This window comes from Paenibacillus sp. Soil724D2 (assembly GCF_001427935.1).
GTDB lineage: Bacteria > Bacillota > Bacilli > Paenibacillales > NBRC-103111 > Paenibacillus_E.
In genome coordinates, this window is the sequence record NZ_LMRY01000005.1 from 1 (window position 1) to 115343 (window position 115343).

The 115343-nt window shown below is 40.6% G+C and carries 90 protein-coding genes, 1 rRNA gene, 1 pseudogene and 1 riboswitch (1 of these 93 running past the window's edge); of the genes and pseudogenes, 12 read left to right on the forward strand and 80 right to left on the reverse strand.

What is annotated here, in order from left to right:
- From ASG85_RS06745 to ASG85_RS06840, 21 genes are all read right to left on the reverse strand, one after another.
- Nucleotides 1–100: ribosomal RNA gene (locus ASG85_RS06745) — 16S ribosomal RNA — on the reverse strand; the annotation flags it as partial.
- 586 nt (nucleotides 101–686) lie between these two features.
- A complete protein-coding gene (locus ASG85_RS06750; protein WP_060645713.1) occupies nucleotides 687–923 on the reverse strand; it encodes a hypothetical protein in 237 nt (78 codons plus the stop codon).
- Between the two features lie 311 nt (nucleotides 924–1234).
- Nucleotides 1235–1987 carry a YwmB family TATA-box binding protein gene (locus ASG85_RS06755; RefSeq protein WP_060645714.1) on the reverse strand — a complete coding sequence of 251 codons (753 nt, stop codon included), beginning with the start codon at nucleotides 1985–1987 and terminating at the stop codon, nucleotides 1235–1237.
- A gap of 65 nt (nucleotides 1988–2052) precedes the next feature.
- A complete protein-coding gene (locus ASG85_RS06760; protein ID WP_057301865.1) occupies nucleotides 2053–3591 on the reverse strand; it encodes an amino acid permease in 1539 nt (512 codons plus the stop codon).
- 51 nt (nucleotides 3592–3642) lie between these two features.
- Nucleotides 3643–3771 carry a hypothetical protein gene (locus ASG85_RS39545; protein WP_261304047.1) on the reverse strand — a complete coding sequence of 43 codons (129 nt, stop codon included), beginning with the start codon at nucleotides 3769–3771 and terminating at the stop codon, nucleotides 3643–3645.
- A 74-nt stretch (nucleotides 3772–3845) separates the two neighbouring features.
- Complete coding sequence (eutC, locus tag ASG85_RS06765; RefSeq protein WP_060645715.1) at nucleotides 3846–4769, reverse strand: ethanolamine ammonia-lyase subunit EutC; 924 nt, start codon at nucleotides 4767–4769, stop codon at nucleotides 3846–3848.
- Nucleotides 4770–4827: 58 nt separating this feature from the next.
- A complete protein-coding gene (locus tag ASG85_RS06770) occupies nucleotides 4828–6189 on the reverse strand; it encodes an ethanolamine ammonia-lyase subunit EutB (protein WP_060645716.1) in 1362 nt (453 codons plus the stop codon).
- Nucleotides 6186–7667, reverse strand: a complete 1482-nt coding sequence (locus ASG85_RS06775) for an ethanolamine ammonia-lyase reactivating factor EutA (protein ID WP_060645717.1) — start codon at nucleotides 7665–7667, stop codon at nucleotides 6186–6188. The genes ASG85_RS06770 and ASG85_RS06775 overlap by 4 nt, the downstream gene beginning before the upstream one ends.
- A gap of 7 nt (nucleotides 7668–7674) precedes the next feature.
- Nucleotides 7675–8277 (reverse strand): ANTAR domain-containing response regulator, encoded by a 603-nt coding sequence (locus ASG85_RS06780; RefSeq protein ID WP_060645718.1) that lies wholly within the window; start codon nucleotides 8275–8277, stop codon nucleotides 7675–7677.
- 2 nt (nucleotides 8278–8279) lie between these two features.
- On the reverse strand, nucleotides 8280–9725 hold the full coding sequence (locus ASG85_RS06785) for a sensor histidine kinase (RefSeq protein WP_156396455.1): 1446 nt from the start codon (nucleotides 9723–9725) through the stop codon (nucleotides 8280–8282).
- A gap of 25 nt (nucleotides 9726–9750) precedes the next feature.
- Nucleotides 9751–10191, reverse strand: coding sequence for a EutP/PduV family microcompartment system protein (locus ASG85_RS06790; protein ID WP_060645719.1), 441 nt, complete (start codon nucleotides 10189–10191; stop codon nucleotides 9751–9753).
- A 4-nt stretch (nucleotides 10192–10195) separates the two neighbouring features.
- Entirely contained in the window at nucleotides 10196–10537 is a 342-nt protein-coding gene (locus ASG85_RS06795; RefSeq protein WP_060645720.1) for a BMC domain-containing protein, read from the reverse strand.
- On the reverse strand, nucleotides 10513–10821 hold the full coding sequence (locus tag ASG85_RS06800) for a EutN/CcmL family microcompartment protein (protein ID WP_060645721.1): 309 nt from the start codon (nucleotides 10819–10821) through the stop codon (nucleotides 10513–10515). The genes ASG85_RS06795 and ASG85_RS06800 overlap by 25 nt, the downstream gene beginning before the upstream one ends.
- A 6-nt stretch (nucleotides 10822–10827) precedes the next feature.
- The gene (locus ASG85_RS06805; RefSeq protein WP_060645722.1) at nucleotides 10828–11655 is read right to left on the reverse strand and encodes a hypothetical protein; all 828 of its coding nucleotides are present in this window, start codon (nucleotides 11653–11655) and stop codon (nucleotides 10828–10830) included.
- Complete coding sequence (pduL, locus tag ASG85_RS06810; protein WP_060645723.1) at nucleotides 11656–12450, reverse strand: phosphate propanoyltransferase; 795 nt, start codon at nucleotides 12448–12450, stop codon at nucleotides 11656–11658. It lies immediately after the preceding gene.
- Between the two features lie 8 nt (nucleotides 12451–12458).
- Nucleotides 12459–12746: a BMC domain-containing protein gene (locus ASG85_RS06815; RefSeq protein ID WP_047676490.1), complete on the reverse strand. Its 288-nt coding sequence runs from the start codon at nucleotides 12744–12746 to the stop codon at nucleotides 12459–12461.
- Nucleotides 12747–12763: 17 nt separating this feature from the next.
- Entirely contained in the window at nucleotides 12764–14251 is a 1488-nt protein-coding gene (locus ASG85_RS06820; protein ID WP_060645724.1) for an acetaldehyde dehydrogenase (acetylating), read from the reverse strand.
- Nucleotides 14248–14760, reverse strand: a complete 513-nt coding sequence (locus ASG85_RS39720) for a BMC domain-containing protein (RefSeq protein ID WP_060645725.1) — start codon at nucleotides 14758–14760, stop codon at nucleotides 14248–14250. The genes ASG85_RS06820 and ASG85_RS39720 overlap by 4 nt, the downstream gene beginning before the upstream one ends.
- Nucleotides 14761–14780: 20 nt before the next feature.
- Nucleotides 14781–15437, reverse strand: a complete 657-nt coding sequence (gene eutL, locus ASG85_RS06830) for an ethanolamine utilization microcompartment protein EutL (RefSeq protein WP_060645726.1) — start codon at nucleotides 15435–15437, stop codon at nucleotides 14781–14783.
- 417 nt (nucleotides 15438–15854) lie between these two features.
- A complete protein-coding gene (locus tag ASG85_RS06835; RefSeq protein ID WP_162257241.1) occupies nucleotides 15855–17993 on the reverse strand; it encodes an EAL domain-containing protein in 2139 nt (712 codons plus the stop codon).
- A 208-nt stretch (nucleotides 17994–18201) separates the two neighbouring features.
- Nucleotides 18202–18657, reverse strand: a complete 456-nt coding sequence (locus ASG85_RS06840) for a DUF5317 domain-containing protein (protein ID WP_156396457.1) — start codon at nucleotides 18655–18657, stop codon at nucleotides 18202–18204.
- 512 nt (nucleotides 18658–19169) lie between these two features.
- Between ASG85_RS06840 and ASG85_RS36810 the strand changes: the two genes are divergently transcribed.
- Entirely contained in the window at nucleotides 19170–19964 is a 795-nt protein-coding gene (locus tag ASG85_RS36810; RefSeq protein ID WP_060645729.1) for a helix-turn-helix domain-containing protein, read from the forward strand.
- A gap of 64 nt (nucleotides 19965–20028) precedes the next feature.
- On the forward strand, nucleotides 20029–20400 hold the full coding sequence (locus ASG85_RS36815) for a hypothetical protein (RefSeq protein ID WP_156396458.1): 372 nt from the start codon (nucleotides 20029–20031) through the stop codon (nucleotides 20398–20400).
- A 64-nt stretch (nucleotides 20401–20464) separates the two neighbouring features.
- Here the strand turns inward: ASG85_RS36815 and ASG85_RS06855 are convergent, their stop codons facing one another.
- The gene (locus ASG85_RS06855; RefSeq protein ID WP_060645731.1) at nucleotides 20465–24742 is read right to left on the reverse strand and encodes a S8 family serine peptidase; all 4278 of its coding nucleotides are present in this window, start codon (nucleotides 24740–24742) and stop codon (nucleotides 20465–20467) included.
- Nucleotides 24743–25089: 347 nt separating this feature from the next.
- Between ASG85_RS06855 and ASG85_RS06860 the strand changes: the two genes are divergently transcribed.
- The 3 genes from ASG85_RS06860 to ASG85_RS06870 all read left to right on the forward strand — a co-directional run bounded on the left by ASG85_RS06860 (nucleotide 25090) and on the right by ASG85_RS06870 (nucleotide 27017).
- Nucleotides 25090–25659 (forward strand): FAD-dependent oxidoreductase, encoded by a 570-nt coding sequence (locus tag ASG85_RS06860; protein WP_057301882.1) that lies wholly within the window; start codon nucleotides 25090–25092, stop codon nucleotides 25657–25659.
- 42 nt (nucleotides 25660–25701) lie between these two features.
- Entirely contained in the window at nucleotides 25702–25929 is a 228-nt protein-coding gene (locus ASG85_RS06865) for a DUF896 domain-containing protein (RefSeq protein ID WP_060645732.1), read from the forward strand.
- A gap of 89 nt (nucleotides 25930–26018) precedes the next feature.
- Nucleotides 26019–27017, forward strand: coding sequence for a type I glyceraldehyde-3-phosphate dehydrogenase (locus ASG85_RS06870; RefSeq protein ID WP_060645733.1), 999 nt, complete (start codon nucleotides 26019–26021; stop codon nucleotides 27015–27017).
- Between the two features lie 98 nt (nucleotides 27018–27115).
- Here the strand turns inward: ASG85_RS06870 and ASG85_RS06875 are convergent, their stop codons facing one another.
- A complete protein-coding gene (locus tag ASG85_RS06875; RefSeq protein ID WP_060645734.1) occupies nucleotides 27116–27592 on the reverse strand; it encodes a GNAT family N-acetyltransferase in 477 nt (158 codons plus the stop codon).
- A gap of 220 nt (nucleotides 27593–27812) precedes the next feature.
- Between ASG85_RS06875 and ASG85_RS06880 the strand changes: the two genes are divergently transcribed.
- Complete coding sequence (locus ASG85_RS06880; RefSeq protein WP_156396460.1) at nucleotides 27813–28175, forward strand: hypothetical protein; 363 nt, start codon at nucleotides 27813–27815, stop codon at nucleotides 28173–28175.
- A 259-nt stretch (nucleotides 28176–28434) separates the two neighbouring features.
- Here the strand turns inward: ASG85_RS06880 and ASG85_RS06885 are convergent, their stop codons facing one another.
- The 3 genes from ASG85_RS06885 to cysD form a co-directional block, all read right to left on the reverse strand.
- On the reverse strand, nucleotides 28435–29238 hold the full coding sequence (locus ASG85_RS06885) for a hypothetical protein (RefSeq protein ID WP_060645736.1): 804 nt from the start codon (nucleotides 29236–29238) through the stop codon (nucleotides 28435–28437).
- 194 nt (nucleotides 29239–29432) lie between these two features.
- The gene (locus tag ASG85_RS06890; RefSeq protein WP_063860191.1) at nucleotides 29433–31172 is read right to left on the reverse strand and encodes a GTP-binding protein; all 1740 of its coding nucleotides are present in this window, start codon (nucleotides 31170–31172) and stop codon (nucleotides 29433–29435) included.
- A gap of 1 nt (nucleotide 31173) precedes the next feature.
- On the reverse strand, nucleotides 31174–32085 hold the full coding sequence (gene cysD, locus ASG85_RS06895) for a sulfate adenylyltransferase subunit CysD (protein WP_082562046.1): 912 nt from the start codon (nucleotides 32083–32085) through the stop codon (nucleotides 31174–31176).
- A 447-nt stretch (nucleotides 32086–32532) separates the two neighbouring features.
- Here cysD and ASG85_RS06905 point away from each other — a divergent pair, with 447 nt between their 5' ends.
- A complete protein-coding gene (locus ASG85_RS06905; protein WP_060645738.1) occupies nucleotides 32533–33693 on the forward strand; it encodes an acyl-CoA dehydrogenase family protein in 1161 nt (386 codons plus the stop codon).
- 18 nt (nucleotides 33694–33711) lie between these two features.
- Here ASG85_RS06905 and ASG85_RS06910 read toward each other — a convergent pair whose 3' ends face one another.
- The 23 genes from ASG85_RS06910 to ASG85_RS39725 form a co-directional block, all read right to left on the reverse strand.
- The gene (locus ASG85_RS06910) at nucleotides 33712–34416 is read right to left on the reverse strand and encodes a PIG-L family deacetylase (protein ID WP_060645739.1); all 705 of its coding nucleotides are present in this window, start codon (nucleotides 34414–34416) and stop codon (nucleotides 33712–33714) included.
- Nucleotides 34413–34724, reverse strand: a complete 312-nt coding sequence (locus tag ASG85_RS06915; RefSeq protein WP_060645740.1) for a DUF1806 family protein — start codon at nucleotides 34722–34724, stop codon at nucleotides 34413–34415. Before ASG85_RS06915 ends, ASG85_RS06910 begins: the two co-directional genes overlap by 4 nt.
- Nucleotides 34725–34937: 213 nt before the next feature.
- On the reverse strand, nucleotides 34938–35309 hold the full coding sequence (locus ASG85_RS06920) for a hypothetical protein (protein ID WP_321166566.1): 372 nt from the start codon (nucleotides 35307–35309) through the stop codon (nucleotides 34938–34940).
- Nucleotides 35310–35524: 215 nt separating this feature from the next.
- Complete coding sequence (locus ASG85_RS06925; protein ID WP_060645741.1) at nucleotides 35525–35803, reverse strand: hypothetical protein; 279 nt, start codon at nucleotides 35801–35803, stop codon at nucleotides 35525–35527.
- Entirely contained in the window at nucleotides 35787–35936 is a 150-nt protein-coding gene (locus ASG85_RS37665; RefSeq protein ID WP_156396464.1) for a hypothetical protein, read from the reverse strand. Before ASG85_RS37665 ends, ASG85_RS06925 begins: the two co-directional genes overlap by 17 nt.
- On the reverse strand, nucleotides 35933–36451 hold the full coding sequence (locus ASG85_RS39005; RefSeq protein WP_235550078.1) for a hypothetical protein: 519 nt from the start codon (nucleotides 36449–36451) through the stop codon (nucleotides 35933–35935). The genes ASG85_RS37665 and ASG85_RS39005 overlap by 4 nt, the downstream gene beginning before the upstream one ends.
- A gap of 1864 nt (nucleotides 36452–38315) precedes the next feature.
- Nucleotides 38316–38930, reverse strand: a complete 615-nt coding sequence (locus tag ASG85_RS06935; protein WP_060645742.1) for a hypothetical protein — start codon at nucleotides 38928–38930, stop codon at nucleotides 38316–38318.
- 89 nt (nucleotides 38931–39019) lie between these two features.
- Nucleotides 39020–39742: an NAD-dependent deacylase gene (locus ASG85_RS06940; protein ID WP_060645743.1), complete on the reverse strand. Its 723-nt coding sequence runs from the start codon at nucleotides 39740–39742 to the stop codon at nucleotides 39020–39022.
- A gap of 163 nt (nucleotides 39743–39905) precedes the next feature.
- Complete coding sequence (locus ASG85_RS06945; protein WP_060645744.1) at nucleotides 39906–40625, reverse strand: hypothetical protein; 720 nt, start codon at nucleotides 40623–40625, stop codon at nucleotides 39906–39908.
- 482 nt (nucleotides 40626–41107) lie between these two features.
- Nucleotides 41108–41848, reverse strand: coding sequence for a Fic family protein (locus ASG85_RS06950; RefSeq protein ID WP_060645745.1), 741 nt, complete (start codon nucleotides 41846–41848; stop codon nucleotides 41108–41110).
- A 191-nt stretch (nucleotides 41849–42039) separates the two neighbouring features.
- Nucleotides 42040–43020: an NERD domain-containing protein gene (locus ASG85_RS06955; RefSeq protein WP_060645746.1), complete on the reverse strand. Its 981-nt coding sequence runs from the start codon at nucleotides 43018–43020 to the stop codon at nucleotides 42040–42042.
- 376 nt (nucleotides 43021–43396) lie between these two features.
- Complete coding sequence (locus ASG85_RS06960) at nucleotides 43397–44899, reverse strand: hypothetical protein (RefSeq protein ID WP_156396466.1); 1503 nt, start codon at nucleotides 44897–44899, stop codon at nucleotides 43397–43399.
- A 76-nt stretch (nucleotides 44900–44975) separates the two neighbouring features.
- Nucleotides 44976–45422 carry an SMI1/KNR4 family protein gene (locus tag ASG85_RS06965; RefSeq protein WP_162257242.1) on the reverse strand — a complete coding sequence of 149 codons (447 nt, stop codon included), beginning with the start codon at nucleotides 45420–45422 and terminating at the stop codon, nucleotides 44976–44978.
- A 17-nt stretch (nucleotides 45423–45439) separates the two neighbouring features.
- Entirely contained in the window at nucleotides 45440–46000 is a 561-nt protein-coding gene (locus tag ASG85_RS06970; protein WP_060645749.1) for an HNH endonuclease, read from the reverse strand.
- On the reverse strand, nucleotides 45994–49260 hold the full coding sequence (locus tag ASG85_RS06975) for an ATP-binding protein (protein ID WP_235550079.1): 3267 nt from the start codon (nucleotides 49258–49260) through the stop codon (nucleotides 45994–45996). Before ASG85_RS06975 ends, ASG85_RS06970 begins: the two co-directional genes overlap by 7 nt.
- 286 nt (nucleotides 49261–49546) lie before the next feature.
- Complete coding sequence (locus ASG85_RS06980) at nucleotides 49547–50038, reverse strand: hypothetical protein (protein WP_060645750.1); 492 nt, start codon at nucleotides 50036–50038, stop codon at nucleotides 49547–49549.
- A 16-nt stretch (nucleotides 50039–50054) separates the two neighbouring features.
- Entirely contained in the window at nucleotides 50055–52304 is a 2250-nt protein-coding gene (locus ASG85_RS06985) for a dynamin family protein (protein WP_060645751.1), read from the reverse strand.
- Nucleotides 52305–52331: 27 nt separating this feature from the next.
- Entirely contained in the window at nucleotides 52332–53813 is a 1482-nt protein-coding gene (locus ASG85_RS06990; protein ID WP_060645752.1) for a dynamin family protein, read from the reverse strand.
- Nucleotides 53814–53922: 109 nt separating this feature from the next.
- Nucleotides 53923–54009, reverse strand: a riboswitch (cyclic di-GMP riboswitch).
- Nucleotides 54010–54977: 968 nt separating this feature from the next.
- A complete protein-coding gene (locus ASG85_RS06995) occupies nucleotides 54978–55718 on the reverse strand; it encodes a hypothetical protein (protein WP_060645753.1) in 741 nt (246 codons plus the stop codon).
- A gap of 65 nt (nucleotides 55719–55783) precedes the next feature.
- Nucleotides 55784–55975 (reverse strand): hypothetical protein, encoded by a 192-nt coding sequence (locus ASG85_RS07000; RefSeq protein ID WP_060645754.1) that lies wholly within the window; start codon nucleotides 55973–55975, stop codon nucleotides 55784–55786.
- 220 nt (nucleotides 55976–56195) lie between these two features.
- Complete coding sequence (locus tag ASG85_RS07005) at nucleotides 56196–57077, reverse strand: hypothetical protein (protein WP_060645755.1); 882 nt, start codon at nucleotides 57075–57077, stop codon at nucleotides 56196–56198.
- 16 nt (nucleotides 57078–57093) lie between these two features.
- Nucleotides 57094–59277, reverse strand: coding sequence for an AAA family ATPase (locus tag ASG85_RS07010; protein ID WP_060645756.1), 2184 nt, complete (start codon nucleotides 59275–59277; stop codon nucleotides 57094–57096).
- Nucleotides 59278–59594: 317 nt separating this feature from the next.
- Entirely contained in the window at nucleotides 59595–59924 is a 330-nt protein-coding gene (locus tag ASG85_RS39725; protein WP_321166567.1) for a helix-turn-helix domain-containing protein, read from the reverse strand.
- A gap of 798 nt (nucleotides 59925–60722) precedes the next feature.
- Here ASG85_RS39725 and ASG85_RS07020 point away from each other — a divergent pair.
- From ASG85_RS07020 to ASG85_RS07035, 4 genes are all read left to right on the forward strand, one after another.
- Nucleotides 60723–61520, forward strand: coding sequence for a hypothetical protein (locus tag ASG85_RS07020; protein WP_060645757.1), 798 nt, complete (start codon nucleotides 60723–60725; stop codon nucleotides 61518–61520).
- Nucleotides 61521–61794: 274 nt separating this feature from the next.
- Entirely contained in the window at nucleotides 61795–63114 is a 1320-nt protein-coding gene (locus tag ASG85_RS07025; protein ID WP_060645758.1) for a tyrosine-type recombinase/integrase, read from the forward strand.
- 15 nt (nucleotides 63115–63129) lie between these two features.
- Nucleotides 63130–64233 (forward strand): tyrosine-type recombinase/integrase, encoded by a 1104-nt coding sequence (locus ASG85_RS07030; protein ID WP_060645759.1) that lies wholly within the window; start codon nucleotides 63130–63132, stop codon nucleotides 64231–64233.
- A gap of 17 nt (nucleotides 64234–64250) precedes the next feature.
- Nucleotides 64251–65183, forward strand: coding sequence for a tyrosine-type recombinase/integrase (locus ASG85_RS07035; RefSeq protein ID WP_060645760.1), 933 nt, complete (start codon nucleotides 64251–64253; stop codon nucleotides 65181–65183).
- A gap of 286 nt (nucleotides 65184–65469) precedes the next feature.
- On the opposite strand, the gene ASG85_RS07040 is transcribed toward ASG85_RS07035, so the two are convergent.
- From ASG85_RS07040 to ASG85_RS07130, 19 genes and pseudogenes are all read right to left on the reverse strand, one after another.
- The gene (locus ASG85_RS07040) at nucleotides 65470–65913 is read right to left on the reverse strand and encodes a (deoxy)nucleoside triphosphate pyrophosphohydrolase (protein ID WP_060645761.1); all 444 of its coding nucleotides are present in this window, start codon (nucleotides 65911–65913) and stop codon (nucleotides 65470–65472) included.
- Nucleotides 65914–65926: 13 nt separating this feature from the next.
- Nucleotides 65927–69073, reverse strand: coding sequence for a DEAD/DEAH box helicase (locus ASG85_RS07045; protein WP_060645762.1), 3147 nt, complete (start codon nucleotides 69071–69073; stop codon nucleotides 65927–65929).
- A gap of 55 nt (nucleotides 69074–69128) precedes the next feature.
- Nucleotides 69129–71036, reverse strand: coding sequence for a 3'-5' exonuclease (locus ASG85_RS07050; RefSeq protein ID WP_060645763.1), 1908 nt, complete (start codon nucleotides 71034–71036; stop codon nucleotides 69129–69131).
- 108 nt (nucleotides 71037–71144) lie between these two features.
- A complete protein-coding gene (locus tag ASG85_RS07055) occupies nucleotides 71145–72077 on the reverse strand; it encodes a hypothetical protein (protein WP_060645764.1) in 933 nt (310 codons plus the stop codon).
- A 198-nt stretch (nucleotides 72078–72275) separates the two neighbouring features.
- Entirely contained in the window at nucleotides 72276–72470 is a 195-nt protein-coding gene (locus ASG85_RS07060) for a hypothetical protein (RefSeq protein ID WP_060645765.1), read from the reverse strand.
- A 126-nt stretch (nucleotides 72471–72596) separates the two neighbouring features.
- Nucleotides 72597–73466: a hypothetical protein gene (locus ASG85_RS07065; protein WP_156396472.1), complete on the reverse strand. Its 870-nt coding sequence runs from the start codon at nucleotides 73464–73466 to the stop codon at nucleotides 72597–72599.
- Between the two features lie 210 nt (nucleotides 73467–73676).
- Nucleotides 73677–75149: a DUF2357 domain-containing protein gene (locus tag ASG85_RS07070; RefSeq protein ID WP_060645767.1), complete on the reverse strand. Its 1473-nt coding sequence runs from the start codon at nucleotides 75147–75149 to the stop codon at nucleotides 73677–73679.
- Nucleotides 75150–75534: 385 nt separating this feature from the next.
- Nucleotides 75535–78171: pseudogene (locus tag ASG85_RS07075) on the reverse strand (hypothetical protein); the annotation flags it as partial.
- Nucleotides 78172–78234: 63 nt separating this feature from the next.
- On the reverse strand, nucleotides 78235–79011 hold the full coding sequence (locus ASG85_RS39010) for a DUF6884 domain-containing protein (protein WP_063860195.1): 777 nt from the start codon (nucleotides 79009–79011) through the stop codon (nucleotides 78235–78237).
- Nucleotides 79008–79637 carry a hypothetical protein gene (locus ASG85_RS07085; protein ID WP_060645769.1) on the reverse strand — a complete coding sequence of 210 codons (630 nt, stop codon included), beginning with the start codon at nucleotides 79635–79637 and terminating at the stop codon, nucleotides 79008–79010. Before ASG85_RS07085 ends, ASG85_RS39010 begins: the two co-directional genes overlap by 4 nt.
- Before the next feature lie 53 nt (nucleotides 79638–79690).
- On the reverse strand, nucleotides 79691–80260 hold the full coding sequence (locus ASG85_RS07090; protein ID WP_060645770.1) for a hypothetical protein: 570 nt from the start codon (nucleotides 80258–80260) through the stop codon (nucleotides 79691–79693).
- Complete coding sequence (locus tag ASG85_RS07095; protein WP_060645771.1) at nucleotides 80215–81075, reverse strand: hypothetical protein; 861 nt, start codon at nucleotides 81073–81075, stop codon at nucleotides 80215–80217. Before ASG85_RS07095 ends, ASG85_RS07090 begins: the two co-directional genes overlap by 46 nt.
- 13 nt (nucleotides 81076–81088) lie before the next feature.
- The gene (locus ASG85_RS07100; protein WP_060645772.1) at nucleotides 81089–81862 is read right to left on the reverse strand and encodes a hypothetical protein; all 774 of its coding nucleotides are present in this window, start codon (nucleotides 81860–81862) and stop codon (nucleotides 81089–81091) included.
- Between the two features lie 567 nt (nucleotides 81863–82429).
- Nucleotides 82430–83116, reverse strand: coding sequence for a hypothetical protein (locus ASG85_RS07105; protein WP_060645773.1), 687 nt, complete (start codon nucleotides 83114–83116; stop codon nucleotides 82430–82432).
- Nucleotides 83106–84983, reverse strand: a complete 1878-nt coding sequence (locus tag ASG85_RS07110; RefSeq protein ID WP_060645774.1) for a hypothetical protein — start codon at nucleotides 84981–84983, stop codon at nucleotides 83106–83108. Before ASG85_RS07110 ends, ASG85_RS07105 begins: the two co-directional genes overlap by 11 nt.
- Entirely contained in the window at nucleotides 84955–87087 is a 2133-nt protein-coding gene (locus ASG85_RS07115) for a hypothetical protein (protein ID WP_060645775.1), read from the reverse strand. Before ASG85_RS07115 ends, ASG85_RS07110 begins: the two co-directional genes overlap by 29 nt.
- Nucleotides 87088–87411: 324 nt before the next feature.
- Nucleotides 87412–89883, reverse strand: coding sequence for a pPIWI_RE module domain-containing protein (locus tag ASG85_RS07120; protein WP_060645776.1), 2472 nt, complete (start codon nucleotides 89881–89883; stop codon nucleotides 87412–87414).
- A complete protein-coding gene (locus ASG85_RS07125) occupies nucleotides 89876–92965 on the reverse strand; it encodes a hypothetical protein (RefSeq protein WP_060645777.1) in 3090 nt (1029 codons plus the stop codon). Before ASG85_RS07125 ends, ASG85_RS07120 begins: the two co-directional genes overlap by 8 nt.
- Nucleotides 92962–94035, reverse strand: coding sequence for a hypothetical protein (locus tag ASG85_RS07130; RefSeq protein ID WP_060645778.1), 1074 nt, complete (start codon nucleotides 94033–94035; stop codon nucleotides 92962–92964). The genes ASG85_RS07125 and ASG85_RS07130 overlap by 4 nt, the downstream gene beginning before the upstream one ends.
- A 335-nt stretch (nucleotides 94036–94370) precedes the next feature.
- On the opposite strand from ASG85_RS07130, the gene dnaJ reads away from it, so the two are divergent.
- Nucleotides 94371–95486, forward strand: coding sequence for a molecular chaperone DnaJ (gene dnaJ, locus ASG85_RS07135; protein ID WP_060645779.1), 1116 nt, complete (start codon nucleotides 94371–94373; stop codon nucleotides 95484–95486).
- A 72-nt stretch (nucleotides 95487–95558) separates the two neighbouring features.
- Here dnaJ and ASG85_RS07140 read toward each other — a convergent pair whose 3' ends face one another.
- The 12 genes from ASG85_RS07140 to ASG85_RS07190 all read right to left on the reverse strand — a co-directional run.
- On the reverse strand, nucleotides 95559–95810 hold the full coding sequence (locus ASG85_RS07140; RefSeq protein ID WP_235550080.1) for a hypothetical protein: 252 nt from the start codon (nucleotides 95808–95810) through the stop codon (nucleotides 95559–95561).
- Nucleotides 95811–95846: 36 nt separating this feature from the next.
- Nucleotides 95847–96101, reverse strand: coding sequence for a hypothetical protein (locus ASG85_RS39015; protein ID WP_235550081.1), 255 nt, complete (start codon nucleotides 96099–96101; stop codon nucleotides 95847–95849).
- A gap of 259 nt (nucleotides 96102–96360) precedes the next feature.
- Entirely contained in the window at nucleotides 96361–98415 is a 2055-nt protein-coding gene (gene brxL, locus ASG85_RS07145; RefSeq protein ID WP_060645780.1) for a protease Lon-related BREX system protein BrxL, read from the reverse strand.
- Between the two features lie 18 nt (nucleotides 98416–98433).
- On the reverse strand, nucleotides 98434–100992 hold the full coding sequence (pglZ, locus tag ASG85_RS07150; protein WP_060645781.1) for a BREX-1 system phosphatase PglZ type A: 2559 nt from the start codon (nucleotides 100990–100992) through the stop codon (nucleotides 98434–98436).
- Between the two features lie 79 nt (nucleotides 100993–101071).
- A complete protein-coding gene (pglX, locus tag ASG85_RS07155; RefSeq protein ID WP_060645782.1) occupies nucleotides 101072–104578 on the reverse strand; it encodes a BREX-1 system adenine-specific DNA-methyltransferase PglX in 3507 nt (1168 codons plus the stop codon).
- 82 nt (nucleotides 104579–104660) lie between these two features.
- A complete protein-coding gene (brxC, locus tag ASG85_RS07160; protein ID WP_060645783.1) occupies nucleotides 104661–108224 on the reverse strand; it encodes a BREX system P-loop protein BrxC in 3564 nt (1187 codons plus the stop codon).
- A 23-nt stretch (nucleotides 108225–108247) separates the two neighbouring features.
- Nucleotides 108248–108814 carry a DUF1788 domain-containing protein gene (locus tag ASG85_RS07165; protein ID WP_060645784.1) on the reverse strand — a complete coding sequence of 189 codons (567 nt, stop codon included), beginning with the start codon at nucleotides 108812–108814 and terminating at the stop codon, nucleotides 108248–108250.
- A 10-nt stretch (nucleotides 108815–108824) separates the two neighbouring features.
- Entirely contained in the window at nucleotides 108825–109424 is a 600-nt protein-coding gene (locus ASG85_RS07170) for a DUF1819 family protein (RefSeq protein WP_321166568.1), read from the reverse strand.
- A 193-nt stretch (nucleotides 109425–109617) separates the two neighbouring features.
- Nucleotides 109618–110253, reverse strand: a complete 636-nt coding sequence (locus ASG85_RS07175; protein WP_060645785.1) for a hypothetical protein — start codon at nucleotides 110251–110253, stop codon at nucleotides 109618–109620.
- A gap of 16 nt (nucleotides 110254–110269) precedes the next feature.
- A complete protein-coding gene (locus ASG85_RS07180; protein WP_060645786.1) occupies nucleotides 110270–111883 on the reverse strand; it encodes a hypothetical protein in 1614 nt (537 codons plus the stop codon).
- 129 nt (nucleotides 111884–112012) lie between these two features.
- Nucleotides 112013–115312 carry a UvrD-helicase domain-containing protein gene (locus ASG85_RS07185; RefSeq protein ID WP_060645787.1) on the reverse strand — a complete coding sequence of 1100 codons (3300 nt, stop codon included), beginning with the start codon at nucleotides 115310–115312 and terminating at the stop codon, nucleotides 112013–112015.
- Nucleotides 115305–115343, reverse strand: the 3' portion of a protein-coding gene (locus ASG85_RS07190; RefSeq protein ID WP_060645788.1) for a PD-(D/E)XK nuclease family protein. The gene runs 2871 nt beyond the window's last position; only the last 39 of its 2910 coding nucleotides appear in the window; its start codon lies beyond the right edge, outside the window — the gene reads right to left on this strand; it ends in the stop codon at nucleotides 115305–115307. The genes ASG85_RS07185 and ASG85_RS07190 overlap by 8 nt, the downstream gene beginning before the upstream one ends.

Here is a 115343-nt window from a genome sequence, read left to right on the forward strand (position 1 = left end):
GTCCGCCGCTAACTTATCCCGAAGGATAAATCCGCTCGACTTGCATGTATTAGGCACGCCGCCAGCGTTCGTCCTGAGCCAGGATCAAACTCTCCATAATAGTGGATGATTGCTCRTCCGTATATCTGAAAGCTTAATTGCTCATTGACTTGCTAGCGAGATTTTGCAATCTCTTTTTTGAACGATTTCTCGTTCGTGCTTACTCACTCGTTGTTCAGTTTTCAAAGATCAATTTCTTTCGCTCACTGCCGTGTTACCGAAGCAGCGAGAAGTAATATACCATACTGATTTTCAACCCTGGAGATTTCTACTCCTGGCACGACCNCGATTTCTCGTTCGTGCTTACTCACTCGTTGTTCAGTTTTCAAAGATCAATTTCTTTCGCTCACTGCCGTGTTACCGAAGCAGCGAGAAGTAATATACCATACTGATTTTTAYTTTGCAACTAGTTTTTTTCTAGTTACTTTCACCAGCCTGTCTTGCGGCCGGAGTGATAATATAACATGGAWTCCAAACACATAGCAATGTTTTATTTTTCCAATTACAAAAAAGTTTCTAGGGTTGATTCTTCCCTACTCTTATAACATCTCCTTACTAATAAATCTTTATAACAAAAAAACACATGCTGCTTAAGCACGTGTTCATTAATGTTTAGTAAACCGAAAACAAAGGCATTATAATTTTGTTCACTCAGCAGCTTTAGTTTCCATTGTACGTTCATGAACCACATAACTGTTGACAATCGCAGCCGCAAACGTTGCCCGGTTGTTTCGAAAGAAGTGAAATAAAACACGAGCTTCCGGAGACTCTTCATCATATTGCGAAAAGTTAAAGAAATCGTCATCTCCCCATCCCTCACTACGGAGGCTTTCAATCGATTCTGCAATTAGACTAGGGATGACCGGCTTTGTTATCGTTGTCATATTCCCACTCCTTGGAGTATATTCAGATATCGTTTATTACCCGTTTTGGCCCACATCAGGAAACAATAGCGGTTATTTATAATAACGGGATTATTGGATGGTAGGATCGGCTTCTTTTGATTGGCTTTCTTCAGCATATTAGGTTCACCTCCTATTTTACTTTCTTATGTACTTGTTATTCATTTGTATGTTACTCAGTCTACCCAATCTATTAATCTATTAAACCTGAGACAAACTATTAATTTTGATCCCACCCAAAAATAGAAGCAAACAAAAAGGCGCAGCATTAACTGCACCTTAAGACTCTATTTTTAGTATTCCATTGTTATGATAGGAGTACCTACGGTTAGTCGCAGCTTGCCAGTCGTAGACTCTTGATGCAAAGCAATCTGAAGATTTACCGTTTGGTCACCACTCTTAATAGAAGAATGGAACTCTTTCGAAGATAGAGACGCACTTACCGTATTCTGATCATTATAGCTTTCTACGATTTTACCTTTAAAAGCTAGAGCTATAGAATCTACCAGCTCTGCAGAACTCTTTTGACCAGACTGTTCTTGCTCATTTACATAACCTTGCACCATAACATTCCATTGGCCATTTATACCAAATTTCTTCAATTGTTCGCCCGCTTGATCCTGCCACTTAACCAACTCCGACTGTTCAGCTTCATGAGAAGCGTCTAATCGCAAGACGACATAGCAGGCAGTTTGTCCTTGTGGACTTGCTACTGTCACAGTGACGACCGCTCCGGGTACAACCTCAGATTTCGCTGTATAAGTCGGATGTGAATTGGATTCACTCAACACTTCAGCTTGAGGAATTTCAAAAGCTTGAGATAGTTTCTTCCCAATTTGCAGCATATTCTGATCAATACCATCGCACGTTCCGTAATAGCCTGTATATTTGAAGGTTATTTTATTATCACTCGTCATGTACGGTTTAACTGTGTTCAATAACTGAAGTGCTTCTTGCTCACCTTGCGCATCGGCATGGCGAACCCACCCAAAGATAAAACTTATAATGGTCATACAAATGATCGATAATAACCAAGATTTCTGCATATAAAAAGGCACCTCTTTACTAGAATCTTTAACTCTAGTAAAAGGATGCCCAAATCTAGCAAATGTTAAACAGAGGAGGTTTTCTCAAGCTCTTTTTCTCGGCGTACGATTTCTTCCATGGAAGTGTTGAGTGCGGCCTGCGGCCCAGGGAAGTGATTTTTATAATAAGCTAAATCCATAATGACAAGTAGAATCAGCATACCAGCTACGGCATAGCCGGCCATTTGATTCGGAGGAATCACCATGACGATACAGATGAAGATGATCCACAGAAGCGCGACGACAGAAATGAACGTGCTGTATTTTCCAAGATTCCATGGTCCGAGATGCTTATCTTGAAATCTGCCTTCTGCTTTGGCTCTCAGCTTGAGATAGATCGGAATGCCGTAAGCCACATATAAGCCCACAACACTGACTGCCGTTAGGAACGCTATCGTCGTGTAAGTTGCATCCGGATTCACCATTTTGATGATATAGTCGATGAAAGCGAGCAGGAACGAAAGAATAATGGCCAGCCAAATGGCTTTAGCAGGTGTACGGTATTTCTTCGAAATTTGCGCCCATTGGTTGCTGAGCGGCATCCCTTTATCACGAGAGAAGGCATACATCATACGTGAGAAGGAAGTGATGGAAGCTAGACCGCAGAACCACATCGCGGCAGTGACCAACCATAGAATGACGGAGCCGAATGTACCGCCAAGCGCTTGGCTGATGACATAGATGAACGCATTGCTTGAACCGGCAGCAGCACCGGCATCCTTAATGGACAAGGTAACAAAAGCAAGCATAACGAATCCAATAACAAACGAGTAGGCAACAGATGTGAAAATACCCCAAGGCGCGCGCACACGAGGGTTGATGGTCTCTTCGATGGTATGAGCGGAGGCGTCGTAGCCCGTAAATGTCCACTGCGCTTGCAAAAGTCCGATTAGAAAAGCAAACATATATGGTTTATCCGAAAATGTTTCGCCCACTTTGAACAAATAATCGACAGGATTCAAGTTGCCTTTGGTGAAAAAGGCAAGAGACAAAACCAGCACCGCCACCACAGCGATATGGTACCATGCCGAGAAGTCGTTAAGCTTTGAAACGATACGAATCCCGATATGATTCAGAATGCCATGCGTAAGTAAGATGATCGTGAAACAAATCAACACGGTTGTATTGTTAGATTCATAACCGAACACACTCGCGATGAGCGGATCGGCGAATAGGGCTACCGAATAATCGATACCGGCCACAATCCCGATTTGACCGATTAGATTGATCCAGGCGGTGTACCAGCCCCAGCGTTTGTTTTTCAAAATAGCCGCCCAGTGGTACAAAGCGCCAGCCGTCGGAATGGCCGAAGCAAGCTCAGCCATGACTGCTGCTACGAACATGACAAAAAGGGCGACAATCGGCCAGCCAAAGCCCATCATCCCCGCTCCGCCATAGGTTAATCCGTGGCCGTATAACGATACAGCGCCAGTAAGAATGGAAATGATAGAGAATGAAATCGCGAAATTGGAAAATCCGCCCATGCTGCGCAGCAGTTCCTGGGCATAACCGAACTTGTTTAAATCACTTTTGTCTTTTTCATGATGATTGGATGGGTTACTCATCTTTTATCCTCCTCATCAGATAGATACGATTTGTACAACAAGTCACAAGTCTCATTTCCCTAGGAAACTTTCATGCTTGCTTTCATCGAATTCGCGAATGCTTTTGTTGGCGATTCTGACAATCCATAAAGCAAACAAACATGTTACCGCAATAATTACGATTCCAATCGTCAGTTCCATTCGGCCTCCACCTCCTTCTCCGGACCATCATATAGAAAAGCTTCTGAACGAAGCGCATTCTCAAGGAAAAGCGGTTAGATTTCCAAGTTGACGCCGCTTGTCTTTTGCTCAAGCATTTTATTCACGATGGTGCCGATATGCGCACCGCCTTCAAGTGGAGGGGTACCTCCGCGATGAATATTGGAAATCACCGTGCGGTCGCTCTCTACCGTGCCTTTACGCGGTTTGTAGCAGATGTAAGCACTTAGCGATTTCGACGAAACAAGTCCAGGCCTTTCCCCGATCAAAAGCACAAGCACTTCCGGCTGCACAATTTCGCCGATGTGATCCATGACAGCGACCCTGCCGCCACGGACGAAAAATGGAGTACCTGTGGATAACCCATAAGCACTAAGCGAATCAAGCAGCGAAGGATACACATCGCCCAAATTGGCATCTACCGCATTGGCGCTAAGTCCATCCGAAACGACAATCTGTACCTGCGGCTTCATCTTGCACCTTTTCTGAATGACCGCGATTCCTTGTTCGGTGATAATTCGTCCCATATCGGGACGTTTTAAATAGTTTTCCGTATTCTCGTACCGAGTTTCTACCGTAAACAAACCGAATTCGTCCAAAAGCTTCTGACTTGCTTCCCCATAGATGGAATCAACAGCAGCGGCATGGTCACGGCGAAATTTAAGCACCTCTTTGGTGAGCGCCCTCGTTCCCGTACGCCATACGCCTATTCGCGCCGGTGTGCTGGCAAGCAGCTCATTCATCCCTTCCTCCCATTTGGGGGCTGGTACTTTAGAGGTGAATGTGTCTAATTCGGGGGACGGGATCATTTCCGACATCACTTCTACTCGGGTAGATCGCTGCGTTTCCTCGTTAACCAGATCAGGGTCCTTAGAGCGAGTAAGCACCGGATTATCAGCAGCTGTTGATGTAGACAGCTTCTTCTCAAGCTCTGCCATCACCATATCGACAAGCTGATCCATGGGGACAGCTTTGTTCATGTCGTTTCCTCCTTAGCGTTTTGCTTTAGCAAAACTGGCTTCGTAAGCAGCATCTAAGTTACATAAAAAGGGTCGGATCTCCCGCCAACGGTGTTAATCGGCCGTTCTCCATGATCCCCATTTTCACCAGCCATTGTTCAAAAGCAGGGGCCGGGCGCAATCTCATCAATTCCCTCAAAGTGGCGATATCGTGGTAGCTGGTAGATTGGTAATTGAGCATGCAGTCATCTGCCATGGCTACACCGATCAGATAATTGACGCCTGCAGCGGAAAGCAGCACCGCCAAATTATCCATATCGTTCTGATCTGCCTTCATATGGTTGGTGTAGCAAACATCCACACCCATCGGCAGCTGCTGAAGCTTCCCCATGAAATGGTCTTCCAAACCGGCCCGAATGACCTGCTTGCTATCATATAAATACTCAGGTCCGATGAAGCCCACCACCGTGTTGACGATAAACGGCTTATATTTTCGGGCAAGGCCATAACAGCGAGACTCGAGCGTGACCTGGTCGATACCGTGATGCGCTTCGGCAGACAACTCGGAGCCTTGGCCCGTTTCAAAATACCACAGATTCGGCCCTGTCCCTGTGCCTTCCCTGGCAATGAGCTCATCGGCTTCATCAAGCAGCGCAACATCGATGCCGAACGCTTTATTCCCGTCCTCCGTGCCGGCCAAGCTTTGAAACACCATGTCCGCAGGAGCGCCTTGGCGAATAGCGCGCATCTGGGTTTTGATATGTGCTAGGACACAATTCTGCGTCGGAATCTGCCACTTCTCCATCACTTCTTTGGTGACCAGCAAAATATTCTTGACGCTATCCGCTGAATCAATAACCGGATTGATACCGATAACCGCATCCCCGATCCCATAGCTTAAAGCTTCAAATAAAGCGGCCTTAATCCCCTGAATATTGTCCGTAGGATGATTGGGTTGGGCCCGGCCGGACAGCACTCCCTTTTGGCCAATCGTAATGTTGCAATGTGTAGTGACTTCCATTTTGGATGCGGCTTGCACCAGATCAAGGTTGCTCATTAATTTGGCGGCAGCAGCCACCATCTCACTCGTTAAGCCGCGGGAAAGTCTGCGAATTTCATCATTTCCCGTTTCTTGCCGCAGCAAATACTCCCGCAGCTCAGCCACTGTCCAATTGCGAACCTCGGTGTAGATCTTTTCGTTCATCCCGTCTTCGATTACCCGCGACACTTCATCGATTTCTGGCGGCAGAAGCGGATGATTACGGATATCTGCCAGCGTCAAATCGGACAGAACCAGCTTGGCGGCAATCCTCTCCTTCGCATCCTGTGCGGAGATGCCAGCCAACTGATCGCCTGATTTCTCCTCGTTAGCCTTCGCCATGACTTCCTTTAAATCTTTAAACTGAAAAGTTGTACCAAGCAACGTAGTCTTTAGGTTCACTGACTTATCCCCTCCGCTCTGCCCCGAAAGGCCAACGTTTTAACCACCACTGGAATCATGATCCCAGAAATCGGCTCGCCCAAATCGATATAATCCCCATGCACCACACAAATTTGATCGATGCAAATAACTTTCGGACGTTGCCCGCAGCGCTTAGCCAAGGATTGGCCGAGCGCCTTCGCGATATCCGTTTCACAGATGACTACCATAGCTTCACTAGCAGGAAAATGTTGAACAAAACTTGCATGCAGCCGATCCGCTAAGTGCTGAAGCGATGTATACGTAAGGTCATTCATTCCTGACAAGGCCAGTCCGAACGGAGGTGACTGATCCCGATCAAAAAGGTTTGCGCCGCTTTTCATGATCGCATCTAGCACATCTGCAAGCAGCCCAGTTTGTTCAAGCATCTGCGAGGATACATCAAGCCCCAATACAGGCAGATTGCGAATCGGCAGCAGCGATGCATCCAAATGCACCGTAGCGCCGCTGATTTCCGTACTCTGCATCCCGGCACCGATGACGGTTGCTCTGACCGTTTGATCCGCTTGAATGAGTCGGATCGGATATTGGGCCGATAATTCCTTCCAAGTATGCGCTAGCAAAGGGCCGATATCATGATGGACCGCCACATCGGCCATGCTTTCCGGTTTCTTCGCCTCCATCAACAGGCCGATGCCTCCGGATACCATCCATTCTCCAATGGGAGGCATTGACACAAGCGGCTCGCCGTTCAGCAAGGAACGAAGTGACTCATCATGCTCAGGAATGATCTGCCCAGCTAAATAATCCATCATGCAGTGGCACATTCCCATGCAGATTTCTTTTATGAGAGTAAAGCTAACCGTGTCGCCAGCCTTAATGTTGTATCCGCTCGTCCTCAGCCATGGTCGAATCGACGGCGATACGTCTATAACCACTCCATTTGAGTCTAGTTGGATGAGCCTGCCACCAACGTGAAAGGTGACCGTTCCAACCATCTTGCCTCTTTGAAAAATAGCCGCATTCGCTGTACCCCCGCCGATATCGATATTGGCGACTGCGCCTCGAATCTGCATCGATCGGCGCTCCGCACCGGCGCCTTTGCCGGCAAGCAGCCCTTCTAGATCAGCACCTGCGGTTGCCACCACGAAATCGCCCGAGCGCTCGGCGAGCAGATGCAGAATTTGTCTCGCGTTCGTTTTATTCGCCGTTTCTCCGGTAATGATAACGGCACCGGATTTCAAATCCGCTGGACGAATTCCTGCCTGCTCGTACTCTTTGTTCACGATTTCCCATATGAGCTCCGCATTGATTTCATCGCCGTTCTTAAGAGGAGTGCTGTAAATTGGACTTGCATATAGCAATTCCCGCTCCGCAATCTCAAATCGAGGCAAGCTGAGAGCACCCGACGAGCGTACTAATTTCAAACGGCTAATCACCATCTTGGTCGTGCTCGTTCCGATATCTAGGCCGACACTTGTGATCCACTGGTTTTGCATGCCCCAATCACCCGTCCTGTGCCGCACTAGTTAATGATTCCAAACCCTCCGTGAGCATGCACGCCGCCAGCTTCGCAAGAGGAATACGAGTAGTCATGCTTGCTTCACGCATTTTCTTGTAAGCTTCTTCCTCATTTAAGAAGTATTCCTGCATCACGATGCCTTTCGCTTTTTCGATCACTTTGCGCTCTTCGATGGATTGCTTTAGCTGCTTGATGTCTTGTTTCAGTGAATCCATCTTTTCTTTTTGACTTAAGGCAATCTCCACAGCGGGCAGCAAGTCTTCCTCCGACACCGGTTTGACTAAGAAAGCAGCGACACCAGCCTCGCGAGCATCCTTCACCAATTCCTTCTGGCTGTATGCCGTAAGGAGTAAAACCGATGTATCCTGCTGCAGCTTGCGTATAATTTGAGACGCCTTGATGCCGTTCATGACCGGCATTTTAATATCCATGATGGCTAGGTCCGGTTTTAATCTGGCAACGAGCTCTACCGCTTCCTCGCCATTTTTGGCTTCTCCCGCGACCCAATATCCGCCCTCTTCCAGCATCTCGCGAATATCCATGCGAATGATTGGATCATCATCCACAACAACGATGGCATTTTTCATGGCTATTCGTCCTCCTTGTACTGCGCTTTGGAAAGCGGAAAAGTGATTTGAACGTCCGTACCCCGTTCATCCGAAGTTATATGAATGACACCGCTGAGATTTTCCTCCACAAGTGTCTCTGTTATTTTCAAGCCAAGATGACCCTTCCTGTCTGAATGGTTTGCCGCCTGGAATCCGACGCCATTGTCAGATACACGGACACAGACGATAGTGCCATTACATTGCAGGGAAACCTCGATTTCCCCTGTACGTCTCTCCCCAAAAGCATGCAGCACGCAATTCTGCACAAGCTCATTGACAACAAGTGCAAGCGTCGTGGCAACGTCAGACTGTAAAATAAGCTCATCCCCATCGATTTTAGGGTTAATATTCTGATCCGGTTTGGAAGAGGATGAAATAATGTTCTTCGTAATACGGTCCACCACATCGTTGAAGAGGATTGTTTCTAGTCCTTCAAAGGCAAGCATTTCATGAATAACGGCAATGCTGTTAATGCGGTTGATACTATCGCGATAGACTCTCTCCACCTCTTCGAGCTTGGTTCTTCGCATCTGTAAGCGGAGTAGACTGGATACGGTCTGCAAATTATTTTTCACTCGATGATGAATTTCTTTAATAACTGCGGATTTGATCACTAGCTGCTTTTCTTTTTCTTTAATATCCGAGATGTCGCGAATGAGAATAATGCCGCCTACCTCCCGCTGATCCCGGTAGATAGACATGGCTTTCAGATCAAAAGAAACATGCCCGATTTGAAGCTCCTGATGGATGAGTCCTTTGTGGCCAATGAGAGGGCTCCCTTCCAATCTGCCATAAAACAACTGGGCAATCGGGTACCCGTTAATCACGCCGACATGACCGATTTCCTTCAACATTTCAGCTGCTCGGGGATTGGTATAGGTCACACACTCTTTGTCATCAAATAAAACGATGCCTTCGTGCATAAGCGACTGCATACTGCCTTGAGACATCGCCACAGTAAGAAGCGTTTCGCTCAGCTGTTCGGTCGTCTCCATTAATCTCGTCACATTTTTCTCCTGCTCGAGCTTTTCGGAAATGTCCTTTTCCATGATCAATGCGCCAATGACATTGCCGCTTTTTGAGCGAATCGGCACGACGTTTTGTTGAATGGCAATCTGTTCCTGCGAAATGCCTCTCGATCCAATCACTGATTGCCCGGAAAGCAAACAAAACATCACGGCAGGCTCATTTTGCGCAAAAGCATATTGTCCGACGACGGATGTCTTATAGAGGGATGGGGCTGATGATGGGTGTGCCTCGGCAACCACAAGCGCTGAACCCTTGTCTGCGAGGGGGCAGTCAATAAATACATCCGATTCCGATACATCGGCTATCAATTGAAGCTGAGCGGCCATCTCCTTGATCGTCTGGGCTTCTTCCTCGCTTAAAATCGTATAATTCCTGCACAATTCCATAATCGGCACCACATGAATCCCTCATCACGTTGTAAATTTACTCCTGCACAATCTCCATAAGTCTTTCCTTCAGCCGTTGAATTCCTACTGTGGATGCAGCCGATGTCAAAAAGATTTCGCCTTCTGGCAATGACTGTCTTAGAAGGGTTATGGCTCGATCAATGTCTGCCTTCAGGTGATCAATCTTCGTTACAACCCCAATCGTTAATACAGGAAACCCCTGTTCAAATCCGGGAGGAAAATAGTTTCTGTACCGGGCAGCATCCTGCACAAGCACAACAGCCGCAGTCTCATGAGAGGTCGCTATTAGCGAGCGATAATACAGTGGATTTTCGCTGTATTCACCCGGTGTATCAATGATCCAGTCCCGATAGATGAGACTTTGGGTTTTGGTCGCCGGCTCCGATTCCCCGAACAAGGCTTTAATTAACGTTGATTTCCCAGCACCGACAGCGCCGATCAGCATCACTTTTTTCATAAATTCAAGACCTCGTTATCGGTGCAGTCGCAAATTTCAGCTTATCCTGCAAAAAAACATTCACAGCCTCAATCGCCATTTCCACAGCAGCTACTTCTCCCGTGAGTACGAGCGAACCAGTGAACCGATCCAGATAACCAATGCCTACATTGGCCGCTTTGGTTGCAATGTCAGCGGCAATGATCGCCGTTTCCGTGGGGGTAAGCGTTAAAATCCCGATCGCATTCCTCTCCTCAATGCCAAGCTTCGTATACAAAACCGGGTCAGGATTGGCAATCACATGAGCCAGTGTCAGTTGTTTGCCGGGCACATATTCCTGAATCACTCTCTGTTTCTGCTCTTCCATACATCCTCCTCGGTTTCTTGAGCGACCTCATAGCTATCTACAATGCCTACAATCATTGCATCGATAGGAACCATTTTATCCGTGAACAAGGTTCGGGCCGGACTCCCTCTGGAGACGATCACATTCTCGCCAACACCGGCTCCAATACGGTCTGCGGCAATGATCGGAGTGCCCGCTTCGCTGTCTTTGAAATCCATCGGCTGGATCACTAACAATTTCAAATTGTCCATGCCCACTTCTTTTTGCGTAGCCCATACACTGCCGATTACTTTCCCTAAAAACATAGGACCTCACCCTTCAGCCGCATATTCGATCGTGATGCCCTTCTCCTTCAGCATGTCTTGGGCTAGTGAAGATATGATCGTTCTCTTGCCAACTCGCAGTGAGCGAAGAGGTTTACTCTTGGATTCCCGCGCCACCCAATCCGCTGAGATGAGCCTTCCTTCATAAACGATGTGCCCGCTATCCTCGGTTCGCTCGTCTTTTTTTATGGAGATGTTGGGTTCAGTGATTTCTGTCTCTGAGTTTGGATGGATTTTATTCACAACCATTTCAGCCAGCTGCTTCAATGGACCAAATTCAACACCATACATTTGCAACTCCATTTTGTAATAATCAAAAAGATTCACATAAGGCTTAGGCAATGTTATTGTCTTGAGCGTTCGTCGGTCAGCCCGCTTCAACCCGGAGATATCATCACCAATGAGTACAAATTTATTCTGAACCAACGTAGAAAAGATGATCTCCGATATGATGGTCCCTTTCATGCCAAGAGCGGCCCTTGCCGCATTATCTAGATCAATTTCTGGGATCACAATGCCCTCATATTCGAGAGGCACCTCTAGAGGAGACGGGGCGAATTCGTCAGATGCAATCGTTTTTCCGCGACCACCGCATTCAATTTGGTGCTTCCCCAGCCAAGAAGAAGCCTCGCCATCCAGGAACAAAATATCATGATTAACCTGGTGATTATTTAACCATATAAAATGATCGGTAAAAGCCTCATGAGCCGTACTGTCGTAGAAAATGTAAAGCACTTTAGGTCGCTTGACCGCTTGCTTCTCCAAAGAGTCAATGAGCTCACGAACAATAGATTCGACCATTCGCTTGATCTCCACCTAGAGCTGCCTCCTTTCGGCACGCGTGATTTCACCGTTTTTGCCGATCATCTGAACCTTATCCCCTGTATTCAAATGGGCAGCATTCGCTTCATCCAAGTCGATATGAAAATCCAGCGAAAAATGCGCGCTAACCCTCACGATCGTATCAGCAAAAATAATCGGCCGCTCCCCCATGGCTTGGACAATGAGGCGATCTCCTTCGTTGACCTGAAAGATATGGGCATCTTCTGGAGACATGTGCACATGATTTTTGGCAATGATCAGTCCCTGCTGCAAAACGACCGTTCCGCTCGCACCGACGAGTGTAATACTTGGTGTACCTTGGATATCACCGGATAATCGGACCGGAGGATGAACGCCCAGCTCAAATCCGTCTGTACGCGAGATCTCCACCTGGGTCGCTCCACGTGATGGGCCCAGGATGCGGACATGTTGGATGATTCCCTTCTTACCAACCAATGTCACGGTTTCGCGCGCAGCGAACTGACCTTTTTGAGACAGCTCACGGAGTGGAGTTAACGAGTAACTAGCGCCGAACAACGCTTCAACATGCTCGGGAGAAAGGTGAACATGCCGGTTCGAAACGCCGACTGGAATGAGCTTGAGCCCAATATCCTCGCTTCCGGGAAGGATTGTTGACTCCGAAGGGGCCGTGCGCCGCAAAGCGATTCCCCTATCTTTCAAAAAGTCGGCGGCTGCCGGTGTCAGCTTATCTCCGTCCGTTATCGGAAACGGATTCGGCAGACCCTTTACCAGTTGCGTACGCAGATGCGTTTCCGTAATAAGCGTCATAGACGTATTTAACCTTCGAGCTTAGGAAGAATGAACTCAATGTCGGAATGCGGACGGGGAATGACGTGAACAGAAACAAGCTCTCCCACTTTTTCCGCAGCTGCAGCCCCTGCATCCGTGGCCGCCTTTACAGCCCCAACATCTCCTCTGACCATGACCGTGACCAGTCCTCCGCCAACATGAACTTTACCGACCAATCTCACATTCGCTGCCTTGACCATGGCGTCTGCCGCTTCAATTGAACCTACCAAGCCTTTCGTTTCCACTAAACCTAAAGCTGCCATTTCTCCGGCCATTTGAATTTCCTCCTCTGTTATGTATGCAATTGCATTTCGGAAAGTACGCTTTTAATGATCTGCGCAACTTCATCGCGCGTAATACCAAGTTTATTAGAGCTTTCCAAACTCTCCGCTACTAGCGCTAGAACACGGTTCGTATCGGGCTCTGCCCTCATCTCTTTAATGCCAAAGGCAACACGTTTAATATTCAGCAAATGCTGCGGACCAATATTATCGGATGTGATGTTGTTGCCATAGGAACCACAACCCAGCGTCATCGATGGCATAATCCCTGTCGTTGCACCAATCCCCCCAAACGTCGTGCCTGTATTCACCACAATGCGCGATGCTGGTTTCTCCAGCCCGAACGCCTCAATGATCGACAAGTCCTCACCGTGAATGCCGAGGGTATGCCCAAGTCCTCCGAGTTCCAATAGTTCGACGCAGCGTTGGCAGCCTTCTTGCCAGTCACTCACGGTATATAAAGCAAGCACAGGACTGAGTTTCTCCATGGAGAATGGATACGCATGTCCTACCTCCGACTCTTCAGCGACCAGTACCCTTGCATTCTCCGGAACGATTATGCCAGCCTTACCCGCAATCACTTGCGGAGAACGGCCAACCACATTCGGGTTCATCCCTTTTCCAATGGTGAGGATCGAGCCGACCTTTTCTTTTTCCTCCGTGTTCAAAAAGTGAGCCCCTTGCCGCTTCAACTCCGCGACCAGCTCATCTTTAACCGCTTGATCGACGACAAGCGCTTGTTCCGAAGCGCAAATCGTTCCGTAGTCAAACGTTTTACTTTGCAAAATCAGACTCACAGCTCGTGGGATATTCGCACTCTGATGTATATAAACCGGAACGTTGCCGGGACCGACACCGTAGGCGGGCTTGCCGGAGCTGTAAGCGGCCTTAACCATTGCGGTTCCGCCCGTTGCCAAGATGAGATCGGTCAGTTTATGCTTCATCAGTTCGCCGCTTGCCTCAAGGGACGGAAACGATAGACAATGAATCAGCCCAGGAGGGGCTCCTGCCTTCTCAGCCGCAGCACGCATGACGGCTGCCGACTTCTGTGAGCAGTGCAGAGCTGATGGATGCGGACTGATCACGATGGCGTTTCTTGATTTAAGTGCGATCATGCATTTGAACAAAACGGTCGATGTCGGGTTCGTTGAAGGTATAATCGCAGCAACGATACCTACCGGTTGAGCGATTTCCCAGACTTGCTTCACATCATCTTTATGGATGATACCGACCGTTTGCATATCCTTGATCGCCGAGTAGACTTCTCTCGCAACGAAGAGATTTTTCGCTTTTTTATCGGCAACTTTTCCGAAGCCTGTCTCTTCTACGGCCATTGCTCCCAGCAGCTCCGCTTCCGACTCCGCCGCTTGAGCCATGGCGGCTACGATGGAGTCAATTTGCGATTGCGTCATTTTCTCCAGTTGTTTTTGTGCCGCCTTCGCCTCTTGAAGGAAATGGCGGACCTCCTGGATCGCTTGTAAATCACTATCCAGCTTCATGACACTGGATCTCCCCCTTCAGTGTTCATCGCCGTGAAAAGCCTGACCAATTCGGCCTTGCTAACCAATTGGATATCCCGACCGGTTATGGGGAATCGAGGCGTATTATGCGCAAGCTCTCTGAGTTGTGCTACGGTCATTTTGCTCCAATTCGGTTCGCTCTTTTCGTGCATTGCTGGCGCCTTAATGAGCTCCACCTTCGGCGAATCTTTCGGCTCGTTTTTGGACCAAGCCTCCTGAATCATCGCGTGTACGGAAGGATCAGGTCGCGGTATAACGTGTGTGGATAACAGCTTGCCTACTCTCTTCGCTTTTGCCGCACCTGCATCCACGGCAGCTTTGACCGCTGCAACATCGCCCAAAATATAGATCGTTACGATGCCGGCATCCACTTTTTCATAAGTTGTTACCTTCACATCTGCGGTTTTGGCTGCAGCATCTGCGGCTGCAATTAATGCGGGCAGACCGTAAGTTTCGATCATGCCCAAAGACATCAATCTTCCATCCATTTATAAACACCCGCTTCTTGTTACCCTATTTTCTTAGGCTCTCGAGCAATGCTTCGAACGGCCTCCGCGAACGCTTCTGCTGCTGCCGTACAAGCAGATTGACTGCCTGTCAATAATCCTCCCGCAAAGTTCGTCTCCGTCGGCGGACCATAAAACTTGCACATGCGTACATCGGCCGCCTTCAGTGCGGCATCGAGTGCGAAAACGGCTTCGAGTGGCGGAGCAATCAAATAGGCAAGAGGCTCTCCTTCTTGAATTTCCGCCAATGTAGACAGATAAGAACCGGTTCTGGAGACTACATGAGCATAGTAAGCATGCGTTCCCTCGTCGTTGAGGGAGTAAAAACAAGCCCCAGTCTCCATCACCTGGATAGCCGCATCAAGCCCGCTCCTCACTTCGGCGGGCGATGCACCGCCTATGATCCCTATAAATTCTCCTGATAGCGGTCCAGAAGCATGACCTGATCCCGCATAAAATGAACGAGCATATACCACTTCGACTGCTGCATTCTTCGTTGCTTCATCAATAGCGGTGTAACCCACATCATCGATGCTGGACGTTAACAGACCGAGGCTGCGAATGCCTGGCTTCAATTCCAATTGAAGTGCCAAGCCGGCATCCACATTAGGGATGATCCTAACTGCGAGCGGAATGGCTCGAATTGATTGTTGTTTCACTCCTTTCACCTCTTCGCCTGAATGAATGAAAACAAAAAGGTGCCCAGGTGCAGAGAACGACGCGTCGTTCTTGGACCTAAGGCACCTTTGCCTGCTATTTATGCTTTTGATTATGGATATGCGGGTTGTACAAGGAATATTCCAGGTTGTTGTCCATCTTGCCTTGTTGGAGTAATTTCTTTCAGCGCGAGCTCCAGCTTTCTTGCTAGATAGTTCATAATTCCTCCGGAAGGTAACTTTGTAAGGCTAGTTTATCATATTAATAATAGAGATTAGAACAAGAAAAACCGTCCATTCACATTGAATTGTGATACAGACGGTGGTTTAAATCTTATATAAAATCTAGATATTTATTAAAGGAATTCCTAGTTCGTTATGGACAAAATTCAAGATTTTGCAGGGTTTAATCAAATCAAATCAATATTCACTTTTCAGAGACCATACCCGCTCAATAAACTCATCGGCAGATATCGGTCTGCTTATCAAATACCCTTGAACGCCATCACAACCTTGCTCACGCAAGTAAGAAAGCTGTTCACTCGATTCGACGCCTTCGGCGATTACTTTCATGTTTAAGCTATGCGCCAATTTGATAATACCGCTTATGATCAATTCATCTTTTGGAGACATGTTTAAGTTATCAATAAAAGACTTGTCCATTTTCAAATAATCAAATGAAAAATGCTTCAAATAGCTAAGCGAAGAGTAACCCACTCCAAAATCATCGATGGAAATAGATATACCTAGCTCTTTAATTTCTTCAAGCACCTTCATCGTATGTTGGGTATTCTGCAGCAGCATGCTCTCCGTAATCTCAATCTCAAGCCACTGAGGATCTAGCTCCGTTTCCCGCAAAATTTGCCCAATCGTTCGGACTAAATGCTCATTTTGCAATTGAATGGAGGAAAGATTAACCGACATAACGATAGGAGGAAAACCTGCATCCTGCCATGCTTTATTCTGCTTACACGCTGTACTTAACACCCATTCCCCGATGGGCAGGATCAATCCACTCTCCTCAGCGATCGGAATGAACTGAACAGGTGACATTTGTCCCAATTCTTGATTTTTCCATCGAATGAGTGCCTCTACACCGTTAATTTTATCAGTAGTCAAATCGATTTTCGGTTGAAAATGTAAATAAAACTCTTCGCGCTCAATCGCTTTGTGCAAATTAGAATGTATCTTGTGCTTGGCTTCATTAAGCTCTTGAATACTTTTCGAATATACGCTGTAGGTGTTTCCACCGGATTCTTTGGCCCGATACATGGAGGCATCTGCATTTCTGATCAGCGTTTCCACATCGGTCCCATGTTCAGGATATATACAAATCCCTATACTGGTCGTTATATATAATTCTCTTTTATTCAAATAAAAAGGTTCAGCTAATGCTTGTAAGATCGTATCGGCAACTGGTATGACCTCTTCTGCATGACTTAGATTCGGAAAAATAATCGTAAATTCATCGCCCCCCAGCCTAGATACGATAGATCCTTCCGGAACAGATTGGAGAATGCGTTTGGATACATCAACTAATAGAAGATCACCTGTATGATGCCCCAGCGTATCATTTACGTGTTTAAATTTATCTAGGTCAAGAAACATCAATCCGGCTATGGAGTTGTTATGAGCTTTTTCCAATGTTTTCGCCATACATTCCTGGAAGTTGCTGCGGTTCGGGAGCCCAGTAATTTCATCAAAGTAAGCCATTCTATGAATAATCTGTTCGGCTTGCTTCTGCTCGGTAATATCCTTAGCAATTCCATAGACCCCAACAATTTGATCATTCACTACCGTCGGACCACAAGTTATGAACAAATCACAGCTTGTACCCTCTTTCGTTAAAAAGCCCATTGTAAATTGTTGTGGATTTCCCAGCAGCGCCTGTTCTATATGACGTATCACTTCTTGTTTCCCTGTAGAAATCGCATACTTGAATAAATTAACGTCCATTATAGACTCTGGGGAATAGCCAAGTATTTTTTCTAACATCGGGTTAATACTCGTAATTTTACCTGATAGATCCAGTGTGAATACAATATCTGGATTACGGTCAAATAAAGACTTATATCGTTGTTTGCTTTCCTCAATTTTATCAATATGCTTGTTATAGGCTGAGATTAGGAAGTTAATCAAAAGCAAAAGAAAAGCTGCAATGATAACCTCGGTAAATAGATCACTCAAATTTGTTTGTTTCAGAAGATGATATAACAATATTGAAACAACTGATAAAGAAACTTGCACTCTAATAATCTTAATAATTGATACCTTATTAAAAAAAGGAGCTTTGTTAACAAATTTCATGATTCCCGCACGTATTATTAAGTTAACGTTATCAAAGACAAAGGTAATACAAATAACTTGAACGATCAGCGTCAGTTGGTTTGTAAACGGCAGAATCGCTGCTGCACACACCATACTAATAAAATACATGCCTAACGTTGAAAATAACCGATACCAATTAATCTTATAAAATGGTTTGGTGGCTAACAAAAAAAACATTATCGCACTTACAAGGATAGGAACCGTACTTGCTGAGATTCCCATAGAATACATTAAATAAAGAATTCCTAACGTTGAACCATTATACAAAAGTAGTCCATTAGGCATTTTAATTGGAAATATATCAACAATTATTGTAAAGACGCAAATAAGAATTATAGATTCCCAATCTCTATTAGATTGAAGAAATTCTATACAAACATATGTAGTGTAAATTCCAGTTAAGAATAATATCAGAGTGTATAGATTTTTATCCTTCATGCTACTCCCTCTTTGAAGTGGTTCCTAATAGAAATCGAATAAAACCGATACCTACAAAAACATCTCCTATACTTATCACATGTTTGAAGAATGGAATCCAATCTCCCAACCACCAAAAATTAGATGTATTCATTAGTTGATGTCGGGGATCGTCTGTATCAAAAGCAGAACCCTTATACCCAGACATCATCAGAGCTTTTTCAGATACTGGCATTAAACCACCGTGTATACTAATTGTTAATAAATTAAGCACAGCCCCAAAACATATAAAAATAACTCCTGGTAAATGCCTGTTCATCCATAAGCCTACGATCATTATAGCAAATGAGAGTTCAAGTAGAATAGGATAATCGCGCCCCGTTCTATGACTCAACCAATAAATAAAAATTTGAAACGCAAAGGTACCGATCAGTAAATAAGGCATTCTGAAAGCTGCAAAGGAATCAACAATTGTCAATAAATTGCGTCTCAGGATTATACAAAGTAGAAGGCCTGCAAGTATAAAGTAAATCATATATATTCATGTTCATTCCTTTATATAAAAGTGAAAGGAACTAGGTTTCTCCTAGCTCCTTTTTTGGGATTAAGGCCCCCAAGGTATTGATACAACGGATGAATACACCATAGCTGCCAAAACCAGTGTCATAAGTACCCAATTCTTCCAATTTTTCATTTTCATTTCCTCCCCTTTGTTTGAAAAGAATGTCTAGTCAAATGGAAAAATCCATTAAAGAAATTATACTTTTAATGGATTTTTTATACAATGAAAATATTCAAAATATACGATAATTCGATATAAAATGACATAAAGGGAGAAGGATCTTTTTCATATGTTCGGATGTCCCTTGGTACATCTTACCTCCCAACCTTCCAAAGAGATGCCTCTTCTTCGTTTTTATTATACAATGGTTGATAATGAATGAATGAATGAATGAATGAAAACTCCATAGGCACTTAGGGGGATTTTGTATGTATGAAGGTAAAATCATCAAATTTTATCGAGAAAAAGCCCAATTAACACAAGAGCAATTGGGTCGAGGTATTTGTTCCGATACACATATTAGTAAAATAGAACGAGGCTCGACCGAATATGCGCCTGAGATCATTACTCTCCTATCTAAACGCCTAGATATTAATATAGAACAAGAGGCCATTCGCCTCAAAAATATCCGAACCCGCCTCCTTCATTGGCATGATGTAATTATTGAGCAGCTATTTGAGGATATGGATAAGTTGAACAACGAACTTGAACATGAACACCTGGTCCAACTCTCTGATTACAAAGCACTCTACTCCTTATTAAAAGCCAGATATTACCTCATGCATAGTCAACCGGTAAATGCTTTTAAGATTATTAAGCAAATCAATAAGGTTGCACATCAGCTCCCCCTTTATGAAACCAATTTATTCAAGCATGTATTAGGGATGTACTATATGACTAAACAGGATTACTTTAAGGCCATAGATACGTTAAATGCCATCGTCTATGAGGATTACAATAACCACGAGTATTACTATCATTTAGCAGTTGCCTATCACACCGTCCAATCACCGATAATGGCGTACTATTATGCAGAGAAATCCTTGGTTTTTTTCAAAAGTATTAATAGCTTTTTAAGAGTTATTGATGCTGAAATGCTCATGCTGATCCAGGTCAAAGATGATAAAAACCGAGATTTTAAGGAAACCATAAGACGCTTTGAGAAACTGCTTCTAAGCTGTGATATCTGTAATGCCTACTCGAAAGGCAAGAGTCCTGCATAATTTGGCCTTTGAATACCTAAGAAGGAAAGACTATGAGTCTGCCAGCAGGTATTATCAGCAATCCATGAGTCTTAAAGAAATAAAGTCAGCCCCTTACCTACTTTCTTTAGAGGGATATATTAGAAGCTGCCTGGATGGAGAATTATTTTCCCGAGATGAATTAATAAAAATGACTCAAGATGGATTAGCTATCGCTAAAGGAATCAAGGAATCCTTATATATACTCCTCTTTAACCTCATTCTATTTATGATCAAAAAACAAGATGCAGAGTATCATCATTATTTAAGTGATCAAGCATTACCTAAATTTAGAGAATACGGGTATACGTATCTGATCCAACGGTCCGAGAAAGAGTTATTCAATTACTATTCGAAGACAAATCAGCATGATAAAGCTATGGAAATAGCTCTTGTTTTGATCAATCATGAGAATTAGCTTTATGCAAAAAAGGAACTTTGCCACAGATTCAGTGGAAAAGCTCCTTTTTTTGTTTGTGCTGTTAATTCATTGGCTCAAGACCTAGTTCATGCAAGTAATAAGCCAATCCTTTTTTCCCGTCTTTCTCTTTCGGTTTACCCTTGGCATCCGGATCTATTCGTAGGAAGTTCTTTTCGATGAAACTAATATCCTTCTCATCCACGATTCCATCTTGATTCAGATCCTCTATCTTAGAGGATTTTCCGTAAGCGTTGGCCGCTTTCTTGAGATCTTCAATGTCGATCATCTTGTCACCATTCACATCTCCGGCGTAACTGAGCGGCTGATTAGGCGAAAGCCATGGATCTGTCCCTATAAGCTCTCCATCTTCCATTTTACTCAATTGTACCGTTAATTTACTTTTCAGATGCCCCGGAACCTCTACAATGATATCGTAAGCCTGTTCTGAAACAGGGAGATCGTAAATGTAGAAAACGCCGCTGTTATCGATGATTCCCGCATACGTTTTTCCATCCGCTGCCTTCGCATATGCTTTGGATCCGATCTTAGATAAATCCTTATTCCAATCCAAATAGCTATTTTCATCCATAAATGCTTCGGCCCACGTAACTGATGCGATAGTCGAATGTTTCGGAATAATATCAAATCCATTGATTTGGTTAAAAACAGGCGCTTTCGTTTGTAGCGTTTCCCCATCTTTCATGTAGAAAAACTCTTCGATATTTTGTTCGATATTCATCGTATCTTTTTCCAAATACCACTTATCATCAGTCAATCTAAAAGTAACATCAAGGAAGGCACTGTCTCCATCAAACCCGTGAAAATTGTTTCCTGTTATTGAGGCCCCAACTTTCACCATCTTTTTGGATTCGGTGTACACATCGTGATCACTTACGACCGCGTCATCCACTTTCACCTTAAGGCCTTTTTGGGCAGCCATCGCTTTAAAAGCAGGGTTTACCTTAACATCTACAAACTCAAAATGCTTATAATAATCCACCGTATAAGTGCCAGAGATAAGCTTCTCGACGTTGTTTAAGTTTAAGGTCATAGTAATCTCGTCACCCAAATATACTTTTTTCTTATTATATTGTGGTACGACATAAGCTGAGCCTGCTTTGATAAACCCATAGTGGTGAAAATCTCTAACAAGGCGTGCGTTTGTAGCCATGTCAACTGGGAACAAGTTTAACGTTAAAGGGTGATCCTTAATATCATCCGGCGTTACGCCGAACTTCACGTCTCCGCTGGGCTGAATAGGGAATTCACCGTCAGGATAGACGTTTTGATTTTCATAATAATAGAGATGATTAGCAGATTGCGTGATGTTCGACGATGATAGAGAATCAAGGGCTGCGTCATGTACGTTGGCATGTACCCACAGAGCACTCTGATCTTTACCGTTTATTTTTTCAACTGTATACATATCATCGCTAACCTCGTAGACACCTGGCGCTTTGTCTAGGAAATTGAGTTCAGGCAGCGTATTATCCACAACAAATGCTTGTTCTTTGGTATAAGTAAGACCATTCGCATCCGTTGCGATCATCCTAACCATATACGCGCCTTCCGGCAAATCTACTGGAGTTGGACTAACACTCGGATGAGAAGGATCTCCAGTAAAGGGAAACACCCACCCGCCAACGGGATAGATATAAATTTCTTGGTCTAACGGGGCATTTACTGCATTAACAGAATGTCCATTAGCACTCCCCATTACATATCCATCCTTATCCGTTATGAGCACATCGATCTTTTGTATAGGGCTATTCAATTTGAAAAACAATATTTTAGCTGGGTCTTCTAGAAAAGGGTGGCTCACTTCAGGCGGTTTCGTAATAATTGCCTGGTTACTCAATTGCATATATTCGATTCCTGGTTCAACCACGCGAACAGCAAAAGGAATCCGATATTTCGCTTCGGCTTGCGTTGAATCCGCATTTTCAATGTGAATATAACCTTCATATCTGCCTAATGCCGCATTGGTTGGAACCTGAATGCCCGCTATCAGATCGGTCATCTGATAAGTGGCTACACTGACGGTGCTTGGTACATTCACTGTAACACCATTTACCACAGCATTTGGCAAACCTGGCTTCGCCGGCAAATATTCAACCGTGATATGATATTGTTTATCATTAACGCTTCTATTTTGGATAACTAAGTTACGGCTCTCCTCAACTGCTGTGTTCTTACTTTTAGCGTGGTTTCCAAAAAATAGAGACCCTGTTAGATCTTCAATTTCAGATAATACGCCATCTTTTTCGTTAATAGTCTTAGCTTTCACTTTAATTGAAGTAGTAGCAAAAACCGCTTCGGTAACATCAACTTCACCTGCACCCACTTCATAAACCGAGTAATTTCCATTAAGGGCATCTGCTGTATTCATCAATGCAGCTTTCACATCAAAAGGCGTATAAGTATTATTTTGCTGCAAAACAAGTGCGGCTATACCTGCCATATGCGGAGTGGCCATGGAGGTTCCAGAAATGCGGGCATAGGCGGATGAATAATCTATCCCATCTTCGGGACTATTGATATACTCCGGATAGCTGGAGTAAACGGCTACACCCGGTCCGATAACGTCCGGCTTAATGTCATAATTCGTATTAACCGGTCCTCTTCCGCTGAAATCTGCCAAGTGGTTGCCTTCAGTCACAATCGAGTTTACGGCTCCAAAGGTTATCGTAGGCTGATCAAGCGATAATAAGAATTCCCCATCTGCTTTAGTCAACCGGAATGACGGGATAAATTTGGGACCTTGCCCCGTATAGTGCGGGATTTCTCCAACCACATTGTTGTACATTAGAACTGCCTTTGCTCCGGCTGCTCTAGCATTTACGACCTTCTCGTCCAAGGCATTCTCTCCCCGCGCAATCAGGGCAACTTTACCTGTAAAGTCCTTACCTTCAAAGTCAGCACTCATACCCAGTCCCGCATATACGATTGGGAATGTCTTTCCTGTTAAATCTCCTAGGTTATCGTTGAAATTTTTGGCTAATAGCTTCATATCAGGAAGCTGCGTAACCACACTAGAGTAGACGCTCGCCGAAACCGTAGGAATGGCCATGGAGAAATCGCTTGCTCCTACCGTAATACCAAATGCTGTCGTGCCCGGAACGGTAACTGTTCTTTCATTTGGCCCTGAATTCCCTGCAGCTACAAGACATACCACTCCTGAGAGTGTCGCGTTGTTAATAGCGATTGCTTCTGGGGCAAGTGGGTCATTATACGTAGCTCCCAAGGATAAATTAATGACTTGCATTCCGTCTTGCACGGATTTATCGATTGCAGCGATAATTCCGCTTTCAGGTCCGGTTCCATAAGGTCCTAACACTCTATACATATAGAGATCAACATCAGGTGCTACCCCTAGAACGGGGGAAGCAACGTTGTTGGTGCCTTGACCTGCGATCGTTCCCGATACATGAGTGCCGTGCGAAGTAAAGTAAGTAGCTCCACTCGGCTTTCCAACAGCTACCCAGTCATTGTACGTTGTTTCCATAGGATCGGCATCGTTATCGATGAAGTCCCAACCCTTTACCGTTATCGGATCGATAGACTTTGGATCCACGTTCGGTTGGGCCGTATACCCTTTATAAACAGCCTTTAAATCGGGATGATTATAGTCGATTCCCGTATCGAGAACGCCAACCTTAACCCCTTTTCCTTTAATTCCTTTGCTATGCAGAACGTCAATTCCTTCAAGCGGGATATGATTATCATCCGTTATCTGTTGGAGTTGCGGTCCATTAGGAACCGAGGCAATTTCCATTTCTTTTGGATCAAGCCTTACGATATTATCTTTCCAAATTCGGTTAACCACGCCAGATTTCAATAGAGTTTCAACATCCGTACCTGGCAAAGTCATCGCAACACCATTGAATGCATGGTGATACTCTCTTGTAATTTTCAACGCTTCTTCTCCAATCATGAATGGCGTTATTCCAGGTTTAGATTTAGTACTTGGTTTCATCTTTTGTAAAAACTGTTTAAAGACATCGTGATTATCTTCCGCATCTTTCTGCGCAACAGCAGGTGAGATGCTCACTCCCCCTACCGCCTGTTTAATAACTTCTACCTTAGCAGGAGCTTGCTTAAATTCAATAATAACATGGGTTAATGCCGAACTTTTGAGGTTAATCTCCGGAGAAATCACCGGTCGTCCTACTTTCATTTCCGTTAGAGCTTTTCTCTGATCAGCCGAGAGATTCTTTAACAGATTCTCTACATTCTTCGAAGGCACCTCAGCAAATACCTGAAAGGGAAATAATGAAGAAACTAGTAATAAACCGGCTAAAGCTTTCGTAGCAATTTTGTTCAATCTACCTTTTCCCATGTCCTCACTCCCGGTGTTTGATCTATAGAATCTGAGTTTAAGAACTCTATTAACTACCAGTCTACATGCACTTTAAAAGGAGGTAAATGGGGGGAATTTTTGGGCTTTTTGAGATGGTTGGTGCCTGAAATGCTAGTCTTTTAATCGAAATGGGACCATGAAATTCCACCTTGGAACAACGGTTTCCTAGATGTTACTAGATGTTACTACTTGTCCATACATGGCAAATCGAAAAAATAAATACATCTTGACTTTTCACTTCATGAAGCATATTATTATCTCATAACTAAGAATCTTAATTTAAAGATATTATATATTGCATTTACACATTCGAAGGAGTTGTTGATATGTACGATATCGCAGTGATTGGTGCAGGTCCAGCCGGAGCAAGTGCAGCATTGTTTGCAGCAAAAGCAGGAAAGAATACTTTACTCATCCATAATGATAAAAGCATGACAAAAAGAGCGTGGCTTGAGAATTATTATGGTATTGAAGCAATTTCCGGCCCTGATCTTATTGATATTGGGATGAAACAGGCAGTTAAATTTGGCGCTGCATTACAGGAAGAGAAGGTTCAAAATATCGTTAAACTAGATGAAGGTTTTCGCATTGAAACCAATATCGGACAATATGAAGCTAAATATATCATTATTGCAACAGGAGCTTTAACAGAGCTTGCGGAACATTTGGGCTTGAAAACCAAACCAGCAACCGAACCGCGAATTAAGACGGTCATTGATGTTGATACAAATGGCCAAACAAGTTTGGATGGTATTTGGGCGGCAGGTACAGCAGCTGGCGTTAGCGTCCATGCCATCATCACCGCTGGTGACGGAGCTAGAGTGGCGATAAATGTCATTAGCCAAATAAATGGGGAAAGATACGTTGATCATGATATTTTAAAAACTTCTGAATAAAAATTGACCAACTTTACACAAACATAAAAGGAGTGGTTCACTATGCTTACCATTTTAAATAAAATTAATGCACTTTCAAGAAAAGAGAAAGAAATCGGATTAACTGAGATTGAAAAAACAGAACAAGCCAATCTGCGTAAAGAATATCTTCAAATATTTCGTGGTTCAATAGACAGCTTGCTCTTGAATTCTACAATTATTGACCCGAACGGAGATAATGTTACCCCCGAAAGATTAAAAGAAGAACAGGCCAAAATAGCTGCAAAATAATTGCTTCCTGAGTGATAGGAACCAAAATGTGCTAAAATTGAGGCGTACTCGTAAGGAATTCATATTTATCATTCAATGGAGGTTATACCATGGGCAAAATAGGAATATTTGGATTTGGGCGTATTGGCAGACAATTATTAAGAGTAGCTTTACAGGATCAACTATTTGTTCCCGCGTCCATCTCTGATATTAAAGACGCAGCAACACTTGCCGCTCTGTTCGAAGTTGATACCAACTATAAGCGCTGGCACGAAGCCGTATCGGCACAAGAAGGTAGTATGGTAATCGGTGGACGCGAAATTCAGTTTATCGATTCATCGAAGGAAGTCCCTAATTGGAAAGAATTAGATGTAGATCTGGTAATTGACTGTACTGGCCGAGCTGTCACACGTGCTGTTGCTCAGGTCCATTTGGATCGCGGGGCAAATAGAGTATTAGTTAGTGGGCCTAGCAAGAGCCTTGAAGATTGTGATGCTGTATTGCTGAAAGGGATAAATTTGGATAGTTTTGATCCAGATAAGCATAAAATTATTAGTATGGCGAGTTGTACGACCAACGCATTGGCTCCAGTGGTCAAAATAGTCAAAGAAAACTTCGGGATTAAGTATGGTCTCTTCTCCACCGTCCATTCTTACACGAACACCCAGTCGCTAACGGATCAGCCTATGAAGGATCGCCGGGATTCGTGGGCTGCAGCTGAGAATATCATTCCTTCTTCATCAGGAGCTGCAAGAGCCCTTAAATTTATCTGGAACGATTTGCAAATTACCGGAAAGGCCTACCGGATTCCAACGCGCACCGGAAGTATTGCTGAATTAAACCTTGTAACGGAAAAGCCATGCACGGTTCAGCAGGTAAATGATATTTTCCGCAGTGCTGCTAAAGATGGTCAACTAAAGGGAGTTCTTGATGTTCTGGAAGGTGAATGGGCATCATCTCGTATCGTAGGCGACCCCCACTCCTCCATTATTGACCTTCCATTAACCCAACTGCAGGGTGAAATCCTATCCGTTGCAACTTGGTACGATAATGAATGGGGTTACGCTTCGCGATTAGCAGAAGTTGCGGCTTTTCTAGTCAATAAGTAAAATCGCTACCGTTAAATAAGTAGGATCACCTCCGTTTATAGAGAGGTGATCCTTTATTACCTCAATGATTCCCCTCTTCAATCCTTGAACAAAAGCAATTAATTATACGACATCCATACTGTATGACCCACAACCTCAAAGCCCTGCTTATACCAAAAATTACGTGATTTTTCTAATGAATAAACATACATTTTCTTATTAGGGTATTTCAGTTTAAGCCAATCCATGAAGAAAGCTGCATAGCCCCTCCGTTCAAACTCTTTCAGTACATCCAATGCTTCTATAAATACATAATCTGTTTTGTTCTTGATATCAATATAGAAGTCTTGTTCTAAGTATTTTTCATCATCGTTAAAATAATCTTTCTCCGCTTTCTGAATTAGCTGTTTCGCACTCGTGTATTCCCAAACCACGGCATACCCCACCATCGTATTTTCAACTTCAATGAGATATACATCATTAGGCAATTCCGAGCTTTCCTTCTTACTCAATTCCCCTGCATGATAGCTGTATTGCAATTCACTTAATATCGTTTGGAACTCTTGGTCGAATGGTCTTTTCGTAATCGTAGGCATTATAAATCTCCTTTTCACAATGTTGCTAACGGAAGTATAACATACTTCTACATCACATCCCCTATGTTGGTTAATAGTGTTAACTATAGCTAATCATGTATATGTTCGAGTGAACGCAAGAAAACCTAGAAGCAACAGCTTTTAGGTTTTTGTTTTAATATTTATTTATATGCACCTCGTATGCGGGTCAATGAACAAGTTAGTAGGCTGCTTATAGTGGGTGGTCGGTGACCGCATTAGTGTGATTGTGAAGGCATATGATGCGGTTGGTGTTGATGATGATGATGGGTTTGCCCGGTATGGTGGTGATGTTGTGTATGATGAGGATGCTGAGTATGGTGTTGAAGATGATGCATGGGATGATGATGCATGTAATGATGATGTGGGTAGTAGGCAACGTGGTGATGCATCGGATGGTAAGCAAGATGATGCATGGGATGATAGGCAAGATGGTGATGTGGGTGATAGGCGGAATGATGATGCGGATGGTAAGTATGGTGAGGCTGTGAATAGTGAGCATGTTCGTGATGTGGATGCATTGGATAATGCGCTCCCGGTGCTGCTGAAGGCTGCTGATAGATAGGGAGGTTATCTCCCGTCAATGTCGGAGCTTGTTGAACTGGATGGTAGGTCTCCGTCAATATCGGAGCTTGTGGAGCAGGATGGTAGGTCTCCATCCTTGTTGCACCTTGATACATAGGGAGGTTATCCTCGGTTGATAAATTGAGATTTGTCATTTTCTTTCCCCTTTCTGAAGTAGGCATACGTCATCATATGCAAGGTTTCGCAAATAGGGCATTGTCTATATAAATTGGGCTCATTTACCATATTTCGTTAAAAATCTAGCTTTTTCGAATATAAATCCAACCTCCTACTTTCGCAATAATGGGTCTCTCCCGTAAACGATGCTGAAATTCTGCGAAGTAGGAGAAATCCGGATGAACATACCGATCTGCCAGAAATGCTGACTTTGTACTGCCAATCATTCTGTTTTCATTCAGGACTTTAATGACTTGTTCCCCAGAAGTAATTCCGAGGCCATGTCCATGTCCATAAAAAATGTCATTTTCCAGCAGGACGACGTTTTCTCCTTTCCACCAGGGTACCGAAGGTACAAAGTCGGGGTTCTCAAAATAGAGCACATCACCAATCACAGCTTCCTCATTAGATGTCCGGTCGATTAGGTGCAATTTGCTGTTGGAATGCCAATCAAATAATAAAAGGTCCGCAAACAATATATCGAATTGTCTAGGATCTATGGATTCTAATAGGGCTTTGTACAAGACGACGACGACAGCCATTGAGCATTCGAATGCGTAGGAGCTCCCATTTGTAAATATATCCCGTATCGCATCTTGTGGAACACAACCGCTATTCAGCTGGAACCTCCCTTGATTAGTTAAGTGCCAATACATCGGGTTACATAGCGTTTTTTTGAAATCTGCAAAATAGACACCAGCTTTACTCAGCTCTTTCGCGGACTCCATAATCTGCGTTCGCATGTACAGTTCAAACAACAGGGTATATACGGAATCATACCGATACTCAATAGGGCTGTTCTGCTTCTTTTGGTAAATGGTTAGTTCTAACTCAGACAGCATACCTTCTTCAAAGGCTATTTTGCTGGTACCTTCGATTAAAATCATGGACTTCTCCCCATTATGAAAGATCTATAAGCGTGATTCACCTATTTTTATATGTGGAATTTCGAAGTTATGTGAATAACAGTACCAAAGGTGCCCCATGCCGCGGACACAAAAAAAAGTCCCTACATCACTATTCACGGTGATGTAGGGATACTATTTTCCAAAGACTTTCGTCGCGTCGATTCGTTTAAGCATTAGAAATTAAGGAATTGTCCACGACTACTCTCATTGATTAAATATTTAATAATTCGTTTCACTACATAATTTGCAGCTTCTTGGATCGAATACTTGCTTATATCGATTTCGATTACCGAGTTCTCAGGTGTATCATGAGTGCTCGAGCTGCCTGAAAGCGGTCCGTTTACATAAACTTCAATATATTCTTGCCCAATAATGTCTCGCGCTGTTTCTCGGTCGTTAACGTTCGGGGAATCATTCGATACCAATGCAATAAGTCCAGCATCGTTCATCAATTTAGCAACTTCTGCTAATCGCTGCAACGATTCTCCGTGGCCATTCTTGAGTAACATAGTATGGTGGCCTGTCGATACCAAACGTTTTTCGACTTCTTTCGCAAGGACCAATTGATCTGAAAGCGAACCAGTGAACCAAAGGGTCAACGGATTCTGACCTTTTTGCTGAGCACGAACATCTCTGGTGATTTCCGTATCTAGCTGTACAGAATTGTCGGAGCCTTGACGGATTTGCTCAATCACTCCGCAAGCAGATGTCATATTCGTGACACGATCGATCAGAATAAATCCGCCAATGCTTTTATTTTGTTCAAAAGAATCAATTACGATATTGTCAGATAAGGAAAACTCACATGTTGCCAATTCATTTTTGACGATATGATCCGTTGGAACTGTTTTTCCAGTATTAATTTCGATTTTATGCGTAATGGCCGTTACGGTACCTGGCAGAACCTTCGTTCCTACTTTGACCAGATAGTTTTTGCCTGGTGTCAGCACAGAATCATCCATCCAAAGAATCGTAGCTGAGAAGCTATTCGCCTCTTGGATTTGACTATCCTTTGTGAATACACAGCCCCGCGAAACGTCGACTTCCCGATCCAATTGAATGGTTACGGGCTGTCCAGCATAGGCATAATCGCGATCTTGGTCTCCCACGAGAATCCGTTTGACTTTCGCCTTCTCATGACTAGGCAACGTTGTCAGCTCATCGCCAACCGCGATACGCCCAGCCTCAATTTGGCCTTGGAAACCACGGAATGTATGATCCGGACGGCATACACGCTGAATCGGCATCATAAATGGTTTCGTGCTGTCGCTCTGATGAACGTCCACATTTTCCAAATATGGCAGCAAGGCAAGGCCTTCGTACCAAGGGGTATTTGGCGATTTCTTCGTAATGTTATCCCCTTCTGTGGCAGAAACAGGGATCACCTGAATGCTTTCAAAGTGAAACTCAGCAGTCAATTGCAAGAATTCTTGTTTGATCGCATTAAATATCTTAGAATCAAAACCCACTAAATCCATTTTGTTCACGGCTAAAACAAGATGTTTAATGCCCATAAGTGCACAAATGCGAGTGTGGCGCTTCGTTTGGGTAATAACCCCTTTCTTTGCGTCCACAAGAATGATAGCCAGATCCGCAAAAGATGCGCCTACGGCCATGTTACGGGTATATTCTTCGTGTCCAGGAGTGTCCGCTACGATGAACGAACGGTGGTCCGTCGTAAAATACCGATAAGCCACATCAATCGTAATCCCTTGTTCACGCTCCGCCAGTAACCCATCTAGAAGCAAGGAATAGTCAATTTTGCCGCCGCGGCTGCCAAGTCTGCTATCCAGCTCTAACGCTCTTTCCTGGTCGGCGAATAAAAGCTTGGCCTCATAAAGCATATGTCCAATTAAGGTGGATTTTCCGTCGTCTACACTTCCGCAAGTAATAAATTTAAGCAGACTTTTCATTTTAGAAATAACCCTCCCGTTTACGTCTTTCCATGCTTCCCGCCGCTTCTTGGTCAATTACCCGCGTTGTCCGTTCGGATGAGACCGCACCAAGCGTTTCTTCAATAATGGCATCTATCGTATCCGCCTCCGACTCAGCTCCCCCTGTAAGCGGATAGCATCCTAATGTACGGAAACGCATCTTCTTCATTTCAATTTTCTCATGAGGCTCGAGCTTCAAGCGATCATCGTCCACCATGATGAGATGTCCATCGCGTTCGAGTACAGGTCTTTCTTTGGCAAAATAGAGAGGCACAATATCAATGTTTTCTCTGCGAATGTATTGCCAGATATCTTTTTCCGTCCAGTTGGATATTGGGAAAACGCGGATACTTTCGCCCTTATTGATTCTTGTGTTGAAAAGTTTCCACATTTCCGGCCGTTGGTTTTTCGGATCCCAGGCATGATTCTTATTCCGGAAAGAGAAAATCCGCTCCTTCGCACGCGACTTCTCCTCGTCACGTCTTCCGCCGCCGAACGCAGCCGTAAATCCGTATTTGTCCAATCCTTCTTTCAGAGCTTGGGTTTTCATAATATCCGTATACGCGGAACCATGATCGAACGGGTTGATCCCTTGATCAATCCCTTCCTGATTAGAGTGAACAATCATGTTAATTCCGAATTCTTTGGCTTTACGATCACGGAATTCAATCATTTCTTTGAACTTCCACGTTGTATCAATATGCATAAAAGAAAATGGCGGCTTCTCCGGATAAAAAGCTTTCAGCGCCAGATGCAGCATCACGGAACTATCCTTACCGATTGAATACAGCATCACGGGATTTTCACATTCCGCCGCTACTTCTCGAATAATATAAATCGCTTCAGCCTCAAGTTGATCCAGATGCGTCATTTCATCTATAGAATCAAGCATCATTTTTTCCATGGAAAAGGTGCCTCCTTTTAATTCTTACTAAAACTATCGTCTTTCTTTATATCCTATCAGATTCTGGCTTTCATGCAAAGTGGAAGAAAGTGAAAAACTTAAGATTTCTGTCATTTCGGTCGAATTCTGTCGGACTTTTTCCGAGACTGTGACTTTTTTGTCGCAATAATCGCTGTGTAACACTTTGTCTCGCCTGAACAGTGGGTTCTTCACGTTTGAAAAAGGGATTGGGTCGATAAGGATTACTTTGAAGAGCTCGTAATGTAACAAAAGCATGGAGTCGAACCCCTGTTCATTTTTCCATACGAACCTTAAACATTCTACTCGAAATAAATTAAAGTTTCTTCACAATAAAACCCCCTCTGTTTGATAGAGACTGTTATAACTCGCTATACGACAGCTGATATAATAAGTAAGAAAAGGAGTGTGTTATTGATGAATCGAGTCATTGATCAATATATTCGCAACGAGGAAGAGCGGGCTTGGGCCAGAAAAGCAGAGGAGCTGGCTGCCCATTTTGCAGAGAGGGCCACGCGGCACGACCAAGAGGGATCATTTCCATTTGAGAATTTCGCAGACCTGCGCGAGGCCGGGTACTTAAAGATAACCGTCCCTCAAGAATTCGGCGGGAATGAACTCTCGCTTTATGCCCTCGTCTTGCTGCAGGAGAGGCTAGCTTACGGAGACGGATCGACCGCATTGGCCGTTGGCTGGCATGTCGGTCAGATCCTTCATCTCGGGACAACCCGGAAATGGCCGGAAGCTATATTTGCCGATTTGTGCCGTTCCGTCGTGAGCGACGGGACGATGATCAACACCTTTGCTAGCGAAGCAGCATCCGGCAGTCCCAGCCGGGGCGGAAAGCCCGAAACGACAGCGGTCCCTACGGACGGCGGATGGCGGATTACGGGACGCAAAACGTTTAGTACGCTTTCACCGATCCTCGATCGTTTTGTGGTATCGGCGTATATCCCGGATGAAGACTGTACCGCCGACTTCCTGATTCACTGGACGGACCGGGTGACCTTGGTGGAAACCTGGGATACACTCGGGATGCGCGCGACCGGAAGCCACGATGTGGTGCTGGATGGCGTTTTTGTGGACAAAGACATGAGGCTCTCCGGTAATGGCATGGATGACGGGGGCGGCTGGCTTCTGCATATTCCGGCCTGTTACATGGGCATTGCCTTGGCGGCCCGTGATTACGCCCTTGAATTTGCCCGCTCCTATCGACCCAACCATATGAACGAACCGATCGCCGCACTCCCTTCCGTCCAGCAGTCGATCGGAGAGATGGAAATCGAATTACGAACCGCACGCTCGCTCCTTTACGCGGCGGCGGATCGCTGGGATCGGGAGAAGGAAGACCGAACCGCGTTGAAACCAGAGCTCGGCTTGGCCAAGTATGTTGCCACCAACAACGCCATCAAAATCGTGGACTTGGCGATGAGAATTGTCGGTGCCGCGAGTTTATCCCGTAATCGGCCTTTGGAACGGTATTACCGGGATGTTCGTGCAGGCCTGCATAATCCGCCAATGGATAGTACAGTGCTTCATACCCTGGCTAAAACCGCTTTAGCCGAGACACCTTTGTAATCCGAGGGAAACGAAACGCTAAAACAAATCATCGAGAACCCGCGCCGGAGCCTCCCTATCCGCCTTCAAAAAGTATTCATATCTGCCGAATCTCGTCAGCGCCTCTTGGTCGGGCAGCCATACCCATTCGTCGATTTCGGTCTGGCAGCGGTGGGCCCGAAACGCGGCGAGCTTCGCTTCCAGATGAACATGTACGTCGACTTTGATGACATCCTTACGGGAATACCCGTACCGCTCCGGACGCTCCATCGCGTCTCCGAACGAAATGAAATATAAAGCGCCCTTATGCCCTATTCGCCCAAAAGCGGCTGTCGTCGCTTTTCCAATTGCGCAATGATCTGGATGTCCACCCAGCGTTTCGTGAAACGTAAGCACGACATCGGGATCCACTTCGTTAATGAGAGCCGCAATCCGTGCAGTAAGGCTATCCTCATCGGCAAACTCAACAGTTTTATCGCGGATATCCAAAAATAGGAGCTGCCGGATGCCCAGGCTTTCGCAGGCTTGCCGCAGTTCCATTTCGCGCGCAGCCGCCATAGATTCCCGGTTGAGATAGGGTGGATTACCCATGCGTCGTCCCATTTCACCCCGCGTGGCGCTCACCAGCGTAATGTCCACCCCCTCACTGGCATATTTGGCAAGAGTACCTCCACAAATAAACGACTCGTCATCAGGATGGGCAAACACCGCGAGCAGCTTTTTGGCTTTATCGATATTGTTCATTCTGGAAACGGCTCCTTTCCCAAGTGCAGAGCAACATTCATCCGACCTCTATCATCATAGCCAGCCAGCAAAAGACGACCCTTCCCATCTACCTCATAATGCGTGAGCGCCTCCATTCGCAGCCAGCCATGCCCATCGAATCGTAGAGCGGCACGAAAAGGGCCTTCCCCCGCTATAAAGACATGGGTAACCTTAACCTTGAAATTGCGAACGAAGACAAATGAAGTCGCTTCGCTGTGGATATAAGCGTCAGTCCCGACGAAGGCCTGAAGCTCGGCTTCTACTTTCGACCTGATTATTTTGATCATCGTCCTTGGCTCTCTTTTCTGAATGGATTTAAATTGCTACATAATCGTAATCACAAAATAGCATCTTTTAGCCCATTATTCAAACGAAACAACCCTATCCTAAAGACAGGGTCTAATCAAATTCAAAACTCATTTTTTTGAAGTCAACTTTCATACCAACTAAAGTCATAAAATCTATACCTAATATTCCATCAAAGCCATATGGATCCCTTGTCATACCCATTTTCGTATTCCTGTGAAATATTCCTCAATAACTTCAATTTCTTCTTTACTGGTATGAAAAACATAAAATTCACGCTCAGGAATTTCCTTATGGTGAAGCTTATAACCTTCCCAAGCATTCATTGGATTATCATATTCTTCTACAACTGTCATTTCTTCAATCGTGCGCAAGCGATTTTTTGATACGGCTTTAGTTGCTTCAACTAAAACAAATCGACTGGGGTAATGACTACAAATTTCAGACCATTTCAAATCACATATCTCCTTATGCTCCCGATCCAACGTCACCTTCACCTTACCAACACGCCGCTTCTCCCGCCAATCTCTAAGCTCATGAGACCTTTTACTTCCAGCAATTCGCAAAATAAAAAACCTCCACCGCATGATTGGGGAAGGTTGCTAGTTGAAATTTTGCCATTTACTTCTTCCAAATTACCAAAACGTATTCGTTTGGCGGTAAGGGTTGGCATAAAAGAGAGTCGTTTAAAAGACTCCAGATAAATTCTTTCCTTAAATCCAGGTGGATAAGCCAGTATATACCAGCTAGTTCATTAAGAGCTGTTTGTGACCAATTTACATTATAAACTTTCTCCACGCTCAAGTTCCTTTACCTTTTCACGTAGATAGTCGAGCCCTGCTTGCTGACCATAAACTCGTCCAGAGTTTCGATCTTCGCGGCTTTTTTGAACCCGACGCATTAAATCCACATATTCAGATAGTGCCTCGATATCCAATTTCTGTGCATCTTCAAGTTCTCGCTTCATATTCAAGTAGCAATTAAAGTCTAGTACTTCAATCGCATCTTGTTCAGGAATATACTCGATTAAACGTTTCAACTCTTCACGATTCACTCTCATCGATAACCCCACCTTTGGGATTGCTGTTATGTACAATAAAATCGTACGTTTCTTCCGGTGTAAAATGCTGGCTGCGAAAAGAACGCAGTTTCTCGACAATAGGTTCAGGCCAAATTACCTGATTGGAATTCATTTACTAAAATGCTTTGGAGATAAGGATTTTAGTAATTCAGAAGTGGACTTTGTTCGCCCTACTTTATAAGCTTCCATACTCTCATTCATCATTTGTTTTAGGTAAGGATTTAATTCAACATCCGTGGCAATGGAATTAGGATCTTCCTCTTGAAGAACAATTGTGAATTTCCCTTTTCCAGGAATAAAGACCTGGCGCACAGAATTCTCTATGTTCATGTTTGATAACTGTTCCATTAAGTCTTCTTTAGTTCGTACTTCATCTGAAACCTCTCGCTCCACTTCCCGTTGTCCTTCACTTTGAACTATTCGGTTTTTCCGAATAGTTGCTTCTTCATGCAATTCACCCTCTTGGTAGATGTTCTTAATTTGCTCATTTATTGTGTTAACACCTTTTTGATACAATTCCGCAATGGCTTTCTGGGTCATCCATACGGTGCCGTTCTCGAGCTTGACATCTATTTTGGTGTTTCCATCTTCTGTCTGATAATTTAAAATGTCAGTCTTATTATCCATTTCCAAACAACTCCTATTCCCATATGGCATCGTATGTTCCCATTTTACCATATATAGAATGCGTGTTGTTATTAATCTAAAATCTACTCCAACCCAATCCCCAAAACCGAACTCCCTAAATCCAAATGCTCCCGATCCAGCATCACCTTCACCTTACCCACTCGCCGTTTCTCCCGCCAATCTCTAAGCTCCTCTTGTTCAGAATTAATATACCCTTGCTAAAAAACCCCCCTCAAACCCGCATTCCACCGTTGCATGCCTTAATAAACTCTTGCTACAAATCAGTCATTTCCCCCATTTTTTCACCCAACTTTTCTATCACAACTCTATTCAGTTTCGTAATAATGTCTTGATAGAAATGCCGGATAAATGCTGGAGAAAACGCATGGCATTGCCGGAGGAAAGGCATGATCAATCCGCCGAAGAGCCTGCAAAAAGATCGGGAAAAGGTTTGGGTAAAAGCGATTGAGGATTGATTGAGGAAGTGATTGGGGAGGTTCTGGATCGGGTAAATGCAGGAATAGCAAGGGTTTCAGGTGCCGCGGCGAACTGATCCCATCCCCTTCGTATTTATCCTGGCAAAAGAAAAACCGAGCGATCTCAGGGATATGACCTGGATCTTACTCGGTTGTTTTTATCCTTTATTGGGCTTTTAGTTGGGTGAAGAATTGGGTGATTTCTGCTGGCTTTCTCATGCACTCACCCTTTGTAGCACGGCTTTATTATGATTTTAGCAGGACTTTATTTGTTATATCAGAAGTTTATTTGTTGGTTACATCATTTCGTACAAGCAGCGCAACCGACTCCACATGCACCGTATGCGAGTCAAAAAGCGAGTTTTATAGAGACTGTTATAGTCGGCTGGAGCCTTGATTTTACTGGGTTTTTGATGTTCGCATTATGTTCGCTTAGGCTCGTTTTGTTAGTTTAGGAGGGAGTTTTTCACCAATTTCACACCAACTTTACACCAGTTTTACACCAATTTTTTCACATCAATAATTACACCCGGATTTACAACATATTTACACCAATATTTACACCAATAGCACCAAAAATGGCACATTACTGGATACATGTTCCCAGAGAAACATGCATGGGTTCATGTATAGGAGATATGAATATCATTTTGGGTGCATGTAGGTTTACACCAAAACTATACATGTACCCAAAGAGATACATGATGTTAAAAACCGCGAAAATACATACTTCACAGGGTAATTCATGTTAATTTTTGGTGAAATACTAAGAATATCAACACCAATTATTAACGCTTCTCCCCAATAATTTCTTTTACCCAAGGCTGCAGAATGTAGATATAGCAAGGGCTTAAGCGACTTTCGTCACCCATTTGTCACCAATATTAATTGGTGACAAATGGGTGCATGTATAATGTGAACATTTTGCCCTAGTGAATGTAATCCTCCTCGGTATCTTCAATATTGAGTTCGAGGCAATAAGTAATCGAAACTACAGGATTGATGGGTTTAACCATCACCTATCGTTCTTATAAACCATTTACAGACATCCTTTGAAACGTGAAAGAAACGCAATAAAAACAACCAGAGCAGGAATTTGAAATCCCTGCTCTGGTTACTAAACTTATTTATTTAGGTTACGTGACACATTACCCTCAATTCTTTGAGTTAAAAGTCCACTCAACTCGATAAACCTCATCTAAGTTCTTAACAGCCGCGGATGGCAAAGGTCTGAGATCATCAAGCTCTTTTTTCAAAAGATCTATTTTAACAAAATTCATAATCCCCATCTTATTATTACCACTTTATAACAGTAGTTTTATTTAGACGGTGATTGCACTTAGCCATATCCCGCTTTAAGTTTTAATGCTTCGATACTTGCCCGGCCCCTAGTTGATTAAATCCCCTCCTTCAAGTACAAGATAGTGACCAAAACATTCATTTGTATATTCTAAGGGTACTAATTGAAAATCGGTATTGGTCATCAAGGGTATTCCCTTTGCATTTGCTGAGCTAAAATACAACAAAACGTCAACAATATCTGGGCAATTATTATATAGTTTTCTAATAAAACGCAATAAAGTTTCTAAGTTTGATGCTAGAATAGAACCAGCAGGTGCTAATGGCTTTTTTATTCCCCGGTTAGACAGATTCCCCGAAGCAACCTTTAGGAAACTATCCCAATCGGTGTAAAAATCCTTGTACCACTCATCTATATAATGACGGAGAAATTTATGTCTATTTAATTGCTCAGGTCTTAATTCTAGATTTGTTATTTTCCATTTGCTTTCAATTAAAAAAATACGCTCTCTAGACATTATTATCGAATCGAATTCTCCAAATCCCGCCCGGTCTTCTCCTCCACTGCGACCAAAACTTGGGCGATAAAAAACTTTGCATTCATCACTTGGTGTAGAGTCATTTAGTTTAAAAAGGATATCTGACATCCTGTTTTTTATGGCCCAAAACGTTAAAGCATCTTCTCCGTATCCAAAAATGTCCAATCTACGACCTCCTCAGATAAAGGTAATAACTTAATATTAATAAATTCTACTAACCCATAGATTCATCTATTTCACCATCATTCCTTTCATCACGATTTCTCTAATTTTTGATCAGCCTTACTTAAGACTTCACCTATTGATAAGTTGATTACCAAATCTGCATATTTATCAAGTGGGGTAGGATCATGATTGACTATAACAAGTCTGGTACCGCATTGTTTAGCTCGCTTGGGAAGTTGATTGGCCGGACTTACCTGCAGTGAAGAACCTAAAACAATAAACAGGTCAGTGCTCAGTAATAAATTCTCAGCAAAGTCGATTGATGCTTGTGGCAGCATCTCTCCAAAGAGGACAACATTCGGCCGAATAAATCCTCCACAATTGCAAGAATTCCTTTCAACCGGCGGAAGATAAATCTGAGATTCAAAATGTTTATCGCAACTCATACAACGTAGTGTTCCGAGATCGCCGTGAAGCTTTGCAATTCTTTTATTGCCGGCTTGTTCATGATAATTCTCCACATTCTGCGTAATGATTCCTTTGATCAATCCTTTACTTTCCCATTTCGAAAGAATATGATGACCTTCATTGGGCTGATGGTTCATCATTTCTTGGATACGCCATTGATAAAACCTAATAAACTCAGAACGATTCGAATTAATTGCCTCAATATCCGCCAACTCAATGGGATTACGATTATTCCACATTCCTCTGTCTGCTGAGCGGAAATCTTGAAGTCCGCTTTCCGTTGACATACCAGCACCAGAAAAAATCACAGTCGAACTTGCTTCCTTAAGCAATTGCGTTAGCAAATTGATTCCCTCCTTAAAGCAGTCTTCGTTCGATTGTAATTCCTTTTATTCGGTATCCGTTTCCCATCTTTTAGCTGTCGAATAGCCCCCACTATCGTCAATATGCGGAATCAATACGATTTCCGGAATTCAACTAATTCACTATAATAATTAAGCCCAAAAACTACGAATTCCGATTTAATATCTGTTTAATCCGATTCGTTGCTGCTTCTCCTAGATGCTTTTTCCTTATCCAGTTAATCGGGTGGGACGGCCAATTATTCTCTAGAGAAATAACAATTTTATCTTTATAATTATTGACTGACGATTTTCTCATAATTTCATCTACTTGACGAGAAAATTTCCCTTGCAAGAATCCCATGATGACAAAAGGCGATTCTTCAAAAATTCGGAGTATTTTATCTGAATATACATTTTCATCTTCTAGAAATCCTATAAATGATTGATCTTGTGTTTTAATGATTGTTTTTATCTCCTGATGATACAACTCAGCTTTTTCACCATTGGGACACACCGCATTAGATGTATTAAAAATTTTAACTTTTCCATTCAAATTATTAACATCGCCGAATGCTGTCTCAAGGGATTTAATAAGGTTTATCATTGTCGGGTCTGGAAAACCCCAGTGTGTAATTGTATCTCCTAGTTCATTGAAACCTCCCCCCGATTCAAATGCACTCCAATGAGGATGTTCAATAAATCCATAAGATCCAGGATTTGTCATAAATACACTACAAATCACTTGGGAACCTTCTCCAAACTGTACGTAAGTGTTATCCCTGACCATATAGCAAATTCCATCATTGTCTTTATGGTAATCTACAACTCCGTTGGAAAACCTCTTCATTCTGCCATAAACCCGTTGATTATATTTTCTAGGCATTATTTCTTTACCGCCCTTTCAAATGAGAGTTAATTTCCATGATTTAATTACATGACCTTGATGCGGTAAATGTCTTGCCACAACCAACAGAACACCCCGCTCCGGTTAGTACAACCATTTTTTTGAGAGGGTGATGATTTGGAGCTACTTCTTTGTGAAACATATAATATTCTCCTTTCTTATCTGAAAGGTAACACATAAATTCAAGGCAAAATCACTATATCATAAACAATTTATATTCACTGTCGGATTATGTAAGGGCTTTAGAAGAGTGAGCTCCACCTTGGCGAATTGGTTTCTTTGGAGTGGAAGAATACTGATTGGGTAAGCAATGTATTGTAATACATTGAAATTCATATTTCTATTGTATGTATCTAACAATGGAGCTCTCGTGAAAAAATGTAATTAAAAACAGCCAGGGAAGGAATTTATATTTCCTTCTCCGGCTGTTAATCATGTTTATATAAATTAAATAACACAAGTCACTTTACCGCACCTATGTACTTTTGCAAACTATCTTCAACACATTCGGAAATTAATTGTATGAATGGTTTTAATTCATTTCGTATACTGGCTATTTCCAAAGACTCATAATATTTCAATCGAGCTTCATTTGCAGCTTTAACAATAGCCGGCGGAAACCCGTATTTCATTAAAACTAAATTCATTAAAAGTCGTGCTGTACGGCCATTACCATCAGAAAAAGGATGTATGTAAACAAATCGAAAATGAAATTCCGCGGCTAGTTCAACTGGATGTAATTTATCTTTGTGTTCATCATACCATTGTACCAACTGTTCCATTTTTTCAGAGAGCGCTGCAAAATGTGGAGGGGTATGTTGCGAACCTGATATCATAACGTTAATCATCCGATATCGCCCTGCATTCTCATCATCAATGTTCTTAAGTACTAAATGATGAATTGATTTTATGACATATTCAGTTAATTCAATGTTTCTGTTTACTACATCTTGCACGTAATAAATCGCTTCTGAATGATTAACAACCTCAAAATGCTCACGCAGCTTTTTACCGCCGATTGTTAATCCTTCTTCTAATACCAATTTAGTTTCTAAAAGTGTTAATGTGTTACCTTCAATCGCATTAGAGTTGTACGTCCACTCGACTCGATAAACTTGCTCCAAATTTCTTACAGCAGCCGCTGGCAAAGGACGTAATTTATCTAATTCACTTTTTAAAAGATCTATTTTACCAAAGTTCATATTGCCCCTCCCTCCTTACCTTTATTACCATTATATCACAGTTAAAAATAATTAGACGTTGACTAACTACTCTCGAAATAAGTCTTCTTCTCCGTCTTTCAGATCCATAAAAGTCTATGATTTATGAATACTTTTCATCACCCCTGGGTTAGAACGCATCCAATCCATCTTATACACTCAAACCAAGTTTTTTACCCATTAAAAATGTTCAAAATTGCACTACCATACTTCTCAACCTTTACCTTCCCAAAACCCTTTACCTCTAATAATTCATTTTCAGATCTGGGATATTTCGCAATCATATCATCCATCTCAGCATTGTTAAAAATATAATACGCCTTGATTTGCTCCTCTCTTGATGTTTGCAGCCTGTATGCCGTCAGTTCTTCACGAACTGTTTCTTCACTTTTTCTTTGTAAGTTATCATTTGAGAGTTGATATTTTGCTTCGAAATCCATGTCTAATGGAGTATTAAGTTTGGTAAGCAAGCTAGCGATATCATACATATCCTTCTCTGCCAGATCATATTGATTTGCCTTATCATGTTGGTACTTCTCTAGTGTCACCTTAATTTGGTCATACTTAATTAGCGTCCTTTCGATCTCCACAGGACATTTATACTTCTTAATAATCGTTTTTGGATTAGCCATAACCACAAGTGACAAGATAGGCATATTGTTGATTTTCAGCTCTTTTGAAAGAACATGTTTAAGTATATCAATGTGTCTCTTATTTTGAGTGACTGGACTATAGATTCCCTCTTTGTACTCTTTTCCAACTTTGTTCTTCAAGGTTCTTACGAAGTTACCGTCCGAGTCAATCGATATATTACCACTTAACTTCTTGGTCTCAAGGATGCATGTAAATTTGCTTGAAATCACTACAAAATCAAGTTGAGCAACGTAGTCTTCATATTCCAACCTAACATCATGAAGGCAAAGTACAGGTAAGAATGAATTTTTCAATTCAAAATAGACATTATTCTCACCATCTATTCCGTATTTAAGGAGTTTTATATCCCTCTCAATATTGTCTTTTTGATCTACTTCGACAACCTTATTAAAAAGTTCGTTCAAAGCTATTAGTTGATGATTCTCTTTTGTGAAGTCTTTTACGAATGTTGGGCTTTGAATTGTGCGTTTTTGACCAAATAGTTTACTTAATAATGACATAACCTATCTCCTAGCATTGTGGTTTAAGTTTGATTAGAAGTAGTTATCACCTAACTTTATAGTAAAATTATACCATGATATTTTCTATAGCCAACACTAAAAGACACTTAGGATTAATCCTGTAGCATCTGACCCTGCTAAGAATAACAATATGGAGAATACATTACGGTTAAGCAGAATCATACATATTTATATTATGATAAAAAAAGACTCAACCATGTTGATTGGTTGAGCTGAATTCCGCTGTCAGGCAAGACAAATTTCACAAGCACTTTTGTTGGTTTCGGTAAAAATTCCGGTATGCGAGTCGATCCGACTGAAGCCTTGATTTTACTAAATTGTTCGACTCCTGCACTAATGATATTTTTGATATTCCCTACAATGATGACAAGACACCTCTAACGATATTCATCATTTCGCGCGTTTCAGCAACGAGCCTCTCAAGCAGTTCGTCCTGAGGTAACCCATTTATTTTCTTATTAAATAGTTTACGTTTTGAAGTATGGCTGGGTTTAAACCCTCTCGTTCGAAGATGATTGCCAATCGGGTCAACCGCGTTGATTAAATTTGAATGAACTAATATTTCTGGTATTTTCGCGGGGTAAAGTCCCCATCTTATTTCTACGTCAAGATTTGGTGTGACATGTATATGAGCATCACAATGTAAATCACCCCAATGTTCCTCATCAAACCAAAAATGAGCGTAAGAGAATCCATCACGAGTTACTGAATAAAAGGAACCGTGTCTTAAATTCGGTTCCAAAGAAGATAAGCGTACTGCCACTTCTTTCAACAACTTGATTTCCGGAGACACTTCTCCATTTATACTTAACTTTATTTTATGGGAGAAAGACTCCATTTCCATAGTAGGTTTTTGCATAAGTTCTTCAAATTGTGGTCGTGGTTGCTTTGTGTAGTCTGGTAGCAGAATATCACGGACGAATCGATGAAGTTCTTCTAATGACAATGCTCCATTTCCAAAAAACGGCATTGCGTAAATATGAAAAGTTTTATGAGGGAGCTTAACAGTGATTGTGTATGCATGGTTTCTCGTTTTTAATCTAGTGAATTGAATGTCTTGATCCGGAAAGAAACGCTTGATGAGATCCAGCTTGCTCTCTAATACTTCACCTATCATAATCAGAAAACGCGCTTTACTATTTACGATTAAATCCTTTAATAACTCAGCTCTACGCTCAGCTAAAATATAAGCTGCTTTCTCCCGCTCATTAGGGTTAAAAAAATAGGCATCCATATATTGACGAGCAGATTTCCCTAATAAACCGTATTCTTCAAACCAAGTATCCTGATTCGGCCGCGGCAGCGGGCGCCAGTCAGTCAGTGCAGTCTTTACGCCCTCCACGGATTTTTTAAACAAATGATTCTTGATATACTTGTCAATTATACCTAGATCTGCATTCTTTTTTTGAAACCAATCCTGTAGTGGCTTGTCTTCATTCCGATGATCTAGCGCCAAGCATATGCGGGCTATATAATTGAGAAAGGGGGATGGCGGAACTTCAACCTTCTTCTTCAGCTTTCCATCACGAGCAATAATGTATCTCTCGATTTTGCCCTCACCGTCCTTATCATTCTCTTCCCAAAAACCGTTTTCCCAATCCCCATTTAGACAATACGTATATGCTTCTTCTCCATGAAGCTCATCGTGATGTAGTACTTGAGGATCTGTCTCTATTGCTTTAAGTAGTGCATCTACAGTCTTCTCATCCTTACCATACAGTCGAAACCTAGCAGCAGTGTGAGCCTCAATTTCCTCCGGGTAACCACCTGTCCCTTCTTCATTCCCCATAACAATAATATCGGCATCCATGTGTGGGCCACATCCAATATAGGCATTTAACTTCTGCAGTTGTTTCATGGTCAACCTCATAATAAGCTCCTCTTCTCTTAATAGTAAAACGCTCGCCTGTTAAGCGAGCGTTCATTACTTAGTCTTAGTCATGTAATTTCCCCAACATCTCACTGAAAGAACCGCACACAAAACTGATTGCGGTATTTTTATCTTGCTGTGACTTTTCGTGGTCCCAATACACAATTACGGGTGAGTTGCCGTAACGGTAATCAAAACAAAGATAATTACCGAATGGGTCATCAGCAAAAGGGTAGATCGATTGCGGCAAACGATCTTTTATCTTTTCATAAACATCTATAACATGCATATCCTCTTCTGAATTTAAATGAATCAAAGCATTCATAACTGAACCTTTGTGACCCTCAAAATCAAAAATATCAGGTATAGGCTGCCCGCCATTATTATGTAACACACACTCAACGTAGTCTCTGGGGAAAGAAATATTTAATTGCTTCTCTACACGTACTACATCTTCACGTGACAGCTCTTCTTTTGCCAAAATCCATTGTATTCCATTAGTGTGACCCAACTTCTCTTCCCCTCCAATCATCTATAGTCTGAGCCGCCGCCCCATATTGACCGTCCGCCGGTATGGGCCGTATTTTCATGCACTGACCTGTCTACAAGCTGCATGACACCGGGCTGCTCGTTATGATGCCAGACATAACCTTCCGGCACTTTCCCGTTGTTAATCTGCTCAATTTGCCTGTCAGAAAACTTGGCAAGCAAATCTGGATTTGTGTTGATTTCATTCTTCAACCCTTCTGTTGCCGTCTTGAATTGCTTGGCATCTGACTCCTGATACAATGATTCATCTAACTTCATCTCATATGTAACAGGGAACTCAGGGAAAACGCCACTAAATATTCCCTCATCTGTTTGTATGACTTTTTCATTAAAAGGAACATTAGTCTCAGCATGCTCAGAGCCGGATAAATCTTCATTTCTTGTTTTTAAAATAATAGGCTCGTTGGCATCATCAAAACTTCTAATATGTTCAGGTTTTATATCCCGTGCGAAATTCGGCACGTCGACAGATACTCGATTTACCCCTTCTTTGGACAAGTCCAAATTGCCTGCAGCTAAAGTGGAAAGAACTTCTAACATATCTTGAGTCCTCCCTTCCTTGTATTTTCTACCCATACATAATAAAAATCTCTAAACCCAGCATCTTCTTGCGCCTTGTCTTGTAACAGACATTGCATCAATGCCCTTTCATAGTCGCCATTTGCAGAGAAATCTATATATTTCCTAAGTCCCTCAATAAAACGTTGACTCCATTCCGATATGCTTCTGGCTTCTTTGGCATAGCGAATTAAGGCCGCGTTTTGCGGAATTAGGGCTGCAACTACAGCGGATAATTCTACAAACTTATCCTTCTCCCACCAGTCCATTTGAGAATTTGCATCATAATTCTTTAACTCTAGAATGAGTTTTTGTTTTAAGGAATGATGAATGGAAATGCTCATTAGCCATTTTTTCAAGCAGTCCGACTCTTCCGCATTTACATCAATTTGATTATTTTCCAAGACTCTTCCGCGCAGTAACAACTTAAACAGTTGACTCAGCATCGCTTTATCTTCAGCAGTGTACCATTCTCTAACAGGATTAGGTTGAATGTAAGATTGATAATTCGTAAAAGCACTTACCTCACAAAGCACCGGCTGTAACCAATTGTTTTGATAAATTGCCGCTACTCCGGTCCGAAGTTTTGGTAGTTCGTTGATTTGATTCTCATTCAGGTTGGCTGTCTTTCCTACTTCCATACGGTCTACTTCATCGGGCAATCTCAAAATGATTTTTGTATTGGTGTTTCTAATAACGGAACGGTCCAACAAACTTGGCGCTTGGTCAGCAATAATAAAACCTTCCCCATATGTCCTCATCTCTGCGATTGCATTAGAGATCATTTCAACTGATTTTCCCTGCACATTCGTACCTTCTTGACTTTGATCGGAAGATGTCCGGCGCAGTAAGTGATGAGCCTCTTCAAGAACAGTAATATGTTTAAGCTCGCTGTTTAAACCTTCTTTAAGTGACATCCGGTATTCTTGAAGTCTAGTAAATAGTACGCCCATGAGCAGCGCCTTTGTTTCTACGGAACCGACACGGCTTAAATCGACAATACAGTTTTTATCAAAAAGAATTTCGCTATCAATTTCATCATCCGTAAATATTTTCCCAAACAATCCATTGGTAAGCGACTTAACTCTAGTAACTAAAGCACCAATATAATTATTTTTTACTTCTTCCGAATACGCCGATTCCTTAATAACCTCAGGAAGAACGTTCAATAAATCATGAAAAGTAGGGTACCGGGCATCCTGTCCGAAATGATAGGATTCTTCTATATCCCACCCCGCAGAAATATAGGCCCTCTCAATCGCTTCTTTCAATACGGCAGGCATTGCAGCGTACATCGACCAGCAGGCATTGAAAATTTCAATAATTCGGTCAATATGCTCTAATACATGTACTTCAGAAGGAAATCGGAAAGGATTAATGCGCAGCAGCTCCGTATAATTCGGATTGGTGCCAAAGACGCGCACATCTTTTCTTCCGCCAAAAATATTCTTATATTCCCCTTTTGCAGGCTCGATAACGAGAAAATGAATATTCTTCTTCAAAAGCTCATTTAACATTTGATAAATTGTGTTGGATTTCCCTGAGCCCGTTGAACCAGTTATAAACGTGTGCATTGCTAAGCTATTGAGGTCAACATTAACATTGGTACTCTCGGATTTTCCCATATGAAAAATATTTCCCAAATGAAGTGTTGATGCTTTCTCCTGCTTATCATCATAGGTCATAACATTCCTGCCAAACTCTGCTGTCTCGATAACAGGAAGACCGCTAATCGACCTTTTCGGCAATCCAAATTGTATAGCCAGCTCCTTACCGTTAAGTAATGACCCAGGAGATACAAAGGGAAGGCTGAGTCCTGCATTCGCCTCCATCTCGATTAATGGATGGCTTAATTTTTTCAAATACTTACCGATTTCTAATAAATTCGGCTTGTTATTGTTATCCCATGTATTAATAAATGAATGCTCTACAGCCGAGTTCTCTCCCCGCATTATAGCTTTATAGGTGCTGGCTGCAACCCGAGAGGTCTGGACACTTGGAGCGATAAAATAACAGGCGCAATTCCACATTCCATAGTCTTCTGAACTTTTAAGGCGGATTAATTGCTCTTCAATCTTCTGCATTAAGTTGGTCACAGTTTTGTTCTCAAATTGGATTTGCAAGTTTCTCGAATTGCCTATCGTTTGTGTTTCCGAAAAATTATCCTGTGACGAGACTGAATCCGATCTACCGCGCATTTCCGACTTGCCGTCCGTTGAGGATTGGTTCGTTGTCTTGGAATTACTATCCGATGTCCCTTTTGTTGAACTTCCGATTAAAGCTCCTGCGGCCCCTGCCAATGCTCCTGCAGCTGCAGCTCCTACAGGTCCTCCTAACAAGAAGCCTCCTGCAGCCCCCAACGCAGCCAATGCTGCCCCTGTATTTCTCGTTGTTGATTGGTTTTTCGTATGGCTTTCCGATTCCGAGCTCCCCTGCGTATAGCTTTGAGTTCTGGTTAAGCTTTCATTAATAGTTTCAGTAACGCCCTTGCTCATCCCTTCAGAAATAGCAAGGCTATCACTAGAATTAAAGCTTAAATCGCACCTGGAGAAAGGAACTAATTGGGAATATAAATTTTCATAGCCCAGTTTAATTTCCTCAATCGTGCGGTAGGAAACAGAGTCTGCAATAAATACAGCCGAAAAGGTTTCCCCTTTCATTGCATCAACCAACTTTTCCAATCCTTGGACAAAGACGGCATTGTTCTGATTCTTAAGCGAGGGCACTCCGGAGACAGAAGAAATGCTCTTTTCATTTTGGGATAAGTCCGAATTAAACAAGTGGGAAATAACTTTCTCAATTTCGGTATTGGTTAAATTAGTCATTTCGCTGCCCGGAAAATTCCCATCAAAGCTTTTTCTCAGTGCTTCCTTAGCCGAATTAACATCGTTTTCTTTGGAATTGGTACGGGTACCTAAATATAAATTTGTATGATTGCCATCGCAATCGATAATCATGATCAATGAACCGTTTACATTACCCAATGTATTATAAATGCTGGAAAGCTTGTCTAAATTGGAATTGCTCTCTTGCTTATCAAACACCAATCTGTTCACTTTAAGCAGCCGAATATTGTTGCGTGTAGATAAATCACTGATATGTTTAGGAATAGCGACAACATTACGATGAGCAAGCTCACTTAAGTAATTCTTCTGGACAAAATCAATAGAAACCTCGAAGGCCTCCTCCAGATCTTCAAAATTCCGTCCGTCTATCTCCACCATATCAGAAATATTGTTCACTTCGTCACCTCCTACTTTAAGTTTCGCTTTGATTTTTTCTTTTGTCCGTTATACTCACTTATAAATGGAATATTAGCATTTCGGATAAACTCATCTAACTTTTCAGTATTCTTAATGAACTTGTTTCCTATGCTCTTACTTTCTGCAAACATCACCGAGCTAGTCGGAGTTTGACTTTCGTAAGATTTTATTGCTTCTCTCGGAGTATCTGCGGTTTTACTATTTTCCTTTGGCTTTTGGATTTCGTTATTGTTATCGATTTCTTTCCTTTTAGGGGCCTCTTCAGCTATTTTTTGTCCTGAAGAATGAATAATAGAAGCAGTATGATCAGTAGTCCTCCCAATGCCGCTATTATTAGCCATTTTTTGTTCAACTTTCCCTCTACTATGTCTCTTGATTTTGAAACTGGTCGTTGTGTAACTAGTTTTTGTGTTTGGGAAGGCGAAGTTTTTGCAGGTCCTCTATAGGGTCTAACCACTTTTCCTACTTCAATGATAAATAAGAATCTTTCTTTAGAAAAATTGTTCCTCAAGTCGCTTTTCAGCAGTCCTAGATAATCTGTCGTCCATTTACTCTTTTCACTTTCCATATGTTGATTATCATGTTTAAGCCATAGGGGCTCAGAGAGCCGGCTTGCCGCATATTCTGCGGCATCCGTCACTTCATTCCCTTCATTCGTTGGATTTTTGGAAAGATAGGTACTTAAACCAACCCTAACTTGCTCCATGTCGCCTTTACTTACCGCATCTCGTAAAAACGTTTGTGGCTGAAATGTCATCCCGAACAACTCTCCCTTAGATTTCTAGAATTCGATCCAAACGTATAACAAAGTCTTGCAACCATAATCTCTTTTCATGATCCTCTTTCAGCTTCTTCTCCAACACTTCATTGTTACTTGATAACTCCTCAATTTCCTTAACTTTTAACAACAGCAATTTTTCCAACCGATCAATCTCTGTATTAAAGAATGTTTTTAATTTTTGCTCTTCTATGTGCAGATACTTTTCAGCTTCCTTAACATTTTGAAGAAGTTCTTTTTTTGCTGGGTACAGAACCTCTTCGGCAATTTTATCTACGTCCACAAATATTTTTGTTTTGTATACGGTTTTATAATAGCCTTCTCCCCAAGAGAAAGGATTCCACCAAGAAGAAGTGCTAACCCATGTTTCTCCGTCAGCTACAGACTTGGAATACTTGAGATCTTCCATCAGTGAGTCCACCTGCGGGATATATGCTTCGAAAATTTGGAACTCGTCTGCTTGAATAGCGTCTCCACTAACTTCAATTAAATCTTTTACATAACTCCTATACTCCTCAAGCAGCTGTTCGGCATCATTTTGCATGGTAGCTAAAATGATTAATTCCAGATCGGTTTTAATATCACTCTGCAGAGAAGAAATATCTTCTAGCAGCCTATCTATAATTTGTTTCGCTCTATTCTCTTCAATACTACCTTCATTAATAAAGTGAGCTGTAAAATTATCAATCTTTGTTTCAACTTTCCCTTCAACACGACGAATCACAGGATGAATCTCATATTTTTTGCGATTAATTCTTTCTTTAAAAACAGCAGCCTTTTGTCCTTTAGCTATTTCCTCTTGAATACGGTTCATTTGTCGATTAATATTGTTACGCAACTGCTCGTTTGTAGCCATTTCAGTTTGAAGATTTTGCTCCAGACGCTTCCCTTCAACAACATCTTTAAACGAACTAACGGCCGCCGTAATTTTCGATGTCACTGCATACTTATCCAGGTATTCATTGATAGCTTCTTCTATGGACGGAATACCGGAGTGTATCAGTGCCTCACTATAGGTATCCTGTTCTCTCTTGGCTCTATGAATGTCATCTATCAACTTTTGCTTCTTGGTGTTGCTTAACGGAGCATACTTAACCAAGTGCATTTGGGGCTCATCGATAAAAAAGTCATGTGAATTCAAAATTTGCTGCTGTTTCCGTGTAAGATTTATACCGTTCTGATGCATCCGGATGACTTTGGCACTCTCAGCAGAAACAGGAAATATATTAGGATTCTCAATTCCCTTATCTTGAAGATATTGTTTAACGTCATTTAATGTATCTTCAATGGTTTCCCTCTCTGGATCGAAAAGATCAATTTTATTAACTGCAAAAATAAACCTGTCCTTCGACTGCTTTCCACCGCTCTTCATTTGCTCGGCAACAATAGTTAACAAGTTATTATCGTCATCGGTACTTAGCTGAGTTGAATTCAAAACATATAGAACCAATGGTTTAGTTTCATTTTTGATAACGCGATACGTATGATCCTTATGTGCGCTGTTTCTAGAATTGTTAGGTCCTGGTGTATCTACAAGAATTAAATTCATTCTCTTCGATGATATGTAAGGGATTGATCCTTCAATTTCGATATGGGACACTTCTTCATTATCATTGAAGTGCTTCATCCGCTCACTATCAAGAGGCTGCAGCGGCTCATTTTCTTTACCATCCTTATCATAGCAGCGTCCGATGAACTCTTCCCGTCCAGGCACATTTTTAATACTAGCAATGGTCGCCGTACATGCAGCTTGCTTGGATGGCATAAACTCTTTTCCCAATAAGGAGTTGATTAATGTTGATTTTCCTGAACTCATCGTCGCAATTACAGCAATTTCAAAATCTGTACTAAGCGCTTTGTCAAAATTTTTCCTTATGACCTCGCTGCGTAGTTCATCAAACGGACCTCTCTGCATATCTCCCACTAGCTCGGTTAATTCACTTATTTTATCTTGTCTTCCTTCTGCCGGAATATGATCAAGTTGGATAGCGGCAAGTCGTTTCTGATTATATTTCATACAAGCTTCTCTTATATCGTCGAAGTCCGGTAATGTACCCTGAAATACAATTTTAAATTCCGTTTCGTTAAGCTCGCCAATTAAGATATCAATCAATTGGTCCAACCAAACCTGTAACCGTTCATTATAAAATTTGACCAGCCTGCTGTCTTGGCTGATGTTTTCCCCATCAAATAAAATCTTTGTTTCCACTTTATAGGGATTATATCTTAAAAATACTTCTGTCATTTATGTCACCTTCCGTAATTTGATTTCTCAACTGGTTAACTGTAATAAAAAGCGCTCCAACAAGCCAATACCAGTTTTATTCAGAGCTTTTTGTAAGGATTGTGAGCTAAGCACAATATTACCGACTTGGACATCGATGTGGCTTTGAATTTTAACTTCAGAGATGGATAAAGAGCTATTAAGATTTCTTGCGATAACATTCATATCATATTCAGGAATTTGAAATAAACTATAAAAGGAGAGAAGATCTCTTGTTTCTTTTCTTGTAAGCTCTCTTCCTTCCAGTGCATAAGTAAACAAGCTTGCTGCATAAGCTGAGATTGGAATTACAGTTGGAGATTTAACGCCATGATCGGTGATGTATTTGATTGCAATATTCAAAGAGTCAAACATGTCGTCATCAGCATCCAAATCCAGTTGATCCACCTTGTTCAGCAAAAAGATAATATTCTTATCTAGCGCTACTTTTAAAACATTTTTCAATAGAATGCTATCATCCTCAGATGCAAGGTTAGTTACGTTTAATACATATAAAATCATATCAATGTCTGCTGTTTGTAATATATTATACGTAATTTCACCGTGCTCCCTATCCCTCGAATTATTAGTGCCAGGCGTATCCATAAACGATATCTTATGTCCCTTGAGCTCAGAATACGAATGTACTCTGCCTTCTAACTGAATCCTACTCACATCGGGATTATGGTTCCAATCAGTAACATCGGAATAAGTTACATCCCTTCGACTATCTAATAAGGTCCCGGAAGCAACACCAACCTCTTTCCTTAACACAGGGTTATTGGTAAACTCAACTATTTTGGATGTGCATGCTTTATTTTCAGATGGAAACATCTGTTTACCGATAAGAGCATTTAATACGGTCGATTTCCCAGAGCTCATTGTAGCGATAATTAATACTCTCGGTTGTTTGATCAGATCAAAGTTTCGATGTTCTTGTATAATATGATAGAAATAGGACAAGCAAGATAACTTTTTATTTTCCAACAAACTATTCACATTTTCATGTGCTAGAATCTTTAGTAATATCAGCCTGATTTGAACAGTTGTTGAAGGTGCAATTTCGAACAAGTCAGAATAAAGTTGTATTATTTTATTATGGTAAAACTGTTCAAAATTAGAGAGATTCAGAAATAATAGTTCAGCCAGCAAAAGTATGCAGTAATTGGCCTCAATAAATTTCCATTTAAGTAACCAGTTCTTATCGTAACCTATGAGTCTAATTCCCTTTTGTAGTAAATCAGTTTCGTTATTAGAACTAAGGTCCATAAACTTATCAAAGTCATGTTCTGTGATATGAAAAGCAGTCTTATAAGAATTCATAATATCTAAAATCTGCTCATTGTTTCTTTTACTTGATTTCAAAGCAATATAGATAAATACGACATATGAATATCGAATTGAATAATTTTCTTTGAGAATGGGATGTTTATCCAAATTAATCTTAGAAACCATCGATTCCAGTTCATAGTCTAGACTGGTAAATTCCATTGTACTTCCAGCCTCCTTTAAGATTGAAAATTAATAATTTTCGGTTTATTCTTGAAATTCGAAAAAAACATCACACGCAAGTGTGATGAGTTAATTTGGACACACCACTTTAGGCAACTCGGCCACCATAGAGTAGCTCATCCTTAGGCCCGAAGCTTTGCGTCCTTACTTTTCAATAAGCTTGCTATTGTCTAGTAGTTATTAGAAGCTCCTAGTTATTTACAGTATAGGTCTAAAGACTTAACCAGTCAACTAAATATTACAACTTTCGGCATGGTTCCCCAAGTGGGAGGCGGAGTTTTGACGAACGAAACTGAAGATATGCTACCAATGATTTACACACCTTAAGAAGCTTGAATGCTGTGCTTCTTGTACCTAGTAATAGCATTTACATACGCAATAGCAAATGAAATTTTGAAGTAATCATACATAATTGCATTTTGTATAATTGGAGCTAAAATCTATCAATAATTTCCTTCATAAACTTTCTTCTGAAATGCTGAATTTATTATTGATAATGTGGAAGGGCTTCCATAAGTGGCGTTCGTATAGCGATTCGTGACAAAAAAATCAATTCAGTGAAGACCTTTTTAAATGCAGCAAACCTACGGGTCTATTATTTATTCACTGTTGGCATTAATTCAAGACTACGGAATAGTGACATGCTGAACTTAAGGGGAAGTGATGTCGTTGAAAAAGATGAACTATCGGGGCGCTGATTTGTATACGGGAGAAGAAGACAAATAAGGTGAGGGATTTCCAGTGATGTGCCCAGCGAGGCATTGAAGAGTACCTCGCTGCACGAAAAAACTATTCAGATGCCAAACCACTATTTATTCCCCGAAATCAGCACACTGGTAAAATCCCTTTGCAACGGAATCAAGAATGGGCCTGGGACACATACCCTACGGTAAACATTTGGCTACCATTAATATGATTCAAATACTTCTCAATCAAACAACTCCTAATTCGATAACTTGACTGACATATGTTAGAGAAAAGCTTGTTCTTACATATACCCTGTAAGGTAAAAATTACTGAATTCTTGGTCTCTATTATCATCGAAACAGCATCAGTAAAATGGATTTATGGTCTTCCTTGCTATATCATAGTTTGTTCGGAGAACTTAGTTCTGAAAATTGAGTTATCAAATTATTAAGCGGGCTAAAGTTTTAATAATTTATAATTAATATATGCTTTGAGTAATCTTGGTTGCATTAAAAAAGGGAATAGTGCAACTTTTAACTTTTCAACTATATCTTTCCCATTAGATGAGTCAACAGGAAACAAATTAATTATTTTCAAATAATCCATAGTTAATAAAGTAAGAACTATCCAAAAAATTGATTCATTAAAATCGAGCGCAACCTTATATGTATTCAGTATTGTTTTATCTTTTTTTACACGAATAACAAATGGTAAGGAAAATATAAAAAATGATAAAATTATAGCTATAATAAAGAACCATTTACCAGCTACTGAACTAGTATCGATAAAATATACTAAAAAAAAGGTAGCAACAAAAGGCACGCAGAAAAAATTTACTATTGAAGATAGAGCGACTGATTTATTAATTCTCTCTTGTTTCAGACCAAGGAAGCAAAATGATATTATTAACAGAAATATGTATGTTATTATATTTTCTGCATTAAATCTATCGCTACTCGATACAATAATAAATATGATACCTATAATTACACCTAGAAATAGTACAAATCCATTAAGTAACATACGTCCGACCGTAATAAGAATCGTGATAAGTACATTAATTATTTTAGTTATCAATTTCCCAAAAACAAAAATGTATTCACTTATTATTCTAGTTAATTTTTCATGTATAGCAGATCTTGCATTTTCAGAAATACGTTCTATTGTTTCTTCAAGTCTAATAAGCCATTCTTTCATTGAGTTCTCCTCTAAAGATTTAGTTAATATTCAATTTTATTAATAATTCATAATCATTTTAGATCTCATAATAACATCTTCAATTTCCTCGAATTAACAATAGTTTGGGTCATATAAAGCAGCGAGTATAAATCCAATGAATAAATATAATGGCGAATAGGCAAAGTATCCATGCCAGACTTTCTTATTTTTTCAATCCATTTCAACGCGGCATCTTTTCCGATTTCACGATTCTGCATCGCAAACTCTATAGTCATTGGCAGGATCTCGTATTATATCGCATGCGAGTCAAAAATGAGAATTTCATAGAGGCAGTTACAATCCGCTTCGTGCATCGATTTCAATTTTGCATGTCCCACCAGTTAACTTGCTCACTGATTACCCTTCTAGAGTCGCTTCCTTGTAAATATCGGTCCTAATCCCTGATTTCATACCAGTAGATGAACATATTCTAGGGAATTAGTGTTTTTATAACAGTCACGAAACTGAATTAATTGGAGTTCTTAACCTGGCTCGATAGGCCTCAATAAATGGATCAATCATTTGCCTTGCTAGTGCTACATATTCTTGCTTTTCATCCAAAAAGCTTTTTAATGCATTTAAATCAATCTTAAGCTTCTCTTCATAAATGTTTACTAGCGCTTCTGCCCCAGGAGTATTAATAAGTTTATCCATAAAAGATAACCCAAATTTAACATCGGAAATTGCTTTATTTATATTCTTTGCATGTGCTTCCCTTGCATCAGTTAAATCTTTTCTTCTCAGCCCATATGTTTCAATTGAAACCATTCCCATGAAGCTTTTACCTAAAATAATACCATCCTCAAGGAACGTCAAGTGCTCTTCTGGTGAATCAATACATGGATTTAGTAATAACCTAATTTCATATGGTTCATATCCAACTTTCTTTGCTCTAGCTGATTCATTTGCAATTGGAAAGAGGTTAGCTTTACCCAACAGAAACTCTTCATCGTCGTCATCAACCTTGTGCGTTCTATGTCTATTACAATCGATACAAGATGGCAGGAGATTTTCCCAGTCTGAAGCTAGCCAATAATAGCCTGGTTTCACTAAAATACCATCAATAACAACGCCACCTTTAGGCCTGTAATGTTCTACATCCACAGGCTGAACTTTAGCATAATTACTCTCGCAATACGCACACTTCTTATGAAACAATTTATTAAAAGCGTCTTTAATTTCTTCATGCTGATAGGCTTTATAGTCTTTATACGTTTTCTGATGATTATTTTCATCTGAATAGAATCTTATAAAATCTTCGCGTTCTTTAACTCCTATTGAGTTCGGTTTAGTCAAACACTTCGGAGCATTAATTCTTGATTTATCAATAAAAATCATTTTGTCCACCAACTTATCAAATTTCTTCCCAAATTTGAACGATTCGAGATAATGTTTCTTGTTTTAGATTCTCTGCTTCACCTTCTTTGATAATTTCTTTGTTCTTAGATATAAATTTATCTATTGCTTCGAACACTAGTTGCTCACGTTGATTCTCGCCTAAAAGTTTCAAATTATTTAATAGCTCTCTATTTCCCTCAAGTTCAGTTTTCTCATTCTCACTCAAATGATCTTTTGATAGGAGTTGATAATATCTGTTGAAGACTATTTCGATTTCAGGGTCAATGGTATTGTTCAGACCAAAGTAATCTGAAGTTAGTAATTGGTCAACCCTCAAACCTTCAGGGTACGGCAGATCAGCGAGTGAATAAATATTCCCTTTTATGTTTCGTCTAAGCACCATTATCTCATCTTCTTTTAAACCTCTTAAAGTAAGTGGCTCATGGCTTGTCACGATAAATTGGAGTCGAGGGAAAACTGATCTTAGACGCTGTACGATTTGCATTTTCCACCTTGGATGCAAATGCGAGTCTATCTCATCAATCAATACTATTCCCTGAGCATACGTACTATCTTTCCAAATTTTTTGTAGAATCATCATTATGTCGCATGCTAATGCGGTGATTGTTCTATAACCGTCACTCATCTCATTAAGTGGTACTCCCGATCCAAACATCGTAGTATAAATAGCCTCTTGGTTACTTTTTTTTCTCTTATAAATTCGATATGTATCTGTTAATGTAAATAACCTTTTTATAGCAGCAACTGCATCTTTAAATCTTTCATTTTTCAAACTTAACAGAAACTTCTCTGAGTTTATTAGTGGAACTCTAGGATTAAACAAGTTCTCACACCGGGCAAGGTCTCCGCTATATGAAATATCTTCGTCTTCCTCTGTAAATAATCTAGTAGAACCATAACCTAGAAGAAGCACAGGAGGTTCCTCAATGTTACCTTTAAATAAGCTTGAAGTTTCGTCAAAAAATAGTTCAATTGGGGCTTTACGATTGTTCAAATAAAGTTTTACAAATCCACGTTTAGTGCCCTTTTTCAAATATTTCTTTGCATCTAGACCTAGCCTAGCTCTATTAATACTCCCCATTAATGTTAAAGCAATAGCTTTGAGAATGGATGTCTTACCTGTGCTATTTTCTCCTAATATCATTAACCACGGCGCATTCTCATCATTTTGATTGGGAAAATTAATGATTAGGTTTCCTATATTTTTAAAATTGCAAATTTCAATTTTTTGTATTATAAGTCTTTTAGTAAAATAATTCTCTAGCTTTGTTTTTTTGAGCAGGTCATAATCTTCCGTCTTTAAAACATAATCTACATATGTATTTAGTTTCTTTTTTATGCTCTCATGAGATATACTTTTACGTTTATTAATGATTTCTTGCCATTTAATTCCATAGTTAAATGTTAGAAGTACTTCTGGATTCTCAGATAGTTTTGTAAGGATGAAAAGCCGCTTTATTAACAAAAATTCATCTTTATCATTATTGAATATGGATAACAAATATTCCTCTACCTTTTGGTAAAATAGAATGTCCTCATTACTTAAATGTTGATTTCTTTTTAAACGAGTATTTTTCGTGAGTGAATTCCAAAGTTTAATCAAATTATCTATTTCTTGTTTTCTTTTATCCTTTAATGTTTTCCTGTTTAAGTTAAATACATCAATGGTAATTCTACCTATATCTGTATCACTGAATAAAAGTCCGGAATTGTAATCACAAAGTAAAAATTCTTCAGGGTTGTCAACACATGGGTCAAGCAATAACCGTACTTCAGATTCAAGAGGCTGGAACCTTTGTGCTCTCTTCCCCTTAACAGGGAAAAGGTTCCCTTTGTTAATATTACATTCCTTACATATTAAATATAGGTTGTTCCAATCATATCTTAACCACCAATAATGGGTGCTACTAATTTGACCTTTCAAGTTCATAGCATTAATGCTTGGTCTAAATCTCTCAACATGCCACACCGAAGGATTGTCTAGTTTTAATTCACAGAACGCGCATTTATTATGAAAAGCCTTTGCTAGCTGCTTAGCTATTATCTTGTACAGTTTATAATTGGGCTTGAACTGTTCCAAGGTTTCCTCTTGAAAAAAGTTATGCATTAAGTCTTTTTCTACTATGAATTCCTGAGAATAAAATATGTTCGGTTCTGGAATTCTTTTAATCGAGATCAAATGTACCACCCCCTAATTTATTCCAATTTTTTATTATCTATTTAAATAGTTTGATTCTAACTTCCTGTCTAAATCACTTCCTTCGTCAGATATATTCAACACAAGATTGCAAACCCCTCCAAAATATAACAAAATCCCCCAAGAAATTCTCAGGAGGTTCTAGTCAAATAATAGTGATTAGCATTATAACACCATTTTATCACCATACCGTTTTTATTTAATGCCTGAAACCAAAATAAACTGTTTAAATATAGACCAGACTTAAGAACCTATATAAACCGTTTCACACTGCATAATTCACTTCAACCTATATATATCTATGTTTTATATTGACCGCTATTGATCCAAACATCAATTGCTTCTTTATGAAACAATATTCTTCTACGTATTCTTATGTAAGGGATTTGACTCTCCCTAACCATGGCATATATGCAATCCGTAGAAACTCCCAAGTAATGAGATAACTCTAAAACGGAAAATACCGACTTTACCGAATCATTTTTCTGTTGAGTCGAAATGGGCATCGGAGATACATTTGACACTTGTATGTCACTAGGAGAATCAATAGTAAGTTCATCCAGTAACATCTCTTCTAATTCCAATAGTCTTTTTAATAACTTAATTTGGAGCAAAACATGCTCTCTCATTAGGCTTACCTCCCACTTTGCACTTTATTAAACCTTGATGATTCGAACCTAACTGTTCAATGCTTAATTTTTTGTCCCCGTTTAATTATTAATTTAATTAGTATAAAATTATCCAGAGCATCCCCTCGCTCATGTCCGTTCCCGACGGAAGGAGATGTCGACTCCCCGTTGATAATAGGTATTGTTCAAGCGCGCCTTGCGTTTACAAGTCAAGACTCACCTCAAGTCTGACTAGTAGGAGCATTATGAAGAATATATAAATAGGATCTTCATGCCCTTTTAAACACACCAACCTTAATAACTTTGTATGGTTAAGGTTGGTTTTTACTGGGACTTGTTAGATTCTAATGGGTTGATACCTGCCAAATCATCGCAACATCCCACATAACTAATAACTTTAGGAATGAACAGTGATGATTGGTGATTACTTTATGAATAAGTTTAGCTAATTTAGGTGGGAATATTTTTTGTAGCCATGCAAGTTTGTTTGAATTTAGAGTTACTTTGGGCTCATGCTTCCCATTTAAGGAACTTATACAGATTGTAATTTTAATAAGGTTTCATATTATACACATAGCCTTGGTAATTGGATGCAATATGCGCAAAAACCCAATAAGCCGGAGGTGTATTCCATATTAGATACTTGAGATACTTTGACGTTGGGGGACCTTGTTCATCACTTAAGGCTACCTTATATGCAATGATTTCCCATTCTCAATTTATTAGATACTCACTCACTTATGTGAGTGAAACAGCACACACTTCACAACATTGTTATGATATTTGTGGTGAATGCAAATGAGTGCAAACGATGAATATTGGAATCTGCCTATTCTAAAAGCGCGAGAATTTTTGAGTACTACGGATAAAATTAAAAAAGCGGAATGTCGTACCTATCTACTTAAAGCAAACTATCGTTTATTGTTTCGTATTCAAATCTACAAATCGCTTTGGGAACAGCTACTCCTATATCCAGATGTCTTCTTCCGAAGACTGCTTTATGCGAATTCGTACGATTTAAGCCAACAAATGATAAGTGAAGGAACGGGGATTGCGTCAGGAACCGCTCATAACCTACTAAACACGAGTAAGCAACCACCTCTTAGTGTCCTTCATACTTATGCGGTGATGTGTAACGTCCCTTGGCAAACACTTGTGGAACAAATACCTCATGAGAAATCTTTTTCTGTTCCAACAGAATATTGGTTCTACGGGGCAGCAGATGAGAAACGGATTGATGAACTGAATGAAGAGAAAAATCGAGTTCTGAGCATTCGAGGTTACGTGATTAATGATCCCCTTTCCCTTTTCGAGGGAGAAAATTGCCCTATTACGGCAAGATGGGTTAGAAGCTATCCAGAAATGGAATACCTCGAATTTCATTTGAGCCACGAACCGGCTCTTTACCCTCAAAAGAAGAATATCATCCGTAACATGTTTCCATTCGCTACGCATCTTGTGACAACTTATACCCCTTTACGACCAAATAGACGGTCATTTTGGATTCTGGGCCCAAAACCAAAAAAAGAGACTGCATTTGAGGAATTGTTAAAGGTTATCGAAATGCGTGACCATACCTTAGTGATCCCCTTTTAAAATTTCATAGCTTTTGCCCCCTTTACGGTTGCTTTTCTCACGTTGATGAGTGTTTAAATACAATTCATCATCATGGTTAGGCTAGAGCTATTACCCTAAAGGAGGCCCAAACTATGCAGACTCCGCACTCAGAAAAACAACTTAACTTGGAAAATCAAGACCACTTCAATCAAGAAGATATTTTGCCGAAAAGATTCTTGATTTTTCAGGTATTTTTCCTACTCTCAATGACAATCATGATATTAGAAAAGTCACACGGGAGAAGGTGGAAATCATGCTGTATGCAGAGCAACTGCAGCCCGAAAACCAAAATACCGAGAATAACTCTCGCCTGGGACCACAAGGCATTAATCAATGGATCTGGGAGAACAGGGTACAACATGAAATTCCTACAAGCCTTTTACGGGAATATTTAAAACAAAACATGACAAACAGTCCGCTTGTCTTCTTACGGAAATTCGAACATGTACGAGATTTGTTGGTTAGCGTTACAAGATTCTATCAAATTACGATTGTTAACGTTCAAGATCAGCACGTACTTTATCCTGAGTTTCTGCGCTATGCAGCAGAGCATGCATCAAAAGACTACCATTGCGCACACCTCTTTCGTTTTTTGGTAAACACATCGATTGATCTGGGTTCGTTAGACAAAAAATTATCCATTGCTAAAGTACCGCCGCCCCAAGGGCTACCTCTCCATTCACGGATTCTTAGTTATCAGGCGTACCTAGAACAAAGAGGCCTGTCTCATGAATATATCCGGCATAATGTCGCTAGCATTCATCACCTTTTCTGCTGGCTTTGCGACAATATCCGAGGGTTTATAGAGACTTCTCCAAGCCAAATCACAATTTCCCTCATTCAAAATGAACATTTACTTGCATTTCGAACCTACCAACTAAAGGAAGTCAAGAAAGGATCCTGCAGTCCGGTCACGTTTAGTCACCGCATCTATGCGATCCGATCCTTTTTCAGCTATTTAAAGGAGCGTTTCGGCTACGCCTCCCCACTTCAAAGATTTCGAGCAATATGTGCTCCACGATATAAGCCTAGGGACACGCCGACAGATCAGCAGATCGAATCGTTCTTTCAAGTTGTGGACTGTTATGCAGATAATCCCATCCTAGAACAAATAGGATACCGTCTTCTTCTCGATCTTGGCCTGCGGTTATCCGAAGCGGCAAAAATCAATTGGAAAGATATTAACCTTGGTACCCGGACAATTGTAATTCGAAGCAAAGGTAAAAAGAGTCATACTCTGCCTCTTGCGGGAAGACTTTATCAACTTCTAATAGAAGCTCAGAAAATGTTGCCATCCCCCTGTTATCTTCTCGGAAATCGTCCGCAGTCCATTGAAAACCAGTTATACCGAAAGTATAAATTATATGCCATGATTGCCGAATGGCCATTTCCAGGAGGGGTTCATTTCTTCAGGCATATTTTTGTCACACGTTTAGCTAAAAGGGGCATTTTACCGCAAGCGTTGAAAGAATTGGCACGCGTAAAGCGACTTGATACCGTCAGCCTATATATGCATTTAGGAAGACAGGATCGATTTATGATTGATCAAATCAATAAGCTGAATTATAAGTAGAGAGGAGAACCAATCATGCCACTATTTGATGATGCCGTCTCTAAAGAAGCACTCCTCGAAGAATCAATCGCACAAATCGCAGATCAATATGGCCCCGATGCCTTTCAGCGCATGCTGCTTCGGTTTCTTCCGGCGAGCAACCTCAACGAAACACCCCATCAAAACCAAGAGGTATTGATGGATGATGCTGCCACTTATTATTTTGAGAGCGACTCATTTCAGAGTCTAGCTAAGTCTTCGCAGCAAGCTTATCGATATGAAATGGACCTGTTCATGCGGTATTGCAAGCACATGAAAGGTTGCAACCCAAACATCAAGGAAGTAGCTACTGCAGTTTTTCTGACTGAGTATCTATCCCCCGTTAAAAAGCTAAATACACGCAGCAAAAAGGCAGCTTTCTTACGAAGTTTCCTTGGTGAGGTTTTCTCAAACTTCTTTAACAGCAATATCGGGAAACTAAAACGAACTCTCTCCATCGAATTGGATCGGAACCATGAACCTCGCGCGTTTACCAAAGAGCAGCTGGATGAGCTTCTATGTAATGTCAGGCTAGGTAGAGAAGCGCATCGCAACTTCACAATTTTATGGACCTTTCTTGGCTCTGGCATTCGATTAACCGAATTGCTGAACTTGCAAATTGAGGATATCGTTCCCTCGCGGCAGGAAATTCTAGTCCGCGGTAAAGGAAAGAAAGGATTCAAGCAGCCAAGTAAAATAACCAAGTCATCGCTTGAAATACTTTGCGCTTACGTGAAGTTTCGCTATTGCGGTGTAATGGAAACGCCGGATTACCCTCAGCTGTTCATCTTTTCCGATGACAGGGGTAAATCCCCCCTTCATGAAAGCACCGTTCAAAAAATGCTCGCTTCCTTAATCAGTGAGGCAAGATCAATTCCAGAGTGCGACAAAAAACCGTACCAACTCTCCGTTCATTCTTTACGGCATTCGTTTGCCCTTTATCTGCTCGAGTCCGGCGTAAACATTTATACAATAAAAGAATTGATGCGCCATGCATGGCTCAGTTCGACGGAAGTGTATTTGAAACTATTTGACAGCATGCTAGTTACGGCGATCGATCAACACCCCCTTGCCCAGCTAAAAGCAAGCAATCTCTTTTGACACTGGAGGAAGTCTGTATGGGAATTCTGTTTCAGTCCGGCTATTTTCATTTCTGGAATGCTCATTTCAATTTGAGCAAAAGCACCAAAGAAAAATATATAACTGCTCTAAAGCGATTCGAAGCCTTCCTGCTTAAGGAAGGCTTCGAAGGTTTACTTGATTTTGATCGCTTTCATGCCAGTCGTGAACATTCCAACAGATACTTGCCTATTCAGCGAGAAGTATTTGACCGTTTTGTTATTGATTTAAAGAATAAGGGGTTATTGGATAGATTGATTGCGGAAACCATTACTCCGCTAAAACGTTTTTTTGAATTTCTTCATGATATGGATTTAATTGCGCATAATCCCCTTCTGGGTTACCCAAGGCCTAAATTTGAGAGCCCAATTCCAAATACTGCATTATCCCAAAAAGAGTGCCATGCCCTTCTTAAAGCTGCCTTGCGAAAAGACCCTTTTTACCGGCAAGAATTCGTATTTATTTGGTTCATGTTGATCACAGGCCTGCGCATATCAGAGGTCCGTTTCCTTCGGAGGAAAAGGCTCAATTTGGAGACAAGAATCGTACATGTATTTGAAGCGCAAAAAACCGAACAACTGCCTGTTGCGATTCCCAAAGACCTCAGAGAAGAGCTTAAACGATATACACAGCATCATGATTATTTAGAATATGCCAATCAGGGAGATGAATACTTATTCCATCAACAAGGAAAAATCATGTCAGTTCACGCGGTTAAACGAATGTTATCGGAATTAAGCCACGATGCCGGGCTTTCTAGGCACATACGCCCACATGATCTTAGAAGAACAGCAGGATATTTAATGCAAACCGGCGGAATGAATATCGTGGATATTCAACATCAGCTGCGCCATAAAAATTTGGCAACTACCTTGCGCTATGTTCCGTCCATAATCGATCTAGCCAGCATACTCGAAAATGACAATAAATAATATTTTAAATTATAGACCACCATATTATTTGTGTATTCACAACTTACTCGAAGTTTAGTGTGGAGTTGGCTTTGGCGGATTCGAATTTTTAGGGCTATTAAAGCCCCTTGTTATACACTTGGGGCATAAAGACTTAGCTATAACCTTACTTTTTGTTCCTCCCCTATATCGATTTGGTTAAAATTCTTGAAGAATTCATACCTGGACGTGAATAAACGGCTAGTGTTAATTTAAGGGGTTACTTTTTTTGCCAGAAAAAATAAAAGGGAACACACACGGTTTGCACTTAACTTTTAAAATTTTGCCCTTGATCACTTAAAAGTCGATACTCCTGAAATACCAGTCCTGATGTATTCGAAAGCATCTCAACAAACTTTATATCAGCTGGTGCAAATTCAAACCCCCTCAACTCTTCTAGCCGCATCCAACAAGACTCATCATGATCAACCAAAGCAATCTCGCCACCTACCAATCTCGCTCTATAAGCAATTAATTGAATATGAACCGCCCCATACCAATGATCATTCACTCCAAAAAAATCATACGGCTCAATCTCAATGTTCATCTCTTCCTTCAGCTCTCTCACCAAGCAAGCTTCCGGCGACTCGCCTTCCTCTAATTTCCCCCCTGGAAATTCCCATAGCCCTCCCTGTGACTTCTCAGGCCGACGTCGTGCTATGAGCAATAGCCCTTCTTCATTTTCTATAATCGCTGCAGCTACTCGAATCATTTCATCACACTTCCTATACGATGCACTTATTAGCAGCCGGCACCATCACGGGCGGCATCTCCTCTTTCAATCGCCAAACAAAGCTCATGGGCTTACTGCCCTCATGTTTCACATAGTCTACTTCCCCTAGGAAAACAAATGGTGACGTATTATCATGCTCTTCCTTATATTCACGAACAAATAGGGCGATTCGATTACCAGTCTCTCGGTGATGAATATACCTTTGCGCTGTTTTGGTATCCTCTGATATCCGGCTCTGGGTCTGCCAATGAAATAAACGCTCACTAATGGCATAGTCTTCATACAATGTCGAAGGTGAAAAATCCTTATCCGATTTATTTAATGTGATAAAGAATATATCCGTCTTCTTATCTTCAAAATATTTTACACCTTCTCGAAAAGCTGGTGCCTTCTCTTCATTCCAGAGTCCAAATGCCGCTAAAATCTGATCGGTAGAGTATTGGCAATGAATATCAATCGGGCACGCGAATGGAAAATCATGTTTCTTATCGACGAAATCGATGTGGGCATAGTTATATTTTAAAATTTCAATAATCTCATCCCGAAATGCTGGACTAGATAAAATAAATCTAACTCCTCTTTCTATATCAACAAAACCCTGCTTCTTAGGCTCTGCCCGATAAAAAGCATAATAGAACATGTTTAACATGAGATGCTCATCTTCTGTTTTTGGTTGCTTCTCTTCTTCTATGTACGAAAGCAAAAACTTCAATATTCTACGCGAGTTAAGATTTAGAAGTGTTGGAATACGTTTTACTAATTCTGTTGGAGGGAGCTCAAAGGGCTCTAGCACACCTGCTTCAATCATTAATCCCCTTAAAAATCTGTTACCGTTGCGACCACCGTATAGCTCATACAAAGAAATCCCATGATACTCAGTAAAATTCGTCAAGGTAAGTTTGAGTCCAGTATCTTCTTCAAAATACTTAATCTTATTAATCAAACTTCGACGATTGTTCGACGCCTGCTTCAAATTTCTTAGGATGTAGTCCTTCGCTTGTTTTTCAAGCTGAATAAAGCTCCCCCTAGGTAAGCTGGAGAATCCATTCTCGACATAGTGCTGCACGGAGTGTTTAGTTTTGCCTAACAGAGCCCGAAATTTCTCCTGATAGTTATACTCCTTATGCGCTTGCCCAATGAAGTCTAGAACGGTAAGACATTCTTTCCCCTCAGCCAAACGTAAACCACGACCAAGCTGCTGCAGAAAAACAGTCAAACTTTCCGTAGGACGTAAGAACAGAATGGTGTTTACTTCTGGAATATCTACCCCTTCATTGTAGAGATCCACTACAAAGATGAGCTTAATCTCACCTTTAATGAGCCGGCCCTTAGCCTGACTTCGTTCATGTTCATGAGAGTCACCGTGCAATGCAAGTGAAGGGATACCCGCTTCATCGAACACTTTTGCCATATATAGAGCATGCTCCACACTCACGCAAAATCCTAAACCTTTAACCTCGTCTAGGTCTGTCACATACTTTTTGAGACTATTTAAAATTTGTGTAGCACGGATCTTATTGCTTGTGTATAGGCCCTCTAGCTCTCGTAGATCATAGCCTCTGCGTGACCATTTCACTTGAGACAAATCCACGTGATCAGTTACTCCAAAATAATGAAAAGGTGAAAGTATTTTTCGGTCTATGGCGTCTGTTAATCGAATCTCGGCAGCAATGGTATGGTCAAAATAAGCTAATATATCCTTCCCGTCCATACGTTCAGGCGTTGCAGTCAAACCTAGCAAGATCTCTGGCTTAAAATGAGTGAGAAGCTTTTGGTAGGATGGCGCGGCAGCATGATGAAACTCATCTACAATAATAAAATCATAGAAGTTACTCGTCGTGATCTCTGCTAATTTCATCGAGTTGAAACTCTGAATACTGATAAACAGATGATCTACCGATTGTGCTTGGTTGCTACCAACATGCAGCTCCCCAAAATTAAGATCCTTCAAAATAAACCTGAAAGTATCACGGCTCTGCTTCAATATCTCTTCTCGGTGTGCAACAAAAAGAAGCTTTGCTCCCGGATTATTCGACCTATATCTCTTGAAATCAAAAGCCGAAATCACCGTCTTGCCAACACCTGTTGCAGCGACTAATAGATTCTTCATTCTCCCGTACAAGGTCCTCTGCGCCTCAAGCTTTTCCAAGACTTCCTTCTGGTAATCATAAGGCGTCAGGTCAAAATGGAAATGAAGAGCTTCATGCGCATTAATCTTCTTTTTCCCTAAAGCCTCCTGAAGTTGAGTCTCGTGTTCTACGTTCTCAGGAGAAAAGAGTTTAAATTCCCTATCATTCCAATAGCTCTCAAAAGTGGCCTCGATCTTTTTAAGCACATCATAGGAGTCCTTTTCTGTCACCTTCAAATTCCATTCCAAACCACTAGTAAGAGCAGGGTTAGAGAGATTGGATGAACCCACGTAAGCTGTTGAAAACCCAGTGTCTCGCATAAATACGTAGGCTTTCGCATGTAGTCGTGTTCTATCCGTGTCATAAGATATCTTAATTTGGGTATTGGAAAGCTTGCATAACTCTAATACAGCCTTGTAATCCGTTGCTTCCATGTAAGTAGTCGTAATCACACGAAGTTGCCCACCACTGGAAGTGAATTGCTCCAGCTGATCCATAAGACATCGAAGACCGCTCCATTTGATAAAAGATACTAACAAATCTATCCGATCGGCTGTCACGATTTCATTCTTTAATTCATTCATCATATTAGGTTCCGAGTGCGAACCTGTAAATAAAGAGCTTTGAGATAACGGTGTTGCCGGTCGAAGCACCTTTTCACTTTTAATACCACGAACATGATTAAGCTTTGAGTAAACGTATGTTAAGACTTCACCCTGCTCATCAAGCTGCAGCTCTTTGTACTCCTCTTGCCCTAGTGCTTCCTTCAGTGTAGCAATAATCTCATTGCAGGTTCTTACTTGAGCAAGCACAGCTTCTTCGTCACTACTTTGTTCCCGCACTGCCTTTAACGCTCTACGTGTTACCGCAGCTAAGTAATTGGACAATAGCTTTCTAGCTTCCTCAGCATCTATTTGCTCCTTGCCTATTTCATACAAAGCCGGATCCAAGGCTGATAACTGCTTATTTGTTATATTGTTTATGATTTGTTCGTAGAGACCTTGTTTCATGGGAGCACCTCTCTATAAAAAGAGCACCACAAGGGTGCACAATTTCCTTTCAGTCTTATACAGACTGTTTATGGGATGACGACTGCTGGTTTCTCTTCTGAATAACTTCGTCTAAGTATTTGGTGAATTTTGATTCCCCACTGTAAGTCAGGAACAACCACTCCAATGCCCGGGTCATGCCAATATAGAAGAGTGAGACCTCCCTTTCTTCTACTTCTTCAAGTGGAAACGGCATATTCTCAATGTTAATAATAAACACAGCCCGGAAATCGAGGCCTTTTGCACTGTCGATGGTAGATATCTTAACCTTATTTTCATCTCGCACAAAATTTCGTTTGGACTCCGTATTTTCTGTGATCCATGTATACGGCAATTCGTGCTGCTCCAAACTATTCTTTATTTCATCAATGTATGAGGTATGATGACTGTTTTTGACCCGATATAAAATGGCAATATCCTGAATAGGTATATTTTTCTGTTGGTGTAAGAATGTAATGGACTTGGATACAAAATTCATTTCCTCCTGAATATTGCGAAAACCTTTAATCATAGGCTCCGGCCCTTTTCTCTTCGTTGATTGCGGAGGGATGATCTCTACACCTTCTACTGAACCTACTTGAACTTTATTCTTTAACTGGGAATGTTCTTGATAAAACTCCCAAGCAAACTGAACAATTTGCGCGGTGTTCCGATAATTGATAGCAAGAATTTTAGATCGACCCCGAAAATCAAGACCAATATCTTGAGCCAAATTTGTTTTTTTTCTAAAAATGGATTGTGCACGATCTTCAACCAACAGCAACGATTGAGTATCTGGGTTTAAACAACAGCTTAACAGTTTCAACCAATCAGGCTCAAAATCCTGGCCTTCATCAATCATTATCGCATCGTAGATTGGAAGGATTGCTTCGTTATTGTTCACTTTATCCAGTAGTGTCGGTATTTCGCTATCTTTCATATGTAAACTATTTCTCAGCCACTCATGAAAATTATATACCTCTACTTTCGATTCTCTTTGACTATCCGACGATCCTAATTTGATAAGATCCAACAAATCTTCAGGCTCATCCATCATTCGCTGGATCATTTGTTTCAAGTTTCGTGATAACGGAATTCCGTAACAGAGCACAAGAATCTTCCAATCTGGATGAGCCTTGGCTAACATCTTAGCTCGACTGGCAAGAACAAGCGTCTTGCCGCTTCCGGCAACCCCTCGAATAAGCCTATGTTTATCGCCGATTTGCTTCGCCATATTTTCTTGATGAAGATCCATCGTTTTGATGTTATGTAGTGAGAGAAGCAACTGATCCTGATGTTTAATAGGAGGCCTATACTCAGCACTGATCCGTACTTCAGGAAACAGGTGGAATCGAATGGCTTGTATATCATCATTGGTTAAAATATTCTTCTTCCTGCTCCAAACAGTGAACATACCATGGATTTTTTCCATTAAAATCCCCTGAGAAAAACCATCCTCGTCAGGATCAATTTCATCCTTGCACAGGACATATTGAGGCTCAATAACTTGGTACAGATCATGTTTGATAAAATCCTCTTGCTTAAGTCGAGTAAAGACTGTACCGAAACCATAAGGAAATTTTAAATAAGAACTCGAGTCTTGTACGAGATTCTTATCTTTTTTCAGATGATCAGTGATTAAGCGGGCATTATCTCTAGCTTGTTTGAGTGGGCTTTTAGTTGTCACCAACTCACCCGCAGTGTTCCGCAGAGTCCACTCATCATGGTTAACTTGGTACAATGTACCTTTGGTATAATCCTTAACCTCAAGGATGACAAGGCCCAGATCAGGACCTATGATTACAAAATCTGGTCTTCTTCCCCTAATCTCAGGTTCATAATAAACAATATAGTCACCCGGCAAATGATCTCTTAAACTCTCGAACAAAATGCGTTCTCCAGCAGTTGCACTTCTCGGGATCGTCTCCGGCACCATATAAGCCATATTCTGTCTCTCCTAGTACGTAATACCTACTAGCACTATTATAGTACTAAACAACCGATAATGAATATACAGAGTATGACAAAAATCATTATATTTCACTTTACCGCTTTACTCAGTTGTCGGCCATTGGAAATCTCGCTTATAGTAATTATCTTTTAATTTCTTTAAATCGTATTCCCATTCATAAATGGCATGTGAATACTTCTTTGCACCACCTTTTTGGCGCTTTCTTGCTTTTACATTTGTTGCAATTACATTAGCTATTTTTTCAAGTCCTAGTTTTGGTAATGCCTCATTTTCCAAGATCGTCCACCTTTTTGTTCGGTTACTATCTGTTATTCTATATCCCAATTTGTGAAGAGGGCTCTCTAGACCAAACCGGTTTCCATCTGATTTATTGCCTGGCTTTAATGTTTCCACAGCATATGTACTAGGCCACTGAAAATCGTGTATTTTTGGTTCGATCACAGGAGACATTATCTTGGGTATAACTCCCCATTCATTAATTTGGAATTGACACCCTGGTGCCTGTTTTTTTATTAGAGTAATATTACTCTCATTTGCACACACATATTTACATACGGAACAAGCCCATACGGATGTTTGTACATAGCTTTGTATCTTTCCATATTTAAAAGATGCAAGTTCAATGGTTTCCGTTGTCAATGTCCCAGAACAGCGATAACAAGTATCAGAGTCTTCAGGTTTTCTCCAAATGGCAGCCATTTTTCTAAAACTTTGCTTTGATTTTTGTTGAGGTAGGTTTTTTACAGGTTGTGAAATTGGTTTTGGTGGTTTTGAATTATTCTTTGGTTTATTGGCATTCTTTGTAGTTTGATGTTGTTGATACGTTCGCTTATGCAATGCCTGATTAGGATTATCCTTAGGACTATGATCATCCGGATCAGCAATCAGGGATTGAGCTGTATTTATTGCTTCGTGCTTTTTGGATTCATTGCCTTGGGAGGGTTTTAGCTTATTTTGTTTAATCAGGTAAATAGCTAAGACAACAAATACAATTGCAAAAATAAGATATAACATGCTATTCTCACCTCTAATATAAATTCTTTATCTTCCTTTGACCCACAGAAAAAAAGACACATTGAATGTCCCTTTGGAGACATTAACGCGTCCTTCATATAGAGAATTGACGGAAGCCGGTAACATCTTGTGCTGGGGATCTAGGCTGTGATATTAGTATTTCGACAGAGACTCCGGCATCCATCTTTTTTCTATACTCTACTGCATAAAAACCGCTTGTAAAAATTTCAAATTATTCTTAATGGGTAATGGGTCATCTGAATTCTGTATTCCCTCGTCGCTCAAAATGCGCATGCAGCCTATACAAACAAACCTCTCTTGTCCGTGCAGCATTTCCATATCTTCCAGTAACACATCAAAATTCAACCTAAAGACACCAATATCCTCTTGCAAGTTTCCTCTTCCCTGACCTATCAAATTATCTTTACTTTAAAAATTAAACTTTGTAGGACTCTTCTTTGCTCAAGGTGACCTCTTACTCATTTTATCAATCTCAGTTGGTGCTTACATAAGAGTCACTCAATTCCACTCCTTCCCCTTCAAAAGATTAGCTATTTCCACTGTTTTCATTTTTATATTAAATCCAGTTATTGTAGATACATCAAAATATCGTTTTCCCATCATCCCATTTTTAGAAATCTTAACGAATTCAGTTTCATAGAACTTGTCAACAAAGAAAAACCTATGATTACTAGCAAGATCATAGCCGAACTCGCTATGTGCTTCTATAATTACTTGTTTCAAGACGCCTTTCTGTTCATCGGATAAAACACCGAATTGAGTTGAAATAACTCTAATTTCATCTTTTTTATTGTCATACTCCACATCAACAATACAAATTATTTTGCCAATTCCTCTGACTGCTTTATTAGTATAGAGTCCAATGTATTTGTGGTTTTGATATCCATTAGAACTTGGGTCATAGTATATGTTGTACTTTATATTTTGTTGAAAAGTTACCCCAGTTGCAACGAAACGAAATTTTGTCTCAATGTTATCAATCAACCCAGATTCACTACAAAACGCTTCATAATCTTGGATCATTTCTTTCATCTCAAAGTCATAATCGTTTAAAGTATCATTGAAGTTTTCACAAATTCCTTTAAATGTTACTGACGCAAAGGATATACTATTAATCCTCAATGCATTGATTTTGTTCAGTTCATCGACGATTTGACGTCTGTAGTCCTCTTTAATAGACTCTTTATTTATCCATAAAAATATTTGATTCTTTTCATCTTTAAATTCGCTAAAATGTTTCTTAATCTGACTAACATCTTGTTGTCCATAAAGTTTAGTTTCAATTAATATTTTAAAAGTTTCTTGCTGGATAAATGCATCGGGAACACTTCCATTACCTTTTTCTTGCTGACCAAACTTAACTGTCATGTCCAAATTAATTCCCGAATTCTCAAGAATTGAATTAAGAAATCGATTAAACTTCTCATTACTATTGTTCGATAGTCGTTTAAAGAGCAACATTGTATTGTTCGTTACCATGTTCTCTTTCTGGGAATACCTTGGAAAATAATGAATCAATGACATTAAGACCTCTCCTTGTCAAAGCTTAGTATAAGAATAACCTCTTTTTAAACAGTACTATATGTTTTTCATAAACCCATCAATGGCTCTTTCCAAAGCTGGATTACTAGGTCCTCCAGGAACCATTTCTATGGCCCCCATACGATACTGCTTATGATACCATTCCTGAAAATATCGAAGCTCTTCCTGACCTTTTGAGGGAGTAAGAATAAATACATTATCTACAGCTGGGGTCTCTTTGTCTCTAATAAGAATGCCATCCCGATATTTATGCATTTCTCCTAATGCTGTGCTTAAATTCGTCGGAACCCGGTACTTAGGATCAAAAACGAGAATTCCCTCATGACTCTCCAAAGTAATATCAGGTTCCATTCGTTGTGTGAACGAATAAAAACGATCAGAATTGTACTGAAAAACTCTTTGATAATATAGATGATGGCCGTTAACAAGCGATACATGACTTTCTTTATGTTTAGCAAGCGATAAAAAGAAACGATCCAGTGTAGACTTATAAAGATTTGCAGAATTCTTAATCAGACCCTTTTCCCTCAACAATCTTAATACCTGCATGTAACACCATATTTCATACAAAGCAAACGTATCCTTAAGTGGAAAGGGATACTCGAATCCAATTCGCTCGTTGCCATGCTGGTATAAATGATCAAACCATCTGTAACACAAACGATAAACAGGATGCTTACGAAAAATTGTAGAGACTTGTATGGGTCCCTGATACGAAGTAATCTCTTGGAAAATCCCTTGTCTCAACCAATATCTCACAAGATCCCCGTACTTCGCAGCCTTCTTTGAAACATCGATTAAACTGCAGTGCATATAAGTAACTAGAAGGCTTTGAAGTTCTAAAAGATATCTTTTTATGACCCTATTTTCATATATATTGTAAGTATCCATTCGGACATGTGTTAACACATTAGCTGGAATTACACTCGAGGGATCTTGAGCATAATGTCTTTCTAACCATTGCGATGTTCGGTTCGTTACGACTTTCATTTGTTCCCGCTTCAGAAAAGTATCCTTCTCTGATAGTCGCTTTAACGGATGTTCCAGAAAACGTCGAATATAGGAAGCAAGATCCTTAAACCCATGATCGATATAACTCCACTGTGCCCATGAGATATCCCTTGCTCTGTCCTGTGCGCTAATTGGAATCGTGAGCCCTGCATGATCAAAGCACACCGCTGCTTCATCCAAAATTTCATGAAGCATAATGTCATATTGCTCTGCAGTCATTTTTCGATCATCTGGATATACATAGGTCAAATATGCATGTTTTTCTACTGTAAAAGTCAACTGCCCACTTTGGAATGGGGTCATAAATTGACCTGTTACTCCACTATCTACTTTCCGATAGGTTAGAGGAACGCCCTGCATCAGCAAAATAGAAAAATCTATATGCTCCCAGAGCCATTCATATTCTGTAGCCTCGGTTAAATAAGCTTTTTCAATCGAGATCCATTCACTGCCTCTAGAACGGACTAAAAAGCTATCTCCAAAACTGAGCGGCTCCATATCGCGCGATCTCCTTTTCCATCCGCTCTATGATCCCTAAGGCAGCAGAATCCAATCCGAACTTTGCTTCAAAAACCTGATGAAGTTTAGTTAACATCTCTGAAATGGAGTCATCGCCGCGAACTTTAGGAAGCACTTTTTCAATAATGACCTTCTCAAGAGCCTCCGTTTCATCCATCTGAATATTGGCTTCCAAGTCTTTATTATGTGATAATTTTTGGAGCATTTCATTCATAGAACGATAACCAAAATGAAGATAATAGGGCTTTAGAATACCATGTACTTGTTTCAGAAAGTCAAACTCTATTTGAAGTTTAAGCCTTACATCTTCAGCGGATCTATTCCAAAACGTATCGAAATCCACTTCACTTAACGTCATAACAAATGCCCGGTCCAAGACTTTATCAGAAATTGAATGAGTCGTCTCGTCTACATTTACTGTCCCAATCACATACAAGTTCGGCGGAACTGTAACAGTCTTTGGAATATCAATAAGATCAGCTCGGTTATGTAAAGGAATTTCCTTCCTCGACTCCACGCCGCTCAAGTAATCACTAAGATAATATTCCACTCTCGCCAAATTCATTTCATCGAATACCACAAAATGCGGTTTCTCACGTTCTTGATGAGCTTTCAACACCATTCTCAAAAACTCAGGAATGACATACCGATTTTCGAATGAGCTGTAATAACCGAATAAAGAACTAGAATCCGTCCAATCAGGACGTACTGGAATAACAGACATGTAAGGGTTGTCCGCCTCATATTCCATACCGTATACAGCGTTAGCATATAGCCGTGCCAGTTGAGTTTTCCCAGTACCAGATATGCCGCTCAAAATTACAAAATGCTTATCGTCTAGTGCCGTCAAATTTAAATGAAGATCCCGAATGATTTCTTTTGCAAAAGTAAAGCTGCTGTTTGCGATTAACTCCAGAATGGACGTAAGTTGGAAGCTTGCGGTGTATTCTTCTTCCTCTGGGTCTCCTCCTTGTTCATCAGCCTCATCAATAATAGGCCCCATTTCATCTACCGTTGGAAGCTGTAGCTTCTCACTAGCATGAGCAAACAGTAGTGCTGCAGTGATCAGCCTTTTTTTGACAACATCCGCTGCCTCTGTAAAGGCTTCAGAGACATTGTCATAAGTACCTGCAAGATATTCGCTCTCTTTAACTTCCAAACCGTGTTGCCTTAATAAAGACATTCCCGTTTCCAGCACCTCAGCATTATTCAAAGACTGCGTGGCAAACAGCTTACGAATCCACCAATCCTTCGTTCCTGTACCGAGCAGGTTGCGAACGTTTGTATATATGTGGCTATGTCCATCTAATTTAACTGCCAAGACTTGGTGCGGCGATTGTTTTTCCTGAAATTGATAATAAACTACGTAACCTTTTACGATCAGCTGCTCTTGATCTTTCAAAGAAAATTGCTGCCTGCAGACACCCGTTTTTACTTGCTCCACGGAACCGTACTGCAGTTGATACGATCTGTGGAACAAAGTCATATCCTGGTTTGCATCTTCAACCTGCACAAGTGTTAAAATATGTGCTGCGTGGACACTGACTTTCTTCTCTTCCTGCAAATAATTACGAATAGGTTCTAAGTAATGCCATGCATCTTTCAATTCATCAAGCAGTTTTTCTACAGACCATTCGCCTTCTAGCGAAATACGTTTAGCAAAATACAGCCATGGTCTTTTCCTAGGCTTAATACAAGACTTAATAAAATCCTCTAGCTCTTGTCGTTTAAGAAGTTCTCGAATTGTTGATTCCTTGGATTGGCTCGAAACAAGTACATCTACAACGGGATTCAGCTCATTGATAATACCATTAATCCTATTCAGGCGGACTGCTTCCCAAATCGGATAAAAATTCGTTTCAACAGAAAGTAAGACTTGCCTCTCCATCCCGTTAAACTCAAGTGTAAGTGCATTTACCTCAGAGTCCCCGATTTTCTTCATGATCTGAATAAAATACTTTCGACCGATATTGCTTTCTTTTCTTTGTTCAGCATATTTAGGATTCAAGGCATCGTGATAAGTAGTTGTTAAGGTAACACCATATGTATGTAGGTATAGACTAGGATCGTTAAAGCTATCCATAAATTGTTGTACGATTGGCTTTAAAGGAGCTTCAATTTGATCAATAACTTGCTTACAACGTTCGTGTGTGGTGTCATTATTGAAGATTGTTTGATACTCATTGAGATTTATCATTGATGGTACTCCTCTTAAAGAATGAGTTGAAGTTAGCTTCGCTTTTATTTTTTTTTTTATTTCTTGATATATTTCCTTCACTTCTTCATTTGTGTCCTTCACCCAAGGCTTACCGCCATTACGATCAGCCTTGTAGTGTACCATCATGAAGTGATTTAAATCAGCGGAGGGATACCGATTGAGAAGCATAGTTATTCCCTCTATCTTTGCTCCACGAAGCCTATTACTCACTACCCTTTTCTCATGAAGTAACTCATCTTCCATAAAGCGAACTTCATACTGATCGTCATTTTTCTTAACTGTCAACAGATAAAACTTTGTTGGTTCGCCAATTATGTATTCTATATTAGCAATACTTCTCTCTAGTTCTTTATCTTCTACACCTTGGATAATTTGGTTTCCGGATCGTTCATATTGATTAATTTTATTTTCATATTTGGAGTTGAAACTTAATGCCTTAACTCTTTCTCTGCCAATATTCCAAGGGAATTCCAACAGTTCTTGTAAACTGAATATATAACAGTTAGTCTGACCATTTTTAGGTACTAAAACAGCAAAATATGCTTCACAATTATACTTTTCTTTTAGATTTTTGATAGTTTCTAGTTTTTCATCGTTATCTATAATATTGATTTCAGGCTGTTCACTTTGTCGTGTTATAACATTAATAAAAAGATGTTCACCTAATAGATTTTGCCCGAAAACCCACTTACTTTTGCTATCTTCCGTTTGAATTATTTTATAACCCTGAGAATCCAACCAATTTAATATCCTTGCATCTGGCTCATTCAATTGCTGTGTCATCTTTAATCCATCCTGACTATATTGTTAGATTCCTAATATCTTAATGAGTAATCATATGAATCTCTAATCTACACTACGTTTAAAAGTAATCACAGGTAGATTAACCTTATCCACTTCCCAACCAGCAAAAATCCAAGCCTTAGCTTGCGAATGCGTGACATCATTTGCCCACCAAGCCCTATATTGCTTAGCTGATGTAGGCAACGCAAAGCCAAGTAACTCCTCTAGCTGATCTACCATTAACTCTATTATCGATCCTTCTTGAGTATTTAAGTATGTACACAGCGGAGTATACTTTCCTGAATTCTTCGTTATAGCTTGCTTCTCTTTAATTTTCGGCTGCTTATCTCCATCTTCAACTAAATGCTCACTTGCTACTGCAGACTCTTCTTTCCCCTGAATAGCTTGAGTCAGCTTTTGAAGCATATAGCCAATCCCTGTGCAGTCTTTTAAAGGTAATGTAAGACTTTGATCCTGATCCAATATCGCACTTATCCTATTTACATAATGTTTTCCCCCAAGTACAACAATCTCCTGATAGTCGTAAAAGCCTTTATGTATAGCCTGCACTTTCAGAGACTCTAAGCTTATCGTTTCTTCTGATAGTTTTATGAAAGAAACATTGTACGATTCCGGAATAACATCCTCTGGAAATAAAAATCCATGCTTAGCCGAAAGAATCATCCAATCCTCAAAGAACGCTTTGGCGTAGTTTTGACAGGCGACAGCAAACACTCCCGTATACACAAATTGAGCTTGTGTAGGGCCTTGATTCGTTTCTTTATCCCAAATCTTTGCTGAACCACAAGGAATGATGCATAATCTCCTCTGGTTGTTCATGGATAACTCACCAACCGTTCTATATCTAATTGAGATAGTGGTTCTTTATATAGTTCGTTAACCTGCCATAACCCACTTTGCGCTATTTTCTCCACAGGTGAAGATAGCCCAAGCCACTTGGAAGATGAATGGCACTCTGTACAACACGATACAGTGGAGATCATTCGTCCCTCTATATAGAGACGCACCTCTTTTGACGGCATATCTATCACACAGAATGAAAAGTTACTTTGTATGTATTGGCTAACTTGCAACTCAACACCTTTTTGATATTCAGCCTTAACGAGATGCACATTTTGTGCTTTGGCTTGTGAAGTAGTAAGATCTAGTTCCCATATTTTAAGGTATGGATCCTTTTCATTATTAAGCAGACAGCGACCAATATTTTTCCGAAAGATGCTTCTGTCTTTATTCTGTTGGACAAAATGCTGCTTTAGGCGTGACCGCAATTGTCGATCTCCTGTATGAGTACCTACTCGAACAATGCGGTCTCTGCCATGCCCAATCTCACCATCTTCAAACAAAATATAAATGCCGTCCTTAGAGATCTCTTTATCATTGAAAGGAAAGCGATGCCTTGGTTTTGCATTTGCTATTATGTGCAATTCTGTACACAATTGGCTCATAGATCATTCATCCTCTACTTATAGATGTAATAACTCCATAATGTTCTGGAACTTTAAGATCCTACTTTAAATGTCTGAAGCAGATAATTCATATTTTGCATCAGCTTAACCAATTGAGTTGAAGTTGCCGAAATGACAGAATCATAATCACCTGTAATAACCTCATTTATCTTATAGAATTTATCATTACGAATCCCTAGTCCATGCAATCTTGCATAGGAGTCCATTAATTTCCGTAAATATTCTTTTTGTTCCTTTGATATGAAGTCGTCATTCTGCGAGAATCCAAACTCTACTCTTGTCGTAATTTGCTCGTTATTTCCGTAATAAACATGTAACCTAACATTACAAAAGTCTTTATGCCAAATCGGATCGTTTTTCAAAGAAAAATGACGGTACACAAACGTTCTGCCAGAGTTGGCCCTATTATTAAAATGAAGATCCAAATGTGCTAATTCACTTTGAACAATACTGGTAATCTGATCATTTACATCACGTGTCTTCTCTTTTATGCTGGTCGGTTCATCATTCTGTTCTTCTTGGTAGTGCGTTAGGGCAACGTCCTCCTCATTCTCAATTACAGTAGAATTAATCTCAATGTTTTCTTTATACGACGATAACAATGATTTAAAATGCTAACTGCCTTTTCATCTGTTGGAAACTGAATTGTACCAGCACCAGATATATAAGTAACAATTGGAATAGAATTTGGTCCTGCAGAAAACTGAAAAAACCTATGAGAATACCTCCCTCTCTCTGTGTACAAAGTTACATTGTTTACAAGTTTTACCCCGTCGCTGTTCATTAAAATATCCGTCCAGTCTTTACCGATTGCAACAATGTATTTTACTAAACGCTCTCGAGCGATATCTAGTAAAGCATCCAAAGCTAGTTTAGTTGTCGGTAAGGAACGAAGCCACTGGAAATATGAGCTCAGATCACTCCATTGGTTAGAATGGAAGAAACTATACTCCATCGTATGTAAAAATGTAAAATCTAACCCTACACTATTTCTGGCTTTTTCATAGCGTGCTCTGCGCCATTTGCATCCATCTTCAGATAATTCGTGGAGAGGACAGTCATTGTAGTCTTGAGTTTGAACTTGTTGAGCATCAAGTACCCCACATTCTTTCCAGTAGTCCTCTTTTGTCCATTCTTTGTACCTTTTCGTATTAAATGGGAACCATTTAGCTAGATGCTCCTTTGGCTGATCAACACTTCTTGGATTTATTAACAACATGAGCATATCGTTTTTCATATGTTCAGGTTCACGAAAGTAGCCATAGTACGGTTCCGGAGGTAGTATGGCCTGATCTCCTAATGTTTCTTTTAAACCTTTTGGCCATTCCCCATCAATTTCACTTATCATATTCCATGGATTTTCAAGATTGTATGCATCTCCCCAAAATTTAACATAACGATTTAAAGCTTCACCCATATCATCGTCTCCTTTATATATGATTCATTTTACAAATCCATTGATCGAAATACGATCTGTTTCTTTCAAACCACTCCTGACAAACAAAATACTTTTTCCCTTGAATTGTAAAAATTTCATTCCAATAACGAGGGCGACCATTAACTAATCTTTGTTTGTCCAAAGCTTCTAACTCATTAATCTCTTTAAGAAATGGATAGTTGATATCAAAGGCAGTTTTTGAATATTCATAAGTGGTCATTCGATTTATTTCATCTGAAGGAACTTTATTATTAGATAAGTATTCTCGCGATGTGGTTCTAACTAAAAGGCCAACCTTCATTTCAACTGATCTATCTAGAACCCGAGATTCTATTTTGGGCAAAGACGGAATTATAGCATTAGAACTCTTTTTAACTGCACCTTTGTTATCTGAGAACATATTGTTCAATTGCAAACTACGCATAAAAAGCTCGGACGTATCAGCAATAGAAGTAGAGGCCGAATTGACAGGATCAAGGATATGTGATCTGAAATCTTCATTACAATACATTTTAATATTGAAATGATATCCTTTTTTCGAAAAAAACTGATTTAGTTCCTCCAAAACAGGTTTCAGTATAATAAGAGTCGCATTGTGAATTTTTGGGGATGCAAATACAATTGTAGCCTCAGTTAAATTAAAAAAACCATGCACTACTAGTACAGTACGAATCATTTTCTTCAATACACGAGATACGGTTTCTACTTTATCACCATAGTTTAATCCCGCTTCATGAAATGCAACATCGACCGCATATAGCTCCATCTTGTTTTGGTTTCCCATAGAAATACCAATAACATCGATTTCTGCTTGCTGAAGAAGCTGTGATAAAGAATTGTTTTTAAATATTTGATAGTCGTGTCTAGTTTGTTATTAATAATAGTATATAGTAAAACCCCGACAGTAGCCTGTCAGGGAATATTTGTTCTTACTATAACTAAACCGGCTGTCAAAATATTGAAGCCAGACAACAATCACTTGAATATTACAAGTCTATCAGAATTAATAAAAACAAGACAAGAATGGAAAGGAACTTCAATCTGCATTAATGATATTAACCAGCAGATAAGTCACAATCACGAGAATCTAGTTGTAGAGCTTAATCATATCGCCTCCCGACGTAAAAGAAATCGCAATCATTTTATACCTGTCTTGAAAATCCGCAGAAAATAACGAAGCTCATCGTTCGCAGCAGGGGGCAGAATAAAGACGTTCTGCACAGTTCGTTCGTCGTTGCTACGAAGAAGAATGCCTTTCGTCTACGACGATTACCTATCCTGAGCTAATTGGATATTCAAAACTGAATTCGATTTCATCCACTCTCTGGAACGCCTATATCCAGCGTAATAGAAGAATAGCAAGTTCTCCAATGGCTAATCCAACTAATAACCTTCGAATAAAAGCGTCATCACGCTTCTTACGTTCAGTTTCTAAAGCCAAGTTTTGATTCAGTTCAGTCCAATACTGTTCTGTTTGAACAGCTTGTGCCTCAGTTTGGCTGATCGCAACTTGTTGGAAGGCTTGCATGTGTTCGTTTTGTTGACTTAATATGGTTTGAAACATAATTTGCATCTCTCTGATTTGCCTTTGCATTTCCTCAAAGCGCTGTAAGATCTTAATTTCCATATTCTTACCGAGTTGATCAAATTGTTCAATGCTGCTATCGAATCGTTGTTGCTGCTCGTGAAAACTATCTAATATTTCCGAAAGTTTTTGTTTTGCGTGGTCAATCGAATCTTTTATTTTACTATTTGCTGAATCCACTAGATGTTCTGTTTTATCAAAAAAGTCTGCCTTCATGCTTGTAATTTCCGTATTAAATTGACCAGTAATTCTTGGAACCATTTTAGACATTGATGTTACTGCATCTTTCGTTTCTGTGTAACTGGTTTCTAGTTGCTTTATGTATTGATCCAGATTGGTCTTTAGTTCGTCATAGAAGAGGTCGTTGTTGAGTTGACGAAGAGACTCTATGGCCTCTTGATAGGTTTTTGTATCTTTTTCATTACTAGCATTCATGTATGTTACGCCTTTCTGCATCTCGCCCCATGATGTTCATATACTGTTGAATGGCCCATCGTTCCACTGGAGTGCGGTGCGGGTCTTGAAAACGAGTCAAATATTGTTCATATTGCTGAAGGAATGCAGCTCGAAGATACGCATGTAACTGTCTCGAACGTTCTGCATCAAACTTCCATTCCTCTTTTGCCCGCTTCAACTTTTCCTTAACCTTAGTAATTTTATTGTCCAAGGTCACGTTATGGTTTGAAAGCTTTGATGCCTCTGAGAGCAGATTGTTTAATGCGTACACTTGGCCGGTACCTACCATCTTCAATAAACTGATTAATCGATCCTTCTGAATCTTTATATAAGCATTGATTTTTAAGTGAAAATTCTCATTTGCCTTCTTCATTTCCTCATGCGTTTCCGCCAATACTTCTTCTAGTCTCCATTTGGTGAGCAGTACATGATCGAAGAAACCAGGTTTAATCGTTATGAAGTCCATTTCCATATGGTATGGTTCCGAACGAAACTGTACATTGAATTCCCTGGCATATCGAGTGAGCATATCGTTCCAATCCTCTACTTGCTGCTTATAAAGCCTCTGAACACGTTCTAATTCAATTACAAGATCATCTTGTACATACTTTATCTTGCAGTCGTTAAAAGTACGATCGGCCCAACCAGCGAGTGGTTTAATCTGTTGTGGCCGTGGTCCTGTCATTGCGTTTAGCTCGCACAGCGTTTGTTGAAGTTCTTCTTGTTCTATAATCAATTTGTTCTGTTTAATAGTCATACTGCCAAGAAAGATGGCGTTCTCTTCTTTTTCTTTGAACAACTCATGTACCCTTTTCTCCAAACGACTGCAATCATCACCGCTCTGTTTAAGAATATACGCTTCTAGGTCTTGTAACTGCAGCAATTCCGATTCAATCGAAGACACCGAGCACAGGTCAGTTATAAGCTCTTCAAGCAGTTCTTCAATCCATGGATCCGCCTTTTGAAAAAGCGTTGGATCTGTTGCACCAGCTTGCCAGGAATCACCGAACTCGAGCGGGTACAATTGAATCGCGTCTGCCTCTTCACCAATGTTTCGACTAAGTTCATCATAGAACAATTGAAGAAATGACTCTTTGGATTTCAGCTCTCCTTTTAAAATTTCTTTACGAACAACCGAATCGGTGACAGCTCTAGTGAGAACAATTCGGAAACGGTTCGGTAGCCACCTCCAGTCTCGAACATGTTCGCGATCAATCTGTGTAAGATTTACAAGCTGGCTTGCAATTTCCATCAAAATATAAACCCGGCAAAGGGGGAGGTAATCTTTAAAACAGCGTTCTACATGTCTCATTTCTGCAGTATTCTTGCTGTCATCACCCGGAAGATCTATGATTTCGATATCCTGCTTCCTGCTTCGTATCTCCTCTAAATCAAAGTACATGTTCGGAATTTGTATAGTCAGAGTCCCTGTGGAGTACTCCTCACTTCTTTCGATCTCGCTACGTAGATCGTACAGACTTTCTTCTAACTCTTCAAATGATAGAACAATTTTGCTAGACCCATTCGAGTAATCAATAATAAAATGTTCTTGGTCCGTTCTTTGGTAGATACAGCTTGTAATCGTAGCGGAGTTACCAACCTTTTGCTTCCCGCGAAGCGCTCTAGACAGCTCTCCGATCTTGTCTTTCTTAATTCCTAAAGCACGAAGGATAAAAGTCGTTTTGCCAACTTGTGTAGGGCCATAAATTCCGATTAATACGCTGCGTCTTTCTGCAGAGGATTCCTTATACCGTAAAAAGCCCTTACGGAATTCATCCATTCCGCGTCGGGCCCATTCCCATCTGTTATACTCTAGTTCACACAAAAACGTCTGGACGTTTAACATAAATCTCCTTTAATATACCATTGTTAAGTCTTCTAATGTGAGGGAGGGAATACTGAATTTGAGCCAGCTTGCCGTCATTATCATATTGACCTGTTCGTTCCCGATGTTTCTCAGCTAAGCGATCAGTCATCTTTTCAAAGATACGACGAAGACTTGTAACAAACGCTTGGGCTTGCAGCTCCGGAAGCATTCCGAGCGTACGCCGGCCGGCACTTGCTACTTGCAATTGTCTTTGATTCGTCTCATGGGTAGCTTTTTGAATAGCATTAATAGCATAAGTAGCAGCAAAACCAGCCCCAATGATACCTAGTAACGCAGCAGGCCCTATAGTAATTCCAATACCTGAAAGAGCCTTAACCGCATTGTTAATAATATCCGACTCGCCATCTAACGCAACATCTACCCCTAAAATAAGAGGAATACTTTTTAAAATGAGCGGAGTAAATCCTTCCAGCTTTTTCATATGGGAAGCGAACGACTTCATATCATCGATCGATTTCTCGAATGGTTTTGGAACATTGTTGTCTGTTGATTTGAAATTCAATGCCATCTCCACATACTCTTCATTATCAAAATTTTGAAGTATCGGCTGGGCAACGAGTGATTGAAGCGCAAGTGTGGTCCCGATCAGAGTCAGGGTCATGAGATCCTCTCTTTTTAGCGATACATTATGATCATTTGAAGCTTCGCCAAAAAACTTTTCGATTCTAGTAAAAGAATCCCATTTATCTGGTGTTGAAACAGCCACTGCACTAGATTCAGGCAATTGGGCAAGGTTATCAACATTTAACTTCAATTTCGTCTTTTCTTCATCCAAGTGGTGTTCAATGATCATCGCCATATCTAACTCTGGTCTTTGGCTTGAAGCATCCGTCCATGCTTTACGAAGCTCCATTTCAAGCTTTTCTTGCTGTTCGAGAGCATTCGGCGAAAAACTGGAGAAGAGCTCGCTCCAAAATCCAAAGTTCTCTTTCACATAAGAGTTAAACTGAATGGTTGCGTCGCCCACTCGTTTTTCAAGCTTTTCCTTCAGATCTATCTCCAGCTCTCTGAGACGTTTCGTGTACATCATCTCGAAGGAATTAATGACTCGAAACTCATTATCCAATTGAATGTTATTATCCGAAATGATTTTTTTGGCTTCTTGCTTGTTAATCTCTTCTTCAACCGTATGCATATAATCACTGATCTCGACGCACAGATTTTCCAGTAATTCCAGCTTTAACTGTTCACCTTCGTGATCAAGACTTGAATACTGCGCTATGGCTTTCATCAGTTCAGTTTTCCACGGTGAGGTGAAATAATTAGGATCACCTGTTACAACAACCCGTTCTTCGTCCTGTGGCTGTAAATGAAAATCACGAATGACCTGCTGACGTTGTTCCTCGTTGTGCTCAGGATTTACATCCCCCCTCGAAAGTACGAAGATGGGCTTTACCTCATCATATAGCTTCTGAACTCTCCGAAACATATCATCGCTATTTTGACGCGCATAAGTATCTTTCCGGAAAACAACGATACTCGATATCGAAATTCGTAAAAAATGCTCCAGATACATTTGGGAGCGCTGACTACGATCTTTCTCAAAACCAGGCAATAAAACAATCGACTTCTTTTCATTATGTAGATATCGAAACGGTACATCCAACTCTAACCATACATCTTCAGAATCGGGTTCAAGTGCTTTATTGTAAAAAACCTCAGGGCGAACCTCTTCCTGCATAAGATGAACCTGATTCCCCTTATCCTGTTCGATCCTACAAACGCGGGCAACAGGCTGAGTAATGCCTGCTTTTTCCGTAATAATGATGGGCAGCTGTTCTCCGCGACCCAGGTTATCCGGAAAATAGGAATCCGCAATTTCATACAGCCATTTAATTAAAGTTGTCTTCCCTGCACCTTGTAAGCCCGTTACAGAAAGAAAATGCCGCTCATGCGTTAGTTCAACCATGGCTAACTTATTATGAATGATCTTAAGATTATTTAGAGATTTCTTTCCTTCTTCAGATCGAAAATAGTCCATGTCTGCTGTAACTAAATCACCAATTAATACACGGATTCGATTACGAAGCTCGTCTACATTTATTCTAAGACTACTGGTCATTATGTGGTTACCTCCAAGTTAATTTAGTTGTATACTTAGTCTTCTCGTGGTTTTTATATAGTTAAAGGTCGGGTATAATTTGTTTGATTTCAAAGTTTATCATATTCTTCGACGCCATTTGACATTATTCCTTTTAGCTAAGTTAGTATAACTTTATTGTTAATAATAAACGAATTCCCCGACAATATGTTGTCAGGGAACGAACGTTTGGTAATTATTCACTCAACTTTCGATCTCAAAGAAGCCAGTAACCCCTTGATGCTCATGCGCACTCTCATAATCACCAATATCTACATAAACAGCACCAAGCCCTTTATGAGAAAACTACTCACCCTCCGCAAACTCCGGCTCAATTTCCCACTCTTGATAAGAAACTTCGTTCATATACTTTTTTAATGATCTTAGCATATGAAACGGATAAGGTTGCGATGTATGCGTATCGAAAGTAATCCCCACATCTCGCAAATCATGAATAAGAAGCGCCGCGCGATCTCTTGCCGCTTCATCCTTGAATCCCAATGGCAGGTATTCCGTATTGCTTGGCTGTCTGAAGAACTCATTAGGATATGCATACTTAGTCTTGGTCTTTTTTATTTGAAGGGTACTCATTTTTTTCCCAACCCCATAGTACAGACCCTTTTCATCCTTAAATACACCCGATGCATAAGAACGTGGTTCGAATAAGTATGCGGGAACTTCATCAGTTGCATTAATGCGAATAACGTTTATCCCAGGGAGATCTTGAATCCGCGAGAACAACAAAGGGTTTTGATCAAGTTTTATTTGACCATTTCGAAGAGCCTTCAAGAAATCCTTTCTTAGTTCAGCATTAAGTAGAATGTAAGTCTCTTCATCATCAATTACTTCGTCTGTTAATACTTCTTCTAAGAGCTGTAAGACCAATTGCTCATCCTTCTTTTTCCAGCCTTTAAATTGATCGGCACATAACTGAGCATCATGTAGAGATAGCCAGCTGTTCATCCCCCAACCTCGGAGATATAAGGCTCCATATCTAAATTTAGTGAAAACGGGAACGTAGACATTATCATAGCTGTTTCTGTAATTAGAATTCCTTTTCTTAACCTCCACAATATCGAAACCAAGAATGTTAATCTCATTAGGAATCTTTACCACATTGCGCCCTACAATACCGGTATCAGATAAGAGATCAAGAAGCGCACTAGAAACACGGTGATGAAACTCTGTAGAATCCACATCTGATTGAGGATGAACGAATTGATTAATTCGTCCAGTACGTCGCAGCCCTTCTCTTATTGATGACTTGGGATCCGCATCTTCAGGCTTGTAGTAATCTCTAGGGTATATTTCGATTAGGGATACAACTGTATCAACCTTGGGATTTTCATTTGCTAGTTCAGTTTCAATTTTCTTCACACGTTGCTCAAAAGCTTGATCCTTATATGTATCTATATCAAGACTTCCCATCAAATCGGATACTTTATGAACTAATCTTATGTGAATATCATTATTACAATTTAGCTTATAACAGCCATCTGCTTCTTTAATTGAGATAGACTCTTTATTCGCACCCATTGTACTCACTAATACTTCTTCCAATTGTTCGAATAAATTGGACGAACCAAATACCTCAATAGTTAGATTCTTTGAATATCGTGAATAAAACAAAGGCAAGGAGGTAAGACCAGGCTTCTTCTCAGTTCTTCTCTTTACTTCTGGAAGTGCTTCCAACGGCTTCCAATTACTAAACTCTTCACAGAATAGGCGGAACAAAGCTTCTTTCTCTGGGAATCCGATGCCTGCTCCAGGAACTTTTGCATGTTTAAACAATCGGTTATAAACAATATGCACCTGAATCGGACTATCTGCCTCCAAAAAATGCGTCGGATTCTCTAATATACTATCGGAACGAATTGATTGCCCCCACAATACATCCCAGAATATAGAGTCACTTCCTTCAATCCATTTCGTATATGGAGCCTGATTACCTTTTCTTTGAAATCTAATTTTTGCGTAAGATCTTGAATCTAGCCCTCTCTTTCTCAAAAAAGGATTATCCATCGATACCAACATAGAGCTTTTCGTTTCTCCATCGACAAAACAGTCATTAGATTTGATGTATGACTGTGTGATAAATCTTCGAATACCAAAGGAAAGCATAATTACATGCTGATCCGCCTGAGTCGCTCTAGTCTTCATACGAATTCTGATGACATACGCATAATCACCTTTTTTGGTAGATATACGTTCTGACATACATTCTGCTTGTTCTTTCACATGAACTTGATAAAAATTCAATTCTTGTGGTAATTCAGTTGTTAGTTCTTCAATCAGCTGTTTCGGAGATTTGCAGAATTGATGTGCCATTAAAGCTGGAATCACCTGATACTCATTATCTCTTGATAGAACATCTCCAGATTGCAATTGCATCCATTCTAAATCTTTAACTAATGGTTCTTCTGGTGGTTGTATGTTTAATTTCGATTTCGATTTCACTTCTTCAAACCAACTCATACATAGAGTGATGATCATCTCAATTGGAATAGGAACAACCGATATAATCCAAGCGCTCCCAGACTTGAAGTAAACTTGATTATTCATCCACACGATTTCAGGAAATAGACTTTGCAACTTAGCTGCTAGTTTTTCAATAGAGATTGTTAATTTAAAAGGGTTATTTGCATCTTTCCTAAACTGATTAATGTACTCAACCCAACATAAAGGCATATCTAATCGATACACTTGTATCTGACGAATCTCTGTTTCATTAACTTCTAAGGCTAGAGGCAACAGTCTTAAATCTTCTCTTTTACTCAATCTCTACACCTCTTATCTGTTGAATACTTTCTATAAATGCTGTGTACAAGCTAACAAATCCCTTTTTATCCGAATGTTTCAGCATAATTTTCTTCCAATATCCAAGCATGGACTGATCGGTATCTTCTTGCCTTGGAGCCTTGATAAATTTTGCATCGCAGTAAAAAACTCTAGCAGGCGAACCGTTCCGAATCAAACGACCTATCAGCTGCCATACAGGTACGAACGTATACCATGCTACCATTTCTCTCTCAGTCTCGCTTAGATGCTTCCAGTAATCCGGTCGCTCGTATAAATAATGAAAGTGTTTGTTACTCTTCCATCGTAAAGCATTTAGCGCTTTAGCGTAGCTCAAATTCTCTGAACGAATTTCTTCAACAAAACCAGCGTGTTTGGCATGAATCATTTGAACTAAATATCCCATATCATGAGGTACTGGGTAAGGCCTGATAAGGAAAAAAACGGATCCGAACAAAGAACCTTGTTGCTTATCCAGGATGTTATACCCACGATTGATTGACATTAGTGGTGTAACTAAAAGTTCAGCTCCCTCCAAATGGAAGCTTTCAATATTAGAACGTGAATACATAGCTTCATCTCCGCTATCCATTTGGCGATTAAGTAGCTTGTACCGTCCTTTCCATCTACTTTCCCTTTGTAAAACTTCACCAATTGTCTCTACATCATCATAAGAGTTTACAATAATCAGGATTCGTCGTGATGATCCGTGATGCTTCCACTCCCTTATTTCATGTTCTACCTTGGCAAGTAATTTTGTCATCATAATTCGAAGGTTGCGATCCCGTTGATCTTGATCTCTAATGCCTGAGATGCTTAACGCCTCATCTGGATCATCATGAAATGCCGGCCAATATTGCTGTTCAATAACAGGAGTCTTAATATCTCTCTCAAGCAACCATTGAGGTTCTATATCGACATGATAGTGAGCGGAACCTGGAGCAAGAGAAGTGCCTGAGAGCAGAACAAGCGCTGGCCCTTTCTTGGAATCCGAATAATCATAAACCTGGTGCCAGTCTTGTAGAAGCAATCGCCCAACACCCGTATATTCCACAATTTTAAAAGTTCCGATTGTATCCCCATCTCGGACGTCATAGCTGTATCCAGTCAATGCACCTGTCATAGCTTCCTTGATAAAAGGACGCATATCCTCATTAACCGTAAGTTGCTGATACAACTCTGAAGTGAGTTGAAGCTTGGCTTGTATGATCGGGTATATATTCTTAATCTCTCTAATGCAATAGTCAGCTCTTACAAGATATAGATAAAATTCGAGAATATCATACCAAAGGTCTCTATCGACGTTAGATCTAAATGCTCCATTAATTTCAGTAAGCACAGTGTCGAGTATTAAGCGTTTTTCTGAATGAGAACGTGCATCCATCAGTTTTTCAACAGATGCCGCAATCGAATGATCTAAAGGGCTTCCTAAATAACTACTGAGATTTTGAAAAACTTCGTCTTGATGTTGATCATCTACTGAGCATGCGTGACTAATTTTATAAGTTAATGTTGTTAAACGAATCATCACTCTTCGTATATATTGCTGGAGCCTTGGTGTTTTCAGCAACTTGTCGTATATTCCAGCTCTTGTGACCCTTTCCATTAGACTCATATAATGATTCCATGAATCCACGTCATAATCACCGGAGAAGAGCTCATATTCGCCCAAGGTCTTGTTCATAGATTCTTTGTAAAGAGACTCGAATAATTGACCTCCATGACCAAACAATGGGTATTCATTTATAAAGGCGGAATCGAATTGCTTCTGAACCTCGTCTGCCTCATCTACGAAAATAACATCTAGCAAATCATACATAGCCTCATAGACCGAACGCTCCAACGAATCAATGAAGATAGGAAGACGTGTCTTTAAAACACCAGGTGATGTCGTTACCCATACCTCTGCATCTGCGAGCATGGCATAATCTTGGTAAATACCACATTGAGAGGAAAATGGACAACATTTGCTCTCCCCGTTCTGTTTAATTCTTCTGCATGGGTAGTCATTGCTAGCATCCTCATCTCCTGCTAGTGCATGAATGTAACATGTGGTTGATACATGCTCTAGTCCTTCCCCAATCTTACTACCCCAGTCCGTCAAATCATCGATTTGGTGCTGACGGGATGATAGTAATTGCTGCTCATATAGACTGCGGTTTGATTTGCCTATAATAGGAACCGCTTTTAGGTCAGCACGTTTCAATTGCTCTACTCGATTCAAGACCTGGGCTACACTGCCTTCAATAAACCCAATGCGCAAACCATCTTCCTTTACCAATCGAATGGTTTCATCAAGCATAAACTTTGTTTTGCCTGAACCCAAACCTCCGACAATATGCTGAATACCCTCATAGCGAAAAGCCTTATCTGTGTCGTGAGCAAGCCGTACCAGGCGTGATGGTATGTTTAACGTCTTATCTTGAGTTTGGCCTAGCTTGTCAGCCGTGGCCGATACTTCTTTTAAATTTTCGTGAATTGTATTCATACCTAGCTTTCTTTCAATTCTGCGTTTCTCACGATAACTTGGTAAAGTAGAAGATTGGACTTGTTGCCAAGGAATCACCCCTTCAAAAGATCGCGTAGTATTGCTAGAAATCCACCTTTCATATGTAAAGGAACCTTTAGATGCAAAGTTGATCTCCTTTATCTTGACGGGTATTGGAGAAGATAGGCGATCCATATACCAGCGCTCCCGATGGCTAAATAGTTGCGGAACTCGCTTTATCCATACACCATTGTTCTGTGCATACAACAGATACTGTGAATCAATAGAAGTATAATCTTGAATGATGTAGTTCCATTTACCACTCGTACGAATATCACGGAACAGCACCCTAAGTCGATGAACGATCTCAAGATTGTCCGTACATTTCAAGATGGGATTATCATAACCCAGAAGAATCGACCATGCTTCCTCTACTGGTACATCTGGGTCCATTTGCAAGCACCCTGTGATCATCCATTCAAAAATCAATACGGATTCTAACTGTGATTTAGTTAGTCCTGTTCCCTCGAAATAACCACGAAATTCTACAAGATAATCATAGTATCGTCTCCTCACAGGCCAATCCCTCCCACAATACGAAGCACAGCTCTTTCGTCAATGATCTTAATGTCTTTTCTGATTGACGGTTCCAATGAATTAAGGACTTGTCGAATATATTGGCGATAGCTTCTTTTCCTGTATGAGGGTACGACAATGTAGACACGTTCTTCCTTGTACTTCTTCAAAGAAGAAGAGTCCAATTGATTAAAATAAGCAGCAAGCGAGTAAGGATTTCTGTAATCCTTAACATCAAAGAATATGACTTGATCTGATTCATGAACGGCCAAGTCGTATCGGTCCACATCAGGGTACATTTCTACCTTATACCCTTTCTTGATTAGACGGTTAGCTAGTTGTATCTCTGCTAAACCTGGCAGAAGCGTGTAACGGTGTACTCCTTCTTTTAGATGGTAGAGCATCTCCCTTGAATTCTCCAGTTCCATAGGTTCACCTCGAGATTCCAGCTGACCACAAATATCTTCAACTCCGCATCTCCATTGATGATTGTGGAAGTGTAACGTCCAGCCACATCGATTGCATTTCCGGAAATAAGTTACATCATTTGAGATGGGTTCATAGCATGCTAGGATTCTTTTGGACAACTCAGAATCACGGATAGAGCGGGCAAATGAATGAAGTTGAACACCAGTGATGATCGCATTAGCAGGCGATGAAAGAAACGTTCTAATTTGGCGGTAAGTCTCTGTAAGAGGAGGCTCTGCCTGACGACAATACTTTAAAATCTCGTAAACTTCTTTTTGGTGTGTTTCATAAGGTAATTGGTAGTCTTGTAGAAAATCCATAGCTTCGGGTGACAAGCCCATTTGACGAATTAGGAGTGAAGCATCTTGAGGAAAAGCAACATTAGTGAGATCGATCTTCCAAGCTGACACTGGCTGTTGCAAGAAGCGTATGAGTGAAGGAATATCTGAAGGAACTGGCTCGTTGGAGAATAGTCGCATCTTGACTAATATGAGCTGACCTTTTCTCAGTTCGTAAGGGATCGTTGTCGGTGACACTCTCCATTGTTGCAGACCAATAATTAATTGGTAGAGCATATTGTTAATGGCTTCCGCGGTGCTCATATTTACACCTTCCTAGTTATCAATTTAATATTTAATTTGATTATACTAAAATGTTCTGACGAAGTGTTGTCAGCGAACATTTGTGCTGATTATAAAAAAGAGAACAAATAGGAGATCGCTTCAAAAACCTTGCTTTTGTCTTAATTTGATCTTTGAAGGAACTCCGAAAGGCAGAGGGAATGTCGTTGGAGCTGATTACGAAGCGGTTGACGAACAAAAAAAAAAAACATATCCTAGAATAATGCTGGATGTGTTAGAATGAAGGACTCAAAGCCTATGGGAGTGTTCCCGGGCTCTGACTTTCCGTTTATAGTATTGAACATAGGAGTGGAACAATGAGTAAACGTGATTACTATGAGGTGCTTGGGGTCGGCAAGGAAGCATCGCAAGACGAGATCAAGAAAGCTTACCGTAAATTGGCGCGTCAGTATCACCCTGACGTGAATAAAGCTACTGATGCGGAAACGAAATTCAAAGAAGCAAAAGACGCTTATGATGTGCTTAGCGACGATCAGAAGAAGGCCCAGTATGACCAGTTTGGTCACGTTGATCCGAACCAGGGCATGGGTGGCCAAGACTTCAGCGGCGGTTTCGGCGATATTTTTGATATGTTCTTTGGCGGTAGCGGCGGTGGAAACCGTCGGAATCCGAATGCGCCGCAGCGCGGGAATGATTTACAGTATACGATGACCATCGAGTTTAAGGAAGCGATTTTCGGTAAAGAAACCGATATTCATATACCGCGGACTGAGAATTGTGACACCTGTCAAGGTTCTGGCTCCCGGTCGGGAACGAAGCCTGAAACTTGCGGCACCTGTCATGGCAGCGGCCAGCAGGAAGTCGTGCAAAACACAGCGTTTGGCCGTATCGTAAATCGCCGGGTATGTTCTACGTGCAGTGGTTCAGGTAAAATCATCAAAGAAAAATGCAGTACCTGCCACGGCGCAGGCAAAGTGAAAAAACAACGCACAATTCACATAAAGATTCCGGCTGGGGTGGATGACGGCGCACAACTACGCGTTTCCGGCGAAGGGGAAGGCGGAACCCGCGGAGGCCCGTCTGGCGACCTCTACGTGGTCATTCGCGTGAAATCGCATGAATTCTTCGAGCGTGAGGGCAATGACGTTTATTGCGAAGTGCCGTTGACATTCATGCAGGCGGCATTGGGCGATGAGATTGAAATCCCGACGCTTACGGAGAAGGTTAAACTTAAAATCCCAGCAGGCACGCAAACCGATACGTATTTCCGTTTGAAAGGGAAAGGTGTTCCGCACCTTCGCGGCTTCGGTCAAGGAGACCAACACGTGAAGGTCGTTGTAGTTACGCCTACGAATTTGAGCGAAGAGCAGAAGGATTTGCTGCGTCAGTTCGTGAAACAAAGCGGTGAGCATACGCACGAGCAAAATCAATCGATTTTCGAACGTATGAAAAGAGCCTTCTTGGGCGATTAATCTATCATAGGCAAAACAACTTCGTGTACGCTGTTCTGTGATCAGTTCACACGAAGTTGTTTGTCGTTTCAACTATTTTTTCCCCTTTGGGATCATATAAGCGGAACATCGTTTTGTAGCTGGATTGATCGACTTAATCCCTACGTCCAGCCTGCCCGTAATGTGAAGAGGTCCTGGCGTAAACCGTAATTTTTCGCACTCCGGTACAAACAATATCATGGTCTTGTTCCAATACGTTTGGTCGCCATTATCGAAGGGGCACTCTGCACCGGCCTGAGGAATCAGCAGGAACCAGTGTTTCTCGAAGGAAAGCACTTCGCCCATGAATCCCTTTATCTGAAGCGTTTGATTTTGCAAATCTTAGAATTTATTGGAAGGTGTGTTTTGTTTCATATCGTCAAAGAACTCCGACCAAGCAATCTCGTTAAAAAATTTTTTTTTGGTGCCAGTCGCCATTGATGCAGGCACATGAGTAGCGGTTTCCGCGGTTTTTGAAGCATTGCTAGGCGATTCTGTTTTTTCCTGCTTGGAAACTGCTACTACAGTAGGAGCAACAGGTTCCTGGCGCGTAGCTGGTGTGGCAGCTCGTTTATAATTCTTCGCTTTGACTGGCAAATAAAATCAGTTAATGACTTTCGTGTTACTCTAACAAAACTCAAAATGATCCAATATTTTCACATCCTTTGAATACATTTTTCTTATTATTCATTTCCTACATTATTCTTTATCAAAAAAGCAACACAAAAATGTGCTGCTTTAATCGATTATATAAGGATGATTTTATGCGCCACGGCGGGTACGAATGACATAATGATGTTTATTTCTCTTTACATGTTCCGCGAAGCAACTAGACCTTTATTGTATTAATTAAAAATCAACTTACGCCTAAAGCTTTGAATACCGCGTCTGTCGGATCCGAGTAAAAGATTGGTTGAATCTTAATCAATAAATCAGATGGTACAGTCTGAAAATCTACAACTGATGAAGCTGGTATCAGAACACGCTTTGCTCCTGCATCGACACATACTTGAAGGGTGTTCGCAAATTCTTCAACCTTAGCAATTGTACCGCCAACAGTCATATTGCCCAACACGACCAGGCTTTCCTGAACGGGTCTTTCTAACGCTCCCGAACACAATCCAATTAACTCAGCAATGGCAACCTCAGCCGTTAATCCTATACCTTGAAGATCGCTGATATGCATAAGATAATCCTTGGTTTTCGTACTAATCGAACCACTTATACTTTTACTATTTGAGGTAAAGTAGCGGAATGCCGTATCTAGACTCTCCTTCACTCCTCGATGGGTTCCAACACCGGATTTCTCGAACTTACCCGTTCCAGAAACAACTTGATTTTCCAATTTATAAACGCCAATCATCCCGGAATCTCCATGACCAACGGTATAGATATGGCCTGGTTTACCCATTCCTTCAGGAATTAGCTTGCCGCCACCCTGTTCAGGCACAGAAACATACTCTTCACTCAGCGTCTCCCTATCGATGTATGAGAAGTGAACGTCATAAAACTCCATGCCTCCAATTTTCTTGAGCTGCTCTTTGACTCTTCTTCTACCTTCAAGGGCATATTTTAGAATTTCTTCAACATCTTCTTTCGTATACTCACCGTTCGGATAAAGGAGCTTGATAAACCCTGATACTGTTTTACGAACAGCAATAACATCACGTTGATTTAAATTATTGCCAAGCTTAAAATACCTATCAATAGCATCCGCAAACGACCGCTTCCGCATTTCTCTAAAGTATTCGGCCATATAGTCCACAATGAATCCATACTTGTCCGTAAAGAAGTCTGGACGCATCTTTGGTACTTCCCAGCCTGGCAGATAGTAGTGCATCCGATCAAAGAATGCTGAATCATTCGCCATCGCCTCAGGAAATGGTGCGAACAGATGCGATGTCTTGATTAACGAGTCAAGGCTTTGATTAATGTTCCCAAGGAACACCATGGAGGCGGAGGCCACTTTTTCTTCTCTACCTCGTGCAAACGATCCTGATGCCATGTAATCCTTCATAATCTGCACGCCATCTTTATCCTTCATCTGGATGCCAGCGACCTCGTCAAAGCTAACAGTGTCCCACATCCCAACAAGCCCAACCTTCTTCGTAGACATGTTATAAAACAAATTGGCTACGGTTGATTGACCGCCTGAAACAAGGATTGAGTTTGGTGAGATCTCTTTATATACGTGGGATTTGCCTGTGCCTCTTGGTCCCAACTCACACATGTTGTAGTTATTCTCAACGAGTGGTACTAGCCTAAGTAGAAGATGCCATTTGACCCTTCTTTCAAGCTGCGTAGGCTCCATACCTGTTGAACGAATAATTACATCAATCCATTCATCCTTGGTAAAGTTTCGCCTGCCATCCTGTACCTCTTTCAAATCCATATTAGGCATTTGAATAGGCTTTAGACTGCTGATGCTAAATGGATTCATATTCTTAACTTCTTCGTCGAAGAAATATTCCATCTTCAACATGCACCAGATTCCACCTGCTAAAAGCTTCTCAAACTCCTTCACATAATTGGGGGAAATGGGAACACCTTTAAGACCCAAGTTTGAGAACTCCGCTTCATAGGTATCTATTTTTGCATTCAAAGTCACAGAAACCTTATCGATAATGGAATACTGACCCAGCTCACGAATTCTCGACTTGATTTTTTCTGCCTCATCAGGTCTTACAAAATTCTCGGAGAGAATATTCTTTACACGTTCAATCCCTTCACGAATGTTGTCCTCGTCGTCTGTCGCCGCATACATACCCAGCAAATATTCAAGAACATAAACAGGTACGTTAGCTCCTTCTTTCATCAGCTTCGTCAGATCTTTCCGGACAACTCTGCCCGAAAACACATCATTAAGTTTGTGATCTAAATCGAGCGACAGATCCTCACCTATTTGCTCCATCCGATTTCTTCTCCTCCTCTAAAAATCAAAATCACTAACAATACCTAAGTTAATTGTAAATGGCGTTTTCTCAACGATTACATTCGTCTCATCATCCTTCGTAATGAGGTAGTATTTACCATTCTTGTCATATGGTATCGACTTTAATGCAAACCGAAGCTTAAATGTCCGTTCATCTGGTTTATCCGAAGTACGGTCACAAATCAGCATCTCTTCATTGCTAATGACTGCATCCTTGTCATCAACCATAAAGATCTTCACCGTCCGTGGAACACGCTTATCTTCTACCTTTTCCATCTGGAAAAAGTTTAGAGTAAATAGGCTATTTGTAATCTTAGTGGTTGTACTCGTGAGCTTCACGTCCACTTTTTCAATCTCACGACTGTTTTTCTGTCCGCTTCGGACATTTTTAAATGAAATTAACGGCACGACTATTTCTTGTAAGCTAGCTCCACCATGTACAAAGTTAGCTCCTGCTCCTTGTATTTTGAAGCGAATCGTTGCTTTCGGAACATATGTTGTGATTTGATGCTCATTCTTGATTAGGTTATTCATGTTAATATCGAGAAGTCCGTTGCGTTCCCCTTTTACCCGTGAGAGAAGATGTCTTCGTTTGACTTCAAAAGCATGGATGCCTTCTTTTTCAATCTTGTCACTTTCAACAAGCGGCTCGCGTTGATATACAAAACCATGGTCAGCGGTAATAAAGATATTTGTGCCACTTAAATCATCTTTAATGATCTTAACGATATCGTACATTTCATCAATAGCTCTTTCCACCGCTGAAAACGTATAGACTTCCGTTGATGCCTTATCCCCTGTCGCATCGATGCTGTCGTGATATATATAGACCAGCTTTTTACCCTTAAAGGTTTCTCTACGACCAGCTTTGTTCATATTTTTCAGCTCTTGAAAGGAAACTGCTGTACTGTCAGCTACCGCCGTTTGAAGGATGCCTATTCTGTTATCTGTTCCACTAGAAGATTTGCCATCAACCCATACTTGCCCCTTTAGATCGATATCCAAGCTCTTATGTGGAAGCAGTGATGCCATTCCCATTTTAGTTACAGAAGGCACAACTCCTAACAATGATTGGAGATCACAAGCTCCAGTTGTTTCTGAGTTCAGCTTCTCCGTGAGTTCCGCCGCAATTTCAAAGCGTAAAGCATCTGAGATAATCACAAATACCCGATCACCATTATGTATTTTGGGAGCAACAAAGCTTCTATAGAAATCCTTTTGGTTTTGGATGCCTGGGAGTACCCAGTTAGATTTCATTTCATCTTGTACCGCGGCAGACCAGAGCGTGCTAAGCTCACCCATAAACCAATTTGTATACAGGTTTTCCACTAGCGGTTTAAGCTTCTTCAAGATTTCGCTATTGGAATCAATATCATAAGCGACATAGAATTTTCTGTAATAGGAATCCATCTGGTAGTAATCATTCACATAAGAACGATACATGTCAACGGCTTGTGCTTTAGGAATACCCATATTGTACTTTTTATAAAACTCGAACATCTTAACCGTATAGAAAAGTGCTTCGTAGATGTACTGATAACGCTCGTAGTAATGCTTCGATCTACGCAAGTTAATTAACTTCGAATAAGCCTCATAATCCTCGAGCCGCTCTTCCAAGCTGTTGGCGATATGGATGATAATGGCTTTATCGAAGTAAGGGAAGGTATCCGCCGCCTTAAACTCTTCCACAGGAAGTTGGTTCACAATATCAGATAGCTTAATCTCTTTCTCGGTAATCTCAGCATATTCATCGAAAATATGGTAATCCGTTTTATGATGCATCCAATGATCGATGAACACCAATGCATTTGATTTGCTTCGAGTAGCAATATAGTTCTTGATAAGTGATAGATGTCCCTCATTAACCGCATGGCTTAGTGCAGTTACGGTTAAATGTATAAACAATGTCTTAAGTGATTTTTGACTTTGCTCATACCCATACCGCAAGGTTACAGCATTCCAAAACACCTCTAAACCAATATTCTTGGAAATATAATCCATATATTTATTATGGCTGTCATCGAGTGTATCCATAAGAACAATTTTCAAAACATCCTCGAAATCAGGGGTTTTGAGATTACATAAAGCACTCATCATCATCAGTTCAATTGTTTCTTGTGTAAGAACGGAAGCCTCAAATCCTTTAAATTTCCGAATCCTGTCCTTACTCCCAAAGAATTTCTCGTATTTCTTCACTACGCCTCGCAGCGAAGTATCAATGCTTAGCTCATTCATGATAAGAGACAGCTTGTCCGCGTAGAACTTCTTCGAATAAAGAAACATATCAAACAGCCAGTTTTCTTCTGTGTTCATTACTGAATTTACATAGATCAAGTAATGAGAGGTTCGATCTTCCTCTTCGAGCAAATACTTGGTGTAGAAGCTGTTAACCGCTGTCAATTTTTGAATCTTTACGTTGTCTAATGCTATTTCATCTATGTAATTAATAAACTCTTGATCATTATCAAGCCAGAATACAATCTTCCGTTGCTCGCCTTCTTGAAGTGGTTGCTGGTAGGCTTGTTGCAACGCTTTTACGACTTCATCCATATTCATTAATTATCAACACCTTTTCCATCAGGCTAAAATAAGGGATATACCAAAAACTAAATGGCATATCCCCATTGTAACCAATTTATTTAATTGGAGCGAGTAAACCCTCAAATTTAACATAGTTCACAGAAACGCCATCATCCAAATCAATTTCAATTTGCATGTCTGCCAAGTGATGAAGCTTTTCATCATATGCCCTTAGTTCCTCGATCTTCAAGTCAAGGGACTTCAGTTCTTTCTTGGCATTGCTGATTTCTTTGGCACTTCCATTGCCATTAATAAGATCGAGAAGAGACTTTTTCTCAGCATCTAAACGTATTTGAAGTTCATGCAAATAGTCTGTTCTGATTCTCGATAAGGTGGATTTGTCATAGCGGTGCATGTAAATTAAGCAGTTAAATGCTTTTTGTTTGCCTGAAGTAAAGAGCCAATAATTTGGTCTTTTATTATATGTCTGTAAATGATCCTTAAAAAAATCATTAAGAAAATATCTTCTCATTGTTTCATTAGCAGACTCTCCTTCTTTCTTTCCCAGTACATCAGCAATATAATTAATATTTTCCAATAAAGTTCTCTCTCCGAAAGTTACTTTAATAAACTCAACAAGTCTGGATACTATGTCGTCTTCAAAATATGCATCAGATACGATAGGTAAAATATTATCTTTGTCTGCTTCAAATATTTTGTATCGATAAGATTCAAAATCACCGCTTGCATAAATGAGTCCTTCTTCATCTAAAGAATATCGACCAAAGGAACAACCAACAACATAGGAAATAAAACTCTTAATATCTCTATCTAAATCAGCTTTACGAATAGTTATATCTTTCGCATCAACTTCAGGAACAAGTTCATTCTGCAAATCGTAAATTCCAATAAAAATACGGTTTAACTCTTCCTCATTTGATTTGAGCCTATAGTATTGATCATTTGTATAATTAAACCAACAGTTAAAAGCTGTTTCAAGCTTTGAAGACGATTCTTTATAATACAATAAGGGGTGCTTTTTAAACTCCCAAGAAGTCTCAAAATAATCCCATTCAGATTTGGAAATTTCAATGTTTTCTTCAACTATTTTTTCAATTTGTTTTCTTGTATTTGGTTCAATTGCTTTATGAAATGGAAGTGAACCAATTGTTCCTGGCTGATAATTTAGTGTAGCATTCATTAAAGGAATAATAAATTTTATTAAATTTGTTGAAAGATATCCTTGAATTAAATACAGGTCGTTCTTGTTTTCTGTGAAAAGTGATGATCCAGCATTATCAAAGAGAAATCCTTCAGAACAAAACCTTGAACTGAACGATCCTGAACTTAATGCAGACCAAGTTATTCCAGGTTTAAAAATAAACTCTAAATTATAGTTATGAGAACGAACTTTTCCATTACTATCAACAAAGCTTCTTATTCTTTCACCGTCATTTTCCCAGTCAACTACGTAATCATTATTTCCATACCATTTCCTAAATTCTCCACCCTTGTTATAGGGGAACCATCTTCGTTTACTCTCTATAGCTTTTTGACGGCAATCGGAATTTATGCTGACATGATTCCATTCAACCTCATGCCAATACCTCAGAAACAAACCATTCTCCGCTGTTGCCATTCCTAACCTTGGGAATGATACATCAGCTAAAGTCCCATTATTTTTAAACATTAAAAAAACAGCATCAGAGGCCCAATAAGCAATTGGGCTTCCTGGTATCTTATTATAGTCTTGTTGGTTTGGATAATATCTATTATTCAAATTAAAATATTCAATCTTTTTTTGTTCTCTCTTACTATAACAAAAATCAACTAATCTTATAGCAGTCATATTATTTTGTGGAGAAGAGTTTCTATTTACCCAAGCTACGATTGGGTTATGACCAACTTTTCCATCAAACAATTCTGTACCAAAATCAATTAAAGTATCAAATTGAATTGTATTTAACATTACGTCCCTGAAATTTTGAAAACTCTTTAAAAACATCCATGAAGTTGTTGTAATAAATGAGGTAAATCCTCCAGGTTTTAAATAGCTATCGAGGGATTTCTGATACATTACCATAGATAAATCAGATTTTGTGTTTGGGTAATATTTTTTTACATACTCACTTAATAAAGGACTCATCCTACCAATACCTAAATATGGAGGATTTGTTATAACAACGTCGTATTGTTGTGTCATAATTTGAGCTTGTTTTTGTAATCCTGGTATGATTTCATTCATTTTATTTAATAATTCTAACTGAAATAAATCATGAAATTCTTTATGGTTAGCTTCAACGAGAGACTTGCTCAATGTGTCATAATTCCTTTTCTCTACATTAAGGATAGACCCATATTCTTTAGCATTATGATATACAGATAACAAATACTTTACTGTTGCAATATCTTTTTCATTAAATTGTATATTTGCGTTTTCTAGTTCAAGAATAGTTAGTTCATTACTTTCTATAACTGTACATAAATTAAGTTCTATTTCTTCCTTAAATATACTTCTATTATATTTTCTCGCTTTCATAATTACAGCAAAGCAAGCTAATTGATAAGCCCTATTATCAATATCTATGCCATAAAGATTTTTTTGTAATATAAGCTTAGCCGCGTCACGTTGCGTATATCCACAAGATTCATATATAGTCATCAAAACCTCAAAAGCATAAACAAGAATATGCCCACTACCCATACAAGGATCAAATAATCTAATATCTTCAGGGCTTAAGTTTTGGTTACGACTATCCTCATTGATTCCATCTTTTTCAAGATAATATTTCCACTCCTCTTTTACCTTCTCATCAGAATGTCCTTCTAGCCATAACCGTCCCAGAGAATTTTCTACCATATATTGTACTGCCCAATCTGGTGTAAATAATTGAGTAGCCGCTGGCAAAAGTTCTTTAGACACTTTATTTTTTGACATGTCTCCATTATATACAAGTTCATTTATTTCAGTATTGTAATATTGATACAACCAACCAATAATTTCAACTTGTTCCCAATCAACTTCAGTAATGACTTGTGTATCTATCATCTCAAGTAGAAATGAGTCTTTCGCCAACAAACCATCAGGAAAAAGGATTTCTTTATAATCATCAATTGTTTCAAACATAAAGGGAAGAATTTTATTTAAACTGTTACACTGCTTAATTACTAAATATTTGAATAGCTCTTCTGTTTTATTATTAAGCTTAAGTTCATACACAAGTTCTTTATCAATATCCAAGTCTATACTCAATGCCTCTTTAATAATATCAGGTTCGGAACTGTCGGGATTGTTAGATGATAGTACCCTCACCTTTGTAGGGAGATAGTTGTTTACCTCCATGAAACGCAGTGCAATAAAGCGATTGAAATATGTATAAGCAACTTCTTCTACCAAACTACTGAAACCTTTTTCCTTAATTCGAGAAATAAGTTTCTCACGTTGTTTTTTTTCTGTTGTGGAAAGCTGTTTGCCATCAATATAGATCGCATCCGAGCTTTCAAATTGTGCCTTTTTGATTCTCTCCTCGGTAATTCCTATTCTAAAAGCTTTAGCCTTGATTTTCTCAATTAGCTCTTTCCGTGCATTGGTTGCAAAATTTTTCAATGCTGTCTTATTCATGCGTTCTCTTCACCAACCCAGTATGGAATATGTTTCATACGATAGCTAGAGTGCCGTGTCAATTTAGCCACGGCACAGCAATCTAATCAATAAACTCTATTTGTTTGTTACTTTTGATAATTTGCTTCAACTTTGCTGACAGTGTATTCAGCAACCTATCAACATCTTCTTCGGTACGCAAAGTCTTGGTAGCAAGTAGATTGTTCACTTTTACTCGTTCTTTCTGAGGAACTTTTACTACTATTACTTCAGGCGTTCCCCCTCCAACGAATACTTTTGGCAGTTCCTCTTGTTTTTTCTCGAATTCAAGAGTCTCTCGATTGATTGTGGTATCTTGCTTATCTTTAAAGGCGGTACTTTGAGTTATTGTCGCATCTACTTTAAAAATGTCGGATAGCTCATCCATAACGTTGTATAAGTTTTCATAATAAGATTGTATGCGATTCTTCGTCTCTTCGGATACCCCTTCTTCACTGGCACGTAGAGTCAAATAATCCAGATCCAATTGGATAACGTTTTTCGCTGCTACTTTCTTGCCATTAAGCACACCCTGAATTTGCTCATCAATTTTATTTACAATTTCAGGGATATCCTTGATCCTCTTATACGGCTCTATTTCCGTTAAGATTGCTTGTAATTTTTCAGTATAGCCTTTAATCTCGCTACTTGACACATAGACATCGTTTTCTTTGTATTTCTCGATAGCACGAAGCCCTTTATCAAAGATGTCTTTTTGCGATGCAAAGAAACTCTTCACATACGTAACATCTTCTTCCCAGTCTAACAAGTTTTCTTCAAGATCACGAAGCTTCGTGAAAAACGACACGTTGTCTAATCCCTTTGTAAACTCTCCAAAATATGCAAGACCTTTATCCAAGAGACTGCCGCCAGGATACCTCCTGCCTTCGTAGCGATTTTTAAGGTCATTAATATCTTTTACTTGCAGTTCGATAAGGTGTCGAAGATCCTTTATCAGACCATCCTCATCGTCTGCTACATCCGTCTTATTGAACACTTGCTTACAGATGTTTTTAGCAACTTTAAGTAGTGTCTCATCAACCTTAACCCGCTTCACAATTATTGCTTTTTCAACTTCGCTTGCCTTTGTCAGTGCATTAATTGCATTGCCGTCCTCTGGCTCCAAGTATTCGGAGTTGAGTCGTAGTCGAATTCGTTGTTCTTTCATTAACTCCGCAATCACGCCTGAGATGTCGAGATCCTTCCAGCCATATGGCTTGTCCTTGAAGCGATCCAATATCATTTTGACCCGAATTTGCTTTTGAATGCTATCCTGTAAACTGATAAAGTCCATTACTTCCTTTACAGCTAGCTCATTTGCATTCGTTTTAGTTCCATCAATAGTCATTTGTTCGGTATTGCTTTTCAACAATAGAACAAGTTCCTTCTCTGACTCCAGGAAAGTCTTAACATACCCCAGTTTGGTGTAAACATTCTCCACTAAAGTCAGAAACCCAGCGTTAATTCGCTCCTTAACCAAACTACCTTTAATATCAGCCTTGTTACCGTTAATGTAGAAATTGCCGCCTTTTATGGCTTCCTCCAACATGTTCTTCACTCGATGTCTACGATCTCTCGCCTCTGCCTGCTTATTGTTTAAAATGTTCTGAATGCTCTCGGGAAGCTGAGTCGGATTCTTCTTCTTCCGATATTCTTCAATCTTCAGAACTTCTTCCATCTCTTCTGCGTAAGACTCATTCGCACCCAACTTTAAGATCATCTCGCCACTGCCAGAAGACATAAGCATTAACTCTTGTTCTGATTTAGCATAGTGATCTGAAAGTGGTGAAAGAATGTTTATACCAATACTTGATGTTTGATTCCCAACGTTTTTTTCATCCATCTTCTGGTTGTATGGAAATTGATATTGTGTCGAATAACGGTATTTCTTGTCATCGTATAAATCTTGGAAGATATAAGTAGAAAGCTCACGCTTTACTAAGTCCTCTTCAATCTTCATTGCCTTAATCTCACGATTAATATCTTGCTCGTCATCCGTTAGGAACAAGTAGAACTCACCGTTCTTTTGAATAAGCGTTTGTGAGATTAGCTTTCTAAGAGAGAGCTTAATTTTCTCCTTTAATGCCAACTTATCTTCATCGATTTGTGTGACCATTAATGTAGCAATATTGTCGATATTCGCAGGAAGTTCTTTAACATACTTAATCATAAACAGCACTTTAAGCAGTTCCATGTTAAATTCATCGTCACGTAATACTGGGTTCTCATACGCTCCATCAATTACTCTTGAAATGGAAGGATTTAGGAATTCTTTGATCGTCTCGTAGAAAGCGTAAAAAGGAATTAATGTACCTTCCACTGCATTCTTATACCGTAAACCGGACTCTTTAAAGGCAGAGAGCATAGAACGTTCTCCTTCTGACAGACTCTTCCCTGAACTACCGTGTTTACGTATTTGTTCGAACACATTTTGAAGAAGCTTGAACTGATATGGAAGGAACGGGTACACATCTGAAAATTCCAGATCATTCTCAAACCCTCTCAAATCAGCAGTGCTATCCTTGAAGCTCATCAAGTTCTTTAGCGTTGCACTCTTCTCGTGGTGGAGAAGTTTCAGTTTGTCAGCAACATGCTCTTTCTTTTCGAGGATCCGCTTTTTTATAACTTCATCAACCGAGATAGATGATAACGACAACCTTGTATCAAAGCGTCCTTGGATGCGGGAAAAATCATCCCCTTTGACCTTCACAATGCTGTCGATGCTTTCTTGCGAAGTCACCATGATCCACACTTTACCTGAGCAGTGTGTACCTAGATCTTCTGCAAGCGTTTGTAAGTTAAGCATTAATTGCCTACTGTCGCCTATGTATTGTCCAATCTCATCCACGAGGAAAATGAGGTGGAAGTTCCTTCCCTTTTGGGCAGTATATTCTTTAACATCCTTCGAAAACTTCTCGATACTGATCTCAAAGTTATTCACGCCATTCTCGAACCAGTTTCTCGCTGATTCTTCGGACATCGATGTGACCTTCGTTAAAGCTCCAATAACATAATCCGCATCAAAATAGAAGGTATTTCTACGGTCAACCCATTCTTCTCCTGCCGCGGCTTTGAACTCTCGCTTAAAGTCTTCGTAAACGCCTTCTTTAGTTAGATACTTCTCCATCTCTGCAACGCCAGGAATATCCCCGTAGAAGCCTTGATGTTCGTAGAAAACTTTAGTAAATACTCGAAGTATTGCATCTTCTTTGGACTTATTATCAAGTGAGCTTTTTGAGTCAATATTAAACAGAATTACCTCTGTTTCAACGTTAGCTGTTCTCTTCATATTGGCGAGAACGATTGGATCCTGAATTTTATTCGAAAAGAAATCGACTGCTCGCTTGTCCTTAGCTTTCTTGTTTTCAAGCAAATATGCAAGAATTTTCAAAAAGTGAGATTTACCTGAACCGAAGAACCCCGAGATCCACACACCCATTTTATCGGTTTGCCCGTCGATGCCTTGCTGATAGTTTTCATAAAATTTGGATAAGTGCTTGTTCAGCTCTTTGGTGACGACATATTCATCGAGTTCCTGATAAATATTATCTTCATCCGTCTGAGCGACTTTAATTACACCTTTAATACTTCGTTCAATATCTTTTACAAACATATCCTTGATTAGCACAAGTTTTCCCCCTTAAAGTTAATCTAATCTACCAAGCGAAATGCTCTATAATAATTATCGTCCTTGAAACGTTCGAACAGGCGAAGCGACAACCCATCGTACTTGCCTGGAAAGAACATAATGACAGGTATCTTATCCAGTACCTCCTGAAGATTGTTCAGGATATTATGGGAACGCACAAATGGATAGACCTTCCCAACGCCTGTAATCAGAACGACATTATGATTGCCCAATAACTCTTTCATCTTATGAAGAAAGATATCAGGCTTCGCAAAATTCGCCATGGCTTTAAATAAAGCTTCCTGCCCTTGTTTCTCTTCCATCTGTGGAATCCGTTCGAAGATTTTCTTTTCCTTCGCAATCTCAATGAGCATTTTATATAGATCGAATTCAATCAGTCTACGATTAGAGCCTTCATGGCTAAATTCTTTTAATATGTGAGGTATGTAATCACGAACGACCAATTCCTTCTCTGGCTCATAATCAAACACATAGAAGCTGATCTCGTTACCCAGCCCTCTACCTTCAATAAACTTATCTTCCTTTATCTTTGGTATGATCTTATCCAGTCTGCTATTCAAATTCGCCATACTTTTACCCTCACTCGCCCATCGCTCTTACATAAGCAATGTCTCCGATTTGAATCAAATGTCGTTTTAATTGTTCATCCATGAGAAGTCTGTTTAACTCGCCTGTCTTCTTATTTTTTAGAAGTCCTGATTCGAACAGCAATTTTATATATACTTGCTTCAACTTGTTAACCGTTTGTTCTGTCCAAGCCGATACTACTAAATCTTGTTCTGCTTTAGTTGCCATGTATAGGTTAAGGTCTTTCTTCTCAAATAGGTAATTGTCAGATTCAAACTTCTCTCTAATGACTTCATTCATAAATTCGAAGAAAAGCCTGTCTGTCTTCATAATGGCGTACAGGTTGATAATTTTCCCTAACTCCAACGATTCCACCATCAGCATGTTCCCTAGAGTGTCATCCAATACGTTTGCTCTTCTTATTACAGATGGCAGGCTACGTTTGAGACTAGACCTTATTGAATATTGAAACAAGTTATCTAATAATGTTTTTTCCTTAATTATTAAATCACTCAGTCCCTCTTGTTTTAATTTTATCACTTGTTTTAATTCATATAGCAGAAAGGCAGCACCAGTCAGTGTTGCGGAATACTCTTGTTGTAATGACAGCATGGTTTTATGACCCCCTAGTTACTCAACTGATTATAAGCTTCTTTAGCTTAACAACCCAGCATAAGGACAAACTTTACTTATCCTTATTGTAACATAAATGACGGTCTTTATTATTCCATTGCATTTTCAGTATATTGTGTTTTATTCGTGCCAAAATGTTAATCATTAGGTCTCTGGACCCATGAATAGGTGCTTACAAGGGGCCCTTCATCATATGGCTCATTTCAACAATTCCGCCCATGTTTTCAGCAAAATGCATAATGATGAGGTCACCGTTAGGCAGTGTCACCGTTTCCGTATGTTTTTGGATATGTTCTGACTCCGAGTTATGCTGGCTAGAAAAGGAATCCATGTCAAACGCCATCCTGTAATATGCACCTTTAACCGCCCGTAGCAACTTTTGTCCCTCATGCTTCTCTTGCACTAGATGTCCGTGCTCTCTATAGACAATCATGTCCTTCTTGAGGACATAGGGAACTTGCTGTTCCCACAATCGGGTAATTGTAGCGTGAGGTATAATAGAAGGTCCTACACGATTTATTAAAATATGATTTAAGCTCGCTGGTATCTGAATGAGAAAAGGTTTTGTGTAGATTAATTCGTACATATCATCTTCTTTCTGCAATCCCTTACAAGAACTTAGCAAATCAGCTATTCGTTCGATATCTAGTTCGGTTGAATCACCAATCTGGGATCGTTTAAGGTTTAACTCCTCACGAACAGTGGCTTCGATTCGCTCTTCCACAAAATGAAAAGAAACGTAATCTTCGTTATACAGTTCATTTTCAAGACCCAGGAACCCAAATACCTCGATCAATTTTGCTTCCATATATGCAAGATCCTCCTTAATATTGCGGCCAAGTGAAACTGGATTTGTAATATTCTTGTTTTAGACGTTTCAGATCATGCTCCCACTCAGCTATTGCATAAGCAAATTTTGTTTTACCGCCTACCTGAGACTTGCGTAAACGAACATTTCTTGCAATTGTATAGACAATTTCTTTAAGTGCTATTTTGGGGATCACTTTTCTGACCAATACATCCCATCGCTGCATTCGACTGAGACCAGTAATTCTATAGCCCAATCGATGCAAGTCTGTTTCCTCTCTGAAGTTTCCTTCCCGATCCGATTGTCTATCTGACTCATTCGCCTCTGTACTTGGCCATGCGAAATGCCCATTTGTTGTTGATGTTACCGTCAGTTTCTCCACTTTAGACTTTGGAGCATTCGGTTTAGTCACAGCACTTTTCGGTAGGTAATCAATTGGATCTAAATTGACTTTGCAGCGATAGGGTTCAAGTGCACGGTTTAACTTATAGATCATGTTGCCGTAGGAGTATACCCTCAAACATTTGTTACAAGACAGCAGCTCAAAAACGACTTGTTTTGGAACTTGCTCTGACTTTTTATTGAATCCTTCAACCATAAATTGTTGCTTAACCAATTTACTTTGACTACAGTGGGGACAATTATCTGTTTTATTCTTTATTTGCCAGATGTTACTTGCTTTCTTAATATCCTTCGGTAACTCAACAGTTGCTGCGATTTTCGTTTCTATTTGAAGGAATCTTACAATCTCTTCCCATAGCTTCGCTTTTTCATTATCTTCAAACATTTGGCTCTGGGACATAAGTGTTAAGAGTTCATTTGATGTTTGCCTGTTGTACTCTCGGTTTTTACTAGCATAATAACTCTGGTAAAGCCGAATTTCGGGGTTTTGAACTTGTTCCAGAAAACGTCCACTTTTTTTAGTAGCACCCAGTAAAACATCATCCATAGAGAGATAAAAGGCCATCCATAAGAAACGAGTAAACTGTTCCTCGTCGATCTTGGCATCTAAGAACGGCCACTCTTTGTCCAACAGGTACTCCAACATATCTCGCAATGGATAATAGAAATCGTAGGTCAGCAAAGTATGTAAATAAGCCAAAATAATTTCAGGAGAATTCGTATCCGCTGTCAATTGGTTCAATTTAGCGTGATTCTGGTGGAAAAATTCATGAACACTTTCCCGCCATTCTGATTGAGCCGCTCTCCTCATCCAACTCAAGATTTCAATGAACATCCTATCCATTTCATCTAAATCAGGTATGTCCATAGAAAACATTAGATCCAGAATATGCGTTAGAGAGCACTGTATGGATTCTGATAGTTCTTTTCCATTACCTGCCTTTAATAGATGATTAAAACCAATCAGCGCCAGCGAGTATTTGCCGTTTAAGAGCAATATTTCGATCTGATTGATGGTAAAGCCGATCTTTTCTTCTTTATAGTAATCGGTTAATGCAAAGAAAAGCTTCTCCCATAAGACCTCGTTCCCGCAATCAAGAATAACTTCCCACAAAATTTCATTTTGTGATCTTAATTCCCTGCATAACAATTCTATTTGATTAAATGTGCTACGGACGGAGTCCATTCCTTCATCTAATTTCACTTTAGATTCGATTGTATTCAGCATGAGATCGTCTCCAATTAACCTTATCATAAGGATTTATGAATCTTTCGGCTAAAGACTGTCATTAGACATCGAAAAACAGAGAACCGAATAAACGTTCATGAGGACTGTTCGGTTTCGTTTATAATCAAATTATCCCAACCCCACATACCTCTCATGCCCCACAAAATAAAGCCCCGCTTCCTTCACCCTATACCCAAAAGTGTGCTCCCACTCCCGTGCATAGGTCATCACCTGCGGCCGATAGAAGCGAACAAACGATTCTACTTTGCCTTCCTCGAAGTAGTCTGTCTTAAAGTCAACGATCACCCAACCGTCTTCCTCTTCAAATAAAAAGTCGATGACACCCTCGACATACACAGTACGCACTGTGTCCGCCAATGTCCCTTCTTCAATCGAAACGGCAACTTCCGGGTCTGACACAGCATCCCCAGCGATCTCCTCGGAACTCTTCTTAAATAAAAGTCTCACTTCGTGCAGGCGTGTTTTCGCTCGAAGCGCTCGCTGCCAGAGCTCACTATTCGTGAAAGCAATCACCGCAAGGACGGCTTCCGCTACGAAATCCCCGTTCACCTTAAGCTGATCTGCCAGCATTTCCATATAGGCCGCAAGCTGCTCGCCTTCCAAGCCTTTACCGGCAGCTTCTATGCCCATATGCACGAGGCTGCCATAGGCCATGCCTCGTCCTTCTGACGACCATTCGGGTGTTTCTCCCGAACTCTTGGTCAGTCCAGTGACAGACGCTCGCGCGTAGGAAGACTGTCCCAGTCTTACCACTTTCGCAGCTCGTTCTGCCATGAACGCAGCCACATCTAGCTGCCCTCTATATTCCGCACGTTCCTCCGCCTCAAAGGAAGGGACTTCAAGCTCCGGAACCATCTCCATCCCCAGCAGGAGTGGACTCCACTGGCATTTGGCTGGCTGCTCCGGATACTGACTTATAACCAGCATTTGCTTCGCGCGCGTAGCCGCCACATACAGCAAACGATCCTTTTCAGCGTTCATAAACTCTCGCTCTTTGAGGTTCATCGCCTCCCAACCCACTGGTTGAGCCAAGGTTTCTTTCACAAATTCGTACTTTTGCTGCGAAATGGTAAAATAACCAACAGCCGGATCGACGGTCCGGTCGACATATTCTGTTGCATCGTGATCCGATTCACCACAAGGGCAAGCGAGGAAGACTACAGGTGCTTCCAGCCCTTTTGCCTTATGCAGGTTCATAATGCGTACGGACTGATTCCTTCCAGCATATAGGCTGGAGGTTTCGACACCTTTACCCTGGCACCACTCAGCGAGTGTGTCGGCCAAAGCCCCCCAACCCGCTGCACTGTTGATTTCATCCTGTAGCTGCTGCAAAAGCTTGATTAGCGTCCCTGCGCGTGTCGATCCTGCTTCTTTCTGTGAGGCATGGACGAGCAGGCACATATCCTCCATGATGCGGGTTAACGCTGTAACTGCCGGCAGCTTACGGGTCCAAGCATAGTAGGTACGCAGCTTCTTAAGCACAGAGAATACTGGCATTGCCTCCGGTATATCTACGCCATCATCGGGCAATGCCAGATAGTGGTATGGGTGCCCCGCCTTTTTATAGTCATAGAGTTCCTGATCACTGATGCCAAACAGCTCACCTCGCAACACGGATAGGAGTGCGATTTTATTCGAAGGATCTGCTAAACAGGCGGACAACTGCGCCAAACTAAACATTTCCGGGTAAATGGCCGCGCTGCCAGCCGTATCTGCCGGAATTCCGCAACGATCCAGTGCTTCCGCATACAGACTGATGAATTCCCTCGTTTTCAGCAAAATAAGAAAATCACTCGGCACGGCTCTACGCACCTGATAATCGCCTTTCGCATCTCGCTCCTGAATGTTCAGCCCGCTCTTGCCACAAGCCCAAGCAATATAGGCAGATACTAGTCTGGCATCTTCGTTTGCAATGGCTGCCTTGCCCCCTGCGATTTTCGGATACGTCAGGGTGTGGATGCCATGTGTAGCCTTTTTCTTAGCTGTAGGATTGGGAGACTGCGTCTGCATTTTCACAAAGGCAGCCTGTTCCTCACTCGCTTCCTTTGGAAATTTAGACTCAAACTGATAGTTTACGTAGTCGCCAATCGCCTGCACAGATCGGAAATTAGCATGAAGCTGCAGCACATCCCCTAACTCTGCAATTCTGCGCTTTACTTCGGTATAGATTGAAATATCCGCACGGCGGAAACGGTAGATCGATTGTTTAGGATCACCAACGATGAATAAGGAGCCAGGACGCGGCTGTAGCTTGCGCCAATCTTTTTCCCCTTCGTGCTCTCCTGTACCGGTCAAAAGAAACATCATCTCCGCTTGAATCGGATCGGTATCTTGGAATTCATCGACGAGTAGACGCTGAAATCTATTTGCAAAATAACCACGCACAGCGGAGGATTCCCGTAGCATAGCAGTCGCCTTCTCGAGTAAATCCTGAAAGCTGACAACCCCCGACTCCGTTCTTCTTTGCCGCGCATAGGCAACAGCCGGCGTAACAAAATGGATCAATTTCGGATACAGATACTCTCTCCAGGATCTCAAGAACGGAAATAGAACGGTTATTTGCCAGTCGTGAAAGCGATCCCGCACTTCCTTGGCTTTGTCTTTCTCTGTCCAGCGATTTTGAGTGACGTCCAGCTTCTTATCGAATTCCATCGCCATCGACAGCACATGAAGGTCATTCTCCCAGCTCCAGTTGCGCTCCTTTTGCTTTATTAAGCGTAAGACCTTTTGAAGCGCATCCCAACCTTTTTCCGGCTCGTAGGTCGGCATATATAGCCATGCCTCTGCCATCAAGGGTGTCAAAGACAAACGAATCAAATCGAAATCAGGACGCGACACTTCAGCCGCTTCTATTTTCACATCACTGAACAGGGATACGCGATCATACACTGCTTTGAGCGTGTTCACGTTGATGCCATACCGCTGAAGTTCCTCCAACTCATTTACCCGTCCAAGCTCATCAAGCTTCAACAAGTAATCGTCCCAACAGCGGCTTTGGAACTCCTCCCCCGTTTGCTCATCCAACTCCCTAAAGGCCGGGTCCAATCCCGCCTCTACAGGCCGCTCACGTAGCAGCATGCCACAGAAAGCATGAATGGTGCCTATGAAATTCTGACCGAGCCCTTCCATCGCGGTTGCATAACGCTGCTTTTCCCCGGCATCTTCAGCGCTGCTCAGCGACTTTTCCAAAGTTAAACGAAAACGCTCCCGAAGCTCATCTGCCGATTTATTCGTAAAGGTGATCGCTGCTATCCGACCAACCTCAGCACTCCCTGTTCGAATCAGAGACACCATTCGGCCTACGAGACTCGTCGTTTTACCAGAACCCGCTCCTGCTTCAACTAATAAGTTAGTTTCAAGATCATCTACTATGCGATCTCTAGCTTCCCAATCGTTAGGTCTAGTCAATGGCTTCCACCTCCAAGAGCTCTCTCAGCCT

Excerpts from the sequence above, each read along its gene's own strand:
- ASG85_RS07055 (WP_060645764.1), bottom strand. The coding sequence starts at position 72,077 with ATGTTATATCTTATTTTTGCAATTGTATTTGTTGTCTTAGCTATTTAC.
- ASG85_RS07030 (WP_060645759.1), top strand. The coding sequence starts at position 63,130 with ATGCCACTATTTGATGATGCCGTCTCTAAAGAAGCACTCCTCGAAGAA.
- ASG85_RS07020 (WP_060645757.1), top strand. The coding sequence starts at position 60,723 with ATGAGTGCAAACGATGAATATTGGAATCTGCCTATTCTAAAAGCGCGA.
- ASG85_RS07005 (WP_060645755.1), bottom strand. The coding sequence starts at position 57,077 with ATGATTTTTATTGATAAATCAAGAATTAATGCTCCGAAGTGTTTGACT.
- ASG85_RS07045 (WP_060645762.1), bottom strand. The coding sequence starts at position 69,073 with ATGAAACAAGGTCTCTACGAACAAATCATAAACAATATAACAAATAAG.
- ASG85_RS06925 (WP_060645741.1), bottom strand. The coding sequence starts at position 35,803 with ATGAGAGTGAATCGTGAAGAGTTGAAACGTTTAATCGAGTATATTCCT.
- ASG85_RS07105 (WP_060645773.1), bottom strand. The coding sequence starts at position 83,116 with ATGAATGCTAGTAATGAAAAAGATACAAAAACCTATCAAGAGGCCATA.
- ASG85_RS07140 (WP_235550080.1), bottom strand. The coding sequence starts at position 95,810 with ATGGGCGAAGTGCTTTCCTTCGAGAAACACTGGTTCCTGCTGATTCCT.
- ASG85_RS06860 (WP_057301882.1), top strand. The coding sequence starts at position 25,090 with ATGTACGATATCGCAGTGATTGGTGCAGGTCCAGCCGGAGCAAGTGCA.
- ASG85_RS06795 (WP_060645720.1), bottom strand. The coding sequence starts at position 10,537 with ATGGAAGAGCAGAAACAGAGAGTGATTCAGGAATATGTGCCCGGCAAA.
- ASG85_RS06760 (WP_057301865.1), bottom strand. The coding sequence starts at position 3,591 with ATGAGTAACCCATCCAATCATCATGAAAAAGACAAAAGTGATTTAAAC.
- ASG85_RS06950 (WP_060645745.1), bottom strand. The coding sequence starts at position 41,848 with ATGAACTTTGGTAAAATAGATCTTTTAAAAAGTGAATTAGATAAATTA.
- ASG85_RS06800 (WP_060645721.1), bottom strand. The coding sequence starts at position 10,821 with ATGTTTTTAGGGAAAGTAATCGGCAGTGTATGGGCTACGCAAAAAGAA.
- ASG85_RS07180 (WP_060645786.1), bottom strand. The coding sequence starts at position 111,883 with ATGCTGAATACAATCGAATCTAAAGTGAAATTAGATGAAGGAATGGAC.
- cysD (WP_082562046.1), bottom strand. The coding sequence starts at position 32,085 with ATGCTTGATTCTATAGATGAAATGACGCATCTGGATCAACTTGAGGCT.
- pglX (WP_060645782.1), bottom strand. The coding sequence starts at position 104,578 with ATGAATAAGACAGCATTGAAAAATTTTGCAACCAATGCACGGAAAGAG.
- ASG85_RS07035 (WP_060645760.1), top strand. The coding sequence starts at position 64,251 with ATGGGAATTCTGTTTCAGTCCGGCTATTTTCATTTCTGGAATGCTCAT.
- ASG85_RS07085 (WP_060645769.1), bottom strand. The coding sequence starts at position 79,637 with ATGAGCCAATTGTGTACAGAATTGCACATAATAGCAAATGCAAAACCA.
- ASG85_RS07170 (WP_321166568.1), bottom strand. The coding sequence starts at position 109,424 with ATGCTGTCATTACAACAAGAGTATTCCGCAACACTGACTGGTGCTGCC.
- ASG85_RS06910 (WP_060645739.1), bottom strand. The coding sequence starts at position 34,416 with ATGAACAATATCGATAAAGCCAAAAAGCTGCTCGCGGTGTTTGCCCAT.
- ASG85_RS06790 (WP_060645719.1), bottom strand. The coding sequence starts at position 10,191 with ATGAAAAAAGTGATGCTGATCGGCGCTGTCGGTGCTGGGAAATCAACG.
- pduL (WP_060645723.1), bottom strand. The coding sequence starts at position 12,450 with ATGACGCTTATTACGGAAACGCATCTGCGTACGCAACTGGTAAAGGGT.
- ASG85_RS06915 (WP_060645740.1), bottom strand. The coding sequence starts at position 34,724 with ATGATCAAAATAATCAGGTCGAAAGTAGAAGCCGAGCTTCAGGCCTTC.
- ASG85_RS36815 (WP_156396458.1), top strand. The coding sequence starts at position 20,029 with ATGAGTCTTAAAGAAATAAAGTCAGCCCCTTACCTACTTTCTTTAGAG.
- ASG85_RS06960 (WP_156396466.1), bottom strand. The coding sequence starts at position 44,899 with ATGAAACAACTGCAGAAGTTAAATGCCTATATTGGATGTGGCCCACAC.
- ASG85_RS06905 (WP_060645738.1), top strand. The coding sequence starts at position 32,533 with ATGAATCGAGTCATTGATCAATATATTCGCAACGAGGAAGAGCGGGCT.
- ASG85_RS07000 (WP_060645754.1), bottom strand. The coding sequence starts at position 55,975 with ATGACTATAGAGTTTGCGATGCAGAATCGTGAAATCGGAAAAGATGCC.
- ASG85_RS06970 (WP_060645749.1), bottom strand. The coding sequence starts at position 46,000 with ATGTTAGAAGTTCTTTCCACTTTAGCTGCAGGCAATTTGGACTTGTCC.
- ASG85_RS06990 (WP_060645752.1), bottom strand. The coding sequence starts at position 53,813 with ATGGAATTTACCAGTCTAGACTATGAACTGGAATCGATGGTTTCTAAG.
- ASG85_RS07165 (WP_060645784.1), bottom strand. The coding sequence starts at position 108,814 with ATGGCGAATTTGAATAGCAGACTGGATAAGATCATACCAAAGATAAAG.
- ASG85_RS07095 (WP_060645771.1), bottom strand. The coding sequence starts at position 81,075 with ATGGGTGAAGCTTTAAATCGTTATGTTAAATTTTGGGGAGATGCATAC.
- ASG85_RS37665 (WP_156396464.1), bottom strand. The coding sequence starts at position 35,936 with ATGAATTCCAATCAGGTAATTTGGCCTGAACCTATTGTCGAGAAACTG.
- ASG85_RS39720 (WP_060645725.1), bottom strand. The coding sequence starts at position 14,760 with ATGGATGGAAGATTGATGTCTTTGGGCATGATCGAAACTTACGGTCTG.
- ASG85_RS06870 (WP_060645733.1), top strand. The coding sequence starts at position 26,019 with ATGGGCAAAATAGGAATATTTGGATTTGGGCGTATTGGCAGACAATTA.
- ASG85_RS06780 (WP_060645718.1), bottom strand. The coding sequence starts at position 8,277 with ATGAAAAATGCCATCGTTGTTGTGGATGATGATCCAATCATTCGCATG.
- ASG85_RS06775 (WP_060645717.1), bottom strand. The coding sequence starts at position 7,667 with ATGCAAAACCAGTGGATCACAAGTGTCGGCCTAGATATCGGAACGAGC.
- ASG85_RS06995 (WP_060645753.1), bottom strand. The coding sequence starts at position 55,718 with ATGAAAGAATGGCTTATTAGACTTGAAGAAACAATAGAACGTATTTCT.
- ASG85_RS07110 (WP_060645774.1), bottom strand. The coding sequence starts at position 84,983 with ATGTTAAACGTCCAGACGTTTTTGTGTGAACTAGAGTATAACAGATGG.
- ASG85_RS06855 (WP_060645731.1), bottom strand. The coding sequence starts at position 24,742 with ATGGGAAAAGGTAGATTGAACAAAATTGCTACGAAAGCTTTAGCCGGT.
- ASG85_RS36810 (WP_060645729.1), top strand. The coding sequence starts at position 19,170 with ATGTATGAAGGTAAAATCATCAAATTTTATCGAGAAAAAGCCCAATTA.
- ASG85_RS07130 (WP_060645778.1), bottom strand. The coding sequence starts at position 94,035 with ATGAGCACCGCGGAAGCCATTAACAATATGCTCTACCAATTAATTATT.
- ASG85_RS07115 (WP_060645775.1), bottom strand. The coding sequence starts at position 87,087 with ATGACCAGTAGTCTTAGAATAAATGTAGACGAGCTTCGTAATCGAATC.
- ASG85_RS07175 (WP_060645785.1), bottom strand. The coding sequence starts at position 110,253 with ATGGAAGCAAAATTGATCGAGGTATTTGGGTTCCTGGGTCTTGAAAAT.
- eutC (WP_060645715.1), bottom strand. The coding sequence starts at position 4,769 with ATGAACAAAGCTGTCCCCATGGATCAGCTTGTCGATATGGTGATGGCA.
- ASG85_RS06985 (WP_060645751.1), bottom strand. The coding sequence starts at position 52,304 with ATGACAGAAGTATTTTTAAGATATAATCCCTATAAAGTGGAAACAAAG.
- ASG85_RS07025 (WP_060645758.1), top strand. The coding sequence starts at position 61,795 with ATGCTGTATGCAGAGCAACTGCAGCCCGAAAACCAAAATACCGAGAAT.
- ASG85_RS06980 (WP_060645750.1), bottom strand. The coding sequence starts at position 50,038 with ATGACATTTCAGCCACAAACGTTTTTACGAGATGCGGTAAGTAAAGGC.
- pglZ (WP_060645781.1), bottom strand. The coding sequence starts at position 100,992 with ATGAATATGGATGAAGTCGTAAAAGCGTTGCAACAAGCCTACCAGCAA.
- ASG85_RS06955 (WP_060645746.1), bottom strand. The coding sequence starts at position 43,020 with ATGTCATTATTAAGTAAACTATTTGGTCAAAAACGCACAATTCAAAGC.
- ASG85_RS06865 (WP_060645732.1), top strand. The coding sequence starts at position 25,702 with ATGCTTACCATTTTAAATAAAATTAATGCACTTTCAAGAAAAGAGAAA.
- ASG85_RS07065 (WP_156396472.1), bottom strand. The coding sequence starts at position 73,466 with ATGACAGTTAAGTTTGGTCAGCAAGAAAAAGGTAATGGAAGTGTTCCC.
- ASG85_RS07100 (WP_060645772.1), bottom strand. The coding sequence starts at position 81,862 with ATGGAGCTATATGCGGTCGATGTTGCATTTCATGAAGCGGGATTAAAC.
- ASG85_RS06890 (WP_063860191.1), bottom strand. The coding sequence starts at position 31,172 with ATGAAAAGTCTGCTTAAATTTATTACTTGCGGAAGTGTAGACGACGGA.
- ASG85_RS06885 (WP_060645736.1), bottom strand. The coding sequence starts at position 29,238 with ATGATTTTAATCGAAGGTACCAGCAAAATAGCCTTTGAAGAAGGTATG.
- ASG85_RS06835 (WP_162257241.1), bottom strand. The coding sequence starts at position 17,993 with ATGTATTCTATGGGAATCTCAGCAAGTACGGTTCCTATCCTTGTAAGT.
- ASG85_RS06820 (WP_060645724.1), bottom strand. The coding sequence starts at position 14,251 with ATGAAGCTGGATAGTGATTTACAAGCGATCCAGGAGGTCCGCCATTTC.
- ASG85_RS39725 (WP_321166567.1), bottom strand. The coding sequence starts at position 59,924 with ATGAGAGAGCATGTTTTGCTCCAAATTAAGTTATTAAAAAGACTATTG.
- ASG85_RS39005 (WP_235550078.1), bottom strand. The coding sequence starts at position 36,451 with ATGGATAATAAGACTGACATTTTAAATTATCAGACAGAAGATGGAAAC.
- brxL (WP_060645780.1), bottom strand. The coding sequence starts at position 98,415 with ATGGAGCAAATAGGTGAGGATCTGTCGCTCGATTTAGATCACAAACTT.
- ASG85_RS06750 (WP_060645713.1), bottom strand. The coding sequence starts at position 923 with ATGACAACGATAACAAAGCCGGTCATCCCTAGTCTAATTGCAGAATCG.
- ASG85_RS39010 (WP_063860195.1), bottom strand. The coding sequence starts at position 79,011 with ATGAACAACCAGAGGAGATTATGCATCATTCCTTGTGGTTCAGCAAAG.
- ASG85_RS07050 (WP_060645763.1), bottom strand. The coding sequence starts at position 71,036 with ATGGCTTATATGGTGCCGGAGACGATCCCGAGAAGTGCAACTGCTGGA.
- ASG85_RS06945 (WP_060645744.1), bottom strand. The coding sequence starts at position 40,625 with ATGCCTAGAAAATATAATCAACGGGTTTATGGCAGAATGAAGAGGTTT.
- ASG85_RS06875 (WP_060645734.1), bottom strand. The coding sequence starts at position 27,592 with ATGCCTACGATTACGAAAAGACCATTCGACCAAGAGTTCCAAACGATA.
- ASG85_RS06815 (WP_047676490.1), bottom strand. The coding sequence starts at position 12,746 with ATGGCCGGAGAAATGGCAGCTTTAGGTTTAGTGGAAACGAAAGGCTTG.
- dnaJ (WP_060645779.1), top strand. The coding sequence starts at position 94,371 with ATGAGTAAACGTGATTACTATGAGGTGCTTGGGGTCGGCAAGGAAGCA.
- ASG85_RS07070 (WP_060645767.1), bottom strand. The coding sequence starts at position 75,149 with ATGGAGCCGCTCAGTTTTGGAGATAGCTTTTTAGTCCGTTCTAGAGGC.
- ASG85_RS07040 (WP_060645761.1), bottom strand. The coding sequence starts at position 65,913 with ATGATTCGAGTAGCTGCAGCGATTATAGAAAATGAAGAAGGGCTATTG.
- ASG85_RS06755 (WP_060645714.1), bottom strand. The coding sequence starts at position 1,987 with ATGCAGAAATCTTGGTTATTATCGATCATTTGTATGACCATTATAAGT.
- ASG85_RS39545 (WP_261304047.1), bottom strand. The coding sequence starts at position 3,771 with ATGGAACTGACGATTGGAATCGTAATTATTGCGGTAACATGTTTGTTT.